93 protein-coding genes are annotated in these 98,236 nt (G+C 71.8%); 36 read left to right on the forward strand and 57 right to left on the reverse strand.

The genetic code is table 11. The features are described 5' to 3' along the window. Positions 1–142: 142 nt before the first annotated feature. The 5 genes from SM418_RS32355 to SM418_RS32375 form a co-directional block, all read right to left on the reverse strand. Positions 143–1,660: an alpha/beta hydrolase gene (locus SM418_RS32355; protein ID WP_371945365.1), complete on the reverse strand. Its 1,518-nt coding sequence runs from the start codon at positions 1,658–1,660 to the stop codon at positions 143–145. A 108-nt stretch (positions 1,661–1,768) separates the two neighbouring features. Then, positions 1,769–2,380, reverse strand: coding sequence for a PaaI family thioesterase (locus SM418_RS32360; protein WP_371945363.1), 612 nt, complete (start codon positions 2,378–2,380; stop codon positions 1,769–1,771). Then, on the reverse strand, positions 2,380–4,554 hold the full coding sequence (locus tag SM418_RS32365) for an acyl-CoA dehydrogenase family protein (protein WP_371945361.1): 2,175 nt from the start codon (positions 4,552–4,554) through the stop codon (positions 2,380–2,382). Before SM418_RS32365 ends, SM418_RS32360 begins: the two co-directional genes overlap by 1 nt. Positions 4,555–4,556: 2 nt before the next feature. Next, positions 4,557–5,717, reverse strand: a complete 1,161-nt coding sequence (locus tag SM418_RS32370) for a steroid 3-ketoacyl-CoA thiolase (RefSeq protein ID WP_371945359.1) — start codon at positions 5,715–5,717, stop codon at positions 4,557–4,559. 45 nt (positions 5,718–5,762) lie between these two features. Next, complete coding sequence (locus SM418_RS32375; RefSeq protein ID WP_371945357.1) at positions 5,763–7,358, reverse strand: acyl-CoA synthetase; 1,596 nt, start codon at positions 7,356–7,358, stop codon at positions 5,763–5,765. A 170-nt stretch (positions 7,359–7,528) separates the two neighbouring features. Between SM418_RS32375 and SM418_RS32380 the strand changes: the two genes are divergently transcribed. Further along, positions 7,529–8,449 (forward strand): SDR family NAD(P)-dependent oxidoreductase, encoded by a 921-nt coding sequence (locus tag SM418_RS32380; protein WP_371945355.1) that lies wholly within the window; start codon positions 7,529–7,531, stop codon positions 8,447–8,449. Positions 8,450–8,522: 73 nt separating this feature from the next. Here the strand turns inward: SM418_RS32380 and SM418_RS32385 are convergent, their stop codons facing one another. The 3 genes from SM418_RS32385 to SM418_RS32395 are packed head-to-tail and all read right to left on the reverse strand — an operon-like array spanning position 8,523 to position 10,721. Beyond that, positions 8,523–9,299, reverse strand: coding sequence for an SDR family oxidoreductase (locus SM418_RS32385; protein ID WP_371945353.1), 777 nt, complete (start codon positions 9,297–9,299; stop codon positions 8,523–8,525). A 9-nt stretch (positions 9,300–9,308) separates the two neighbouring features. Beyond that, positions 9,309–10,058 (reverse strand): SDR family NAD(P)-dependent oxidoreductase, encoded by a 750-nt coding sequence (locus SM418_RS32390; protein ID WP_371945351.1) that lies wholly within the window; start codon positions 10,056–10,058, stop codon positions 9,309–9,311. Positions 10,059–10,106: 48 nt separating this feature from the next. Beyond that, positions 10,107–10,721: a TetR/AcrR family transcriptional regulator gene (locus SM418_RS32395; RefSeq protein WP_371945349.1), complete on the reverse strand. Its 615-nt coding sequence runs from the start codon at positions 10,719–10,721 to the stop codon at positions 10,107–10,109. A 197-nt stretch (positions 10,722–10,918) separates the two neighbouring features. Here SM418_RS32395 and SM418_RS32400 point away from each other — a divergent pair, with 197 nt between their 5' ends. Then, positions 10,919–12,421, forward strand: a complete 1,503-nt coding sequence (locus SM418_RS32400; RefSeq protein ID WP_371945347.1) for an FAD-dependent oxidoreductase — start codon at positions 10,919–10,921, stop codon at positions 12,419–12,421. Between the two features lie 5 nt (positions 12,422–12,426). Further along, positions 12,427–13,578: an alpha/beta hydrolase family protein gene (locus tag SM418_RS32405; protein WP_371945369.1), complete on the forward strand. Its 1,152-nt coding sequence runs from the start codon at positions 12,427–12,429 to the stop codon at positions 13,576–13,578. A gap of 150 nt (positions 13,579–13,728) precedes the next feature. On the opposite strand, the gene hsaA is transcribed toward SM418_RS32405, so the two are convergent. Then, positions 13,729–14,895, reverse strand: a complete 1,167-nt coding sequence (gene hsaA / locus SM418_RS32410) for a 3-hydroxy-9,10-secoandrosta-1,3,5(10)-triene-9,17-dione monooxygenase oxygenase subunit (RefSeq protein ID WP_371945345.1) — start codon at positions 14,893–14,895, stop codon at positions 13,729–13,731. A 148-nt stretch (positions 14,896–15,043) separates the two neighbouring features. Between hsaA and SM418_RS32415 the strand changes: the two genes are divergently transcribed. The 6 genes from SM418_RS32415 to SM418_RS32440 all read left to right on the forward strand — a co-directional run bounded on the left by SM418_RS32415 (position 15,044) and on the right by SM418_RS32440 (position 19,957). After that, positions 15,044–16,207 (forward strand): 3-ketosteroid-9-alpha-monooxygenase, oxygenase component, encoded by a 1,164-nt coding sequence (locus tag SM418_RS32415; protein ID WP_371945343.1) that lies wholly within the window; start codon positions 15,044–15,046, stop codon positions 16,205–16,207. Then, entirely contained in the window at positions 16,204–16,443 is a 240-nt protein-coding gene (locus SM418_RS32420) for a ferredoxin (RefSeq protein ID WP_371945341.1), read from the forward strand. Before SM418_RS32415 ends, SM418_RS32420 begins: the two co-directional genes overlap by 4 nt. Beyond that, positions 16,440–17,240: an SDR family NAD(P)-dependent oxidoreductase gene (locus tag SM418_RS32425; RefSeq protein ID WP_371945339.1), complete on the forward strand. Its 801-nt coding sequence runs from the start codon at positions 16,440–16,442 to the stop codon at positions 17,238–17,240. The genes SM418_RS32420 and SM418_RS32425 overlap by 4 nt, the downstream gene beginning before the upstream one ends. Then, complete coding sequence (locus tag SM418_RS32430) at positions 17,237–18,025, forward strand: SDR family NAD(P)-dependent oxidoreductase (RefSeq protein ID WP_371945337.1); 789 nt, start codon at positions 17,237–17,239, stop codon at positions 18,023–18,025. Before SM418_RS32425 ends, SM418_RS32430 begins: the two co-directional genes overlap by 4 nt. Before the next feature lie 130 nt (positions 18,026–18,155). After that, positions 18,156–18,635 carry an alpha/beta fold hydrolase gene (locus tag SM418_RS32435; RefSeq protein ID WP_371945335.1) on the forward strand — a complete coding sequence of 160 codons (480 nt, stop codon included), beginning with the start codon at positions 18,156–18,158 and terminating at the stop codon, positions 18,633–18,635. Positions 18,636–18,805: 170 nt separating this feature from the next. Further along, positions 18,806–19,957 carry a hypothetical protein gene (locus tag SM418_RS32440; protein WP_371945333.1) on the forward strand — a complete coding sequence of 384 codons (1,152 nt, stop codon included), beginning with the start codon at positions 18,806–18,808 and terminating at the stop codon, positions 19,955–19,957. 47 nt (positions 19,958–20,004) lie between these two features. On the opposite strand, the gene SM418_RS32445 is transcribed toward SM418_RS32440, so the two are convergent. Next, entirely contained in the window at positions 20,005–21,645 is a 1,641-nt protein-coding gene (locus tag SM418_RS32445; protein ID WP_371945331.1) for a serine/threonine-protein kinase, read from the reverse strand. A 215-nt stretch (positions 21,646–21,860) separates the two neighbouring features. On the opposite strand from SM418_RS32445, the gene SM418_RS32450 reads away from it, so the two are divergent. Beyond that, on the forward strand, positions 21,861–22,403 hold the full coding sequence (locus SM418_RS32450; protein WP_371945329.1) for a DUF4365 domain-containing protein: 543 nt from the start codon (positions 21,861–21,863) through the stop codon (positions 22,401–22,403). Further along, on the forward strand, positions 22,400–23,581 hold the full coding sequence (locus SM418_RS32455; RefSeq protein WP_371945327.1) for a hypothetical protein: 1,182 nt from the start codon (positions 22,400–22,402) through the stop codon (positions 23,579–23,581). Before SM418_RS32450 ends, SM418_RS32455 begins: the two co-directional genes overlap by 4 nt. A gap of 97 nt (positions 23,582–23,678) precedes the next feature. Here SM418_RS32455 and SM418_RS32460 read toward each other — a convergent pair whose 3' ends face one another. Next, positions 23,679–24,524, reverse strand: coding sequence for an NAD(P)H-binding protein (locus SM418_RS32460; RefSeq protein ID WP_371945325.1), 846 nt, complete (start codon positions 24,522–24,524; stop codon positions 23,679–23,681). Positions 24,525–24,644: 120 nt separating this feature from the next. On the opposite strand from SM418_RS32460, the gene SM418_RS32465 reads away from it, so the two are divergent. Next, positions 24,645–25,037 (forward strand): winged helix-turn-helix transcriptional regulator, encoded by a 393-nt coding sequence (locus tag SM418_RS32465; protein WP_371945323.1) that lies wholly within the window; start codon positions 24,645–24,647, stop codon positions 25,035–25,037. Between the two features lie 76 nt (positions 25,038–25,113). Here the strand turns inward: SM418_RS32465 and SM418_RS32470 are convergent, their stop codons facing one another. The 6 genes from SM418_RS32470 to SM418_RS32495 form a co-directional block, all read right to left on the reverse strand. Then, the gene (locus tag SM418_RS32470) at positions 25,114–25,443 is read right to left on the reverse strand and encodes a nuclear transport factor 2 family protein (protein ID WP_371945321.1); all 330 of its coding nucleotides are present in this window, start codon (positions 25,441–25,443) and stop codon (positions 25,114–25,116) included. A 185-nt stretch (positions 25,444–25,628) separates the two neighbouring features. Then, positions 25,629–27,647, reverse strand: coding sequence for an AAA family ATPase (locus tag SM418_RS32475; RefSeq protein WP_371945320.1), 2,019 nt, complete (start codon positions 27,645–27,647; stop codon positions 25,629–25,631). A gap of 111 nt (positions 27,648–27,758) precedes the next feature. Beyond that, positions 27,759–29,207, reverse strand: coding sequence for an RCC1 domain-containing protein (locus SM418_RS32480; protein ID WP_371945318.1), 1,449 nt, complete (start codon positions 29,205–29,207; stop codon positions 27,759–27,761). 291 nt (positions 29,208–29,498) lie between these two features. Next, positions 29,499–29,705, reverse strand: coding sequence for a DUF397 domain-containing protein (locus SM418_RS32485; RefSeq protein ID WP_371945316.1), 207 nt, complete (start codon positions 29,703–29,705; stop codon positions 29,499–29,501). An 82-nt stretch (positions 29,706–29,787) separates the two neighbouring features. Then, on the reverse strand, positions 29,788–29,994 hold the full coding sequence (locus tag SM418_RS32490; protein ID WP_371945314.1) for a DUF397 domain-containing protein: 207 nt from the start codon (positions 29,992–29,994) through the stop codon (positions 29,788–29,790). 35 nt (positions 29,995–30,029) lie between these two features. Then, entirely contained in the window at positions 30,030–30,860 is an 831-nt protein-coding gene (locus SM418_RS32495) for a helix-turn-helix domain-containing protein (protein WP_371945312.1), read from the reverse strand. Positions 30,861–31,087: 227 nt separating this feature from the next. Here SM418_RS32495 and SM418_RS32500 point away from each other — a divergent pair, with 227 nt between their 5' ends. From SM418_RS32500 to SM418_RS32510, 3 genes are read left to right on the forward strand one after another with little or no spacing between them, the layout of a single operon-like run. After that, positions 31,088–31,405, forward strand: coding sequence for a hypothetical protein (locus SM418_RS32500; RefSeq protein ID WP_371945310.1), 318 nt, complete (start codon positions 31,088–31,090; stop codon positions 31,403–31,405). Beyond that, positions 31,402–31,812: an ATP-binding protein gene (locus SM418_RS32505; protein WP_371945308.1), complete on the forward strand. Its 411-nt coding sequence runs from the start codon at positions 31,402–31,404 to the stop codon at positions 31,810–31,812. The genes SM418_RS32500 and SM418_RS32505 overlap by 4 nt, the downstream gene beginning before the upstream one ends. Then, positions 31,809–32,195 (forward strand): hypothetical protein, encoded by a 387-nt coding sequence (locus tag SM418_RS32510; RefSeq protein WP_371945307.1) that lies wholly within the window; start codon positions 31,809–31,811, stop codon positions 32,193–32,195. The genes SM418_RS32505 and SM418_RS32510 overlap by 4 nt, the downstream gene beginning before the upstream one ends. Before the next feature lie 17 nt (positions 32,196–32,212). Here the strand turns inward: SM418_RS32510 and SM418_RS32515 are convergent, their stop codons facing one another. The 9 genes from SM418_RS32515 to SM418_RS32555 form a co-directional block, all read right to left on the reverse strand. Next, on the reverse strand, positions 32,213–33,784 hold the full coding sequence (locus SM418_RS32515) for an AMP-binding protein (RefSeq protein WP_371945305.1): 1,572 nt from the start codon (positions 33,782–33,784) through the stop codon (positions 32,213–32,215). Between the two features lie 76 nt (positions 33,785–33,860). After that, positions 33,861–34,310, reverse strand: coding sequence for a nuclear transport factor 2 family protein (locus SM418_RS32520; protein ID WP_371945303.1), 450 nt, complete (start codon positions 34,308–34,310; stop codon positions 33,861–33,863). 11 nt (positions 34,311–34,321) lie between these two features. Then, positions 34,322–35,203 carry an LLM class F420-dependent oxidoreductase gene (locus SM418_RS32525; RefSeq protein ID WP_371945301.1) on the reverse strand — a complete coding sequence of 294 codons (882 nt, stop codon included), beginning with the start codon at positions 35,201–35,203 and terminating at the stop codon, positions 34,322–34,324. Positions 35,204–35,214: 11 nt separating this feature from the next. After that, positions 35,215–36,681, reverse strand: coding sequence for an FAD-dependent oxidoreductase (locus tag SM418_RS32530; RefSeq protein WP_371945299.1), 1,467 nt, complete (start codon positions 36,679–36,681; stop codon positions 35,215–35,217). Between the two features lie 6 nt (positions 36,682–36,687). After that, positions 36,688–37,599, reverse strand: coding sequence for a VOC family protein (locus tag SM418_RS32535; protein ID WP_371945297.1), 912 nt, complete (start codon positions 37,597–37,599; stop codon positions 36,688–36,690). Positions 37,600–37,649: 50 nt separating this feature from the next. Next, on the reverse strand, positions 37,650–38,834 hold the full coding sequence (locus tag SM418_RS32540; protein WP_371945295.1) for an acyl-CoA dehydrogenase family protein: 1,185 nt from the start codon (positions 38,832–38,834) through the stop codon (positions 37,650–37,652). 21 nt (positions 38,835–38,855) lie between these two features. Then, complete coding sequence (locus SM418_RS32545; RefSeq protein WP_371945293.1) at positions 38,856–39,869, reverse strand: 2Fe-2S iron-sulfur cluster-binding protein; 1,014 nt, start codon at positions 39,867–39,869, stop codon at positions 38,856–38,858. Further along, positions 39,866–41,542: an FAD-binding protein gene (locus SM418_RS32550; RefSeq protein ID WP_371945291.1), complete on the reverse strand. Its 1,677-nt coding sequence runs from the start codon at positions 41,540–41,542 to the stop codon at positions 39,866–39,868. Before SM418_RS32550 ends, SM418_RS32545 begins: the two co-directional genes overlap by 4 nt. Then, positions 41,539–42,408, reverse strand: coding sequence for an alpha/beta fold hydrolase (locus SM418_RS32555; protein WP_371945289.1), 870 nt, complete (start codon positions 42,406–42,408; stop codon positions 41,539–41,541). Before SM418_RS32555 ends, SM418_RS32550 begins: the two co-directional genes overlap by 4 nt. A 335-nt stretch (positions 42,409–42,743) precedes the next feature. Between SM418_RS32555 and SM418_RS32560 the strand changes: the two genes are divergently transcribed. After that, positions 42,744–43,343 carry a flavin reductase family protein gene (locus SM418_RS32560; RefSeq protein ID WP_371945287.1) on the forward strand — a complete coding sequence of 200 codons (600 nt, stop codon included), beginning with the start codon at positions 42,744–42,746 and terminating at the stop codon, positions 43,341–43,343. 79 nt (positions 43,344–43,422) lie between these two features. On the opposite strand, the gene SM418_RS32565 is transcribed toward SM418_RS32560, so the two are convergent. Continuing rightward, a complete protein-coding gene (locus tag SM418_RS32565) occupies positions 43,423–44,379 on the reverse strand; it encodes an IclR family transcriptional regulator (protein WP_371945285.1) in 957 nt (318 codons plus the stop codon). Positions 44,380–44,555: 176 nt separating this feature from the next. On the opposite strand from SM418_RS32565, the gene SM418_RS32570 reads away from it, so the two are divergent. The 8 genes from SM418_RS32570 to SM418_RS32605 all read left to right on the forward strand — a co-directional run bounded on the left by SM418_RS32570 (position 44,556) and on the right by SM418_RS32605 (position 52,422). Beyond that, positions 44,556–45,431, forward strand: a complete 876-nt coding sequence (locus SM418_RS32570) for a TIGR03619 family F420-dependent LLM class oxidoreductase (protein ID WP_371945283.1) — start codon at positions 44,556–44,558, stop codon at positions 45,429–45,431. Next, positions 45,428–45,919 (forward strand): nuclear transport factor 2 family protein, encoded by a 492-nt coding sequence (locus tag SM418_RS32575; RefSeq protein WP_371945281.1) that lies wholly within the window; start codon positions 45,428–45,430, stop codon positions 45,917–45,919. Before SM418_RS32570 ends, SM418_RS32575 begins: the two co-directional genes overlap by 4 nt. A 283-nt stretch (positions 45,920–46,202) precedes the next feature. Then, complete coding sequence (locus tag SM418_RS32580; RefSeq protein WP_371945279.1) at positions 46,203–46,697, forward strand: hypothetical protein; 495 nt, start codon at positions 46,203–46,205, stop codon at positions 46,695–46,697. A 37-nt stretch (positions 46,698–46,734) separates the two neighbouring features. Next, positions 46,735–47,457 carry a vWA domain-containing protein gene (locus SM418_RS32585; protein ID WP_371945277.1) on the forward strand — a complete coding sequence of 241 codons (723 nt, stop codon included), beginning with the start codon at positions 46,735–46,737 and terminating at the stop codon, positions 47,455–47,457. After that, positions 47,430–48,521 (forward strand): protein phosphatase 2C domain-containing protein, encoded by a 1,092-nt coding sequence (locus SM418_RS32590; RefSeq protein ID WP_371945276.1) that lies wholly within the window; start codon positions 47,430–47,432, stop codon positions 48,519–48,521. The genes SM418_RS32585 and SM418_RS32590 overlap by 28 nt, the downstream gene beginning before the upstream one ends. After that, positions 48,505–49,587, forward strand: a complete 1,083-nt coding sequence (locus SM418_RS32595) for a protein kinase family protein (protein ID WP_371945274.1) — start codon at positions 48,505–48,507, stop codon at positions 49,585–49,587. The genes SM418_RS32590 and SM418_RS32595 overlap by 17 nt, the downstream gene beginning before the upstream one ends. A gap of 15 nt (positions 49,588–49,602) precedes the next feature. Further along, positions 49,603–51,957, forward strand: coding sequence for an ATP-binding cassette domain-containing protein (locus SM418_RS32600; protein ID WP_371945273.1), 2,355 nt, complete (start codon positions 49,603–49,605; stop codon positions 51,955–51,957). An 18-nt stretch (positions 51,958–51,975) separates the two neighbouring features. Continuing rightward, positions 51,976–52,422 (forward strand): hypothetical protein, encoded by a 447-nt coding sequence (locus SM418_RS32605; protein ID WP_371945271.1) that lies wholly within the window; start codon positions 51,976–51,978, stop codon positions 52,420–52,422. A 44-nt stretch (positions 52,423–52,466) separates the two neighbouring features. On the opposite strand, the gene SM418_RS32610 is transcribed toward SM418_RS32605, so the two are convergent. From SM418_RS32610 to SM418_RS32620, 3 genes are all read right to left on the reverse strand, one after another. After that, a complete protein-coding gene (locus SM418_RS32610; protein WP_371945269.1) occupies positions 52,467–53,339 on the reverse strand; it encodes an MHYT domain-containing protein in 873 nt (290 codons plus the stop codon). Positions 53,340–53,487: 148 nt separating this feature from the next. After that, positions 53,488–54,285, reverse strand: a complete 798-nt coding sequence (locus tag SM418_RS32615) for a maleylpyruvate isomerase family mycothiol-dependent enzyme (RefSeq protein WP_371945268.1) — start codon at positions 54,283–54,285, stop codon at positions 53,488–53,490. A 35-nt stretch (positions 54,286–54,320) separates the two neighbouring features. Then, on the reverse strand, positions 54,321–55,169 hold the full coding sequence (locus tag SM418_RS32620) for an SGNH/GDSL hydrolase family protein (protein ID WP_371945267.1): 849 nt from the start codon (positions 55,167–55,169) through the stop codon (positions 54,321–54,323). A gap of 97 nt (positions 55,170–55,266) precedes the next feature. Here SM418_RS32620 and SM418_RS32625 point away from each other — a divergent pair, with 97 nt between their 5' ends. After that, positions 55,267–56,463 (forward strand): PucR family transcriptional regulator, encoded by a 1,197-nt coding sequence (locus SM418_RS32625; RefSeq protein ID WP_371945265.1) that lies wholly within the window; start codon positions 55,267–55,269, stop codon positions 56,461–56,463. A gap of 2 nt (positions 56,464–56,465) precedes the next feature. Here SM418_RS32625 and SM418_RS32630 read toward each other — a convergent pair whose 3' ends face one another. From SM418_RS32630 to SM418_RS32645, 4 genes are all read right to left on the reverse strand, one after another. Continuing rightward, positions 56,466–58,262: a hydroxysqualene dehydroxylase gene (locus SM418_RS32630; RefSeq protein WP_371945263.1), complete on the reverse strand. Its 1,797-nt coding sequence runs from the start codon at positions 58,260–58,262 to the stop codon at positions 56,466–56,468. 226 nt (positions 58,263–58,488) lie between these two features. After that, on the reverse strand, positions 58,489–58,689 hold the full coding sequence (locus tag SM418_RS32635) for a hypothetical protein (protein WP_371945261.1): 201 nt from the start codon (positions 58,687–58,689) through the stop codon (positions 58,489–58,491). Positions 58,690–58,769: 80 nt separating this feature from the next. Next, the gene (locus SM418_RS32640; RefSeq protein WP_371945260.1) at positions 58,770–59,561 is read right to left on the reverse strand and encodes an acetate uptake transporter family protein; all 792 of its coding nucleotides are present in this window, start codon (positions 59,559–59,561) and stop codon (positions 58,770–58,772) included. Positions 59,562–59,780: 219 nt separating this feature from the next. After that, positions 59,781–60,194 carry an STAS domain-containing protein gene (locus tag SM418_RS32645; RefSeq protein WP_371945258.1) on the reverse strand — a complete coding sequence of 138 codons (414 nt, stop codon included), beginning with the start codon at positions 60,192–60,194 and terminating at the stop codon, positions 59,781–59,783. Positions 60,195–60,297: 103 nt separating this feature from the next. Between SM418_RS32645 and SM418_RS32650 the strand changes: the two genes are divergently transcribed. Further along, a complete protein-coding gene (locus SM418_RS32650; protein WP_371945257.1) occupies positions 60,298–60,543 on the forward strand; it encodes a DUF2630 family protein in 246 nt (81 codons plus the stop codon). A 34-nt stretch (positions 60,544–60,577) separates the two neighbouring features. Here SM418_RS32650 and SM418_RS32655 read toward each other — a convergent pair whose 3' ends face one another. The 6 genes from SM418_RS32655 to SM418_RS32680 form a co-directional block, all read right to left on the reverse strand. Next, positions 60,578–62,236, reverse strand: a complete 1,659-nt coding sequence (locus SM418_RS32655) for an L-lactate permease (protein ID WP_371945255.1) — start codon at positions 62,234–62,236, stop codon at positions 60,578–60,580. A 103-nt stretch (positions 62,237–62,339) separates the two neighbouring features. Beyond that, positions 62,340–64,442 (reverse strand): xanthine dehydrogenase family protein molybdopterin-binding subunit, encoded by a 2,103-nt coding sequence (locus tag SM418_RS32660; RefSeq protein ID WP_371945253.1) that lies wholly within the window; start codon positions 64,440–64,442, stop codon positions 62,340–62,342. Next, positions 64,439–65,419, reverse strand: a complete 981-nt coding sequence (locus tag SM418_RS32665) for an FAD binding domain-containing protein (protein ID WP_371945252.1) — start codon at positions 65,417–65,419, stop codon at positions 64,439–64,441. The genes SM418_RS32660 and SM418_RS32665 overlap by 4 nt, the downstream gene beginning before the upstream one ends. Further along, positions 65,416–65,940 carry a (2Fe-2S)-binding protein gene (locus SM418_RS32670; protein WP_371945367.1) on the reverse strand — a complete coding sequence of 175 codons (525 nt, stop codon included), beginning with the start codon at positions 65,938–65,940 and terminating at the stop codon, positions 65,416–65,418. The genes SM418_RS32665 and SM418_RS32670 overlap by 4 nt, the downstream gene beginning before the upstream one ends. Before the next feature lie 72 nt (positions 65,941–66,012). Then, complete coding sequence (locus tag SM418_RS32675) at positions 66,013–66,897, reverse strand: Cgl0159 family (beta/alpha)8-fold protein (RefSeq protein ID WP_371945251.1); 885 nt, start codon at positions 66,895–66,897, stop codon at positions 66,013–66,015. Between the two features lie 37 nt (positions 66,898–66,934). Next, a complete protein-coding gene (locus SM418_RS32680) occupies positions 66,935–67,306 on the reverse strand; it encodes a phage holin family protein (protein WP_371945250.1) in 372 nt (123 codons plus the stop codon). 129 nt (positions 67,307–67,435) lie between these two features. On the opposite strand from SM418_RS32680, the gene SM418_RS32685 reads away from it, so the two are divergent. Next, on the forward strand, positions 67,436–69,595 hold the full coding sequence (locus tag SM418_RS32685) for a terpene synthase family protein (protein ID WP_371945249.1): 2,160 nt from the start codon (positions 67,436–67,438) through the stop codon (positions 69,593–69,595). A gap of 61 nt (positions 69,596–69,656) precedes the next feature. On the opposite strand, the gene SM418_RS32690 is transcribed toward SM418_RS32685, so the two are convergent. Continuing rightward, positions 69,657–73,046 carry an nSTAND1 domain-containing NTPase gene (locus tag SM418_RS32690; protein ID WP_371945248.1) on the reverse strand — a complete coding sequence of 1,130 codons (3,390 nt, stop codon included), beginning with the start codon at positions 73,044–73,046 and terminating at the stop codon, positions 69,657–69,659. Between the two features lie 311 nt (positions 73,047–73,357). On the opposite strand from SM418_RS32690, the gene SM418_RS32695 reads away from it, so the two are divergent. The 3 genes from SM418_RS32695 (at position 73,358) to SM418_RS32705 (ending at position 75,464) form a co-directional block, all read left to right on the forward strand. Next, positions 73,358–73,933 carry an RNA polymerase sigma factor gene (locus SM418_RS32695; protein ID WP_371945247.1) on the forward strand — a complete coding sequence of 192 codons (576 nt, stop codon included), beginning with the start codon at positions 73,358–73,360 and terminating at the stop codon, positions 73,931–73,933. Beyond that, on the forward strand, positions 73,930–74,889 hold the full coding sequence (locus SM418_RS32700) for a hypothetical protein (RefSeq protein ID WP_371945246.1): 960 nt from the start codon (positions 73,930–73,932) through the stop codon (positions 74,887–74,889). The genes SM418_RS32695 and SM418_RS32700 overlap by 4 nt, the downstream gene beginning before the upstream one ends. A gap of 119 nt (positions 74,890–75,008) precedes the next feature. Beyond that, positions 75,009–75,464, forward strand: coding sequence for an NUDIX hydrolase (locus SM418_RS32705; protein WP_371945244.1), 456 nt, complete (start codon positions 75,009–75,011; stop codon positions 75,462–75,464). 61 nt (positions 75,465–75,525) lie between these two features. On the opposite strand, the gene SM418_RS32710 is transcribed toward SM418_RS32705, so the two are convergent. Beyond that, the gene (locus tag SM418_RS32710) at positions 75,526–76,014 is read right to left on the reverse strand and encodes an NUDIX domain-containing protein (protein WP_371945242.1); all 489 of its coding nucleotides are present in this window, start codon (positions 76,012–76,014) and stop codon (positions 75,526–75,528) included. A 122-nt stretch (positions 76,015–76,136) separates the two neighbouring features. Next, complete coding sequence (ybiA, locus tag SM418_RS32715) at positions 76,137–76,664, reverse strand: riboflavin biosynthesis intermediates N-glycosidase (protein WP_371945240.1); 528 nt, start codon at positions 76,662–76,664, stop codon at positions 76,137–76,139. Between the two features lie 198 nt (positions 76,665–76,862). Between ybiA and SM418_RS32720 the strand changes: the two genes are divergently transcribed. Then, the gene (locus tag SM418_RS32720; protein ID WP_371945239.1) at positions 76,863–76,988 is read left to right on the forward strand and encodes a hypothetical protein; all 126 of its coding nucleotides are present in this window, start codon (positions 76,863–76,865) and stop codon (positions 76,986–76,988) included. Between the two features lie 314 nt (positions 76,989–77,302). Here the strand turns inward: SM418_RS32720 and SM418_RS32725 are convergent, their stop codons facing one another. From SM418_RS32725 to SM418_RS32760, 8 genes are all read right to left on the reverse strand, one after another. Then, complete coding sequence (locus SM418_RS32725; RefSeq protein WP_371945238.1) at positions 77,303–77,842, reverse strand: HAD domain-containing protein; 540 nt, start codon at positions 77,840–77,842, stop codon at positions 77,303–77,305. Continuing rightward, complete coding sequence (locus SM418_RS32730; RefSeq protein WP_371945236.1) at positions 77,833–78,741, reverse strand: WD40 repeat domain-containing protein; 909 nt, start codon at positions 78,739–78,741, stop codon at positions 77,833–77,835. Before SM418_RS32730 ends, SM418_RS32725 begins: the two co-directional genes overlap by 10 nt. A 91-nt stretch (positions 78,742–78,832) precedes the next feature. Further along, positions 78,833–79,873, reverse strand: a complete 1,041-nt coding sequence (gene galT, locus SM418_RS32735; protein ID WP_371945234.1) for a galactose-1-phosphate uridylyltransferase — start codon at positions 79,871–79,873, stop codon at positions 78,833–78,835. A gap of 45 nt (positions 79,874–79,918) precedes the next feature. Then, positions 79,919–80,986, reverse strand: a complete 1,068-nt coding sequence (locus SM418_RS32740) for a family 2 encapsulin nanocompartment cargo protein polyprenyl transferase (protein WP_371945232.1) — start codon at positions 80,984–80,986, stop codon at positions 79,919–79,921. 50 nt (positions 80,987–81,036) lie between these two features. Then, positions 81,037–82,449, reverse strand: a complete 1,413-nt coding sequence (locus SM418_RS32745; protein ID WP_371945230.1) for a family 2B encapsulin nanocompartment shell protein — start codon at positions 82,447–82,449, stop codon at positions 81,037–81,039. After that, positions 82,446–83,885, reverse strand: coding sequence for a family 2B encapsulin nanocompartment shell protein (locus tag SM418_RS32750; protein WP_371945228.1), 1,440 nt, complete (start codon positions 83,883–83,885; stop codon positions 82,446–82,448). The genes SM418_RS32745 and SM418_RS32750 overlap by 4 nt, the downstream gene beginning before the upstream one ends. A 185-nt stretch (positions 83,886–84,070) precedes the next feature. Then, entirely contained in the window at positions 84,071–85,447 is a 1,377-nt protein-coding gene (locus SM418_RS32755; RefSeq protein WP_371945226.1) for an MFS transporter, read from the reverse strand. A 73-nt stretch (positions 85,448–85,520) separates the two neighbouring features. Next, positions 85,521–86,135: a hypothetical protein gene (locus SM418_RS32760; RefSeq protein ID WP_371945224.1), complete on the reverse strand. Its 615-nt coding sequence runs from the start codon at positions 86,133–86,135 to the stop codon at positions 85,521–85,523. 283 nt (positions 86,136–86,418) lie between these two features. On the opposite strand from SM418_RS32760, the gene lpdA reads away from it, so the two are divergent. After that, on the forward strand, positions 86,419–87,822 hold the full coding sequence (lpdA, locus tag SM418_RS32765) for a dihydrolipoyl dehydrogenase (RefSeq protein WP_371945222.1): 1,404 nt from the start codon (positions 86,419–86,421) through the stop codon (positions 87,820–87,822). Positions 87,823–87,934: 112 nt separating this feature from the next. Here the strand turns inward: lpdA and SM418_RS32770 are convergent, their stop codons facing one another. Next, the gene (locus SM418_RS32770) at positions 87,935–88,921 is read right to left on the reverse strand and encodes a DUF2637 domain-containing protein (RefSeq protein WP_371945220.1); all 987 of its coding nucleotides are present in this window, start codon (positions 88,919–88,921) and stop codon (positions 87,935–87,937) included. A 52-nt stretch (positions 88,922–88,973) separates the two neighbouring features. Continuing rightward, on the reverse strand, positions 88,974–90,332 hold the full coding sequence (locus SM418_RS32775; RefSeq protein ID WP_371945218.1) for an NAD(P)/FAD-dependent oxidoreductase: 1,359 nt from the start codon (positions 90,330–90,332) through the stop codon (positions 88,974–88,976). Between the two features lie 21 nt (positions 90,333–90,353). Here SM418_RS32775 and SM418_RS32780 point away from each other — a divergent pair, with 21 nt between their 5' ends. Further along, positions 90,354–91,865 carry a PucR family transcriptional regulator gene (locus tag SM418_RS32780; RefSeq protein ID WP_371945216.1) on the forward strand — a complete coding sequence of 504 codons (1,512 nt, stop codon included), beginning with the start codon at positions 90,354–90,356 and terminating at the stop codon, positions 91,863–91,865. Between the two features lie 109 nt (positions 91,866–91,974). Here SM418_RS32780 and SM418_RS32785 read toward each other — a convergent pair whose 3' ends face one another. Together SM418_RS32785 and SM418_RS32790 are read right to left on the reverse strand one after the other, a co-directional pair. Then, a complete protein-coding gene (locus SM418_RS32785) occupies positions 91,975–92,955 on the reverse strand; it encodes an XRE family transcriptional regulator (protein WP_371945214.1) in 981 nt (326 codons plus the stop codon). A 110-nt stretch (positions 92,956–93,065) separates the two neighbouring features. After that, complete coding sequence (locus SM418_RS32790; RefSeq protein WP_371945212.1) at positions 93,066–94,361, reverse strand: XRE family transcriptional regulator; 1,296 nt, start codon at positions 94,359–94,361, stop codon at positions 93,066–93,068. A 156-nt stretch (positions 94,362–94,517) separates the two neighbouring features. Between SM418_RS32790 and SM418_RS32795 the strand changes: the two genes are divergently transcribed. Together SM418_RS32795 and ddaH are read left to right on the forward strand one after the other, a co-directional pair. Next, positions 94,518–94,985: an ATP-binding protein gene (locus tag SM418_RS32795; RefSeq protein ID WP_371945210.1), complete on the forward strand. Its 468-nt coding sequence runs from the start codon at positions 94,518–94,520 to the stop codon at positions 94,983–94,985. A gap of 128 nt (positions 94,986–95,113) precedes the next feature. Next, complete coding sequence (gene ddaH / locus SM418_RS32800) at positions 95,114–95,956, forward strand: dimethylargininase (protein WP_371945209.1); 843 nt, start codon at positions 95,114–95,116, stop codon at positions 95,954–95,956. A gap of 21 nt (positions 95,957–95,977) precedes the next feature. On the opposite strand, the gene SM418_RS32805 is transcribed toward ddaH, so the two are convergent. Together SM418_RS32805 and SM418_RS32810 are read right to left on the reverse strand one after the other, a co-directional pair. Then, positions 95,978–97,216, reverse strand: coding sequence for an MFS transporter (locus SM418_RS32805; protein WP_371945208.1), 1,239 nt, complete (start codon positions 97,214–97,216; stop codon positions 95,978–95,980). A gap of 70 nt (positions 97,217–97,286) precedes the next feature. Further along, the gene (locus SM418_RS32810; RefSeq protein ID WP_371945207.1) at positions 97,287–97,859 is read right to left on the reverse strand and encodes a helix-turn-helix domain-containing protein; all 573 of its coding nucleotides are present in this window, start codon (positions 97,857–97,859) and stop codon (positions 97,287–97,289) included. Positions 97,860–97,937: 78 nt separating this feature from the next. Here SM418_RS32810 and SM418_RS32815 point away from each other — a divergent pair, with 78 nt between their 5' ends. After that, positions 97,938–98,069, forward strand: coding sequence for a hypothetical protein (locus SM418_RS32815; protein ID WP_371945206.1), 132 nt, complete (start codon positions 97,938–97,940; stop codon positions 98,067–98,069). Positions 98,070–98,236 lie beyond the last annotated feature (167 nt).

Raw genomic sequence — 98,236 nt, forward strand, 5'->3', positions numbered from 1 at the left:
CCCGCTCTGCAGGCGACATCACCGGCTGAAACAAAGCCCCGGCTGGAAACTCCACCAGATCTGGCCCGGACTGCTCATCTGGATCACACCATCCGGAGCCTGGTACATCGTCCGCCCCGACCGGCAGTGACGGGTGGGTCGGTCAGGGATGGCAGGTCGGGTCGGTGGCGGGGAGGGTGCCGGTGGCCAGGTAGGCGTTGACCTCGGCGTCCACGCAGGCGTTGCCGTACTCGCCGTAGATCCCGTGGGCGGTGGCGCCGCGCAGGGTGAGCAGACGGGAGCCGGTCAGCGCCCGGTGCATGGCCCTGCTGCCCTCATAGGTGGTGGCGGTGTCGCCGGTGGCGGACACGATGAGAACGGGAGTGGGGTTGGCGATGCGCGTGGGGCGCTCGCGCGGCCGGCTCGGCCAGAAGGCGCAGGGCCAGATGTTGTTCTTGAGAGGGCCGAAGAGGGGGTGGCGCGCGCGGCTGCGCTGGACGTCGTTCCAGTAGACGTCGGGGTCGCGCGGCGCGGCGCGGTCGCCACAGGTGATCGCGGCGGTCGGACCGGCCAGCGGGGAACCGGCGCTGGTCAGCACGAACGCGAGGAGTTCGTCGAGTCGGGGGCCAGGGTCGGCCGGGCGGCGTTGCGCGGCCTCGTGCAGGGTCTGGACGGTGGAGGTGAACTCCGCACGGGCCGCGGGACGGTCGTCGCCGGAGCCGACGGACAGGAGGTACGGGACCAGCTGGTCGTCCACCTCGTACGGGCCGACGCTCAGCGGGCGGTCCTCCGCGGCGGTGAGGATCGCGTTCACCGTGGCGAGCACGCGGGCGGGGGTGGCGCCGAGGCGGTAGGCGCCGTGGCGTGCGGCAGCCCAGGCAGCCCAGCCGCGCAGCGCACGTTCCGCCTCGTCTTCGGTTCCCTGCGTCGCCCGGGGACCCCACTTGCGCGGGTCGCCCGCGCTGTCCAGGACCACGCGGTCGGTGCGGCCGGGGAACATCTGGGCGTAAACCGCGCCGAGGTAGCTGCCGTAGGAGTAGCCGAGGAACGAGATCCGGCGCTCCCCGAGGACGCGGCGCACGAGGTCGATGTCGCGGGCCGTGTCGCGCGTGTTGGCGTACGGAAGCACGTCGGCGTGGCTCCGGGCGCAGCGCTCGGCCAGGTCGCGCTGCACCGCCACCTGGTGATCGAACCGGGCACGGGTCGGACCGGCCGAGCGCAGCCACAGGCCGACGGGCCAGCCGCAGTCGAGCGGCGTGCTGCGCCCGACGAACCTGGGGTCCAGGCCGACGAGGTCGTAGCGCGCGGCGACGTCCTTCATGGCCGCGCGGGTCTGCAGGGGCATGGCCAGCGTGGGTTCGCCGGGGCCGCCGCTGTTGAGGACCATGGTGCCGATGCGGTGGGCGCGGTCGGTGGCAGGCAGGCGGGAGAGCGCGAGCTTGATGGTGCGGCCGCCGGGCCTGGAATGGTCGAGCGGGACGGTGATCTCCGCGCACCGCGCGCCTGCCCGGTCGAGCTCCTCGCCGACGGCGTCGTCCGGGCCCTGGGCACAGGGCTTCCACGCGAGCGGTGAGGGCCTGCCGCCGTCGGCTCCGGCCAAGGGCGCGACGGCGCCGGACAGAGCGATCAGGGCGAGCAGCGGGACCAGGCGTCCACCGGTCCGCACGAATGTCGACTTCATGATCACGGACGCTATTGCGGCCGGACGCCCGGCACTATACGGCTGGCTGCAGTCGCATTGGTGCAGCCCGCCGCAGTGCCCGGCGCGGACCGGGGGCGAATGATGATCTCAGCGGGGGCGGGGCGGGTGTTTGGCTATGAAGAGGCCCTCGGCCGACACGCAGGTCTCGCCGTTCGCCTTGATCTCGCCCGTCGTGCGGATCTTGCGGCCGTCCACCGACACCTGGCGGGCGGTGATCGTGAGCGGCTCGAAGAGCGGGGTCAGGTGGTGGTAGCGGATGGTCAGCTCGGCCGTCACTCCCGATGCGCCCGCCCAGCCGTTCGCCACGCCCAGGGTGTGGTCGAGCAGCAGTGCCGAGACGCCGCCGTGGACGCTGGACGGCGGCCCCTGGTAGGGCAGGCCCAGCGTCGTCTCCGCCTCGATGGTGCGGGAGTCCACCGCCGTGTAGTCGAGGGGCGGCGCGATCGGGTTCTCGGGGCCCGTGACCGGGTCGTGGCGCGTCATGCCGTCGCCGCGCCACATGTCGACCAGGCGGTCGTGCAGGGGCGGGGCCTTCGATTCGAGGTCGTCGGCCACGGCGTTCAGGTGGTCGGCGACGTCGGCCATGTCGGTGTCCGTCATGTCGCCGGCGCGGACGAGGGCGTCGATGACGCGGCGGGCCGCGTCCACGGCCGCGTCCACGCCCGCGGACCGGGTGTCCGAATGCAGGTCGATCGTCATCACGCCACCGGGTCGCGGGGCAGGCCGAGGATGCGCTCGCCGATGATGTTGAGCTGGACGTCCGTCGTGCCGCCCGCGATCGACATGTTCCGGGAGTTCAGGAACATCCAGGTCGGGTCCTGCATGCCGCCTTCGCCGCGTCCGGACAGGGCTTCGGGGCCGATCCAGTCCATGGCGGTCTCCCACACCTGCTGGATGTGCTCGACGCCGATCAGCTTGCCGATGCTCGACTCGGCGCCCGGCTGGCCGCCCGCGAGCGACCGCAACGTGCCGCGCAGGCCGAACAGGCTGCTCGACTGGGCGTCGCAGAGGATGCCGCCGAGGGTGGTCAGGCGCTCGTCGTCGGCGTCGGACACCAGCTGGAGGAGGGCCTCGCCGCCGCTGCCGAGGGACGAGTCGTTCGAGAGCGAGACGCGTTCGTTCGCGAGGGTCGTGCGGGCGAGCTTCCAGCCGTCGCCCGGCGCGGAGACGAGCAGGTCGTCGGGGATGAACACGCCGTCCAGGAACACCTCGTTGAATAGGGTGTCGCCGGTCAGCTCGCGGAGCGGGCGGATGTCGATGCCCTCGGACCTCATGTCCATGAGGAAGTACGACAGGCCCTTGTGCTTCGGGACGGACGGGTCGGTGCGCGCGAGCAGGATGCCCCAGTCGGCCTCGCGGGCCATGGACGTCCACACCTTCTGCCCGGTGATCTTCCAGCCGCCCTCGACCTTCTCCGCGCGGGTGGACAGCGCGGCGAGGTCGGAGCCCGCGCCCGGCTCGGAGAACAGCTGGCACCAGCGGATGTCGCCGCGGAGCGAGCCCGGCAGGAACCGCTCGTGCTGGGCGGGCGAGCCGTGCGCGATCAGCGTCGGCACCACCCAGTTGCCGATGATCATGTCGTGGGCGCGCAGGCCGGCGGCGCGCATCTCCTCGGCGATGACGAGCTGGGTGACGGCGTCCGCGCCCTTGCCCCAGGGGGCGGGGAGGTGCGGGGACGTGTAGCCGCGGTCCGCGAGGTAGGCGGCGCGCGCCTTGCCGTCCAGGGCCTTGGCCGGTTCGAGCTCCGCGCGAACGTCGGCGCGGATCTTCTCGGCCTCCGGCGGCAGTTCGACGCTCAGTTCGCGGCGGACGCCGTCCAGGGTGAGGCGCGCGACGCGGCGGCGCCACGACGCGGTGGAGCCGAGCAGGATGCGCAGGGTCTGCGTGCGGCGCAGGTACAGGCTGGCGTCGTGCTCCCAGGTGAAGCCGATGCCGCCGAGCGTCTGGACGCAGTCCTTCGCGGTCTGGAACGCGGCCTGGACGCTGGTCGCCCCGGCCACGGCGGCGGCGAGGGACGCCTCCCCCGGGCCGGTGCCGGGCTCCTGGGCGCGGGCGGCGTCCCAGGCGCAGGCGCGGGCCTGCTCGGCGTGGGCGAGCATCCGGGCGCAGCGGTGCTTGACGCCCTGGAACTGGCCGATCGGACGGCCGAACTGCTCGCGGACCTTGGCGTACTCGGCGGCGGTCACCGTCGCCCAGTCGGCCATGCCGGACGCCTCGGCGGCGAACAGCACCGCCGCGAGGTCGCGAACCGCCTGGGAGTCCAGGTTCAGGACCGAACCGGCGGGGACGGTCGCCTCGTCCAGCGCGACGGTGGCCAGGCGGCGGGTCAGGTCGTGGCTGGGCAGCTCGTCGGCGACGAACGCGTCTCGCGGCAGGACGAGCCAGGCCGTCCCGTCGCCGTCCTTCGCGGGGACGACGAAGACGTCCGCCAGCGCGCCGCCCAGCACCGGGCCGGAGACGCCCGTCACGGTGATGCCGGAGCCGGCACGGGAGAGGACGAGGCTCCCCGCGTCCAGTCCCACCGCGCCGATCGTCGTTCCGTCGGCCAGCGGCGGAAGGTGCTCGGAGTGCCTCGCGCGGTGCAGCACGGCGCTCGCCAGGACGGTCGGCAGGAACGGCCCCGGGGTCATGGCGCGCCCCAGTTCCTCAAGGACGACGGCCAGTTCGACCAGCCCGTAGCCCGCGCCGCCCGCGTCCTCCGGGAGGTGCAGGCCGAGCAGGCCCTGCCCGGCGAGTTCGTCCCAGAACGCCGGCGCCTTCTCCCGGTCGGCGTCCACGCTCGTGCGGACGACCGCCGGCGTCACCTGCCGGGACGTGAAGGCCCGCACGGCGTCGCGCAGGTCGCGGTGCTCCTCGGTCAGCCCGATGGTCATGCTCAGATCCGTTCGATGATGGTGGCCGTGGAGTGCGCGCCGCCCGCGCACATCGTGACGAGCGCGGTCGACTTGTCGGACCGTTCCAGCTCGTGCACGGCCTGCGTGATGAGGCGGGCGCCGGTCGACCCGACCGCGTGGCCGAGCGCGATGGCGCCGCCGTTGACGTTGACCTTGTCCATGTCCGCGTCCAGCACGGACGCCCACGACAGGACGACCGACGCGAACGCCTCGTTGATCTCGACGAGGTCGATGTCGGACAGCTTCATGCCCGCCCGTTCCAGGACGTGCCGCGTCGACTCGATCGGCCCGTCCAGGTGGTAGTACGGGTCGGACCCGACCATCCCGGACGCGACGATCCGGGCGCGCGGGCGGAGCCCGAGCTCCGCGGCCCGCTCGGCGGACATCAGCAGCACCGCGGCGGCGCCGTCGCTGATCTGGGACGAGTTGCCGGCGGTGTGGACGCCGTCCGGGATGACGGGCTTCAGCCCGGCGAGCGCCTCGGCGGTCGTGTCGCGCAGCCCCTGGTCGCGGGTGACGACGGCGACCTCCCCGGTCGGCCCCTCCCTGGTCATGACGGGCGCCTCGACCTCGAGGACCTGCCCGGCGAACCGGTCCTCCGCCCAGGCCGCCTTCGCCTTGGCCTGCGACGCGAGCCCGAGCGCGTCGGCGTCCGCGCGGGTGATGCCGCGCTTGCTCGCGATGCGCTCGGCGGCGGTGAACTGGTCGGGGTAGTCGAACACCCAGCCCTCGGGGAGGGGGCTGCCGGTCTCGGGGGTGAGCGCCTGCCCGAGGAACACCCGGCTCATCGCCTCGACGCCGCAGCCGATGCCGGTGTCGATCGTCCCGGACGCGATCAGCCCGGCGATCAGGTGCACGGCCTGCTGGGACGACCCGCACGCGCAGTCGATCGACGTGCACGCCGTCGTGTAGGGCAGGCCCGCATGCAGCCACGCGTTGCGGGTCACGTTGTTGGCCTGCTCGCCCGCCTGCGTGACGCACCCGCCGACGACCTGCCCGACCGTCGCCGCGTCGACGCCCGCGCGGTCGAGCAGCCCGCGCTGCGTCAACCCGAGCAGCTGGGCCGGGTGCAGCCCGGACAGGGCGCCGTAGCGCTTGCCGACCGGCGTCCGGACGGCGTCGACGATGACGGCCTCAGGCATGAGATGTCTCCTTGGTTCCGATCGGCCGCGGGGGCCGGGGTCGGGTCAGTTCTGCGTCAGGACGCGCTTGGCCCAGCGGTAGTCGGCTTTGCCGCTCGGGGAGCGGACGATCGCGTCCGTGAAGGTGACCACGGCGGGGATCTTGTAGCCGGCGAGGTGCTCGCGGCAGTGCGTCCGCAGGCCGTCGGTGGTGGCGGACGTGCCGGGCCGCAGTTCCACGACGGCGGCGACACGTTCGCCGAAGCGGTCGTCGGGGACGCCCGCGACCAGCGCGTCCATCACGGCGGGGTGCGACTTGAGGGCCTGCTCGACCTCCTCCGGGAACACCTTCTCGCCGCCGGTGTTGATGCAGCCGGAGCCGCGTCCGAGGACGACGACCGTGCCGTCCGCCTCGACGCGGGCCATGTCGCCGAGGATCGTCCAGCGCTTCCCGTCGATGACGGGGAACGTCTTCGCGGTCTTCTCCGGGTCGTTGTGGTAGCCGAGCGGGACGTTCCCGGAGCGGGCGACATATCCGACCTCGTCCGACCCGGGCGGCACCGGCTTCATGGTCGCGTCCACGACGGTGACGCGCGGGTCGGCGGCGAGGCGCATCAGGCCGTCCTCGCCGATGGCTATGGTGCCGTCCGCGCCCGACTCCGACGCGCCGAACGCGTTGTTCACGTGGATGCCGGGGAGCAGTTCGGCGAACTCCTCTTGCACGCTGCGGGACAGGATCGCGCCGCCCGACCCGAGCACCTTGACGGACGACAGGTCGTACTCGGCGCCGTGCGCGCGGATCGCGTCGGCGATCGGGCGCGCGATGGCGTCCCCCACCACCGAGAGGACCATCGGCTTCTCGCGGTCGATCGTGCGGAGCACGTCCAGCGCGTCGAAGCGGCGCATCAGGATCGTCTTGCAGCCGGTGAGCAGCGCCATGAACAGGTTGTAGGACGCGGCGCCGTGCATCAGCGGCATCGTCAGCATGTAGCTGAGCTCGAACCCGGTCGTGGCGCCCTCGACCAGTTCCTCGACGGTGCGGCGCGGTTCGCCGTAAGGGTTCCCGCCCTTGACGGCCGCCATGTAGAAGTCCTCGTGCCGCCAGACGACGCCCTTGGGGTTGCCCGTGGTCCCGCCCGTGTAGAGGACGTAGCGGTCGTCGGCGGTGCGCCCTTCACGGAGGGACGGGTCGGGCTCGCCGGGCTCGGAGGTGTAGTCGCCGACGCTGATCCCCGACGGCCACGACGGCTTCTCCGCCGTCTCCCCCGTCCGGACGACGGAGACGACGCGCAGTTCAGGGCAGTCGCCCGCGACCCGCGCGGCGGCCGGCGCGAACACGTCGTCGACGACCAGGCCGGTCAGCCCGGCGTTGGTGTAGAGGTAGCGGAGCTCGCCGTCGGTGTACCGGTAGTTGATGTTGATCGGCACGGCCCGGATCTTCAGGCAGCCGAGCAGCGTCTCGACGTACTCGGTGCCGTTCAGCATGTGGAGACCGACGTGCTCGCCCGGCGCGATGCCCGCCGCGCGCAGCCGGCGTCCCGCCGCGTCGGCGCGCGCGTCCAACTCGGCGAAGGTGAGCCGGCGGTCGCCGCAGACGAGGGCGAGGCGGTCGGGGACGGCCGCCGCCACGGCCTCGTACAGGGTCGCCAGGTTCAGCGTCATACCGGGAATATTAGAATTCATTCTCGTTCTGGGCCAACGGAAGTCCCACTCAGTGGTCTTCCCGCTGGCGGGCATGAGCGGCACCCGCTCAGCGGGACGTGACCGCGGGCAGAAGTAGAATTCGTACTAGTCTCCGAGCGGCAACCGAACACACCGACCCGGAGGCTTCGATGAACGCTGACCTCTCCCTGGCGGGCCGCACCGCCATCGTCACCGGCGCGGGCGCCGGGCTTGGCCGCACCGAGGCCCTCGCCCTCGCGGCCCAGGGCGCCGACGTCGTCGTCAACGACATGGGCCCGGCCGCCGACGACGTCGTCGCCGAGATCAAGCAGGCCGGCGGCCAGGCCCTCGCGGTGAAGGGGGACGTCGGCGACTGGTCGCTCGGTGACACGCTGGTGTCGGCGGCCGTCGACACGTTCGGCTCGCTGGACATCGTGGTGAACAACGCGGGCGTGCTGCGCGACAAGATGCTGTTCAACCTGTCCGAGTCGGACTGGGACGACGTCATCCACGTCCACCTGAAGGGGCACGCGTCGGTGTCCCGCGCCGCCGCCGTGCACTGGCGCGCCGCGAGCAAGGCCGCCGGCGGCCCCGTCTACGGACGCGTGGTCAACACCAGTTCGGAGGCGTTCCTCTTCGGCTCCGCGGGCCAGCCGAACTACTCCGCGGCCAAGGCCGGCATCGTGGCGCTCACGCTGTCGACGTCCGCCGGGCTCGGCCGGTACGGGGTGCGCGCCAACGCGATCTGCCCCCGCGCCCGCACCGCGATGACCGAGGCGAGCTTCGCCGAAGGCACCGCCCCGGGCGGCGTCGACGCGATGGCGCCCGAACGGGTCGGAACGTTCGTGGCCTACCTGGCCTCCCCCGCCGCGGAGAAGATCTCCGGCCAGGTGTTCGTCGTCTACGGCGACATGGTCGCGCTGATGGCCGCGCCGACCGTGGAGCACAAGTTCACGGCGGCCGAGGGCGTCTTCTCCGTCGACGAGTTCGGCGCGCAGGTCACGCCCTACTTCGAGGAGCGCGACGCGCAGCGGACCTACGCCGCCTACAGCGTCGCCGCCCTCGACAACACCGGTACCAGTAAGTACTGATCCAGGACCCGCCGCCGGCCGCCCCCGTGGCGCGAAGGGGCGGCCGGCGGCGTCCACCGGGCCTCCCGGGCGCTCAGAAGTGGGACGCGTCGCGGAGGGTGGCCTCGGCGCCGCCGTCCACGTAGATGATCTGGCCGGTCATGTGGGTGTTGACCGGGGAGATCAGCCAGCGCAGCGCCTCGGCGATCACCTCCGCCTCGGCGAAGCCGTTCAGCGGCATCGGGACGGCCTCCTTCATGATCTGGAGCATGCCCTCGTCCTCGAACAGCGGGGCGCTCATCGGGGTCTTGACGACGCCCGGCGCGATCGCGTTCAGCGGGATGCCCGCGCCCGCCCACTCGGGGGTGGTGCAGACGCGCCGCAGCCACTGGGCGAGCGCCGACTTCGAGGACGGGTACAGCCGGCCCCCGAACCCGCTCTCCTCGACCTTCGTCGCCGCCGCGATCGCCGCCGGCTCGTCGAGCTCGAGGCAGGCGCGGACGACGTCGTCGTCCACCGGGTGGGTGCCGGAGATCGAGCCGACGACGGCGGCGCGCGGCGCCTGCGCCGCGGCGAGGGCGGGACGCAGCCCCTCCAGCAGCCCGACGGCGCCGAAGAAGTTCACCTTGACCGGCATGATCGTGAAGTCGGAGACGCCGGCGCAGGCCACGACGGCGTCGAGCCGCCCGCCCGCCTTCTCCAGCGTCTCCGCGACCGCGCCCGCCCGGCCCTCGGGGACGCTGAGGTCGGCGCAGACGTCCGCGCCGCGCAGGTCGATCCCGATGACGGTGTCGCCCTGCTCGCGCAGCAGCCCGGTGAGGGCCTTGCCGATGCCGGACGCGGAACCGCTGACGGCGATGGTGCGTGCCATGTCTGTCTCCTAGGTGTGTGCGCCGCCGTCGACACGGAAGTCGGCGCCGGTGTAGTAGGCCGCGTCGGACGACCCGGCGAACGCGATCGCCGCGGCGATCATCTCCGGGTCGGCGGCGCCGTAGTAGGACCGGATCTTGGAGAAGTAGTTCAGGTCGAGGCCGGGCGGGAACATGTCGGCGTTCCGGACCAGCGGGGTGTCGACGGCGCCCGGCGAGATCGGCACGACGCGGATGCGGCGGGCGGCCAGCTCGGCGGCGAGGCTGAGGGAGAACGCCAGGACCGCGCCCTTGGACGCCGAGTACGCCGTCATGTACGGGTTGCCCTGCGTCGCCGACAGCGAGGCCGTGTTGACGATCACGCCGGTGCGGTCGGGAAGGTGCTTGAGCGACTCGCGGCAGAACAGGGCGGTTCCGACGAGGTTGACGGAGAACAGCCGGTTCAGGTCGTCCACCGTCAGGGTCTCGATCGGGGTGGTCTTGTGGACGCCCGCCACGTTCACGAGGACGTCGATGCCGCCGAGCGTCTCGGCCGCGTCCGCGACCGCGGCGATCACGGCGGGCTCGTCGGTCACGTCGGCCGGGCGGGTGGTGATCGTGCCGGGACCGGTGACCGCCTCGGCCGTCTCGGCGAGGCCCTTCTCGGAGAGGTCCACGGCGTAGACCGCGGCGCCCTCGGTGGTGAGGCGGATCGCCGTGGCCCGTCCGATGCCGGACGCGGCCCCGGTGAGCAGCACTCTCACGCCGTCATAGCGATTCATGGCGGCACGGTAGCGGCGGCCCCGGGACGACCGTCCCGGCCGTCCCGATCACTGGGAGGCGTTGGAGCGGGGCGCCAGCAGGAGCCGGCACGCGAGCCGGATGTCGCTCTCGACGTCCGCCATGGAGGCGCGGCCGTTCAGGCTCGACTGGAGCACCCCGTACCAGCACTGCATCAGCAGCCGGACGAGCGTGACGTCCTGCGCGGTCGGAACCTCGATGCCCACGGCGCGCAGCAGGATCTCCCGGAACGTGTTGTCGATGTGGACGGTGTCGGCGACGGTCGCGACGTGCGCGGTGTTCGACGCGTGCAGCATCGACGCCGACAGGACGGGCTGGGCCATCAGGTTCCGGCTGGCCTGCACCAGCATGTCGGCGACCGCGTCCTCGGGCGCGACGCCGGGAGCCGGCTCGGACACCTGCTCGCGGAGCCGGTCGACCTGCGCCGCCATCACCGCGGTGAACAGGTGCACCTTCGACGGGAAGTACCGGTACAGGGTGCCGATCGCGACCCCGGCGGCCTTCGCCACCTCGTGCATCTGGACGCGTTCGAGGGACTTCTCGGTGCCGATGCGCGACGCGGCGCGGAGGATGCGCTGCCGCCGGTCGTGCTGCTCGGGCGAGCTGGGCTCGGCGGACGGCCTCGCCGCTGCGATCCTCGCCACGGCCCTCCCTCCGGGTCCATCGGTGCGCTGACCGGTGCGCCGACGCTGACCGGTGTGCCGACAAGGAACAATATCCAGTTTCCCGGCCGTCGCCGCGATCAGCGATACCGGTCAGTGGGACGGGAGGTCCCGCGGCCGCGCGGGCCGCGTCTACCGTGAGCGCCGCGCTGGATATTGCGGGCTGGAGGGGACGTCACGTGGGAAAATGGGACGACGAGTACGACGTGGTGGTGGCCGGTTCCGGCGCCGGGGCGATGGCGGGCGCGCTCGCGGCGGCGTCCGCCGGGCTGCGGACCCTGGTCCTGGAGAAGACGCGCGTCCTCGGCGGGACGTCCGCGTACTCGGGTGCGGCGGTCTGGCTGCCGGGCACGCGGGTGCAGGAGCGGGCCGGGATCGGCGACTCGACCGAGTCGGCGCGCACGTACCTGCGGGCGCTGATCGGGGACGACGGCGCGGCGCACCGCGAGGCGTTCCTGTCGACGGCGCCCGAGCTGGTGGAGTTCCTGGAGCGGGACCCGGCGATCGAGTTCCGGTTCCAGGCGTTTCCCGACTACTTCCCCGCGCCCGGACGCATGGACATGGGGCGTTCGTTCGTCCCGCTGGAGCTGCCCCTTGAGCGGCTCGGCGAGGAGCTGGCGGGGCTCGTCCGGCCGCCGGTCGACCGTGACCGGGCGGGGCGGGGCCATTCGGCGAAGCCGATGGCGCAGGGGCGGGCGCTGATCGGGCGGCTGCTGCTGGCGTTCACCGCGACCGGGAACGGGTTCGTCCGGACAGAGACCCCGCTGACCGACCTGGTCGTGGAGGACGGGCGGGTCGTCGGCGTGCAGGCCGGTTCCGTCCGGCTGCGGGCTCCGCGCGGCGTGCTGCTGGCCGCCGGCGGGTTCGAGTCGTCGGCTCCGCTGCGGGCGTCGCGTGCCGTGCCCGGCGGCGCGGACTGGACGATGGCACCGGACGGCGCGAACACCGGCGACGCGATCGAGGCGGCGGTGCGGATCGGCGCGTCCACCGGGCTGCTGGACCAGGCGTGGTTCTGCCCCGGGCTGCTGACGGCGGACGGGCGGCCCGCGTTCACGCTCGGGTTCCGGGGCGGGCTCATCGTGGACGGGTCGGGGCGGCGCTTCGCGAACGAGTCGCTGCCCTACGACCAGATGGGCCGGCGCATGGCCGGTGCCCAGGGACCGTTCCACCTGGTCTGGGATTCGCGGGCGGGCGGGCTGCCGGCGATCTCCGTCCCGCCGCTGACGACGGACGAGCAGGTCGCCGCGGGCCGCTGGGTCCAGGCCGGGTCCCTGGACGAGCTGGCCGGGAGGATCGGCCTCTCCCCGCAGGCCCTGGGCGAGACCGTCGGCCGGTTCAACGGCTTCGCCGAGAACGGCGTGGACGGCGACTTCCACCGCGGCGAGGACCCCTACGACCGGTACTTCTCCGGCGGCAGACCGTGCGTCGTCGCCGTCGACCGGGCCCCGTACTTCGCGGCGGAGGTCGTCCTGAGCGACCTCGGGACGAAGGGCGGGCTGCGCACCGACCCCGACGCCCGCGTCCTGGACGGCTCGGACCGTCCGATCCCCGGCCTCTACGCCGCGGGCAACACCAGTGCCTCGTTCACCGGACCCGTCTACCCGGGTCCGGGCATTCCGATCGGGTCGGCCATGGCGTTCGCCTACCGCGCCGTCCAGGACATCAGGAGGAACCACACGTGAGATCAATGGCACGGGTCGCCGTCGCGGCCGTCACCTGCGCCGCGGCGGCCGGGATCGCCGCCGTCCCCGCGCAGGCCGCCCCGGCCCAGCGCGGCAAGCTGCTCAGCAGCAGCCCGCTGACGAACCTGGCGGCGCTGCCGAGCGCGTCCGCCAACCGGTTCGTCACCTACGTCTCCGAGGGCGTGGGCGGGAAGCGGATCACGGTTTCGGGCACGGTCGCCGTCCCGAAGGGCACGCCGCCGCCCGGCGGCTGGCCGGTGCTGAGCTGGGCCCACGGGACGACCGGGACCGCCGACATCTGCGCCCCGTCCGCCGACGCCGAGGGCGGCCCGGTCCGCGACTCCCTGGCGATCACCGAGTCGTACCTGGACAAGTGGGTCGCGAACGGCTACGCCGTCGTCCAGACCGACTACGAGGGCCTCGGCACCCCCGGCGGGCACCCGTACATGAACGGCGTCAGCGAGGCGAACACCATCGTCGACATCGTCCGCGCCGCCCGCAAGGCCGACAACCGCATCGGGCGCGACTGGTTCGTCGCCGGTCACAGCCAGGGCGGCCAGGCGACGCTCTACGCGGCGGCGGCCGCGGAGAAGCCGAAGGACGTCCGGCTGCGCGGCGCCGTGGCGATCGCGCCCGGCTCGAACATGGCCGTGACCGCGCAGTACGTCAAGGCGCAGTACCCGGGCGCCGAACTCGGGCTGCCGTTCCTGTTCGTCCTGCTCAACGGTCTCCAGGCCGCCGACCCGACGTTCGTCCCCGAGGACCTGCTGACGGACGACGCCGCCGCCGTCGCCAAGGCCGGCCGGACGGACGCGTGCCTGTTCCAGCTCAAGCAGCTCAGCAAGGGTCTGCAGCTGAACAACGTGTTCCGCCCCGACGCCGACCTGACCCGGTTCGAGGACTACTACAACTCGCAGGAGGCGCTCGGGCTGAACATCAAGGTCCCGACGCTGGTCGCCCAGGGCACCGCCGACCGTGAGGTCGCCCCCGCCGCGACGCAGAACGTCGTGAACGACCTCTGCAAGCGCTACGGGAACATCGCCTACAGCCCGTTCGACGGCGCCGACCACCGGGGTGCCATCCCCGCCTCGTTCGACGCGTCCCTGCGGTTCGTCCAGTCCATCCGCAACGGCGAGGCACCGCCCACCACCTGCTGACGGCGGCTCGTTGACATGCGGCGAGTCGTCGTTATCCGGCTACTCATAGCGACGACTCGCCGCAACTCAACGAGAGGGAAAGCTCGCGCGGCCCGGCCCGCCTGGTAACACGCTGGTCTCCGGCGAGTCCAGCCCCCGAGGGGGGCGCCGTCAGACGAGGTTGTCCTCGACCTTCAGGCCGAAGATGCCGCGGCCCCACATGGACAGGGCGTGCTCGACGTCGTTGGCCACGTGGACGCTGCCGGCGTGGGCGTCGCGCCAGGCGCGCTCGATGACGTTGCCGCGGTGCAGCGAGTTGCCGCCGGCGGTCTTGAACAGGATGTCGATCGCCTCGATGGCTCGCTCGGTGCCGCGGACCTGGTCGCGGCGGGCGCGCAGGCGCAGCTCCATCGGGATCTTCTCGTTGCGGGCCGCGTAATCGTGGATCTCCCGGACGTTCCGGTCGGTCTGCAGGATCGCGGCGTCGATCTCCGAGGCGGCGCGGGCGACGGCGACCTGGGCGTGCGGGTCCTCCACGAAGCGCCCGCCGCCGAGGCTGAGGCGGATCCGGTCGCGCATCCTCGCCACGTAGTGGTCGTGGCAGCCCGCCGCCATGCCGATGACGCTGGCCGTGACCGTGCCGGTGAAGATCGTGCCGAACGGCATGCGGTAGAGGGGGCCGGTGTTGACCTTGCGGCCCGGGTTGCGGAGCTGGGCCTGCTCGAAGTTGCGCATGGCGCGGTGGGACGGGACGAACGCCCGCTCCACCACGATGTCGTCGCTGGCGGTGCCGCGCAGGCCCATCGAGTCCCACACCGGGCGGATCTCGTAGTCGGTCTCGGGGACGAGCACCGTCATGAAGTCGACCGGGCGGCCCTCCGCGCCGACGACGAGGGCGCCGAGGAGCGCCCAGGAGGCGAACTCGACACCGGACGAGAACGACCACCGGCCGGTCAGCTCGTAGCCGCCCTCGACCGGGGTGAGGCGGCCGATCGGCGCGTAGGACGAGGACACCAGGGTGTCCGGGCCGGCGCCCCACACCTCGCCCTGCGCCTCGTCGGAGAACAGGCCGAGGTGCCAGGAGTGGACGCCGAGGATCGCCGACACCCAGCCGGTCGAGCCGCACGCGCCGGAGATCTCCCGGACCACCTCGTAGAAGGCGACCGGGTCGTGCTCGGCGCCGCCGTACCGGGTGGGCTGGAGCATCCGGAACACCCCGGCGCCGCTCAGCTCCCGGATCGTCTCGGCGGGGATGCTCCCCTTCTCGTCCACGGACCGGGCCCGCTCGGCGATGCCCGGCAGGAGTCCGCGCACGGCGTCCAGGACCTCGTTGCTCATCCCCGCTCCTCGTGTTCCCTTGACGGCCTTTGCAGGAGACCATGCTGCCGTGCCGCCGCGAGGCCGCGCGTCCCGGCCACCGGGACTCACCGGCCAGGACGGTGACCTGCGACCTAACGTTCGAATCACCCGTCCATTCGCTGAAGGGATGATCCACGTGACCGCAACCGAGTCGGACGCCGTCCGCGCCATCGAGGCGGAGGCGATCTCCCGCCGTTTCGCCCGGGGATGGCACTGCCTCGGGCTCGCCGAGAAGTTCAAGGACGGCAAGCCCCACACGGTCAACGCGTTCGGCCAGAAGCTCGTGGTCTTCACGGGCGAGGACGGGAAGACGAACGTCCTGGACGCCTACTGCCGGCACATGGGCGGCGACCTGTCCCAGGGCAGCGTCAAGGGCAACGAGATCGCCTGCCCCTTCCACGACTGGCGCTGGGGCGGCGACGGCCGCTGCAAGAAGATCCCGTACTCGCGGCGCGTCCCGCTGCGGGCCCGCACCTCGGCGTGGCCGACGATGGAGCAGGACAAGCTGCTGTTCGTCTGGAACGACCCGGAGGGCAAGCAGCCCCCGGCGGACGTGACGATCCCGGTGATCGAGGGCGCGACCCGCGACGACTGGACCGACTGGCGCTGGACGGAGACGATCGTCCACACCAACGCCCGCGAGGTCATCGACAACGTCGTGGACATGGCGCACTTCTTCTACATCCACAAGTCGTTCCCGACGTACTTCAAGAACATCTTCGAGAAGCAGACCGCCACGCAGATCATGAAGGGCGTGACCCGGGAGGACGCCCGCCGGCAGCGGGAGGGCGACGAGGGCGGCGGCGGGCCGCGGATGCTCGGCAACACCTCCGTCGCGTCCTACCACGGCCCCTCCTTCATGATCGACGAGCTGACGTACCACTACGAGGGGTACGACCTGCACTCCGTCCTGATCAACTGTCACTACCCGATCGACGAGAACTCGTTCGCGCTGCACTCGGGCATCATCGTCCAGCACAGCGCCGCGCTGCCGGCCGCGGCCGCCGAGGCGACCGCGGAGAAGCTGTCGGACTTCATCCTCACCGGTTTCGAGCAGGACATCGAGATCTGGCGGAACAAGACGCGCATCGACAACCCGCTGCTGTGCGAGGAGGACGGGCCCGTCTACCAGCTCCGCCGCTGGTACGAGCAGTTCTACGTGGACGCCGCCGACGTCACTCCGGAGATGACCGACCGCTTCGAGTACGAGATCGACACGACGCGTCCGGTCGAGTCCTGGGAGAAGGAGGTCGAGGAGAACCTCGCGCGCCGCGAGGGGGCCTCGGCGTGACGACCCGCCAGGACGAGCGCCTGCTGGACGGCCCGCTGGTGCCCGTCGCCTGCCGCCGCTGCGCCGCCGAGGTGATGGTGCGCAAGGCGAGCTGGGAGCAGACGAGCATCCAGTGGAACGCCGCCGCGCGGGCCGCGTGCGTGAACCTCGGCGAGGACCCGCACGCGACGTGCCCGGCGCTGCGCTCGGCGATCCAGGAGGCGGCGCTGACCGGCGCCGTCCGGGTGGTCGAGTGAGCGGACGGCTGGCCGGGCGGACCGCGGTCGTCACGGGCGCGGGCGACGGCATCGGACGCGGCGTCGCCCGCCGCTTCGCCGCCGAGGGCGCCCGCGTCCTGGTGGCGGAGCTGAACCCCGAGAGCGGGGCGGCGGTCGCGCGTGAACTGACCGGCGAGTTCGGCGCCGAGGCGCGGTTCGTCCGGACGGACGTGACCGACAGGGCGCAGGTCGAGGCCATGGTCGCGGCGGCCGTCGAGGCGTGGGGCGGCGTGGACGTCCTGGTCAACAACGCCTGGGGCGCCGGGACCGTCGGCCGCGTCGAGAACAAGACCGACGAGCAGCTCGCCCGCGGTTTCGCCATGGGCTACTACGGCCCGCTGTGGGCGATGCAGGCCGCGTTCCCGCACATGAAGGCACAAGGGTGGGGACGCGTCGTCAACATGTGCTCGCTGAACGGGGTCAACGCCCACATGGGGACCCTGGAGTACAACTCGGCCAAGGAGGCCCTCCGGACGCTGACCCGCACGGCCGCCCGCGAGTGGGCGCCGACCGGCGTCGTCGTCAACGCGATCTGCCCGGGCGCCAAGAGCGCGGCGTTCCGGCGGATGGCGTCCGAGCATCCGGAGATCGAGGCCGCCGCCGACCGCGCCAACCCGATGGGCCGCCTCGGCGACCCGGAGACCGACATCGCACCGGTGGCGCTGTTCCTCGCGTCCGAGGACGCCCGCTACCTGACCGGAAACACCCTGTTCGTGGACGGCGGCTCGCACATCAACGGCGTCGCCTGGACCCCGGACCTGGACGGAGAGACATGATCGACACCTATGGTCCGTGGGCCGTCATCGCGGGCGGCTCGGAGGGGGTCGGCGCCGCGTTCGCACACCGCCTCGCCGACGCGGGCCTGAACCTCGTGCTGATCGCCCGCAAGCCCGGCCCGCTGGCGGAGACCGCCGAGGCCGTCCGGGCGAAGGGGGTGGAGGTCCGCACGGTGGAGCTGGACCTGATCTCCCCCGACCCGCTGAAGACGGTCCGCGAGGTCACCGACGGCCTGGACGTCGGCCTGATGATCTTCAACGCGGGCGCGAACAGCTACGGCCACGAGTTCGTCACCGGCGACCTGGAGCGCTTCCAGGGCGTCATCGACCTGAACATCACCGCGCAGCTCGCGTTCACGCACCACTTCGGCGCGCTGATGAAGGAGCGGGGCCGCGGCGGCCTGCTGCTGGTCGGCTCCCTCGCCGGCTACATGGGCCAGGCGCAGATCAGCATCTACTCCGCCGTCAAGGCGTTCGGCCGGGTGTTCGCCGAGGGCCTGTGGCTGGAGATGCGCGAGCACGGGGTGGACGTCCTGGAACTCGTCCTCGGCGTGACCCGCACCCCGGCGATGGAACGTGCCGGCCTCAACATGGACATGCCGGGGCTCAACGTCGCCGAGCCCGACGACATCGCCCGCGAGGGCCTCGAACACCTCAAGGACGGCCCGATCTGGGTCGCGGGCGGCAACTACAAGGCCGCGCAGAAGCGCGCGGGCTTCCCGCGCGACCGCCTCGTCTCCGGCGCCCACGAGGCCATGAAGAAGATGCTGCCGGACCCATCCTGATCGCATCGACGCGTGACGGCTCAGGGGCTTCAGGAAGACGTCCTGCTCCTGGGCCGCCGTGTCGGGCGATGGCCCCGGACGAGCCCCGTCCCAGATAGACATGAAGCATGTCTATTGTTCGGGTGCGCGGATGCTCGCTGCACATCGAGGAATCGGGAGACCCGTCCGGTCGCCCTACCTGCTCCTGCACGGCTGGCCGGAGTCATGGCGCCTGCCGGAGAAACTCGTCCGCGGACGGCAGGCCGCCTACTTCGACTACTTCTACGACGTGCTCTCCGCGGACCCGTCCAGGATCACCGCCGAGTCGCGAGCCGCCCACGTGTCCGCCTACGAGAGCGAATCGGCGCTGACCGCGGGCTTCGACCTCTACCGTGCCTTCACCCAGGACGCCGCCGACAACGCGGCCTTCCACGAACCCACGTCCGCACCCCTCCTCTACTTGCGTGGAGACAGGGAGGGCGGCGACATCGCCGCCTACGCGGAGGGCTTCCGCAGGGCCGGCGTCGAGAACCTGAAGACGGCCGTCATCCGGGACGCGGGCCACTTCGCCCAGGAGGAACAGCCCGCTCAGGTCTGGGCCGAGATCCACGCCTTCGCCTGCGGCCCCTGACCAGCGCGGGACCTCGGCCTGGACGGAAGCCTGGGGAATGGGAATGGCGCGTTAACGCCTGCGCTAACCTTCGCCGGCACTTCTTTCGTCCCGCCCTCCGACCCGCCTATGGTGCGATCACCAGGGAAGACACCGCGCCTCGACGCTCTCGGGCCCGGTCGAGGGGGGACATGGCCGAGAAGGTGATCTTGCACATCGGGCAGCAGAAGTCCGGAACCACCTACCTGCAGGAGGTGCTCGGGCACGTCTCCGGGCCGCTCGCGGACGACGCCGGCATCCTGTTCCCGGACTCGATCCGGGAGATCCTCCCCGACGCGATCGAGAACCACGAGAAGGCGACGCGCGGGCTCCTCGGCGGCGAGTACCCCTGGGTCTCGGCCGCCGACGCCGCCGCGGAGCGGCGCAAGTGGCCGCGGCTGATGGCGAAGGTCCGCGCCTGGCCGGGCACGGTGCTGCTCTCCGCCGAGGCGCTGTCGGCGATCCGCTCGGCGGCGGTGTCCCGGCTGCTCGCCGAGTTCGGCGACACCCCCGTCGAGGTCGTGATCACCACGCGCCGGCTGGACCGGACGCTGCCGTCGCTGTGGCAGCAGCACGTCCGCAACGGCCGGGGGGCCACGGCCGAGGAGTTCTTCGCGGTGCTGGCCGAGCAGCGCGAACGCGGCCGCCAGGCGATCGAGGAGGAGCTCGACCTGCACCTGTGGCGGGCCTTCGGCCTCGGCGGCCTGGTCCGGCGCTGGGCCGCCGCGGTGGGACCGGACCGGGTCCGCGTCGTGGTCAACCCCGGCTCGCCTCCGGACCTGCTGTGGCACCGGTTCGCCGAGGCGGTCGGGGCGCCGGGCTGCGCCGACCGGCTGCCGTCCGACGTGCGGACGCGCCGCACCCACAGCGGGCTGACCAGCGACGAGACCGAACTGCTGGTCGCCTTGAACCGCCTGCTCGACCAGGCCGGCTGGAGCACCTTCGAGAGCCGGGCCCTCCGTGAGGAGATCCTGCGGGACGGCCTGCTGGCCCGGGGCGAGCGCGGCGGGCCGGTCGCCGTCCCGGAGCCCGCACGGGAGCTGGTGCGCGGGTGGGCCGAGGAGGACCTCGCCGAACTCGCGTCGAGCGGAGTGCGGGTCGTCGGGCGCCCCGGCGAGCTGCGGCCCGCCCCCGAGGGGCCGGACGGGCACCGCCCGGCGACCTCGCAGCAGGTCGCCGACGCCGCCGCAGCCGCGATCATGGCCGTGACGGCGCGCGCCCGGTACCGTCCGGCGCCCCCGCCGAAGTCGTGGCGCACCTGGATCAGGCCCCGCACCCGGGACAGCGGCGCACCGTCCCCGTGACCGAGCGGTCCCCCTCGGCCGGGTCAGCCCCATCCCGTGCGGGCCGCTCAGACGATGCGGACGCAGAGGGTTCGGCCGCGGATCTCCCAGTCGACCCGCCTGCCGCCGGCGGGGCAGGCGCCGCGGGTGAACGCGGTGATGCGGAGGACGAAGTCGTAGTCCTCCGGAGGAGAGCCGTCCCCGCATGGCCACGAGGTCATCAGATCGGAGTTACTGATGGCTACCGTGTCCTCCTTCTCCCCTTTCGTACCGAGGAAGCACTCGCCCGGACGGAACTGCCGCTGCACGCAGAGGACGATCTCGTTCCCCTCCTCGCCATGGCTCCACCACAGTTCCCCGTCCAGATCGCCGGGGTTGTCGCCGACGCAGTCGGAGGTGTCGTCGACCACCCTGAGCACCTTCATGTACGCGTCCGCCCGGCCGCAGCCGACCGCGCGCGGCTTGCTCCTGCTCCACTTGCCGGACGGGCGCTCGTAGGCGTCCAGGCAGTCGCCGGCCGAGATCTTCTCGAACGCCCTGCGCGTCGCATCGGGGGTGGGGGTGACGCTCTCGGACGCGCTCACGCTGTCGGACACCTGCGGCAGCGGCGTCTGGGGAGTGGGGGACGTCCCGGCAGTGGTGGTCTGGGCGGCTGCGGGTGCGGTCGGCTCATCTCCGCCCCCCGCGATGGCCCAGGCGGCGAAGGCGACCAGCAGGACGCCCACCACGGCCGCCGCCGCCACGACCATCGGGGGTTTCGGCCGTCCGAGCGCCGGAAGGGGCCGGGCGCTCCCCGGCACGTCCTGCGGCGGGGGCGCCAGCACCTCGGTCTCCGCCACCCGCGTGGCGATCATCGTGGTGACCGGCTCCGGCAGCGGGGCCTCACCGCCCTGGACGAGCGCGGAGCAGCGTTCGAGGAACGCGTCGAGGCCGGGCCGGGCGTCCGGGTCCTTCCCCACGCCGGACGCGATCAGCGGGAGCAGCGACTCCGGCACGCCGGTCAGGTCGGGTTCCTCGTTGACGACGCGGTAGCCGAGAGCCTCGATGGGCCCCTCGCCGAACGGCCGCCGGCCGGTGGCGGCGAAGGCCAGCACCGCCGCCAGGCAGAACACGTCGCTGGCGGGCCCGACCTCGCGGCCCCGCAACTGCTCGGGCGACATGAACCCGGGCGTGCCGACCACGCTGGTGCGGGTGGTCTGCGAGGTGGCGTCCAGCGCGCGGGCGATGCCGAAGTCGATGATGCGCGGCCCGTCCTGGGCGAGCAGCACGTTGCCGGGCTTGAGGTCCCGGTGGACGACGCCCCGCTCGTGGATCGCCATCAGCCCTTCGGCCAGGCCCGCACCGAGTCCCGCGACCGCCTCCGCGGAGAACGCGCCGTGCTCGACGACGGCCTCGTGCAACGACGGCCCCGCGATGTACTCGGTCACGAGCCAGGGCGGATCGGCTTCGGCGCGGGCGTCCACCACCTGCGCGGTGTGGATGCCGCCGACGCGCCGCGCCGCCGCGACCTCCAGTTCGAACCGCCGCCGGAACTGCGCGTCCTCGGCGAGGTGCGGGTGGATCACCTTGACCGCGACCGGCCGTCCGCCCTTCGAGCGGCCCAGGTAGACCCGGCCCATCCCGCCGGCCCCCAGCCGCGCCAGCAACCGGTAATCCCCGACCTTCTTCGGGTCGCCCGCCTGGAGCGGCTTCAGTTTCTCGCTGGACACCCGCACGCCCTCCCGCACCCACGATGATCAGAAACGAACCTTTCCATAGGAACGGGGCAAGTGTCTGCAACCCCTCACGCCTACCCGCGACACGAGCGACCGCAGTGCAGCAGCGCCCGCTCCGTGAAGGACCACCTGACGTCCCACCGGCGGCAGTGAACCCAGAGTTCTCAAAACACCACACTCCGCTACCCGATGCGGCAGAATCAGCACTCGTGCGGGACCAAGACCAGAACACCCTGCAAGGCGACTTCGGCGAAGCCTGGCTGGAAGCGGTCGCCGCCGGGTGTGGTCTGCTCCACGGCCGGCCGACCACCGTGGATCTCCAGAAGGCGGACGTGCAACTTGTGTATCCAGGGACCGATCTGGGGACGTACTACCCAACGGTAAACGTGCAGGTCAAGACCACGATCGAACTGAGGCGCCTAGCGTCCGGCGACTTCGGTTACGATCTGGATCTCGAAACGTACGATGCGCTCAGGCGTGCCGACCATGCCGTTGGTAGGGTCCTTGCGGTAATCGGCGTTTCTGGGGAAGGTGAGATGGTGCGCCTTCACAGCGAGGGAACGCTCCTATGCGGTCGCGGAGCATGGATTTCCCTTGAGGGCATGGATCCCTCAAGGAATAGGACAAGTCAGGCGATACACCTTCCCGCCGCGAACACCCTGGATCAGTCAGGGCTGCACAGAATGCTCAAAACGCACGGAATTCGACGGTCGACTCCCGTTCCTTCCATCAATATTTGGGAGCAGCCGTGAGTCACGCGAATTCTCTCGCCGAAGAAGGGGCCGCGAAGGTTCCGGATCTGGCGGCGCTCGCAAATTATCTTACCGGTTCCGGCTGGGTTGTCGAAGATACCGACAGTCGGACCAGCATGTGGCGACCACGGCGCGCTGGTTCGCATGACATCCGCATCGTCCTGCCGACGAGCCAGCGCGTTCGCGACTACTCGGATCGCATAGCCGACGCGCTCAAGGCACTCTCCTTCGTTGAGCGGCGACTCCCCGAAGAAATAGCCGATGACATAAACTTCGGCGGCGCGGATAAGGTTGCCGTCCGCCTGACACCGGACGCCCCACCGGGCGAGGCACCACTGCTGCTGGCTCATTCCGCAATTTCCGCTATCAAAAATTTCGTCGTGGCCTCCGCGGCTTCACTGGACTCCAACTCGCTGGTCCTGCCACCGAGACGGCCGCAGCGCGCGGAGGCATACGCATCCCAGGCAAGGCTGTCCACTCAACCAGGAAGCTTCATACTGTCGCTGGCCCTGCCGCTGGCAGATATATATTCGGACGAGTCGGACGACTCAACTCCCCCCGGCCAGGACGCGCTGGTTGAGGTTCCGCCGCAGCCTTTCGGACGAAAAGTGACGAACCGAATGCTGGCGGCCACCCTGAAAGCCCAGCATTTGGCGGAGGAAGTCAGCGTGGGAAACCGGCCGATCTCCTCCTTCGGGGATCTCACCCCGGACGCCCCCAACGCCACGGAACTGGCGGCACTGAGCTCTTTGGGTGGGCCAGACCATGACATCTATCACATACGCTTCGCTAAATCACCGTTGGCCGGCGGAGCCGCAGAGCCCGCACTCCTACGGGTCACGCCCGGCCAACAGCGGATCCTCGGCGAAGCCGCCGATTATCTGCGGACCAAACAGCCTAGAGCCGGAGTCACGGTTACCGGCCTGATCGTCCGACTCTTTCGCGAGGGCGGCTTCGGACGAGGAGAGGCGGTCATCCAGGGCGTGTCCGACGATTCTGGTGAAGCCCGTAGATACCGAGTCGAGCTTGGAGAGCTCGACTACAATGAAGCCGTAAGGGCGCACGCTAATGGGCTGCAAGTCACCGCTACGGGAGATTTGGACATCAGAGGCACCAGGCGGTCACTTCGCAGGTTGACTTCCTTTGCCGTCATCCCGGGTCTTGAGGATGAGTCCTGAATTTCCCGCCGTATCCCGCCTGCGATCGTAACACCGAGCCCTCGCTGGACGTCCTACTGCCCTGGCTGAGCCGTTTCAGGGCTTCGTCGAGTGTCGGTCATCGGAAGGCGGCGATGTTGGCGCGGGCCCAGTCGGCATACGTACGGGGCGCCCGGCCCAGCACCTTCTCAACGTCGGGGCTGACCCGCCGCTCGGCCGGAGTCGGCTCGCCCAGGATCTTCAGGGTCGTGTCCACCACGTCCGGCGGCATGAAGTTCAGCATCTGCGCCCGCGCCTGATCCGGAGTCTGCTCCACGAACCGGATCGGCTCGCCCAGCGCCGCCCCGATCGCCTCCGCCTGCTCCCTGGGCGTGACCGGAGCGGGACCGGTCAGCTCGTAGATCTGCCCGGCGTGGCCGTCCTCCCGCAGAGCCACGGCGGCGACCCCGGCGATGTCGACCGGGTCGACGGCGGGCAGGGCCACGTCGGCGAAGGGCGCGGCGACGGTCCGTTCGGCACGCACCGACGGAGCCCAGGCGTAGGTGTTGGAGTCGAAGTTGCCGGGACGCAGGATCGTCCAGTCCAGGCCCGACCCTCGCACGGCCCCCTCGATGGACAGCCCCCGCACCCCGTGCGACGCCGAGTCCGGCCGCGTCACCACTCCCAGCGATGACAGCAGCACCACCCGCTCCACGCCACCGGCCTCGGCCGCATCGAGGATGCCGCCCAGGTTCAGCGTGTGAGCACTGGCGCCGCCGTCATGCAGGAACAGGGCGTCGGCGCCGTCGAACACCGGGCGCAGGCTCCCCGCGTCGGCCAGGTCCGCCCGGCGGAACTCGACGCCCGCGGGGACGTCCGCCTCCGCGATGTTCCGGGACGTGGCGGTCACCTTCTCGCCCGCCGCCGCGAGCGCCCGCACGAGCGAGCGCCCGACGTTTCCGGTGGCTCCGGTCACAACGATCATGGTCGGTCTCCTGACGTTTCATCCGCTCGAACGAGCGGTCTGGCCGCAACGCAGGCGACGCTAACATCCTCGATATAGTAGGTACCTAGAGGAAAGTGACTATCTCTGGAGGGCGTCAGGATGGACGACTCGGCATGGACGGCCTCGCCAGGGTCGGCGGACCCCGAGCAGGCCTGCCCGATCGCCCCGGTGGTCGACATCGTGTTCAGCCGGTGGACCACCCCCATCCTGTGGACCCTCAACCAGCACGGCCGGCAGCGCTTCGTCGAACTGCAACGACGCATCAGCGCGATCACCCCGAAGGTGCTGACCCAGCGTCTGCGGCAGCTCGAACGCGACGGCCTGGTCGTGCGCACCTACCACCCCGAGGTCCCGCCCCGAGTCGAGTACGAGATCAGTGAACTCGGCCGCAGCCTCGCCCCGCTGTTCGCCCACCTCGCCGAATGGGCCGCCGCCAATCTCGACCAGGTCGACCGGGCCCGGCGCGACTACGACAACGCCTCAGCCCACTGATCAGTGAAGCGGCCGTGGAAGGCAGGGAGGGGCGGCCGCGTCCGCGGCTCACGGGAGGTCGTGGCGGGGGATGCCGTCAGCTGATCCGCAGGTCGGCGATCAGCCCGTCCCGCAGGATGAAGGCCAGGGGGCTGGTGCCGTTGAAGCCGTTACCGGTGACCTTCATGGTGACGACGTAGGAGTCCGGGGCGGCACCGGGCTCGACGCCGAGGATCTCGAAGTGCGACTGCTTTCCGATGTTGTCGGAGCGGTCCCAGGCGCGGACGCCGCTCTTGCCGTGGAACTCCCGTCCCCAGTCGTTGAGGTAGGCGTCGTCGGTGAAGGCGGCGGCGAACCGTCCGGCGTCGCCGTCGTTCGTGGCCTCGACGAACTCGCGGATCGCCTCGGGGACATCGTTCTCGGTCATGGTCGGACCTCCCAGTCGTCTTGAGGACGTGTGCCGGATCAGATGCCGATGCCGCGGCAGGCGTTCGAGCTGCCGGTGCAGGGTCTTCTGGTTCCCCTTGACGACCGGGAGGTAACGCGTCCTGTGCTTGCGGACCAGGACGGAGGTGCAGGGCCGGCGCCGTACAGGATCTCCCAGACGGTCGGTCAGCGCAGAGGGGCCTCGAGGTCCAGTGGCGTGCCGGTGAGTTCCTGGGACCACAGGATGTCGGTGAGGCGGGTGGTGGCCTTGGCCAGGTGGCGACGGTAGGTGGAGAAGGAGAGGTGGAGGGCCTCGGCGGCGGCCTCCTGGGTGGGGGCCGGGTGGAGATAGGTGCGGTCGAGGACGCGGCGGAGCGGAAGTGAGCGGGGGTCCTGGGCCAGGTGGTCGATGGCGGTGAGGAGAGTGGCGCGGAGGCAGGCGGGGGTGAGGTCGGCGACCACGGAGGTGCCGAGGAGGGGGTTGCCGCTCAGCTGGTCGGGGCGGTTCAGGTGCAGGAGCGCCTGGCGGACGGCCTGGTCGAAGCGATCGCGGTCGAGCGGGGCCGGGCGAAGGAGCTCGGGCGGCGCAGGGCCGGTCTCGCCGGTGAGTTCGCGTTCGGCGATGAGGTCGAGCCACCGTTCGACCGGCAGGCGGCGCCAGTCGATGCCGTAGACGGTGTGGGACAGGCCCGCGGAGGCGACGGTGACCTGCGTCGTGAGAGCGAGGTAGTTGAAGATCGGGCCCCAGTGGTCGGGGTCGGTGGTGGCGGTGAAGGACCAGGCCAGCGGCCGGGTGGCCCAGTCGACGGTCGACATGACCGACGCCGCGAGGGCGGCGTGGGGATCGCGCTCGTGGCCGTCGGGGCCGATGACGTAGCGGGCGATGCTGATCTGCTCTCCGGGCCTGGCCGGGGAGATCCGGTCCGCCGTCGCCAGCGCGGCGCGCAGGACGGGATCGACGTCGTGGAGGGCGGGGTCGGCGGGCCAGACGCACTGGAACGCACAGCCCGCCAGGCCGGCGGAGGTACGGACCACGACGAGGTTCTCGGGCTGGGCGGCGAGCCATCGTGCGGCGACGGCCGCGCTCTCGACGCCCTCGAAACGTTCGATCAGCGCCAGGACGGCGGGACGGTCGTCTTGGCGTCCGGGCGTCACCGCCGCGGTCCGCAATTCCGGCAGCGACCAGACGGGGCCCGCCAGCGGCGTCCGCCGGAGCAGAAAGACCTTCTGGTGGGCGGCCAGCCACCGGTCCGCGCCACCGGCCCGGCGCAGGCCGTTGACCGCGTGGTCGTGGACGAGGCGGTGGACGCGCCGGTGGGCCTCGGGCGAGCGGCGCCGCAGGTCGGCGGCGAGCAGGTCCCGTACGAGATCGTGGGCGTGCAGGCCGTCGCTGCCCCGGCCGATGTACGGGCGGTTCTCCAGCCAGGCCCAGATCTCCGCAGCGCGCTCTCCGACCGCGCGGCGCAGAAGGTCCTCAGTGGTGAGCCACGCATACGCGCACACCGCCAGGCCGGTGGCGTGTGCCTCGTCGGGCACACCACCGACGACCCGTCGCACCAGAGCCGCGACGAGGTCGGGCGCCTCGCCCAACTCGTCCGGCGGCGGTCCCGTCGCGGCCGCGTCGGCCAGCAGCGCCAGTACGAGCGGGTGGCCCCGGCCGAGCTCGGCCAGGCGCGCGGTGAGCGGGGCGGCCACCCCGGCCCGGACCAGCAGTTCGACGCTCTCGGCGCTGTTCAGGGCCGCCAGTTCCCGGCAGGCGGTGAGCGCGCGCCAGCCCGGATCGCTGCGCCACTGAGGGCTGGGCGGCTCGCGCCCGGCCAGCACGACGACCATGCCCGCCGGGACCGACGGCAGGAACTCCTCGCGGACCCAGGTGTCGAGCGCGGCGAGGTACTCGTAGCCGTCCAGCAGCAGGACGGCTTCGGAGCGGCCCTCGGCGTGCCCGGCCGCCTGGCGGAAGGCCTCCGGTGAGCAGTCGATGTCCCGCCCGTCGACGGAGACCACCGGACGGCCTGCGGCCAGCGCACGCATCCGGAACTGGTGAAGCAGCATGGTCTTGCCGATCCCGCCCGGGCCGTGGATCAGCAGGACCCGGTGTGGCGTCTCGGCTCCGAGCGCCTCGGTGAAGGCGGCGAGCTCGCCGGTCCGCCCCACGAACGCCCGCCGGCGCTCCTCGTCGATGACCGACGCGAGATTCTCCGCCATTCCACTCCCATGGCCGAGAATTCAGGCTAGCGCCGTCCCCTGCCGGGCGACAGACCCCGGAAGGCCGCCGCGGACCCGGTCGGGTCCGCGGCGGCTCGGGGAAGTGGGCGGTCAGGAGGTCGGCGGTGACTGCGGCGTCGGGGTCAGGTTCCAGGTGACCGTCGCGCCGAGATCGATCGGACGGATCGCCCCGGGCGTCTCGTCGTCACCGATGACGCTGCTCGCACCGAGCGCGTTCCCGAGAGCGCCGTCGACGTTGTCGCCCCAGCACCGGACCGCACCCGCCGTGGTGACGGCGCAGGTGTGCACGGTCCCCGCGGCGAGCGCGACGACGGAGTCTCCGTCCAGGCGGACCCATGAGGCGCTCGACGGCAGCTCGTCGTCACCGAGGTCCTCGAACGTGCCGAGGTCCGGCAGGCCGAGCCGGCCGTCCTTCGACTGCCAGCCCACGCGCCCCCAGCACCGGACGTGGTGGACGGAGCCCGCCAGCGCGGTGCAGGTGTGGTCATATCCGGCGACGGCCGTCGTGACCTCGGTCCCGCCCAGATCCACCGGGCCGGAGTCCGGGGGCAGATCGAGGACCGGGGTGCCGAGCCCGGTCGCGCCGTAGGTGTTGTCGCCCCAGCAGCGGAGCGTCGCGTCCTCCAGTGTGGCGCAGGTGTGCGCGCGGCCCGCCGTGACGTCCACCGCCTTCATCCCGTTCAGGTCGACGGCTCCGGCCTCCAGCGGCGTCTCGTCGTCGCCGATCTGATCGGTGAGATCTGGAAGCCCGAGCTGGCCGTGGGTGTTGTCGCCCCAGCAGTACACGGCTCCGCTGTCGGTCACCGCGCAGGTGTGGTCTTCGCCCGCGGCGATCGCCCGGACGTTGCGGCGGCCCAACTCCACGGCGTTGACCTGGCCGGGGTCTTCGTCATCCCCGATGATCTCGTCGGTGTTCGGATAGCCGAGTTCGCCCTTGCTCGAAAGCCCCCAGCACATGACGTCGTCCAGGTCGTCGATGACACACGTGTGGGTGCCGCCCGCGGCGATCGCCTTGGCGGTGCGGTTCCTCCCCAGGTTGACCAGGATGTCTCCGCCGACCGGGACGTCCGCGGGTGCCTCGTCGTCGCCGATCGAAGGGTTGTTCCCGTCCTGGGCACCGGACCCGAGGGCGCCGAAGCGGTTCTGTCCCCAGCAGACGACCCCGCCGTCGACGAGGACGGCGCAGGAGTGGAGGGCCCCGGTGGCCACCTTCCACGCGAGCTTTCCGCCCAGGTCGACAGGGTCCGACGCGCTCGGCGCCTCGTTGTCGCCGATCCTGCTCCGGCTCGGCTCGGCGTTGCGGCCGTGGCCCAGCTGGCCGTCGTGATTGTCCCCCCAGCACCGCACCGCGAAGGCGTCGTCGACCACGCAAGTGTGCCGGACGCCCGCGTCGATCCGCTCGCGGACCTGGGCCGGTATCGGTACCGGAACAGCGCTGACCGGCGGGAGGAACGCCATCCCGACGCCGATCACTGTCATTACCGCGAAGCCCGCGAGCCATCCGGCCCGCAGCACCCCGCTGATCCGATCATTTTCCACGAACTTCCTCCTCGGACTGCGGCCGTCAGGTGACCGCGCTCCGAGGATCGGCCGATCGGCCGCCCACTCTCCAGCTCAGAAACCTGTCATCCTCTGTCCACCAACGTGGTCGCGCCGATGGACAATGCCCGGACCCGCGTTCGCGTCCACGCGTTCGCCGGGTCGACACTCGTTCACTTGCGGCGAGTTGTCCTTATGAGCGCGCTGGAAAGAACGACATGCCGCAAGTGAACGCACCCGGTGGACCTTGGTCCGTGAAGAGCCAGTCCACGAACGCCAAGCCCTGAGCGGCTACCCGTCGTAGTGCCCGGCCTTCGCCTGAGTCATGAAGGCAGCCCACACCTGGAGGCTCAACGTGAGGTGGCCGGCGTCCGGGGCCTTGCTGTCCCGCACGCCGATGTCCGCTCCGAGGTCAGCGACCTCGACACACTGACCATTTCCACTGCTGCGCCCGCTCTTCCGCCAATGGGCAAGCGAAAGATCACGGGATGCGGTCATCGCGCTTCTCCTTACGGCGGCCTCACGGTCAGCCGTGCGGTGGATGGGCATGACTCGTCTCCCTAGTCCAGCATGGCGGTGCCTACCGGTTGTAACGCCCGGCCCTCACCTGAGTGGCGAAGGCCATCCACGCTTCCCGCGTGAAGGTGAGGTGTCCGACATCGGGAGCCTTGCTGTCCCGCACGCCGACGCCGACCACGAGATCGGCGATCTCGACACAGTTGCCACCAGCGCCGTTGCTTCGGGTGCTTTTGCGCCATTTGGCGCGGGATGCGCCCACGATCTGCACGTGCCGCACCTCCCTGTCTTCCGTTGTCGCGTGGTTCACGTCACGCCGTCGGCAATGCGGGCGATGAGCGCCTGTGAGTCGCTCGGTCGCAGGGCCGCCGCACGCAAGTGGTCGAATGCCAGGGTATACCGGTCAATCTCGTGCGACTTCTCCAGATAGAGCCCGCCTGTCTGTCCTTCCATGAAGACGACCTTGGGATCCGTTGACTCGGGGAAACCCAGGATGGTGAAGGCGCCGCTCATCGCTGGGTGAGCCCCTGCATCGAACGGGAGCACCTGGACGGTGACGTTTGGTGACTTCGCGATCTCACGAAGGTGACTGAGTTGCGACCGCATGGTCTGGGCACCACCGACACAGCGGTGGATCACTGCCTCGTTGAGGATCGCCCAGAACTTAGGGGCGCCTGGCGCGGTGAGGCGCTTGGTACGAGCCATGCGGAGGGCGACGCGCTTGTCGATCTCGGCCTCGTCATCGATAGGAAAGGCCTGGAAGACAGCACGAGCATAGTCAGCCGTCTGCAGCAGGCCGGGCACGTGCTCCGACTCATAGGCATCCATGGTCACGGCGTCCGACTCCAGTCCAACGTAGACCTCGAACCACGGCGGGATGGCTTCGCCGTAGCTGTGCCACCAGCCCTTCTGCCGAGCTTCGCGGGCCAGCGTCAGTAGAACCTCCCGCGCTTCTCCTTCGACTGCGTACACGTTGAGCAGGTACTTGACGTCACGCGGGAGCACGCCGACGCGAGCGTTCTCAATACGGCTGATCTTGGCGTTCGACCACTCCAACCGTTCGGCGACCTCGTCAAGGGTGAGGCCCGACACCTCCCGGTGCCGCCGCAGCTCGCCTGCGAGCCTGCGGCGCTTCACGGTAGGCGCACTCCTTGCGATCATTTGCATACCCCTTGTAATTAGCAATCTGCATCTGTAATTTACTGATGCAAGCGACCGACACTCAGAGCATGCCACCGGTGGCAGAGAGTGCGCAGGTGAACGCCAGTGCTGATCGGTCGGTCAGCAAGGAAACGGAGCGGCCCCGGGTCGGTGTTGCAGCACCGGCTCCGGGGCCTTGACCCGACTGCAAAGGAGTCGGACCCATGTCGAACCTACCCAACTGCTCGCCTCCCGAGGGGCGTGGGGACTGGACGCCGGTGCCGCCGGAGACGGCTCAGCGGCTCGAATTGCTGGTCAGGCTGATGGTGTGCCTGCGTAGCCTCGGACGGGGCTCGGTGTTGTACCTGGACGGGCGGGCCGAGCCGGTGCTGTCGGTTCCTGTGCTGTCGCGGCGGCGGTCGCTGGCGGTGCTCGTCGTCCAGGACGGCGGCGGGTGGTCGTACCTGTGGGACGCCGCGCACCGGACGCCGGCCAGGTCGGCGCGGGTGGCGGCCGAGCTGATCGCCGGGGTGACGCGGTGATCGTCTGGGACGAGGTCCACACCGAGCGGGTGTGCTCGGCCGGTGTCCTGGACGTCCGAGAGGTTCGGGCTCGGGTCCGGCGGGTGCTGGAGCGAGACCCGGACGGGTTCGACCTCGGCGATGTGGACCTGCTGGTCTGCGAGATCGCCACCAACGCCGTCCGGCACAGCGCGAGCGGACGGCCCGGCGGCGGGGTGTGGGTGACCTTGCTCCTGGCGTCCGGGCGGCTGCGGGTGGAGATCCAGGACGATGGCGGCTCGGAAGGGTCTCCTTTGATCCCTGCGCAAGCGTCCGCGTGGGACGAGTGCGGGCGCGGGCTGCTCATGGTGCGCGAGCTGGCCGAGTGCTGGGGCACCCTGCGCGGGGAGGACGGACGTCACACCGTGTGGTTCGAGGTCGTCCGATGATCGCCCTGCGTGCCCTGCACGACGCCTGGGCGGCCTGGCGCAACCGCTGTTCGAGCGGGCGAGACGAGCGCGAAGCCGTCCGGACGGTGCTCCCGGAGCCGTACCCGGAAGTGGTGTTCCTCTTCGCCGGTGGCGGGCCGGAGGTGCGCGAGGCGTCCGAAGCATTGCCGGGCGAGGCACGGGCCTGGCGGACGCTCGCGGAGATGGAGGCCGCGCGGTCGCGGGTCTGGTCGCGGCAGGGTCGGATGTGGGACGCGGGCGTGTGCGCCGGGCGGGCGCAGGCTTACCGGGCGGCGGCCGAGCAGCTCGAAGACGTGCTGATCGAGTCGCTCGGCCTGTGGGATGAGTACGAACGGCAGGGCAACGGGGACGGCCTCGGCTGATGTGCGGAGGTTCCTTCTTATTGGAGTTCGTAGAGGCCGTTGCGGTGTTCGTAGAGGGGGTCCGCCGTGTTGGTCGATTCGGCGCGCAGGGGGCGTTTGATGACCTTGTTGGTGGGGGTGCGGGGTAGCGCCTCGACTATGCGGATGTAGCGGGGCGTCCATTTGGTGCCCAGGTCTGGTTGGGCCTTGAGGAAGGCCGTGAACGACTCCGGGTCGAAGGGGCGGCCGTCGGCGAGGGCCACTGCTGCCATTACCTGGTCGCCTACATGCTCGTCTGGGACGGCGTAGACCGCTACCTCTGTGAACGGTTCGTAGCGGGACAGGAGGCGTTCCACGGGGGCTGCGGCGAAGTTCTCGCCGTCCACGCGGAGCCAGTCGTCGTCGCGGCCGGCGAAGTACCAGTAGCCGTCCGTGTCGCGGTAGGCGAGGTCGCCTGACCATGTCCAGCCGTTGCGGACGCGCTTCGCCGTCGCCTCCGGGTTGTTGTAGTAGCCCTCGAACTTGCCGGCGCCGTTCGTGTCGACGATCTCACCGATGGCCTCGTCGGCGTTGAGCAGCGTGCCGTGTTCGTCGAACTTGGCGGGCGGGCATTCCTGGAAGGTGTCCGGGTTGATGACCAGGGTTCCCGGCTCCGCCACGCCCAAGGAGCCGCTGGGCGTCCCCGGGACGCGGTTCAGGCGGATCTCGCCTTCGCTGGAGCCGTAGGAGTCGATGACGGTGCAGCCGAAGCGGCGGGCGAACTCGGCGATGTCGCGCTCGTTCGCCTCGTTGCCGAACGCGATGCGCAGGGGGTTGTCGGCGTCGCCTGGTTTCTCCGGGGTGGCCAGGATGTAGTTGAGGGGCTTGCCCACGTAGTTGAAGAACGTGACGCCGTGGCGGCGGACGTCCGGGAGGAAGCCGGAGGCGGAGAACTTGCGGCGGAGGACGATGCGGCCGCCCGTCGCCACGGCGGGGGCGATGCCGGCCATCAGGGCGTTCGAGTGGAACATGGGCATGACCACGTAGAACACGTCGTCGCGGGTGAGGGACCGGCGGTCGCGTTGCTGGACGGCGATCCGCCCGAGCCGTCCCTGGGAGCAGATCACCGCCTTGGGGGCCGCGGTCGTCCCCGAGGTGAAGACCAGGGAGAAGATCGTCTGCGCGCTGACGGGGCGGACGTCCGCCGGAGGGGTCGTCGCCAGGCGCTCGGTGTACGCGGCGGTGTCGGCCGTCAGTGTCGGGACGTCCACCAGGCCGTCCAGCAGCGGTGCGCGGGACGTCTCGGTGACCAGGAGCGCGCAGTCGGTGTGGGTCACGTCGCGGGCCAGTTCGGCGCCGCGGCGGGTCGGGTTCAGTTCGACGACCGGGACTCCGGCGAGGGCCGCGCCCAGCAGCCAGAACAGGTGCTCCGCGCCGTTCTCCAGGAAGAGGCCGACGTGACCGGTCGTGGGAAGGAGCGCGGCCCGCCGCCGGGACTCCGCGATCACCTCGCGCCACGTCCAGGACGCGTCCCCGAAGGTCAGGGCCGTCCGGTCGTCGTCCGCGCGGGCCGCCACCAGGTCGGCGAACGTGACCTCGTGGGCGGGACGGTCGTCGTGCAGGGCGGGCATGGGCACTCCCTAGGCGCTGTGCGACGGCAATGGCGAGGGCGACTGCGAGGGCGTGACCACGCTGACCCGGGGGCCCTCACTCACCGCGCCACCTCCGGACGGGACGGGTCTCGATCGAGTCGATGCGCTGCTCGCGCCGGGCGATCCGCCACGTCTGGCCGTCCAGCCGGTAGGTGTCGGTGTAGCGGCAGTGCCAGACCAGGTCCGACGGTTTGCCGTCCTCCCGGGCGGTCAGGTGGTGGGCGACGCAGGCGATCTCCCCGGTGGCCGTGCCCGGCTCGGCGCCGACGTCGAAGACCTGCCCGGCGAGCGCGTGGAAGGTGACGGGGATGCCGTCCAGCGCCGACAGGGTGGCCGCGATCTCCGCGCGTCCGGTGAAGACCCGCACCGGGTCGAGCCTGTCGGGGGCGTCGGGCAGCACGAGCACCGCGTCCTCGGTGAACAGGCCCGCCATCGCCTCGATCTCGCGGCGGTCGGCGTGCAGCGCGTACCGGGCGACCAGATCGCCGAGGGCGATCTGGTCCACGACACCCAGTGTCATGTGAGGCCCAGGCGTTCGGCGCAGGCCGACAGTTCGTCCTTGGCCTCGTCCAGGTCCTTGGTCGGCTTGCCGCCCAGGACGAGGCGGCCCGCGCCGAGATCGCCCAGCTTCGCAGCCTTCTCGGGGGTGACCGCCGACAGCGAGTGGCCGAGCGTCAGCTCCAGGGCGTCCGGGTCACGGCCGCTGTTTTCAGCCTCCGCGCGCATCAGGGCGACCAGCCCCTGAAGCTCTTCTCCCGCCACGCCGAGCGGCTGGAGACCGTTCCCGTACCGTCCGGCGCGCCGCGCGGCGGCCTTGGTGTGCCCGCCCACATGGATCGGCACGCCGCCCTCCTGGACGGGCTTCGGGTAGCTCATCGCACCCTTGAACTGGAAGAACTCCCCGTCGTGCGAGGCCCCCGAAGGCGCGGTGTCCGCCCACAGCTTGCGCAGCACCTGCAACTGCTCGTCGGCCCGGCGCCCGCGCGAGTCGAAATCGGCGCCGCACGCCTCGACCTCTTCCCGCATCCAGCCCATGCCGACGACCAGCCGCAGCCGCCCGCCGGACAGCGCGTCGATCGTGGCGAGCCGCTTGGCCAGCACCACCGGGTGGTGGTTGGGGAGGACGAGGACGCCGGTGGCGAGCCCGATCCGGGACGTGTGCCCGGCGAGGAACGCGAGCAGGTCCAGCGGGTCGGGGATGTCCAGGTCGTCCGCCAGTTCCATGCGGCCCGACGTGTCGTACGGGTAGACGCTGGAGTAGGCGCTCGCCACCACCGCGTGCTCGACCGCGCCGACCGACTCGAAGCCGCAGGCCTCGGCGTGCCGGACGTAGGCGCCGATCCATGCCGGATCGGCCGTCACGCCCGCCGCCACGGGGAGCAGGACGGCGTACTTCATGCAGCCACCTCTCAGATCTTCGAAGCGGCGGCGCGCCCGGCGCGGCGGCCGAAGAACGTGCCGTCGCCGAGGGACGTCCCGCTGATGTAGCCCTCGCCGTGGATACCGGAGGCGGTGCGCCCCGCCGCGTACAGGCCGGGGATCGGCTCGCCGGAGTTGTTGCGGACCTCGCCGTCCACGGTCGTGTCCAGGCCGCCGAGGGTGAACCCGCCGGCGCCCGTCCCGGCGCCGTGCCTGCCCGCTCCGAAGAACCCGTCGCGCGGGTCGATCGCCGCGAACGGCCCCTTCAGCGGACGCAGCCACCTGGCGTCCTTGTGGAAGTAGGGGTCCTCGCCCCTCTCCGCGAACCGGTTGTAGGTCTCGACCGTCTGCTCCAGCGAACCGGGCGGCAGGCCGAGGGACTCCTCCAGCTCCGCGAGCGTCTCCGCCGCGTGCGTGGGCCGGACGCCCCACATGTCGGCCTCGGCGATGTCGTCGTGCCCGGCCTCGTCGATGATCGCCCAGTAGGGGCCGGGCTGGTGCTGGACGGCCTGATGGCTGAACAGTCCCGGGTAGACGTCCTCGTTGATGAAGCGGCGGCCGAGGCCGTCCACGAGCATGCCCCGGCAGATCACGGCCGGGTTGGCGGTGAGCGCGATCTCCACCGTCGCCATACGGCGGGTCGCCGCGCCGAACGCGGTCGCCATCCGGATGGCGGACCCGTCGCTGGTGCCGTCGCTGACCTTGTCGTGCCCGAGCAGAACCGGGGCGTGGTCGGCGAGCATCTCCTCGTTGTCGACGAACCCGCCGGAGGTGAGGACGACGCCCCTGCGCGCCCGGTAGGCCACCCGCTCGGAGAACCTGCGCGCGACGGCGCCGACGACGCGGCCGTCCTCCACGACGAGGTTCGTGGCGCAGGTGTCCTGGTGGGTGGCGGCGCCCGCCTCGGCGACGGCCGCGATCAGCTTCTCCATCAGGACACCCCCGGCGAACATCGGCGTCTCCGGGCGGTGCCCGCGCGGCGCGGGCCGGGCGATCGTGTTGTACGGCCAGGCGTTCTCACCGAGCCACATCAGGCCGTCCTCGGTGTAGGGCATCCAGCCCGGCGCCTCGAACAGGCTCTCCTTGAACGGGACCCCACGCGCGCGGAACCACTCGAAGTGCTCCACGCTCTCGTCGCAGTACAGCCGGAGCTTCTCCTCGTCGGCATGCGGGCCGAGCGCCGCCTTGAGGAAGGCGAACATGTCGTCCGGGGTGTCGTCGAAGCCGCACGCCTTCTGCACCCGCGTGCCGCCGCCGAGGTACAGCTCCCCGCCCGACTGCGCGGACGTCCCGCCGGGGCCGCTTGACCGTTCCAGGACGAGCACGTCCGCGCCCGCCGCCGCGGCCTCGTACGCCGCGGCGCCGCCGGCGGCCCCGAAACCGACCACCAGCACGTCGCACTCGTGGTCGAACTCCACCTCAGCGGCGCCGACCGGCTCCACCGAAGGCTTCGCCATCTGACGTCAGCCCTTCTTCTGCGGGGTGAACGCGGCCAGCGGCTCGGACCCGGACCAGTCGTGGCCCCAGTAGCTGTCCTTCGTGATCTCCTCGGCGGTGTAGTACGTCTCGTCCACGAGCAGGCCCTCGCAGCCGTACTCGACGTCCCAGCCGCCGGGGGCGCGGACGTAGAACGACACCATCTTGTCGTTGGTGTGCCGCCCCAGCGTGGACGAGATCGAGAAGCCCTTCGCCTTGACGGTGTCGAGCGCGATGCCGACCGCGTCCAGGGTGTCGACCTCCACCATCAGGTGGACGAGGCCCGGGTCGCCGTCGTGCGGCGCCGGGCAGATCGCGAGGCTGTGGTGTCGCTGGTTGACGCCCATGAAGCGGATCCGGACCGCGCCGCCGCCGACCTTCATCGCGCCGCGCGGCAGGAATCCGAGGACCTCGTTGTAGAACGTGACCGTCTCGGCGAAGTTGGGGGTGGGCAGGACGACGTGGCCCATGCCCATCGGGCCGGTGACGAACTTCTGCGCGAACGCGGTGCGGACCGGGCTGTGGTCGAGCACCGGGCCGAAGAACACCTCGACGGGCGTGCCGCCCGGGTCGGTGAACGCGATGACCTGTTCGGCGTCGCGCTCCGCCGCCTCCTTGGCGGTCAGCTCCGTGACGGCCGTCCCGGACTTCTCCACGGCCTCGCGGACGGCGGCCAGCGCGAACTGGTCGCGGACCTCCCAGCCGACGGCGAGCACGCGGTCGCTGTCACCGGGGAGCACCTGGAGGCGCGAGCGGCGCTCGTCCATGCGCAGGTACAGGCCGTCGGGGTTCGGGCCGCTGCCCTCGGCGAACCCGAGCCCGTCGAGGGCGAACTCGCGCCAGCGGTCGATGTGGCGGGTCTGGACCTTGAGATAACCCAGCCCTCGGATCTGCGTCACTGTCCTGGATCCCTTCGGTTGATCGGCTGTGGGTACGGGCTGGAGGACGGTCAGATCATCGACCGCATCGGGCCCTGCGGGGGCTCGATGTCCAGGTCCGTCAGCGCGGACACGTGGTAGACCGAGCCCGGGACGTGGATCGCGTGCGCCAGGCCGACGTGCGCGTCCCGCCAGAACCGCTGGATCGGGTTGTCGTTGCGCATCGCGTTGCCGCCGGACCGGACCACGATCTCGTTCATCGCCTGCACCGCCCGCCACGCGGCGCGCACCTGGGTGCGGCGGCCGGCGGCGCGCTCGGCGAACGTCGGGACGTGCCCGGAGGCGACCATGTCGTACATGCGCGAGCAGTTGTCGAGCAGCGCCGTCCGGGACGCCTTGATCTCCTCGGCCGCCTCGCTGATCGCGTACAGCACGTACGGGTCGTCCTTGATCCTGGTGCCGGTGATCTGGACGCGGCTGCGCTGGTAGGCCAGGTGGTGGTGCAGCGCGCCCTCGGCGATGCCGATCACGGCGGAGGTGATGCCGAGCGGGAACACCGTGGAGAACGGCATCAGGTAGGACGGGTTGGTCAGCCCAGCCTCGCGCGGCGCGGACCCGTCCACGACCTTGTTGTACTCCAGCGTCCGGTACGTCGGGACGAAGGCGTCCTTGACGATGATGTCCTTGCTGCCGGTGCCCTTCAGCCCGGCGACGTCCCACGAGTCCTCGACGATCTCGTAGTCGGAGCGGGGCAGGATGAGGTGCAGCGACCGCGGCGGCTGCGCCATCTTGCCCTCCGCGTCGCCCAGCATCCCGCCGAGGAAGATCCAGTCGCAGTGGTCGGTGCCGGAGGAGAACTGCCAGCGGCCGTTGAAGACGTAGCCGCCGTCCACCGGGCGGGCGATGCCCATCGGCGCGTACGGGGACGCGATCCAGGTGTCGGGGTCCTCGCCCCAGATCTCCTCGCGGACCTTCTGGTCGGCGTAGGCCATCTCCCACGGGTGGACGCCGACGATGCCGGAGATCCAGCCGGTGGAGCCGTCCAGGGACGCGATCCCCATCACTGTCTCGGCGAACTCGCGGGGGTGGGCCTCCAGGCCGCCGTACTCCTTCGGCTGGAGCAGCCGGATCGCGCCGGACTCCCGCAGGATCGACGCGGCCTTGTCGTCCAGCCGGCCGAGGGCCTCGTTGGCCGGGCCGAGCTCGCGGATCTGCTCCGCCCGCTCCATGATCGTGTCAAGCACGCGGTTCGCCATCGCCTGTCTCCCGTGATGTGTTCAGCCGTCGTAAGTGATCTTCAGCCGGTCGGTGACCGGCCTCGCCTGGCAGGCGAGGATGAGGCCGTCGGCGAGATCCTGCTCGTCGAGGACCGTGTTGGCGTCGAGGGTGACCTCGCCCTCCTGCACCACGCAGGCGCAGGCCGAGCAGGAACCCTCCCGGCAGGAGAACGGGGCGTCGACGCCGGCGCGCAGCAGCGCGTCGAGGAGGCGCTCGGATTTCGGCCACGGGACGGTGCGCGTCTCGCCGTCCATCTCGACCTCGATCTCGCCGGCGTCCCCCGTGTCCTCGGCGGCCTCCTCCGGCTCCTCGAACGGGTCGCCCTCCAGCGAGAAGAAACGCTCGACGTGAACGCGCACGCCGAGGTCCGTGAACGTCCCCGTGACCAGGTCCATGAAGACCTCGGGCCCGCACACGAACGCCTGCCGCCCGGTGTAGGGGGCGGCCAGGGACCGCAGGACGGCGGGCGTCGGCAGCCCCTGCACCGACTCCAGCAGGTGCACGACCGTGAGCCGCTCGGGGTGCCGCTCGGTCAGCTCCCGCAGCTCGTCCGCGAAGATCACCGACCGCTCGTCCCGGTTGGCGTACAGGAGCGCGACCTTCCCGCTCCCGCCGGCCAGGCACGACTTCAGGATCGACATCACCGGGGTGATGCCGCTGCCGCCCGCGACGAGCAGCAGGTCGTCGTCCAGCGACGCCGGCGTGAACGTGCCCGCCGGGCGCAGCACCTCCAGCACGTCGCCCGAGGCGACGTTGTCGCAGATCCAGTTGGACCCGAGACCGCCCGCGACGCGCTTCACCGTGACCTTCAGCCGGTCGTCGGTGAGCGGCGAGCTGCACAGCGAGTAGCAGCGGGCCGCCCAGCCGTCCCCGGCCGGGACCCGGACGGTGAGGAACTGGCCGGGCCGGTAGGTGAACCGGTCCCGGTCGCCCTCGGCGGGTTCGAGGACGAGCGAATGCGCGTCGGCCGTCTCGTGGACGACCTCCACCACCCGCGCCTTCAGAGCCGTCATGACCGTTCAGTGGCCTTTCCAGCCGCGTGTCCAGCCGCGTGCCTGGCGGCGATGTAGCCGAACACGATGGACGGGCCGATCGTCGCGCCCGGCCCGGCGTACTCGTTGCCCATCACCGACGCGGAGGAGTTGCCCGTCACGTACAGGCCCTCGATGGCGGTGCCGTCCTCGCGGAGGACGCGGGCGTGCTCGTCCGACACGAGGCCGCCCTTCGTGCCGAGGTCGCCGACCTCCAGCCGGAACGCGTAGTACGGCGCCGTCTCCAGCGGGTCGAGGTTCGGGTTCTTCAGCTTCGGGTCGCCGTAGTAGCGGTCGTAGGCGGAGTCGCCGCGGCCGAACTCCGGGTCCTTGCCCGCGCGGGCGTACCCGTTGAACGTCTGGACGGTCTCGCTCAGCGCGTCCGCCGGGACGCCGATCTTGCCGGCCAGCTCGGCGAGCGTGTCCGCCTTGAACACGATGCCCGCGTCGTAGAACGCCTTCGGGATCGGCGCGCCCGGCAGGATCTGCGCGAACGGGTAGCGGGCGCGGGCCTTCGCGTCCATCACGAACCAGGCCGGGACGTGGCCGCCCTCGAGCTGGTCGTGGACGAAGTTCACGTAGGGCGCGGCCTCGTTGGTGAACCGCTTCCCGTCCTGCGACACGATGACCTGCCGCGGGATGGCGCGCTCGGACACCAGCGGGATCACCGCGCCGGCCGGGTGCCGGACCGCGGGCATCCACCAGGCGTCGTCCATGAAGTCCAGCGCCGCGCCGAGGCCCTCGCCGGCGCGGATGCCGTCGCCGGTGTTCTCGCGGGCGCCCATCGCGAAGTCCTCCTGCCCTCCCTTGGGCAGGTACGCGTCGCGCATCTTCTGGTTGTGGTCGAAGCCGCCGGTCGCGAGGAGGACGCCCTTGCGGGCGCGGATGCGCAGCGTGCCGCCGTCGCGCTGGGCCGCGACGATGCCGACGACGCGGCCGTCCTCATCGGTGACCAGCTCGGTCATCGCGGTCTTCAGCCAGAGCGGGACCCCGGCGTCCTTCAGCGCCATCCGCAGCCGGGCGACGAGGGCCCGGCCGCCGGTCGACATGTGCCGGCGGCGGATCATGTTGGACGAGACCCGCCACGCCGCGACCAGCGACGCGCGCCGCCCCGCCCAGGTGCGCTTGGCCATCGCGAGGTCGTGGTAGTCCTTCGCGGTGATCCACAGGCCGAGCGGGCCCTTCATGTTGTTCGGCCGCTGGTACTGCTCGTCGTCGCCGAGCTTGCGGGTGTCGAACGGCTTGGCCTCGATGGAGCGGCCGAGCGGCCGGCCGCCCTCCAGCTCGGGGTGGTAGTCGGCGTAGCCCTTCGTCCAGAAGAACTTCACCCACTTGCTCCTGCCGATGAGCTCCATGGCGGCGGGGCCGTTGTCGACGTAGGCGTCGAGCCGCGCGGCCGGGACGCGTCCCTCGGTGAGCAGGTCGAGGTAGCGGCGGACGGACTCGCGGCTGTCGTCGTGGCCGCGCGCCTTCAGCGTCGGGTTGTTCGGGATCCAGATGCCGCCGCCCGACAGGGCGGTGGACCCGCCGAACTTCTTGCCCTTCTCCACGATCAGCGCGGACAGCCCGGCGTCGTGCGCGGTCAGCGCGGCCGTCATGCCGCCGCCGCCGCTGCCGACGACGACGAGGTCGTACTCGTGGTCCCAGTCGCTCATCCCTGCTCCTTGTTCGTCAGAAAAGCAAGGACGGCGCTCTCCCACGCAGCCTTCTGCTCGATCATCACCCAGTGCCCGCAGTTCGGGAAGATGTTCAGCTGGACGTCCGGGATCGTCCGCATCGGGACGAGCGCCATGTCGACCGGGCTGACCCGGTCGTCCCGCCCCCAGGTGATGAGGGTCTTGGCCTTGAGCTTGTGGAGCATCGCCCAGTAGGGCGGCTCGTCCGAGGCCGCCATCGCCTTGGCGCTGGCCGCCATCGCCTTCGACCCGTACATGCGGCGGGCGGCGGCGAGCGTCTCGGGGTCGGTGGCCTGCCGCCACCGCTCCTCGATCATCTCCTCGGTGACGATCCGCGGGTTGTAGACCATCGAGTGCAGCCACCGGACGAGGCGCTCGCGGCTCGGCTCGTCGGTGAACTCCATCAGCAGCTTGATGCCCTCGCCGGGGCCGGGGCTGAAGATGTTGCGGCCCATCCCGCCGACCGTGACCAGGCGTCCGACGCGGTCCGGGTTCCGCAGCGCCACCTGGGTGCCGATGATGCCGCCCATGGAGTTGCCGATGACGTCCACCTGGCCGAGGTTCAGGCCGTCCAGGAAGCGGATCACGGCGCCGCCGGCCGCCATCATCGGGTGCGCGTCCGTCGGGTCGCTGACCCCGAACCCGGGGAACTCCAGGACCAGGCACCGGAAGTGCTCGGCGAACCGGGCGAGGTTGCCGTTGAAGTTGCGCCAGCCGGTCACGCCGGGGCCGGATCCGTGCAGCAGCAGCAGAGGCGGGCCCTCGCCGGCCTCGTGGTAGCGCAGGACGCCCTGGTCGGTGGCGAGCTCCCGCAGCGTCGACTCGTAAGTCAGCTCGGCAGGCATGATCTCCCAGTCCTTCGACGGTGGCTTGACGGGAACGTAATTCTGGTCGGGGCAAGGTCACCCGGCGGATCCCGATCAGCGGGACGCGGGGCCGGGCAGGGCCTCCGGGGGCCGGTTCGGCGCGCGCTTCCACTCATCGGGATCGGCGTGGGCCGTCCGGCGGGGACGTGCCTAGTTTCAGGCTCACCGGCCAGTTGACCGGCGCCGTGCCCGCCCTGCTTATTAGACATTGCCGCTCATAGGGCATTGTTGATGGACAAATTGTTGTTGAACCTGCACGTTAGCGAACAGGGACGCTGACAGGACCGTCCCGCACCGACCCCCGAGGGGAACAGATGCCAGCCGAGCCAGCGCTCACCGCGGACACCGGCCGCACGCCCTCCGACTCCGCCGTCCCCGACCCGGCGGACTTCCGGAAGGCCATGGCGGAGTTCGCGACCGGGGTCACCGTGGTCACCGCCATCGACGGCGGCGAGCCGGTCGGCTTCGCCTGCCAGTCGTTCGCGTCGGTGTCCCTGGAGCCGCCGCTGATCCTCTTCTGCGCGGACAAGCGCGGCCGGTCCTGGCCGCGGATCCGCACGGCCGGGCGGTTCACCGTCAACGTGCTCGGCGAGGAGCAGCGCGAACTGTGCGAACGCTTCGGCTCCAGCCGCGGCGCCAAGTTCGACGGCCTGGACTGGAAGGTCTCCGAGTGGGGGACCCCCGCGCTGCCGGACGTCCTGCTCGCCGTGCACGCCGTCGTCCACGACGTGCACGAGGCCGGCGACCACGAGGTGGTGATCGGGCGGGTCCTGGAGGTGGAGCGGCACGAGGTCCGGGACGGGGCCTGGCGGCGTCCGATGGTGTTCTTCCGCAGCCGGTTCGGCGTCGGCGAGCCGGACGCGCCGATCGCCCCGGACCCGTGGGGACTGCGCGACCGGTGGGGCTGGGGCTGACGCCCCGCCCCCGGCGGCCACGGCCGCGGGCCTGTCCCGAGCGGCCCGGGCCACGGTCGGGGGCGCGGTCGGGGCCGCCTCACATCCAGTCGCCGCGTCCGTCCAGGGCGAGCAGCCGGTTCATCATCTCCGGCGACCACGTCGAGTCCTGGCTCGTCCGGCGGGCGCCGCGGCGCCCGCGCGGGCGTCCCGAATCGGGCGCCGAGCCGGGGAAGAGGATCTGCGAGGTCTCGCGCGCGGCGGTGACCACCAGCGGCGCGACGTTCTCCAGCGGCGTCCTTATGTCGCCGACGAGGGAGATGCCGGCGACCGGCCCCTCGTCGCCGCGGATCGCCACCGCCACGCAGGCGATGCCGGCGAACGACTCGCCGCGCTCGAACGCCAGGCCGCGGCGCTGCCGGACGCGGTGCAGTTCCTGGTGAAGCGTGCCCAGCTCGCCGATGGTGCGGCTCGTGAACCGGCTGATGTTCTCGCCGAGCAGCGCGTCCACCTGCTCGGGCTCCAGCCACGCCAGCATCGCCTTGCCGAGCGCGGTGCAGTGCGCCGGGGCGCGCCCGCCGACCCGCGACGGCACGGACGCGGCGAGCCGCCCGCCGAGCTTGTCCAGGTAGAAGACCTCGGCGCCGTCCAGCACGGCCAGGTGCGCGACCAGCCCCGTGGTGACCTGCAGCTCGTGCAGCAGCGGCGCCGCGGCCTCACGGATCTTGCCGTGCCCGCCGTCCTGGCCGCCGAGCCCGAGGGCGCGCTGGCCGAGGCCGTAGCCGAACGAGTGGTGCGCGAGCCAGCGCTGCTTGACGAGCTGGTCCAGGATTCGGTGCGCGGTCGAGCGCGGAAGCCGGGTGCGGCGCGCGACGTCCTCCAGCGTGAGCCGGGCGGTGGGCCCGTTGAACGCGTCCAGGATCAGCGTCATCCGCTCGATCATCGACGGCGGCGACTCCCGCCGCACCGCCCCCGTCCCGGCCTCCGTCATGGCCTCCGTCACGGCCTCCGTCATGGCCTCCGGCGTCGCTGCCCCGCGCACCATCGCCTCGGTCATCGCACCTCCCGGCGTCCGACTGAAATGAATTCTTGTTACCTGGAATGTAGCAACCGCTTGGCCCCATGGGAAGGGGCCCCATAAGTCCAGCTCAGCGAAGCCTAGGATGCGAGAAGCAGTGCCCGGGACGCCCCCGAGAGCGTGATAGAACGTTTTCTGACAAGGAGGGAGCAACGATGCGTGTCGGTATCGTCACGCCGGTGGTGGCCCAGCCGCCGCCCGGCAACGCCGCCTGGGAGCGGGACGCGGGAATCGAGGAGATCGCGGCGATCGCCGAGACGGCCGACCGGCTCGGCTACCACCACGTCACCTGCAGCGAGCACGTCGCCGTCCCCGCCGAGGCGGCCGAGCAGCGCGGCGGCGTCTACTGGGACCCGCTCGCCACGTTCGGCTACCTCGCCGCCCGGACGTCCCGCATCCGGCTCGCCACCCAGGTCCTCGTGCTCGGGTACCACCACCCGCTCACGATCGCCAAGCGGTACGGGACGCTCGACCGGATCAGCGGCGGCCGGCTCACCCTCGGCTTCGGCGTCGGCAGCCTGGAGGAGGAGTTCGACCTGCTCGGCGCCCCCTTCGCCGGCCGCGGCGCCCGCGCCGACGACGCCCTCGCCGCCCTGCGCGCCTCCCTCGGCCGCCGCACGCCCGAGTACCACGGCCCGCACTACGACTACTCGGGCCTCGTGGTCGAGCCGCACGCCGTGCAGGAACACGTCCCGATGTGGATCGGCGGCCGGTCCGGGCGCTCCCTGCGGCGCGCGCTGACCGCCGACGGGTGGGTCCCGTTCGGGCTGCCGCTGAAGACCCTCGCCGAGATGCTCGCCGACGCCGACGTGCCGCCCGGCTTCGACGTCGTCCTGGCGCCGTCCCGCCCCCTGGACCCGCTGACCGACCCGGAAGTCGCGGGCGCCGCCCTCAGCAGACTCCGCGAGGCGGGCGCCACGATCGCGGGCGTCAAGTTCGCGTCGTCGTCCCCGGAGCACTACCGCGACCAGCTCGCCGCCCTGCGCGACCTCGCGGGCGTCTACGGGCTGACCTTCGAGGAGAAACTGTGAGCGTCGAATCCCGCCTGGCCGCCCTGGAGGAGCGCCTGCGCGCCCTGGAGGACGAGCGGGAGATCACCCGGCTGATCCTCTCCTACGGCCCCCTCGTCGACAGCGGCTGCGCCGCCGACGTCGCCGGCCTGTGGGAGCCCGACGGCGTCTACGACGTCGACGAGATCCTGATGACCGGCCGGCCGGAGATCGACGCGATGGTCCGCTCGGCGAACCACCAGCGCTGGATCGCCGGCGGCTGCGCCCACGTCGTCGGCCCGCCGCACGTCACCCTCGACGGCGACGAGGCCACCGCCGTCGGTTACACCCTCATGATCGTCAACAAGGACGGCTTCGTGCTGCGCCGCGCCACCGCCAACCACTGGCGCCTCCGCCGCACCGGCGACGGCTGGCGCGCCGTGAACCGCACCAACCGGGTCCTGGACGGCCGCGAGGAGTCCCCCGACCTGCTGGCCTCCCACTTCCCCGCCGCGACCCGGCACCGCTGACCGCCGACCCGCCCGCGCCCGGCCTCCACCCTGGAGGCCGGGCTTTCGTCTTGCCGGGGAAGTGGCGGCCGAATGCGGTCACGAGGACAACTTTCCGGGGGTCATAAACGACTGCGGCCTCCGCCGTCGAGTGTGCAGAATTACTGCTTTCCGTGGCCGTGAAATCACTTCCCCTTGAGCCGCGGTTGACTCATAATCGTCGGCACGCGCGTCGCCACGGGGGTGGGCACGGCGCCGGACGGAGGGGTCAATGGGGGGTACCGCCGGATCATCGCGGATAATCATGGGCTCGGCCCTGCTCTGCGTTTCACTGGTGAGCGGGATCGGCGCGATCATAAAGGGGGGCGCGGGGGATCCGGGGCAGGCCGCAGTGGGGCCTACAAAAACCAGTAAATCGGAAAAATCCGACAAGAAGCCGAGCCCGGTCGCGGAGCCGGGGGACGTGGTCTGGAACTCCGTCGTGCCGGCCGGCGGCGGGCGGTCCCCCGAGTGGTACGCGGCGATGAACAGCCGCGACTGCGACGCCATCACCAGGATCGGCCCGAAGAGGGCACAGCCGGTCTACCAAGGGCTCGGCGCGGCCTGCGCGGCCGGGATCAACGGGGACGGCGCGTCCTGGGGCCCGGCCGCACAGGCACTCGCGAACGTCAAACAAGCTCCCGATTCTTGTACCGACGCATTCGCATACCGGCTTCTCCGCGATCTCGTGATCGCGCATCTTCGGCAGCCGGGGCGGCCGCCGCTGGTCATCGGCTCGAAGAGCCCGATCACTTGTTGATGAGCACCGGTAGGCGCGATACCACGGGAGGAAAACGGTGCTGGACTACGGCGGGCGCGAGCGCGCCTTCCCGTTTTACATCGTCTGCGACGTTTCCCAGACGATGTGGGACCCGGATTTCAACAGGTCGACGCGGATACCCCTGGACGTCCTCCAGGACGCGGTTCCCGATCTGATCTACCGCGCCGAACTGGATCCGACGATCTGCGACGCCGCGTTCATCAGCGTGATCGAATTCTCCGGCCGGGCGGAGGTCGTCCTGCCGCTCACCCGGCCCGGCGAGACCGAGGACGTCCGGCGCTTCAACCGGGGCGACCAGACCGACTACGCGGGGGTCTTCGACCTGCTGCGCCGGTCCATCGACGAGGACTGCCAGCGGCTCTCCAAGACCTACGACCTCAAGCAGCCCGCGGTGTTCTTCCTCACCGACGGCATCCCCTTCGTCGGCGACGGCGACCAGCCCGAGAGCGTGTGGCTGCCGGCCCGCAACCGGCTGCTCGCGCCGGACTTCGCCTTCCGCCCGCAACTCGTGACCTTCGGGTTCGGGCAGGCGCGGCGGAACGTCCTGTGCAGGGTGGCGTCCGAGCAGGGCGGGCGGCGGCTGGCCTTCATCGCCGACCGGGCGATGGACGTCAGCGCGGTGCTGACCGCACTGATCGACACCCTGTTCATCAGCATCTCCGCCTCGGTCGCCCAGGGCGACCTCGCGGTCCGCGCCCCGGAGGGCATGGCATGGGCCTGCCCGCTCGCGGCCGGCTGACCGCCGGGGAACGGGAGGAACAGGTGTCGTTCGGACAGTTCGTTCTGGCATACGTGAGCGGGATGTGCGGACTCGCGGGGCTGCGGCATCTCGCCATGGCGAGCCCCGGAGGGCCGTGGAACGGGCGGCGGGCGCGGCAGACCCGCGGCGGGCCGGCACCGGACGTCCGGCCGGCGTTGCCGAGGTCGCCCGAGACCGGCCCGGACCTCGTCCGGTACACCGGGCGCAGGCCGGCGCCCGTGTCGGTGGCCCTCCCGGAGACCGTGCTTGAGGGTCGCTCCAGCCTCCAGGCCGACGGCGGCTGTGTCGGCCAGGTGACGATCCGGGCCGCGTCCTGCCGGGGCAGCGCGCACATGCGGGACGGCAAGCCGCGGCAGGACGCGTTCCTCGTCAGCGCCTCCGCCGACGGCCGCTGGATCATCGCCGCGGTCGCGGACGGGGTCGGCAGCACCGCGCACCCCGAGGTCGCCGCGCAGGCCGCCGTGGCCGCCGCGGTCCGGCTCACCGAGCGGGCGATCGGCCCCGGCGGGCTCGGCCCGCACGGCTGGGAGCCGATCTTCCGGCAGGTCGCCGACGAGATCGGCGACCGGCTGGCGGCGCTGGACGGAGCGGCGGGGAACCCGCGGCCGGGGCGCACGACGCTGCTGGTCCTGCTCGCCCCGGCCGACCCCCGGCCCGGCCGCACGGCGCAGCTCGCCGGCGTCGGCGACTCGCCGGCGCTGCTGCTGCGTCCGGCCGCCGGCGAGTGGTCCCTCGTGCTCGGGCCCGGCAGGACGTCCGGGCGCGTCCAGGACGACGTCACGGCGGCGCTGCCGCCCGGCGTGGACGAGCTGCGCACCGCCGCCCTCGAATGGCGACCGGGCGAGGTCCTGCTGCTCGCCACCGACGGGTTCGCCAACGCCCTCGGCAACCGCAGCGAGCTGTCGGTCGCGCTCGCCGCCGAGTGGGAGCGGCCTCCCCACCTGCTCGGCTTCATCCGGGACGTCGACTTCCGCCGCGCCACCTTCACCGACGACCGCACCGTCGTCGCCCTCTGGCCGGGAACCCATGACCGGCGCCACTAGGGCCGGGGGCGCGCACCCGCAGTACGTGCAGGCCGGCCGGCTCGTCCCGGTGGGCGGCTACGCGCCGGCCGGCGGGCAGTCGACGAGGCTGACGCGGTGCATCGGCCCGGACGGCGACGAGTACGTGTTCAAGACCTACACGCCGGAGGTGCGCGAGGCGGTCCGGCTGCCGGCCCTCGCGGCGATGACGTCCTGGCGCCTCGACCTCGACGTCGCGGACCGGGCGGAGCTCGACCGCGCCTGCGCCTGGCCGCGGGCCGTCGTCCTGGACGGCCACGCGGTCCAGGGCGTCCTCGTGCGGCCGGCTCCGCCCGCGATGTTCGTGGACGCCAGCGGGAGGGCGAACGCCTGGTCGCTGCCGAGGCATCTCGACGCGCTCGCGCGGCCGGAGGCCAAGGCCCGCAAGCTCGGCTACGACTACTACCCGCCACCGGTGAAGCTCGCCGTCCTGGCCCGCCTGCTGCGGACGATGCTGTGGCTGCACGAGCGCGGGTACGCGATCGGGGACCTGCAACCGCGCAACGCCCTGTTCTCCTTCGACGGCCGCGCGGCGGACGTCCTGCTGGTCGACTGCGACGCCTGCGTCCCGCTCTCCGGGGAGCCCGCGCACGCGCAGCGCGACCCGGAGGGCTGGAAGGCGCCCTGGCCCGAGCCGTTCGGGGTGCGGACGGACATGTTCAAGTTCGCGTGGCTGGTCGCCCGGTCGCTGCAGGAGAACACCGCGGCCACCGCCCCGGATCCCGATCGGCTCAGGGCCGTCATGCAGAGCCGCACGTGCGACGTGCTCGTCGAACTGTGCGGCGGGGGGCAGCCCGCGGACGCCGTGCCGCTGCTGCGCGACAAGTCCTCGGTGTGGCCGACGCTCGTCACGCCGGGCGCACTCTACGTGCAGACCGACGAAAGCCTGCGGCGGCGATGGCGTCCGGTCGGCGCGCCGCCGCCGGTCCCGACGGCGCCTCCCCCGCCCGCTCCGGCGGCCAAGTCCGGGTCGGAGATCCCGGCCGGGTTCGTCGTCGGCGTCGCGCTCGTCGTCGTCCTCGTCGCCCTCGTCCTCCTGCTCGCCTGAACCGAGAGGCAGCCCATGCCCGACGCCCTCTACGTCACGGTCCACGACTCGGTGACGAGGCTCGTGCCGTCCGGCGAGCACGCCATCGGGCCCGATGCGGGCTCGGACGTGCGCGTCGACCTCGGCGGCGCGCCCGGGCCGGTCGCGTGGCTGCGGTACATAGGCCACTGGATCCTGCGCCCGGCCTCGCACGTCGACGAGACGCTCGTCGACGGCAGGCCGCGGACCGAGCAGCTCATCCATCTCGAAACCGGGCGGGACACGAAGGTGACGTTCCGCCTCGGCCCGGTGCACACCGGTCTGCTCCTCGGCTTCAGCGCGCCGCTCCAGGCGGCCGCCCCGCCACCGCCGTACCGATCCGGCGGGCGGCTGCACCGGCTCGACGACGCGATGACCGTGCTCGGCAGCGGCGCGGGCGCCGACATCGTCGTCCCCGACCTCGGTGTGGCGGCACGGCACGCGACGCTGCGGCGGCGGGACGTCACCGGGCTGGAGATCCGCGACCACGGGCAGGGCGACCCGACGTACGTCCGGGGGCGGCGGATCATGTGGGCCCGCCTCCGCGCCGGCGACTCGTTCACCGTCGGGGACAGCGCCTTCACGCTCCTGGACGAGGTGACGCTGCGCGAGACGCGCCAGGTGCGGGGCGCGTCGCTGGTGGTCAGCGACCTGTCCGCCGCCTACCGGCCCGCCTGGAGGCCGTGGCCGAGGCAGCCGGTGACCAAGCTGGACGGCCTGTCGGTCGTGCTGCGCTCCGGCGAGATCCTCGCGGTCGTCGGGCCGTCCGGGACCGGCAAGTCCACCTTCTTCAAGGCGCTGCGCGGCGAGGTCGAGACGTCCGGGAGGCTGCTGTTCTCCGGGCTCGACCTCGCGACCGAGGGCGAGCAGGTCCGGGACATGGCGGCGTTCGTCCCGCAGCAGGTCGACCTGCACGAGAGCCTCACGCCCGGCCGGGTGCTGGGCCAGGCCGCCCGGCTGCTGCCGGGGGCCGGCACGACCGCCGCGGAGCGCCGGGGCAGAATCGCGGAGGTCGCGGCGCATCTCGACCTCGCCGGGCTGCTCCACCGGCCGATCCGCGAGCTGTCCGGCGGGGAGAAGCGGCGGGTCTCGATCGGCGTCGAGGTCCTCGGCAGACCCCGGCTGCTCGTCCTGGACGAGCCGACCTCGGCGCTGGACGCGGGCATCGCCCGGTCGGTGATGCGCATGCTCCGGACGGTCGCGGACGACGGCTGCACCGTCGCCCTCAGCACGCACGCCACCGACCAGCTGGGGGACGCCGACAAGGTGCTGGTGATCGGCGCGGGCGGCCGGCCGCTGTACTACGGCGAGCCCGAAGCCGTCCTGGACGACTTCGGCGCGAGCGGGTTCGCCGATCTCATGGAGACGGCCCGGCACCGTCCGCAGGAGGCCGCCGCGCGTTTCCGCGCGGGCCCGGTCCCGGCGGAGGCCGCCCGGCTGGCCGCGGCACCGGCGACCCCGGCGGCACCGGCGACCCCCTCGACCCCCGCGGCACCGCCCGCGGACGAGCCGCGGATGCGCGGGGAGGCGACCTGGCGCCGCGGGGTCCGGCAGTTCCCCATCCTGGTGGGGCGCGAGCTGGCGCTGCTCCGGGCGCGCGGCGCGCTCGCGCTCGCGCAGATCCCCGCGGTTCCCGCGCTCGGCGGGCTGCTCGCCGCCCTCGGCGCGTCCGCGGCCGGGCTGGGCGGCGCGGAGGGAGACAACCGGCACGCCGTCCAGACGCTCACGCTGCTGATCACCGCCTGCGTCTTCGCGGGCCAGTCGCTCACCTACGGCGACGTCGTGGCGCAGTTCCCGGTGCTGCGCCGCGAATGGCGCGCGGGCGTTTCGCCCGGCGCGGTCATCGCCGCGAAGGCCGCGGTGTTCGGCGTCCTCGCGGTGCTGCAGGCGCTGATCACCGTCGGCGCGTTCCGGCTCCTGCGGCCGCCCGCGACCTCGTCCCTGCTGCTCGGGCCGGACGCCGACCTCGCGATCTGCCTGGCGGCGGGGGCGCTGGCCGCCATGTCCGCGGGCCTGCTGATCTCGGCCGCCGCGCCGACCGTCGAGCGCGCCGTCGGCTGGGCGACCGCCGCCGCGATCTGCCAGGTCGCGCTGAGCGGAAGCCTGCTGGACCTGTCCGAGCATCCGGTGCTGTCCGCCGCCGGCTCGCTGCTCCCGTCCCGGTGGGCCACCGCCGCGCTCGCCGCGTCCAGCGACGCGCGCGGCGTCGCGTTCGGCGCCCCGCCGGACGAGCTGTGGCGGCACCGTCCCGCCTTCATGATCATCGAACTGGGTGTGCTGCTCGCCATGACCATCGGCTACGGCTGCGCGGCCCGGCTGGTCCTGCGGTACCGGCTGGCGCGCCGCTCATGACCCCTCGGAGGCAGGACCATGAAGAAGGCGAACAGGCGGCGGCTCACGGTGGGGGCGGTGGCGACGTTCCTGATCAGCCTGCTGCCGCTCGGCGGCTGGCTGCTGCCCGACCCTTTCCACACCCACGACGACGGCGGCGGCGGACGGTTCGACGGGCGGTGGAGGGGCACGATCACCCGCTCGTCCGGCGACCGGTGGGAACTCGACATCACGATCGACGTCGCCCGGCGGACCGGCCGCTTCGAGGTCTCGTCCGCCACGGCGCGGTGCTCGGGCGACCTGACGGTGCTGGAGCACTCCGACGACCGGCTCAGCGTCCTCGAGCGGCTCGTCCGCGCCGACCGCGGGACGTGCGCGCCGCGGGCCTACATCACGCTGTCGCTGGCGGGCGGCCGCGTCCATGCCGTCTGGGAGGACGCGGGCCCGGTGAACGTCACCGGCAAGGGCGACCTCACCCGCGGCTGACCGGGCGGCACGGAGAGGTCAACGGGGAGGGGAGCGGGGAGGGGTCAGCGGCCGGGGCCGCCGCCGAACCATTCGCCCGGGGCGGGGCGGGGGTCGGGGTGACCGATCTGGTCGGCGGGGGCGGCGGGCGGCGGGCTCTGGCGGCGGGCCTCCACCCGCTCCTGGAGTGCGGCCTCGATGCGCATCTCGTCCTCGTTCGGCGCCATCGCGATGATGATCAGCAGGAGGGTCGCCACCGCGCCGACGCCGCCGACGAGCGGCAGCAGGAAGTCGGCCGCGCCGGCGCCGCCGAGCGCCGCGTCGTGCGCGTGGTCGTGCGGGTGGATGCGCATGGCGGCCATGCCGACGTAGTGCATGCCGCTCACCGCGAGGCCCATGATCAGTGCGGCGCCGGCCGTCGCCCACAGGCCGCGCACCCTGGTCGCGAACCAGAGCGCCGCGGTGGCCGCCACCAGGGCGATCAGCACCGACAGCGCCACGAGGGCGGGCTGGTAGCCGACGTCGGCGGCCATGTTCATGGCCATCATGCCCATGTAGTGCATGCTCGCCACGCCGGCGCCGGTGAGCACGCCGCCGGCGACGATGACCGGGGTGCGGGTTCCGGCGAAGCCGACGATGAACAGCCCGACCGCGACGACCACGACCGCGACGGCGCAGCTCAGCAGGGTGAGCGGCACGTCATAGCGGATCTCGGTGTGCGAGACGCTGAAGCCGAGCATCGCGATGAAGTGCATGACCCAGATGCCGGTGCCGCCGATCGCGAGCGCCGCGAGGCCCAGCCAGGAGGCCCGGGAGCGGCCGGTGGTGGCCCGCGCCCGCGCGGTGCACAGCAGCCCGAGCAGCGAGCCGACGAACGACATGATGTACGCGGCCGCCGGGGTCAGCAGGCCATAGGAGAAATGGTGAACTTCGGTCATGCGGGTCCCCCGGAACGGTCCAAAATGCTGATCGCCGCATCATAGCCATGACGAATCAGCACAGATCACCCGCATCAGAACAAAAGAACCGCGCGTGATCCTGGACCGCGCCGGACGAATCGCTGCCCGCCGGGGAGCCCCGGCGGCCTCAGGGGGTGACGGCCATCGCGGCGAGGACCCGGCCGGCCAGGTCCCGGTCCCCCGTCACCCGGACGGCGGCCTCTCCGGGGGCGCAGCGCCCGGCGGCCAGCCGGACGTAGGTCTCCCAGTCCATGGCCAGCTCGGCGGTCGGGGCCTCGCCGGACGACCAGCGCCCCCGTCCGTCCTCGCCGATCGCCACGGCCACCTCGTGGTCGGGCGGGCCGGAGATCGCGAAGGCGACGCACTCCCCCGGCGCGGCCTTCGCGCGGCGGGCGACCACGAACGGAAGCCCGGCGCCGAGCAGGTCCCAGAAGCAGCCCGCCGCCGGGGCGTCCAGGTTGCCGGGACGGCCGGTCGCGCGGCGCACGTCCTGCTCGTGCGTCCAGCAGTCCATGGCGCGGAACTTCATGAAGCGCGAGTAGGGGCCCTCCTTGCCGTCCGGGCACAGGAGGACCCGGTCCGGGTCGAGGGTGGGCAGTTCGGCGAGGCGGCGCTCCAGGGCGTCCGCCAGTTCCGCCGCCACGGCCGGGCCCGGCACCGGGCGCCGCGCGTGCACCCGGGCCTCCAGGGCCCGGCCGAAGTCGTTGCGGACGTGCGCGAACTCGGGAAGCTCGATCTCCGGACCTGGCTCGCCGAGGAGGTCCAGCTCGACACCGACCAGGTGGGAGAGCTGGTCCTTGACCGTCCAGCCGGGGCATTCGGTCGGCCGGTCCCAGTCGTCCTCGGCGAGCGTGCCCGCGAGGGCGAGCGTCGAACGGATCGTCTGCTCGTAGGCGGCGGTGTTGGCGCGCATCTCTTCGCTCATGTCGGCTCCTCCATCGACCACCACCTGAGCTTAGGTCAGGCGTTCAGCTTGCTGCCGATGATGGTGGCGTATGCGGCCTCGCCCTGCGCGTTCGGGTGGAGGGGGGCGGCGAGGTTGACGGGGACGTAGCCCTCGACCCAGCGCTTGGACGTGGACTGGCAGGCGTCGTGGCCGGCACTGGGCGTGACGAGGTCGATGTAGGTGCCGCCGTGGGCGGTGGTCTGGTCGCGGATGACGCCGTTCATGGCGTTGACGGCGCCCTGGAGGAAGTTGGCGTCGGTCGGCAGAACGGGCTGGAGGGGCCAGCAGCCGTCCTTCTTGATGTAGAGGCCGTATCCCGTAACGACGATGCGGGCCTGCGGGGCGCGGGCGCGGATGCCGTCCAGGACGGCGCTGAGGCGGGGGCCGAAATCGGCGGTGCGCTGGGCGACCTCGGCCTCGAACTCGCCCTTGCAGGGGGTGGCGGTGGGGTCGAGGTTCATGCAGTCCTCGGCGATGCCCACGAGACCGACGTCGTTGCCCCCGATGGTGAGGGTGACGAGGGTGGTCGAGGTGCTGAGGGCGTCGAACTGGGGCGGGACGGTGCCGGTGTCGACTCCGCCGACGCTGGTGCTCTGCGACTCGGTCATGTGCTTGCTCTTCGCGCCGCTGCAGGTGACGTCGCGGAGGTTGGCGTTCAGCGCGGCGGCGAGCTTGTGCGCGTAGTTGTTGGTGGAGCGTCCGCATCCGACCGGGCCGGTGATGTTCGGGATGAGCGGCCCGGAGGCCATCGAGTCACCGAGGGCCACGTACTGGACCGTGGCCGCTTCGGCGGGGGCGGTGAGACCCAGGGCTGTGCCCGCGAGAACCAATGCGCCGACCATGCCGTGCAACAGACGCTTCATGCCAACTCCTCGGCGTCATGGACGATGTCGCCGTGATCGTCCAGAATTTGGACACACCGTTCAATTGGCGTGAAAACAGACTCTTGCGGGAGCGGTTGTGGCGCGGGACAACATGGCGGCCTTGTGCATCGCCGGACGGCCGATGGCGGCGGACCTGCGGGCCCGCACGCCCCGACTCACCCAGCGCGTCGTCGCGCGGCTGCTGGTGGAGCTGCCGGTCTACGCGGAGCTGCCGCAGGAGGAGGTCGCCGGGGACGTGGCCGAGATCGTCCAGCACAGCCTGCGGCAGTTCGCGGACGTCCTGGAGCGGCGCCGCCGCGCGGAGCCGGACGAGTTCGGCCGGCAGCGCGACTCGGCGGCGCTGCGGGCCGAGGAGGGCGTGCCGCTGGACGCGATCCTCAGCGCGTACCAGATCGGCGCGGCGACGGCGTGGGACGAGCTGGCGGCGGGGGCCGAGCCGTCCGACCTGCCCTCGTTCCAGGAGGCGCTCAGCTACTTCCTGGACTTCCAGCGGCTGCTGACGTCGGCGGTCAGCTCCGCGTACCTGGAGGTGCGGCAGATCCTCGACAGCCAGGAGCACGGCGGGCGGCACGCGCTGATGACCGCGCTGGTGGCCGGGGACACCGCCGGGCACCGACCGGCGCCTCGCTACGCGGTCCTGACGCTGGCCTTCGCCCCGCACCCGGACGAGGCGGGCTCAGGGCAGCGTGCCCGGATCGCGGCCCGGCGCAAGATCCGCCGGATCCGGACCGTCCTGGACGAGGTCGCCGACGAGCCCGCGCTCACCGCCCTGGACGCCTCCGGCGGGACGGCCCTGCTGCCCTTCTCCGCCGGCTGGGACGAGCTGCGCGACCTGGTGGCGCGGGCGGCGAAGAGCGCCGACACGCAGGTCACGGCGGCGGCGGAGATCACCGGACCGGCGGGGGTCCCCGCCGCCGCCACGCGCAACGCCGAGATCATGGACCTGGTCCGGCGAGCCGGCCATCCGCCCGGCCTGTACCGGCTCGCGGACGTCCTGCTCGAGTACCAGCTCAGCCGGCCGAGCGGCGCGCTCGCCGGGCTCGCCGCCCTGCTGGCGCCGCTCGACCGCAAGCCGGAGCTGCTCCGCACGCTGGAGCGGTACCTGGCCTTCGACCTGGACCGGCGGACGACGGGCGCGGCACTGCACGTCCACCCGAACACGGTGGCCTACCGCGTCCGCCGGATCAGCGCGCTGACCGGGCTCGATCCGGCCCGGCCGCGCGACCTTCAGCTACTGCACGCGGCGCTGATCGCGCGCCGCGCGCTCTCCTAGCGTCACCTCCCGGGCCAGCGCGGGTCGAGGATGTCGAACTCGTGCGGCAGCCGCAGCGCGTAGCGGAGCTTGTCGTTGGCCTTGAACGGCGCCCACAGCGGCTGCTCCCACAGCTCGTGGACGTTGCACCGGGCCGCGGACGAGCCGGCCGCGTCCAGCAGCGCGTTGACCGCCTGCCGGCCGCCCTGGTTGGCGCCCTCCATCGTGGTGACGTTGATCGGCGTCTTCACCCAGTCCCCGGCCAGGAACAGGTTCGGGATCTTGGTCTTGGACGTCGGGCGCAGCTTCCACGAGCCGGGCTGCTGGATGAACAGCGGGGTGTCGTTCGTGACGCCGCCGCTCCCGTTCGGGATGATCGCGGGGTCGAGGAACCACGAGTGCAGGTCGGCGTCGGTGAGCAGCGTCTGCCCGCTGTCGTTGAGGTGGGCCTTGATCTGCTTCCAGGTCTCGGCGGCGATCTCGCTGGGCGGGCAGTCCGTCGCCCGCTTCTTGTTGAAGGTCCCCGGCGTGAACCAGTCGGAGATGATCGACGACAGGCAGTCCTGGACGGTGCCGTCCCCGTAGGTGGAGAAGTCGCGCTTCCAGAACTGCTCCTGGCTGATCGACGTGACCGCCCACGTCGAGTCGCCGTAGTTCACGTGCCCGGCGGCGAGCGGCAGTTTCTTCTTGAGGAAGAACTGCAGCCCGGTCATCCAGTCGGTGCGCAGGCCCTTGATCCCGGCCAGCGACGGGTCGGCGCTGAGGACGGCGTCGCTCAGCAGGCCGGCGGTCCGCTCGCACGGCATCGCGACGACGAACCAGTCCGCGGTGATGGCGGACTTGCCCTTGACGCCCGCGGAGGTGATCTTCCCGCCCGAGACGGTGAGGGAGTTGACCTCGTACCCCACGTTGAACTTGACGCCGAGGTTGCGCAGGTGCGCGATCCACGGGTCCAGCCACATCTCGGACGAGGACCCGTTCAGCACCCGGTCGACCGTCCCGCCCGACTCGTTGCCGAGCCCGAGGATGCTCCACACGGTGGCCTCGCCGACCATCGCGATCGAGTGGGTGCTCGCGTCCTTGGACTTGGTGGCGGCGAGGTTGCGGATCGTCCCGTCGGCGATGAACTTGTTGTACTCGTCGGAGTACCAGTCGGCGCGGATGTAGTCGGACCAGGTGATGTTGTCCCACTGGCCGAGCTTGCGGTCGTCGGAGCTCGTGACGTAGACGAGCAGCTTCTGCGCGGCGAACGCGGCCTCGGTCAGCGACAGTTTCGCGATCGTCTGGAGCCCGGAGGTGATCGTGGCGAGGAAGCTGGCGGTGTCGTAGATCTGTGCGCCCGGCGGCAGCGGGAACGGGAACGGGATGGTGAGGTCGGGACGTCCCTGCCGCGACATCATGTACGCGTCGGCTCGGACGAGGTTGCCCCAGGTTCCCTTGGCGTTGCCGAGGAACGGCGTGCGGCGCATGTTGTCGGTGAGGTTGAAGTAGAAGCCGGGGAAGAAGCGGAACCCGTGCTCGCCGGGGAGGTCGAGCCGGCCGCCCGTCCCTGTGCCGGGCGGGAAGATGCTGCGCGCCTTGCCGCCGAGGGCGGTGCGCTCGTAGACCTCGACCTGGAAGCCGCGGTCGATCAGCTCGTGGGCGGCGGTGAGTCCGGCGACGCCGGCGCCGAGGACGGCGACCCGCCCGCCCGCCGCGTGTGCGGGTACCGACCCCATGGCCAGTGCTCCTGCGGTGGCGGCGCCCACCACACCCGCGTCCTGTAAGAACCTTCTGCGTGTCGTCACGGCGACCCTCCCGGTGCCAGGCCCCCGACTCATAAGTGGTGAGTTACTTGTAACACGCTATTAGCACACTGCCAATAAGCCGGACGCACCGGGTCCGGCCACGGCATTGAACACCTCGAAAAGGGACAGACCGATACAGCAGAAGACACCGGACGCGCACGTCCGGTGTCGCTCCGCGCTCCGTCCGGTGTCGCTCCGCGCTCGGCGCGGGACGCTCAAGCGGCGGTCGCGCGGGCCCCGGCCCGCGCCCCGTCGCGCCTCAGCCCGCGGCCGCGCCGGGGTGCTCGGTGCGGAGGTGGTGCTGGAGCGCGGACAGCTCGAGGTGCGGCTGGTGGCAGCGCACGCAGGCCCAGACCCCGCTCGGAATCGTCACGCCGTGCTTCGCCGCGTCGTCGCGCACGCACAGCATGGTGTAGGTCTGGACGAGGCGCCGCCACGTCCTCCGTACCGCCGATGACATTCCCGCTCCCCTCCCGAGCCGGGTCCGGATGGACCGGCACAGGATACGGCAACGGGAATGTCAAGGCGAAACGCCGGAGATCACTGCCCGATTTTCACCCCCGGCTCACCGTGCCGGTACTCCAGCGGCCGCATGCCGCGGCCACCCGGGATGTTGCCGGCCACCCGGTACTTGCCGGTTGGCAGGATCGTCCGGCCGAAGGTGTTCTCCATCAACATCGCGGCGGCCAGGTACAGCGAGATCACCGCCGTCGCGACCAACAGCCAGCCGCCGACGTGCAGTGGCCAGGTGGACCCGGCCCAGAAGCCGGCCGCGGTGAAGCCCGCGGCCACCGCGAGGCAGCCCAGCAACAGCGCGAACACCATGTTCTCGCCGAGAGCCGCCAGCGCGCACAGCCCGGTGATCGCCGCCAAGGCGATGAACCAGAACGCGAAGTCCTGCCGGACGCTGCCCAGCACGGGCGCCAGCGCCAGTGGTACCGCGCCCACACTGATCAGCAGGAAGAACACGCCCCAGGCCAGGAAGAACGCACCCCACATGCCGTGCACCGCGGTGACGAGGCCGTCCCGGGCCCGGTAACCCCACAGTCCCGCGAGAAGCTGCGCGAGGCCGCCGAAGAACAGCACGAACGGCCACAGGACCAGCGGGGTCGCGGCATTGCCGTACCATCCGGCCTGCCATGCGCCGACCATCATGGTCGCGCCCGCGAGTGCGAACAGCCCGAGGATGGACGGTGCCGCGATGGGCTGCAGGAAGACGCGCGTCCGGTCCTCCCACAGCGCGTGCTCACCGGGTATGTCGGCGCCCCGGTGCGGCGCGGCCGTGGCGGCTCCCTCGGCGGGCGTCGCGGCTGCGGCGCGCTCGCCGGCCATCGGCGATTCCGCTCGCTCTCTTCGCCTTGCCATGAGATCCCCCTCTGGAATCGGAGAGCTATAAAACCCCCCTAACCGTGGTTTTGTGGGTCAAACAGCTTCAGCCCCGGATGATTTCGGAAGTGTCCGGCATCAACACCATCGTTTACCTTGCCGCGACAATCCCATTGCGAGCCGATGACCTTCGGGGCCTTCCTTTGGGCCTCCGGGAATGCGGGATCAGCGGTGAGGGCGGCAGTGGATCGTCAGGCCGGGGGTGGCGTGCCAGCCGATCAGCCGGAACAGCCGGTCGATGTGAGGCGAGACCGTGTGCAGGACGAGCAGGCGGCCGTCGCCCTGGAGGGCGCGGGCCGCGGCGGTGAAGGCGCGCAGGCCCGCGATGTCCATGAAGGCGAGCGCGGCCAGGTCGACGTGGACGTCCCCGGACACGCGGGCCTGGGCGGCGCGCAGGGCGGAGGCGACGCCAGGGGCGTTGGAGACGTCGATCTCGCCGCTCATCCGCAGCCATGGCGAGGACGTCGCGGCGGCGACGTGCAGGAGCACCGTGTCGAGTTCGACGATGTCGTAGCGGGGGGCCGCCTGCTCCCCGGGCCCGGGGCCGCCCTCGCCCCCGGTGATCCGCCATATCGTCATGTCACGCGCACCTCGCCCTTGGACGGGGCCGCTACCGTGCGCGGCCCCGTATGTGCCAGGCTCTCACCTGTCGGCATCTTATGAACCCCACCGGGCGGATTTCATGGACGAGAAGGCAATTCTGGACCGGATCAACGAGTTCATCGAGGAGGAGCACGGCCTGCGGCAGGCCCACGAGCGGGCCGAGACGACGAACGCCGAGGCGCAGGACCGGTTGCGCCGCCTCGAGGTGGCGCTCGACCAGTGCTGGGACCTGCTGCGCCAGCGCAGGGCCCGGATGGCGGCGGGACAGAACCCGGACGAGGCCGAGGTCCGTCCCGCCGGCGAGGTCGAGAACTACCTGCAGTAGGCCGCGGCGGCGGCGATGCGAGCGGTCCCGTCCTTCACGGGACCATCCAGCCGAGTACGCCGGTGGACTGCAGTCCCGACAGCACGCACATCCCGACGAGGAACAGCAGGCTCCAGAGGACGACACGGCGGAAGATGTCGCCCTCGCGCCCGTCCAGGCCCACCGCCGCCGCGGCGATGGCGAGGTTCTGCGGGGACACCATCTTTCCGAGGACGCCGCCGGAGCTGTTGGTCGCGGCCATCAGCACCGTCGACAGGTCCGCCTTGTTCGCGGCGGTGACCTGCAGGGCGCCGAACAGCGAGTTGGACGAGGTGTCAGACCCGGTGACGGCGGTGCCGAGCCACCCGAGGATCGGCGACAGCACGGCGAACGCGCCGCCCGCCCCGGCCATCCAGGTGCCGAGCGTGACCGTCTGCCCGGACGCGTTCATCACGAACGCCAGGGCGAGCACGGCCATGACCGTGATGATCGCCCACTTGAGCTGGACGAGGGTCGTCCAGTAGGCGCGCAGGGCCCTGCCGAGGCCGACGCCGAGGGCGGCCATGGTGATCAGCCCCGCGACGAGCATCTGCGTGCCGGGCGTGGTCAGGTAGTTGAAGGTGAAGGTGGGCAGGCTGAGCGGCTTCCCGGTCGGCCCGGTGAGGTCGAGGCCGGGCCAGGAGAAGGTCCGGGTGGCCCTGTCCAACTGCTCCTTGACCTGGTCGATCTGGCAGACGACGAAGACCGCGATGATGATCGCGTAGGGCGCGTAGGCGCGGGCGACCTCGCCGCGCGAGTCGCGCTCGCCGCCGGACTCGCCGCCGGACTCGACGCGGGCCGCGAACTCGGGGGTGGGCTCGTCGGCGGCGCCGCCCGCGACCGGGGCCGGCCGGGCCGCCGCCCGCCGCGGGCGCAGCCGGACCGCGAGGACGACGGCGGCGGCCGACACGAGGGACGCGACGACGTCGGCGAGCGGCACCGACAGGAAGTTCGCGGTGACGTACTGGGCGACGCCGAACGCGGCGCCGCAGAGCAGGGCGGCAGGCCAGGTCTCGCGGAAGCCGCGCCTGCCGTCCACGATGTAGACGAGGACGAGCGGGACGAACAGCGCGAGGATCGGGGTCTGCCGCCCGACCATGGCGCCGAGCGTGTCGCTGGACTCCCCGGTGACCTTGCCGAGGGTGAGGATCGGCGTCGCCATCGCGCCGAACGCGACCGGCGCGGTGTTGGCGGTGAGCGCGAGGACGGCGGCCTTGATCGGCTGGAAACCGAGCGCGATGAGCATCACGGACGTGACCGCGACGGGCGTGCCGAAGCCCGCGAGGGCCTCCAGCAGGGCGCCGAACGAGAACGCGATGAGCACGGCCTGGAGGCGGCTGTCGTCGCTGACCTGCGCGAACGACCGGCGGAGCACGTCGAAGTGGCCGGTCGTGACGGTGATGTTGTAGACCCAGAGCGCGTTGATGACGATCCACAGGATCGGGTAGAAGCCGAACGCGGCGCCCTCGGTTCCGGCGAGGAGCGCCTGGTCGGCGGGCATGCCGTACGTCCAGATCGCGACGGCCAGGGCGACCGCCAGCGCGATCAGGGACGCCAGCCACGCGCGCATGCGGACGCCCCCGAGCAGGACGAACAGCACGGCCAGCGGCAGCGCGGCGACGAGTGAACTCCAGCCGAGCGAGTCGGCGACGGGATCGAGGACCTGCTGGTACACGGGATCACCTCGCGGGTAGGGAGCGCCCCCGAGCACGGGGTCGATACCCACAAGCGTGACGTGGGTCACCTTGATAGTGAACTTTTCAATCAGTCAGGACGTGTCAGAGCTCCCGGAGGAGTCGGGCCGGGGTGAGGGGCAGGTCGCGGAAGCGGATCCCGGTCGCGTGGTGGACGGCGTTGCCGACGGCCGCGGCGGCCCCCACGATGCCGATCTCGCCGATGCCCTTGGAGCCCAGCGGGTTCAGGTGCGGGTCGGACTCCTCCACCCACGCCGCGTCGATGTCGCGGACGTCGGCGCAGGCCGGGACGTGGTACTGGGCCAGGTCGCGATTGAGGTAGTCGCCGAACTCGGCGTCCATGACGCTCTCCTCCATCAGCGCCATGCCGATGCCCATCGTCATCCCGCCGATGAACTGGGAGCGGGCGGTCTTGGGGTTGATGATCCGCCCGGCGGCGAACACGCCGAGCATCCGGCGGACGCGGATCTCGCCGGTGTCGGCGTCGACCTCGACCTCGGCGAACTGCGCGCCGAACGCGTGCCGGGCGTACTCGTCCCGCGCCTTGATCTCGGCGGTGGTGTCCGCGGACGCCTCCACCCCCTCGGGAGGCAGGGAGCCGTTCTCGGTGTGCAGGGAGCCTCCATGCCCACCGGCGACCAGGCCGTTGAGCTCGCTGCGCAGGGCCTCGCAGGCGCGGACGACGGCCGTCCCCCAGCTCGCAGTCCCGGCGGAACCGCCCGCGACGCTCGCCCGTGGCAGGGAGCTGTCGCCTATCTCGACCTTGACCTGGTCGAGGTCCGCCTTGAGCGTCTCGGCGGCGATCAGGCCGAGGGCGGTGCGGGCGCCGGTGCCGATGTCGGCGGCTGCGATCCGGACGGTGAACGTCCCGTCGGGCTCGGCGCGGGCGGTCGCCTTGCTGGGCATCAGGTACGCGGGATAGGTGGACGAGGCGACGCCCGTGCCGATGAGCTTGCGGCCCTCCCTGCGGACGCCCGGGGCGGGGTCACGCCCGTCCCAGCCGAACCGGTCGGCGCCCTCGCGCAGGCACGCGACGAGGTTGCGGGAACTGAACGGCAGGCCGCTCTCCGGTTCGCGGTCGGTGTCGTTGCGGACACGCAGCTCGATGGGGTCGATGCCGACGGCGATGGCCAGCTCGTCTATCGCGGATTCGAGCGCGTACATGCCGGGCGTCTCACCTGGGGCCCGCATCCAGGACGGTGTAGGGACGTCCAAGGCGACCACACGGTGGGACGTATGCCGGTTTGGGGCCTGGTACATGACGCGGGTGGGCGTCGCCGTCTGCTCTGCGAACTCCTTGACGGTGGACGTCTGCTCGAACACCTCGTGGAAGATGGCGTTGAGCCGTCCGTCGGCGTCGGCGCCGAGCCTCACCCGCTGGATCGTCGGCGTCCGGTAGCCGGTCGTGGCGAACATCTGCTGCCTGGGCACGGCGAACTTGACGGGACGGCCCACAGCGCGCGCGGCCAGCGCCGCCAGGACGACGTTCGGCCTGGGCGTCCCCTTGGAACCGAATCCGCCGCCAACGTGCGGGGACACGACACGCACCTGCGACGGGTCGAGGCCGAAGATGCCGGCGATCGTGGCCTGAACGAACGACGCGCCCTGGGTGGAGTCGTAGAGCGTGAGGGATCCGTCGCCGTGCCACTGGGCGAGCGTGGTGTGCGGCTCCATCGGGTTGTTGTGCTCGGCCGGGGTGGTGTAGGTCACGTTGACGCGGACGGCCGAGTTCCTGAACGCGTCCTCCGGTTCGCCTTGCCCGGTGTCTGCGGGGAAGACGGGATTCACCTTGTCCGGCTTGTAGAGGCCGGGGTGGTCGGCGCGGAGGGTGACGTCCGGTGTCTCTGTCGCGTACTCGACCCGGACCAGCCGAGCCCCTTCCCGTGCGGTTTCGAGCGTCTCGCCGACCACGGCGGCAACGAACTGGCCACGATAGGAAACCGTCCGCGACTGGAAGAGGGCCAGCTCACCGTCCGAGGTGTCGCTGAGCCTGGGCGGGTCCTCGCAGGAGAGCACGGCGAGCACGCCGGGGAGCCTCAGCGCGGCCTCGGCGTCGACGGACCTGACCTCTCCCTTGCCTACGCTCGCCTGGACGGCCGAGGCGTACGCGACGTTCTCGACCTGGTACTCGAAGGCGTACCGCGCCTGGCCGGTGACCTTGTCGCGGCTCTCCAACCGGTCGGTCATGATTCCCGCACTCCCCCCAGTTCCATCAGCGTCCGGACGATCAGGTTGCGCGCGAGCGGCACCTTGTAGGCGTTGTCCCGCAGCGGCTCGGCGGCCGCCAGCTCGGCCTCGGCGGCGCGCACGAACGACTCCTCGACCGCCTCGGCGCCGCGCAACTCCCCTTCGGCGCGCCATGCCCGCCACGGCTTGTGGGCGACGCCGCCCAGTGCGAGCCTGACGTCCCGTACCACGCCGTCCTCCACGTCAAGGGCGGCCGCTATGGAGACGAGCGCGAAGGCGAACGACGCGCGTTCCCGGACCTTGCGGTAGCGCGACGGTATGCCGAGCGCGGGAACCTCCACGGCGGTGATGAGGTCGCCTGCCTCCAGCGTGGTGTCACGCTCTGGCTCGTTGTCCGGCAGCCTGTGCAGTTCGTCGATGGGGATGGTCCTCTCCCCCGCGCGGCCTTGGATCCGTACGGATGCGCCCAGCGCCGCCAACGCCACCGCCATATCGGACGGGTGCGTCGCCACGCACGCCTGCGAATGACCCAAGATCGCCAGGTTGTGGTGCTCGCCCTCCCTGGCCGGACATCCACTTCCCGAGTTCCGCTTGTTGCACGGCTTGGCGGCGTCCTGGAAGTAGGAGCAGCGCGTGCGCTGAAGGAGGTTGCCTCCGACCGTCGCCAGGTTGCGGATCTGACCGGACGCACCGGCCAGAACGGCCTGCACGAGCATGGGATGGCCTTCGCGGACCGTGGGATCCGCGGCGAGAGCGCTGTTGCTCACCGCCGAACCGATGACGAGGCTTCCGTCCGGACGCAGTTCGATCTCGTCGTACGGGAGGTGCGCGACGTCCACGAGCCTGGCCGGTTCTTCGACACCGAGACGCATCAGGTCCACGAGGTTGGTTCCGCCGCCGAGGTAGACGGCTCCGTCATGGTGCCGCTCCAGGGCGTCCTCAGCACTGGTCGCGCGTTCGTACGCGAAGGGCCTCATGCTTGCGCCGCCTCCCTCTTCCTGGCGGCCTGCCGTACGGCGGCCACGATCCCGGCGTAGGCGCCGCACCTGCACAAGTTTCCGCTCATGCGTTCGCGTATCTCGTCGTCGTCCAGGCTGGGGTCGGAACCCAGGTCTTCGGTCACGACGCTGGGCCAACCGCGTTCGGCCTCGTCCAGCACGGCTGTCGCGGAGCAGAGCTGGCCGGGAGTGCAGTACCCGCACTGGAAGGCGTCCTGCTCGATGAACGCCTCTTGGACGGGGCTCAGCCGCCCGTCCTGGGCGAGCCCTTCGACCGTGACGATGTCGGCGCCGTCATGAGCGACGGCCAGCGCAAGGCATCCGTTCGCGCGACGCCCGCCGAGAAGGATGGTGCAGGCACCGCACTGGCCGTGGTCGCAGCCCTTCTTCGAGCCGGTCAACCCGAGGTCCTCCCGCAGGACGTCCAGCAGGGAAGCGCGGGTGTCGACGCTCAGCCGGTGCTCCATGCCGTTAACGACCAGGGTGATGTCGGCGTACATAGGTGTGTCCATGCCTGCGCACTACCCCGATGCGCCGGGGTGAGTCAGCGGCGCGGCCGCCTCCGTGTCCGGCTAGAGGACGCCGACGGCCGCGTCCACTGCGGCTCCCACGTCACCGTCGGGCGGGTAGAGCAGCGAGCGCCCGGCGACGACGCCCTTCACGCCGGGGATCCGCATCGCGCTCCGCCAGCCGTCCAGCACCGCCTCCGTATCGCCCGCTCCGACCGTCTCGCCCGCGTCGTCGCCGCCGAGCAGCAGCGCGGGCAGCGTGGTCGCCGCCATCACCCGCTCCATCTCCGGCACGACCGGCAGCTTCAGCCACGTGTACGCCGAGGTGACGCCCAGCCCGGACGCGACCGACACCGCCCGGATCATCGCCTCCGGCGTCAGCAGGTTCCGGACGCGGCCCTCGACCCGGTGCGCGACGCACGGCTCCACCAGCGCCATCAGCCCGTGCCGGGCGAGCCCCGACACCGCGTGCGCGCAGTTCTCCAGCGTGCCCGCCGTCCCCGGGTCGGCGTCGTCGACGCGCAGCAGCATCTTGCCGCCGTCCAGCCGCGCCGCCGCGATCGCGTCCGCGTCGTAGGCGGTGAACCGGTCGTCGATCTCGAACGACGTCCCGGCGAGGCCGCCGCGGTTCATCGACCCGATCGCGATCCGGTCGTCCAGCACGCCGAGCAGCAGGAGGTCGTCGAGGACGTCGGGGGTGCCGAGCACGCCGTCCACGCCGGGACGTCCGAGCGCGACGCAGAGCCGTTCGAGCAGGTCGGCGCGACCGGCCATCGCGACCGGGTCGCCGCCCGCCCCGAGCGCGCCGCGCGCCGGCTGGTCCGCCGCGATGATCATCAGGTTGCCGTGCGCGCCGGGCGGGCCGGCGCGGCGCGCCCGCGCGGCCGCGGCCTCGGCGACCGCCCCGGGCCGCTCGGCCCGCACGTCGGTCAACTCGCTGATGCGCACTCCGTCGAGTCTGCTGACGCCCGCTGCCGCGTGTCAATCAGCCCGAGTCTGTGAGTATCTCCACGACCTGGCGGGCCGTGTCGGTCGGCAGCGGCGCCGGCAGCCCCTTCCACTTGCGGGACGCGGCCATCGCCGCGGCGCCCGCTCCGCCGCCGTACACGGCCGCCGCGACGAACGACGCCAGCTCGGGCGGCAGCTTCCGCTCCAGCAGCAGGACGTTCATCCGGTAGGTGGCGGCGGTCGCGAGCATGCCGAACGCTCCGGCGACCGCACCCATCCGCAACGCGGGAATCCGCTGCCGCGCCTTGTCCAGCATCTCCTGTTGCGCGGCGTCGACCACCCGCCTCGCGAGCAGAAGGTTCTGCTCCAGCGGGCCGTCGACCTCCGCGGGTTCGCTCGACTCCGTCATGACCGATTGCTTACCCGCAGAAGAGCACAAGAACCGGGAGAGCAATATGTCACCGTCGGTAACTTTGCGCGTGCTGTAGGTTGCCGAACGGATCCCGACCCTTCCCAGAGCCGACAGAGAGGCCGGTCGATGCAACCGTTCGAGCTGCCCGACTTCTATGTGCCGTACCCCGCGCGGCTGAACCCGCATCTGGAGGGCGCGCGGACGCACACCATGACGTGGGCCCGCGAGATGCGGATGCTCGACGACCACCGGGACCCCGGCACCCCCGACATCTGGGACGAGGCCGCCCTCACCGCGATGGACTACGCGCTCCTGTGCGCGTACACCCATCCCGACTGCGACGGGCCGGAACTCGACCTCATCACCGACTGGTACGTCTGGGTGTTCTACTTCGACGACCACTTCCTGGAGGTGTTCAAGAAGCCCCGCGACCAGGACGGCGCCGGCGCCTATCTCGACCGGCTGCCGCTGTTCATGTCCCTCGACCCGCCGGAACCGGTGAACGCCGTCGAACGGGGCCTCGCCGACCTGTGGGCGCGGACCGTCCCGTCGAAGTCGGACGCCTGGCGCGAGCGCTTCTCCGTGAGCACCCTGAACCTGCTCCGCGAGTCGCTGTGGGAACTGTCGAACATCAGCACCGGCCGCCTGCCGAACCCCGTCGAGTACATCGAGATGCGGCGCAAGGTCGGCGGCGCGCCGTGGTCGGCGGACCTGGCCGAGCACGCCGCGGGCGTCGAGCTTCCCGAACGCGTCGTCGGGACGCGCCCGCTGCGCGTCCTCAAGGACACCTTCTCGGACGGCGTGCACCTGCGGAACGACATCTTCTCCTACCAGCGCGAGACCGAGTCCGAGGGCGAGGTGAACAACTGCGTCCTGGTGATGGAGCATTTCCTCCGGACGGCTCCGCAGGCCGCCGCCGACACGGTCAACGACCTGCTGACCTCGCGGCTCCGCCAGTTCGAGAACACCGCCGTCACCGAGCTGCCGCACATCTTCGCCGACCACGGACTCGACCCGGCCGAGCAGGCCGCCGTCGCCGCCTACGTGAAGGCCCTGCAGGACTGGCAGTCCGGCGGACACGAATGGCACATGCGCTCCAGCCGCTACATGAACAGCAAGTCGCTCGGGATGTCGGCCGCCCGCATACCCGCCCTGCTCGACTCGACCCGGATCAGCCGCCCGCACGTCCCGCACCAGAAGGTGGGGCCGACGCCGCTGCCCGAGTTCGACATCCCCTACCCGCCGCGCGTCAACCCGCACCGCGAGCGCGCCGGCCGCGCCACCCTCGCCTGGGCCCGCGAGATGGGCATGTTCTCCCCGCATCCCCGGCTGCCCGTCTCGGTGTGGAGCGCCGAGCGGCTCACCGGGATGGCGCTGGAGACCTGCGCGGCGTCCCTCGACCCGGACGCCGGCCCCGAGGCCCTCGACCTCGCCACCCAGTGGCTGGCCTTCGGCACCTACGGCGACGACTTCTTCCCCGCCGTCTTCAACCGCGACCGCGACATGGCGGGCGCGAAGCTCTTCAACGCCCGCGTCGCGTCCTTCATGCCTCTGGACTGCGGCGCCACGCCCGCCCCCGAGAACGCCTTCGAAGCGGCCCTCGCCGACCTGTGGCCCCGCACCGCCCTGCCCATGGACGACCGCGGCCGCCGCGAGTTCCGCGCCGCCGTCGAGCACATGGTCGAGAGCTGGCTCTGGGAACTGAACAACCATCTCCAGTCGCGCGTCCCCGACCCCGTCGACTACATCGAGATGCGCCGGCACACGTTCGGCTCCGAGCTGACGATGGCCCTGTGCCGGATCGAGCACTCGAGGGAAATCCCGGCGCACGTCTTCGAGACCCGCACCCTCCGCGAGATCGACGCCTCCGCGATGGACGTCGCCTGCCTGCTGAACGACTGCTTCTCCTACCAGAAGGAGATCGAGTACGAGGGCGAGCTCAACAACGGCGTCCTCGCCATCGGGAACTTCTTCGGCTGCGGCCGCGACGAGGCGCTGCCCATCGTGAACGACCTGATCACCTCCCGCCGCCGCCAGTTCGAGCACCTGGCCGAGCACGAGCTTCTGGCCCTGGCCGCCGACCTGGACCTGGACGACACCGCCCGCGCCGCCCTCGCCGCCTACGTCGACGAACTCCGCGACTGGATGGCCGGGATCCTCAAATGGCACCGCGAGACCGACCGCTACGACGAACGTCCGCCGAGCATCCCCAAACCGAGCGGCCCGGGCACCTCGGCCTTCTACCTCTTCACCCGCGAACGGGCACGAAACCCGATCACCTCCTGACCCCCGCGCCCGCCCCCGGACGCCCGGCCCCCGGCCCGAGTGCGACGTCCGGGGCGGGCGTTCAGGGGCCGACGGGTTCTGGCTCGGGAGCGGGGCGCGGGGCCGGGATCATCAGGGTGTGGCGTTCGTCGGGCGTCAGGCGGCGGAACACGCGTGTGCGGGCCCGCTCGACCAGCGCCGCGCCGTCGGTGACGGCCTCCCAGATCCGGACCGTGCGGTCGCCGGACGCAGTCGCGACGCGCGTGCCGTCGGGCGACCAGGCCACGTCCCACACCTCGTCGTCGTGGACGGCCGCGACGGACAGTTCCCGTCCGGTCACCGGGTCCCACAGGCGGACGGTCCGGTCACCGGACGCGGTCGCGAGGACCCGGCCGTCCGGCGACCACGCCACCGACCAAAGCCAGCCGTCGTGCCCGGACAGCAGCGACACCTCCGTCCCCTCCGCGGCGTTCCACACCCGCACCGCGCGGTCGCCGGCGAGGGCCGCGATGTGCGCGCCGTCCGGCGACCAGGCCACCGCGCGGACGGCGCCCTGCGGCACGGTCAGCGACGTGAGCCGCAGGCCCGTCCGCGGCTCCCAGATCAGGACGGCCCCGTCCTGCGACCCGGAGGCGATCCGCTCGCCGTCGGGCGACCAGGAGACGGCACGCACGGTGTCCTCGTGCCCGCGCAGCACGAGCGGCGCGGAGCCGTCGCGGCCCTGGAGCCGGATCGTGCGGTCGTCGGACGCGCTGGCCAGCCGGGCACCGTCCGGCGACCACGCCACGGCCCGCACCCAGTCGCCGTGCTCGGCGAGGACGCTCTCCTGCGCGCCGTCCGCGGTCCAGACCCGCACGGTGCGGTCGCGGGAGGCGGTCGCGAGCCGGGCCCCGTCCGGCGACCAGGCCACGTCCCAGATCTCGTCGGTGTGCCCGCGCAGCACCCGCCCGCCGCCGTCCGCCCAGATGCGGACGGTGCCGTCGTGCGAGGCGGAGGCGATCCCGCCCGCCGACCAGTCGACCGCCGACACCGCGCGCTCGTGCCCGCGCAGCACCGCGACCTCGGCGGCGCGCTCGGCGTCCCAGAACCGGACGGTCCGGTCGTTGGATCCGCTGGCCAGGCGCGTGCCGTCCGGCGACCACGCCACCGCGCGCAGCGCCTCGCCGTGCCCGCGGAACACCGCCAGCTCGGTGCCCTGCGCCGCCGACCACAGCCGGATCGTCCGGTCATGGGACGCGGTGGCGAGCCGGGCGCCGTCCGGCGACCACGCGACGGCCCAGACGATGTCGGCGTGCCCGGTCAGCACCGGCGCGGACGCGCCGGTCGCCACGTCCCACACGCGCGCCGTCCGGTCGTAGGAGCCGCTCGCGAGGCGGGCGCCGTCGGGCGACCAGGCGGCCGTGCGGACGGTCTCCTCGTGGCCCTCCAGCACCGCGACCGCGCGGCCCTCCGCCGCGTCCCAGATCCTGATCGTGCGGTCGTCGGACGCACTGGCCAGCCTGGTTCCGTCGGGTGACCAGGCCACGTCGCGGACCCATCCCTCGTGGCCGCTCAGCGTGGCGGTTGTCGTGCCGTCCGCGGGGTCCCAGATCCTGACGTCGCCGTCGCGGGACGCGGAGGCGAGCCGGGCGCCGTCCGGTGACCAGGTCACGCCCCACACCATGTCGCGGTGGCCGCGCAGGACGGAGATCCGGGCGCCGGCGGCCGCGTCCCACACGCGCGCGGTGCCGTCGTCGGACGCCGACGCCAGCCGCAGCCCGTCCGGCGACCAGGCGACCGCGACGACCGGGGCCTCGTGCCCGCGCAGCACCGCGACCTCGCCGCCCGCGGCGTCCCACACGCGGACCGTCCGGTCCGAGGACGCCGTCGCGACGAGCGATCCGTCCGGCGACCAGGCCACCGACCAGATCCGGTCCTCGTGGCCGCGCAGGACGCCGCACACCCGCGACACCGCGAGCGCCGCCGACAGCGCCCGGCGGGCCAGCGGCGTCGGCGCGCACTCCTCGTGCGCCGCCAGGGCGAGCAGCAGGCTGTGCTCGGGGTCGGTCCGGAAGCCGGTGAGCGCCTGCCGGGCGATGGAGTCGGCGAGGCGGCGCATGGCGGCCCCGTCCGAGCGGTGGGAGACCTCGACGAACTCGGCGACCAGCGGCTCGACGGCGGCGACCCCGTCGGCCTCGGCGATCCACCTGCGCGCCGCGGCGAGCCGCTCCCCGCGCAGGAGGTATGCCTCCCGGCGGCCGTAGCGGTCCCATTCGGCGGCCCACTGCTCCAGGTCGGCGAGGCGGCGCAGCGACTCGGCGTGCAGCGCGATCGTCTGGCGCAGCGGCGCCCAGGCGGAGAACAGCGCCTCGTGGGAGACGTCGAACACCGTCTGCTCGCCGTCCCGTCCGCTGGTGCACAGCCGTTCGCGGACGAACGCGTCCACGACCAGGCGGCCGGCGCCGTCCAGCTCGCTCGCGGGCACCCGCCGCCGCGTCGGCCGCCCGCCGGTGAACTTGACGAACCTCAGCAGCGTCTCCAGGACGGGCGGCGCCGGCTCCCGCGCCTCCAGCTCCCGCATCAGCCGGTCGGCCCGGCGGGTGAGCGCGCCGTCGACCCCGCCGGTGCGGCGGTAGTCCTCGGCGGTGATGACACCGTCGCGTCCGACGTGCAGGTACAGCTCGTGCAGGAGGTAGGCGAGCAGCGGCAGCGCCGTCCCGTCCCCGGTGTCGTCGGCCATCTGCGCGACCAGTTCCGGCGGCTCGAACGTGATGCCCGCCCGCGCGGCCGGTTCCCGGATCACCGTTCTGAGCGCCGCCCGGTCGAGCGCCGTGACCGCGAACGGATGCCGGAACATGCCCGCGAACCCGCCGCTCAGGAACTCGGTGAGGAACTCGGCGCGGAACACGAACACGACCCACGCCTTCGAGTCGGCGTCCAGCGTGTCGCGGAGCATGCCCAGGAAGGCGTCGCGCTCGTCGGCGGCCGTGAGCGTCAGCAGTTCCTCGGCCTGGTCGACGGTGATCAGCACCGAGCGGTTCCGCCGTCCCCGGCGCAGCGCGTCGATCCGCCGCCCGAGCTCGGCGGGATCGTCGCGCAGCTCCGCCGCGATCGGCTCGGCGTCCCCCTCGCCCTGGGCGTCGGCGAGGCGGTAGGCCAGGCAGCCGAACGGATCGTCCTCCGGCGCCATGGGCGGGACGACGACCCAGCGCCGCTGCTGGTGGAGGCGCGGCAGCAGCCCGGCGTACAGCAGCGACGACTTGCCGACCCCCGACGGGCCGGTCACCGCGATGGACCGCGGCTCGCTCCCCGGCCGGAGCCGCTCGATCAGCTCCTGGAGCTCCTCGTCGCGGCCGAAGAAGACCCCGTCGTCCTCTTCCGCGAAGGCGTCCAGGCCGGGGTAAGGCGAACGGTCGGCCTTCCAGACCGGTCGTGCCAGGCTCCGCCGTTCCTGCCCCTTCTCCCACGCGAGGACGAGGGGAATCAGCAGCATGCACAGGATGATGACGGGAAGCGCCCACTTTTGGACGATATGAGTCGTTTGCGGGGAAACCTGTAATGCCAGCCCGAGCAGCGCCACCAGCAGGATCATCAGATAACCGGGAAAGACAGGCCCCTGCCGACGCCGCATGCACCATCCTCCGGAACGTTCCCGCAACCCCGGCCCATGCTACGTGCGCCCCTTGGCGCCGACCATGTTCGCCCCCTTCGACCGGATGGGCGAAATGCTGGGACGCGTTCGGACATGTGCCCTGCATCTGGTCAATTCACCGCGCCCCGCGGCGCGTGACGAGAGGAGTGGGCTTGCCATCGCCTTCACAGGATCCGTCGCCTTCACAGGATCCGCCGGATGACCGGCGGCGCCGGTTCGAGGAGGTCTACGCGGCGAACCGCGCGCGGATCCTCGGGTACGCGCTGCGCCGCACCAGCGACCCGCAGGACGCCGCCGACGTCCTCGCCGAGACGTTCCTGACGGCGTGGCGGCGGCTCGACGACGTCCCGCCGGGCGAGCAGGCGCGGCTGTGGCTGTACGGGGTCGCGCGCCGCGTGCTGGCCAACCACCACCGCGGCGAGCGCCGCCGGTCCGCGCTGGCCGCCGACCTCGGCTCCCGGCTCCGCGAGTTCGTCCAGGACGAGCCCGATCCGGAGGGGATCGCCGCCGCGTTCCGGAGCCTGCCGGACGGCGACCGGGAACTGCTGTCCCTCGTCGGCTGGGAAGGGCTGGACCACGGCGAGATCGCGACCGTCCTCGACTGCTCCCGCAACGCGGTGCGGATCCGCCTGCACCGCGCCCGCCGCCGTTTCGCCCGCGCGCTGGAACGCGCGGACGCGCCCGCCCTGCCCGCCGCCACGCGGATTCCGAACGGAGAACACGTATGACCCGCGACATCGACGCGCTGATCTCCCGGCTCGCCCCGGTCACCGACGCACAGGCCGCGGAACTGCTGCCGGACGAGACCGCCGCCGACCTGGCCGACCGCATCACCGCCACCACTCCGGCCGCCACCACTCCGGCCGCCGCCCCTGCCGCCCGGCGCTCGCCGCTGCTGTTGCGACTCGGCCTCCCGCTCGCCGCCGCGGGCGTGGCCTGCGCCGCCGTCACGGTCGGCCTGCTCATCCGAGACGACGAGCCGCGGCGTCCACCGGTCGCCGCCTCGACGGACCCGGGCGCGGTCTCGACCAGGCCGAGCCCTCGCGTCGCACTCGTGGCGGCGCTCTCCTTCAAGCGCAAGGGCGACCACATCGACGTGCGGGTTCGCGACCCCCTGGCCGACCCGATGCGGTACCGTGCCGAGTTCGCCGAGCACGGGCTCAAGGTCAAGCTGTCATTCGTGCCCGCGTCGCCGTCCATCGTCGGCACCCTGGTGATGCTGGACACGAGCGACGGCACGAAGGAAGGCGACATCTCGGTCATCACCTCCAAGGGCGAGTGCGAGACCGGCGGCGGAGGCGATCAGTGCCCGGTCGGCGTCCGCATCAGGACGGGGTACACGGGCACCGCCGAAATCGTGTTCGCGCGGGCGGCCCGTCCCGGAGAGAAGTACAACAGCAGCGCACCGGTCACCGCACCGGGCGAGGCCATGCACGGGATGACCTTCAGGGGCCAGCGCGTGGGCAAGGTACTGGCCGCGCTGAAGAAGCGGAACGTGACCGTGCCCGAGTACCGCTACATCGACGCGAACGAGAGCAAGGTCCTGTTCCCCGGTCAGGTACCGGACACGTGGTACGTCCACGACGCCAGCCCCTGGGCCAAGGGCCAGGTCCTCCTGTTCGTGGGCCCCGAGCCCGAAACCGGCGCGGCACCGGCCGCGACCCCGGAACCGGCCTCCGAGTAACACTCGCCCCGAGTAACACATGGCCTCCGAGTAACACCGCGCCGTCCGGGGCATCAGGTTGTTCGCGAACAAACCTGATGCCCCGGACTGCCAGGCCCACAACGTGCGATAGTCGCCGGGTGGCGGGGAAGATACGGCATCGGTCGATCGTGGACGTTCACGCGCTCCTCTTCGACGAGGCGGGCCGGGTGCTGCTGATGGAGCGGGCCAACACGGGCTACGCGGACGGCATGGCCGGCGTTCCGGCCGGGCACCTGGAACAGGGCGAATCCATTCTGGACGCCGTCATCCGGGAGACCGCGGAGGAGGTCGGCGTCCGGCTCGGCACGGGCGACGCGCGCTGCGTCCACGTGAGCCATCGCTGCAAACCGGGCCAGGTCGACCGCGTCGGGTTCTTCTTCGCCGCCACCCGCTGGGAAGGCGAACCCGTCAACGCAGAACCGCACAAGTGCGCCCGCATCTGGTGGCACGACCCGGACGACCTGCCTTCCGAAACGATCGGCTACGTCGCCGACGCGATCGCCCGCGTCCGCTCCGGCGCCGGCGGCGTCTTCTCCCTGTACGGATGGACTTGACGCGCTCGAAGTCCCGCGAGGGGTGCGCGCTCGGGTCGCGCGGCCGTCGAGCCGCAGGTCGTCAACCGATCTCAGGTGTGCCGGGCAGGTAGACCGTCCGGCCGTCCCTGCGGGCGGCGCGGGCGGCCGGGATGCGGCGCCGGGTGTTGGCCGGGAGCCTGGCAACGGCGTCCTCCCAGGCCACGAACTCCGCCTGCTCAAGTTCTTCGGCCTGAAGCCGGACGGCACCGAGGTCGCTGATCTCCCCGCCGTCGAAAAGGTAGTTGGCCATGGAGCGGGGGCGGTCCCCACCGGGCGGCACCCAGTCCACGACGAGCAGGTCGCCGACTTCGATGCTCAGGCCGAGTTCTTCGGCCACCTCGCGGACGGCGCATTCATGGGGCGCTTCGCCGTCCTCCACGACGCCGCCGGGCAACGACCAGTGGGGGCGGTAGTTGGGCTTCACCAGCAGGACACGATCGGAACCGTCGGTGAACAGCACCACCGCGGACGCGTACACCGTCGGCAGGCTGGCGTACCACTCGGGTGGATCGAGGTGCGGCTGGTTCACCCTGCCAACGCTACGCTTTCTCACGCCGGGCAGGTGGCCGCATGATCGAACGTTCTCGCAGCTCATGCGGCCTGCCGCCGAACGAACCGCCGGATCGGCGGTATCTCCCGCCGCGCCCGCGCTCAGGAAGCCAGCGTGGCGCGGGTGGTCATCAGGGCGAAACCGAGGAGGTTCTGGCCCTGCCAGGTCGACGCCTGCTCGGCCCGGGGGTCGTCGGCGGCGAGCCCTATGCCCCAGACGCGGTCGACTGGGCTCGCCTCGACGAGGATCCGGTCGCCGGTGCCGAGGAGGTACTCGCGGAGGTCCTCGTTCTGGCCGAACTTGGCTTCGTTGCCCCTGGTGACTATCGCCACGCGATTGTCCTGCCACGTTCGTTCGTCGAAGTCGCGGACGCGGCGGCCGAGGTCCTTCGCGCGGCGGGGATGGGGGGCGGCGATGACGGCTGCGGCCGTCTCCTCGTCGCCGAAGAGGCGGGCTTTCCCGGCCATCATGTAATGCTCGGCGGTCGCGTAGGAGATGCCGTCGACGGTGAAGGGGGACGGCCACCACTGGCTCAGGTAGCCGCGACCCGGGGTCTGGTGCCCCCAGAAGAACAGGAACTTCAGGCGAGCGCCCGCGTTCTGGAGGCGGGTCAGTTCGGCTACGTCCATGGGTGAGAAGGGTGCCAGGACGAGGGGCGGAGAGCCACCGGTATTTCTGCGGGAATGGATGATCGATCGGCGGGGTCGGCGAGTCCGCCGTGCTCACGCGGGGAGGGACGCGGTCTAGACCATTTTGCGAAAGCGGGCCGGTCGCCGGGAACATCGGGTCATTGGGCCCCGGCTCGAACTGGGAGGACTGCAGCACCAATGGACAACGCCCTGGCGAACCCTCGACGCACCAAGATCGACTCGTGGCCGGAGCGGCGGCCGATGGACGCCGACCCCGAGCGTCCCGCGGAGGCCGAGGCCACGGACGATCTCGCCGTGCGCTGATCCGCGGCCGATAGATCGAGACCCGCCCGGACGATCCGGGCGGGTCCTTCGCGTCTTCAGCGGAAGGTGCCGGCGCGCGGCACCCCCTCGCCTCCGTCGCGGGTGAACGCGGCCTCCACCGCGCCGCGCCGCCTCTCTCCGCCCTCTTTCCGCCGACCGTCCCTAGAGGCCCCTGTACGGTCAGCGCACGACCTCGGCGCCATTCCAGCACGCCCCCGCCGCGCGCCGGACGGCGGCCGACACGACTGTATCCAGGCCAGGCGCCTCTTGATAACCCGCGTTGCCGCGAGGGAGCCACCCCCGGGCCCATTCCGCTATTGGCGGCGGTCCAGGCGGGCAGCCCAGCGGTGCAGGCTTTCCACGTGCCTGCGGGTGAGTCCGCGGGCGGGGTTCACGGGGACGAGGCGTAGCGCCCGGCGGTGCGGGAGCGCTTGGCGTCTGATCGTCAGCGGAATGACGTCGTCCACCCAGGCGAATGCGCGACCGTCCGCGTGCCGGAGGATCGGCGCCCATTTGCGCATGAGCGGAAGTTGCAGCAGCGGAATGCGCGGGTCGCCCTGCTGCGGGGTGTAGTCGAAGAACTCGACATGCGGGAGCGGAGGCAGGCCGAGGAGCGGGCCTATGTGCACGTTGGCGTGTTCCTCCCAGGTCGTAGCCCAGACCAGGTCGTAGTCGGTCGCGAGATCTCGCAGCCAGGGGCCGTGGTCGGGATTGACCCGGACGGTGAGGCGGCCGATGACGTGTTCGGTGAATCGGTCATCGGGCATTTCCGGGTTCAGGACGCCGTCGATGTCGAGGTAGAGGAGCGGCCGTGCTTTGCGGGTGCCGGGGCGGGGGACGTCGCCTAGCCACATAGGCGGGCCGTGTAGAGGCCGTCGTCGGTGGCCGCGAGGAGGGTGCCGTCCGGGGAGAGCGCCAGGTCGTTGGCCTGGGCCGGGATCTGGACGCAGTGGGACGGGGACGGGTTCACAGCGTCCCAGGCGAGGAGCGTGCCGTGCTGCCCGGGGAGGGCGGCGGCGACGAGGAGGCGGTCGTCCACCAGGGACGCGGTCACCCGGTCGCAGGGGCCCGGCGTTTCCAGGGTCGCGGTGCGGTCTCCGTCGAGGCCGCGGACGCACAGGTCGGTGGGGGTCGCATAGACGAGGACGAGGCCGTCCGGAGACGGGGTCAGGACCGCGTCGGCGGCCACAAGGACGGCGATCTCCTCGCCGCGTTCGACGTCCAGGAGGCAGACCGCAGAGTCACCGGGGAGGCCGACGAGGGGGCCGGTGGCAGGCGTGGCGTGCAGGAGCCAGCGGTCGATGGCCGTCCCGTGGCCGAGCCAGAGGGTGTACTCGGCGAGACGTTCGGCGGTGAGGGCGTCCCACACGATGACGTCGGCGTCGTTCGCGGGGCCGAAGACGGTGACGACCGCGGCGCGGCCCTGGTGGACGGCCAGGCCGAGGAGGTCCGGCTGGCCGTCGAGCGCCGGCTCGTGGCCGGTCGTGAGGTCGTGGACGTGGACGCGGTCGCGGTACGTCCAGGCGACGGTGGGCGAACCGGCGGGAAGGCCGAACGCCCACTCGGCGCGGTCGGTGGGGAAGCCGGCGATCGGCGCCCCGAGGGCCGCGCCCGCCGTCAGGTCCCAGAGCTGGCCGGCGTTCGCGCCCCGCGCCGCCTGGGAGGTGAACGCCAGCGGAGCGCCCGCCGCGGTGACGGCGACGCCGTCGAAAGATCCTTGCGCCAGCGACTCCGCCAGCACGCTTTCCGGCATGCGACGGAGAGTAGGGCACCCGGCGTCGATCGTTCCACGGACCCGCGAAACTCGGTTCCCCCCGATGTCGCCGCGCGCCGCGAAGCCGTGATCAGCCGGCGGCGCGGAGGCGGGCGGCGGCGTCCTCGGGAGAGACGTCGTTGATCCACGCGGCCATCCCGGACTCGGAGCCCGCCAAGTACTTGATCTTGTCGGGGGCGCGGCGGATGGAGAACAGCTCCAGGTGGAGGCGGAGGGAATCGTTCCCGGCGGGGGCCTGGTGCCAGCCGGCGACGTACGGGAGCGGGGCGCCGTAGAGGGCGTCGAAGCGGCGCAGCAGGTCGCGGTAGAGGACGGCGAGCTCGTCGCGTTCGGCGGCGTCCAGCGCGGTGAAGTCGGGGACGTGGCGGTGCGGCATGAGATGCGCCTCGACCGGCCAGCGGGCCGCGGCGGGGACGTAGGCCGTCCAGTGCTCGCCCGCGAGGACGACCCGGCCGCCCTCGCGTTCGGCCTTCAGGACGTCCTCGAACAGGCCAGGATGCGCGGCGGCCGCCGCGAGCATGCGCTCGGTGCGCGGCGTGACGAACGGGTACGCGTAGATCTGGCCGTGCGGATGGTGCAGCGTCACGCCGATCTCCACGCCGCGGTTCTCGAACACGTAGACCTGCCGGATGCCGGGGATCGCGGACAGTTCGGCGGTGCGGTCGGCCCACGCGTCGACGATCGTCCGGACGCGGGAGAGGGGCAGCTGCGCCATCGACGCGGAGTGGTCGTCGGTGAAGCACACGACCTCGCAGCGTCCGGCGCCGCGGGCGCGGGGCACGCCGTCGATCTCCGGCGGGACGGGCGGCGTGCGGACGTCGAAGGACGGGAACCGGTTCTCGAACGCCACGACGTCGTAGGACGGGTCCGGGATCTCCGAGGCGGGCCCGCCGGGGCACAGCGGGCACTGGTCGGCGGGCGGCAGGAACGTCCGGGTGTTGCGGTGCGCGGTGATCGTGACGTGGTCGCCGGTCAGCGGGTCGCGGCGCGTCTCGCACAGCGGCTCGACCGGCCGCAGCCCGCGCGGGTCGGGGACGGGCACCCGGCCCGGCCCCTCGTCGTAGTAGACGATCTCGCGGCCGTCGGAAAGCCGTGCGCGTGTCCGGTTCATCTCGGCGGCAGCCTACCGGGCGCCGGTCGGCCGGCCGGCCGCCGGTCACCGATCGTGTCGGGTCATGAAGTGGGCGAGGGTGCACAGGTCCGCGGCGGGTGCGGGCGCCGAGCCCGCCAGGTGGGCTCGGGCCTCGGCCAGGAGCGCGCCGGCGCGGGTGGCGGCCCAGGCCCGGGCGCCGGCCGCCTCGATGAGGGCGGCGGCCTTGGCGGTGTCGCCGTGCGACAGCGGCTCCTCGCGGAAGTAGAGGTCGGCCAGTTCGCCGCCGGCGGGGGTGCCGGAGGTCAGCGCGGCGACGACCGGCAGGGACTTCTTGCGGTTGTGCAGGTCGGAGTGGACGGGTTTGCCGGTGACGGCCGGATCGCCCCAGATGCCGAGCAGGTCGTCGGTGAGCTGGAAGGCCAGGCCGAAGCATTCGCCGAAGGCGCGCAGCCGGTCGGTCTCGGCCGTGCCGGCGCCGCCGTGGCGTGCGCCGAGGGCGCAGGCCGCGCCCATCAGCGCGCCGGTCTTGCGGCTCGCCATGGCGAGGCATTCGTCGAGCGTCACGTCGGTGCGGCCCTCGAAGGCGAGGTCGGCGGACTGGCCTTCGACCAGGTCGAGGACGGACCGGGCGAGGACGCGGACGCCGTGCGCGGCGGCCGGGGAGTCGTCCCCGGCGAGCGCCTCGTAGGCGGCGGCGAGAAGGGCGTCGCCCGCGAGGATCGCGGCGTCCGTCCCGAAGACGGTCCAGGCGGTGGGGCGGTGCCTGCGGGTGGGGTCGCCGTCCATGACGTCGTCGTGCAGGAGCGAGAAGTTGTGCGCCAGCTCGACCGCGACGGCGGCCGGCAGGGCGGCGGAGGCCGTCCCGCCGGCCGCCTCCGCGGCCAGCAGCGCGAGGGCGGGACGGATCGCCTTGCCCGCCGCGCCGGAGGCCGGACGGCCCCGCTCGTCGCGCCAGCCGAAGTGGAACGCTGCGATGCGGCGGGCCGCGTCCGGCATCGCCTCGACCGCGTCCCGCAGGGCGGGGTCGAGCAGGCGCCGGCTCCAGCGCAGGATGTCGGCCGCGGACCGGCCGCGCTGCTCCGGACGGTGGTCGCAGGCGACGACGGCGGGGTCGTCCTTCCAGGCGGGCATGGCGGTTCCTTCTCGTCGGCGGGCGCGCCGGCGGGTTCGCCGGCGGCTCGTCAGCGGGCGATCTCGACGTTCTCCAGGACCCCGAGCGCGTCGGGGACCAGCACGGCGGCCGAGTAGTAGGCGCTGACCAGGTAGGTCAGCAGCGCCCGGTCGTCGATGCCGGTGAACCGGACCGACAGGCCCGGCCGCACCTCACCGGGCAGCCCGGTGCGGTGCAGGCCGATGACGCCCTGGTCGTCCTCGCCGGTGCGCAGCACGAGGATCGAGCTGGTCCCGGACGGGGTGATCGGGATCTTGTCGCAGGGATGGATGGGGACGCCGCGCCACGCTTGGACGCGGCGTCCCTCGATCTCCACGCCGGCCGGGCGCACCCCGCGCCGGGTGCACTCGCGGCCGAACGCGGCGATCGTCTTCGGGTGGGCGAGGAAGAACCGGGACTTGCGCCGCCGCGCCAGCAGCTCGTCCAGGTCGTCGGGGGTCGGCGGGCCGCCGCGGGTCTGCACGCGCTGCCCGGGGTCGGCGTTGTGCAGGAGGCCGAAGTCCCGGTTGTTGATCAGCTCGTGCTCCTGGCGCTCGCGCAGTTCCTCGATCGTCAGCCTGAGCTGCTGCTCCACCTGCTGCATCGGCCCGTTGTAGAGGTCGGCGACGCGGGTGTGGACGCGCAGGAGCGTCTGGGCGACGCTCAGCCCGTACTCGCGCGGCGACGCCTCGTATTCGACGAACGTGCCGGGCAGGACCGGCTCGCCGTCGTGCCCGGAGGCCACCTCGATCTCCGCCTCGCCGTGCCTCGTCCGCGGCGGGGCGGGCGCGTCGCGGTGCTCCTCCAGGTGGGCGCGGAGGGTTTCCGACCGGGCGGTCAGCTCCTCGATCGCCTCCCGGGGCAGCGTCAGGACGGTCGTCGGGGTGAGCGCCCGGAACGTGTGCGGCCAGTCTTCGGACGTCCCGAGGAGGGCGCGTTCGCCGAAGAACCGGCCGCCCGCGAGTATGCCGACCCGCGCCTCGCCGCCGTACTCCCCCGGCGCCGCCTCCACGACCTTGCCGTGCGCGATCAGGTGGACGCCGTCGAGCGGACGGCCGGCCGCCGCGATCGTCTCGCCCGGCCCGTACTCGCGCTGCTCGAACCGCGCGGCGAGGCCGTCCAGGATCACGGGACCGTCCGTGACCTCGGGGTCGGCCAGGCCGCGCAGCGGGGGCAGTTCGGCCAGTTCGGGCGGGACGACCCGGATGTCGGCGCCGTCGTTGAGGAACGTCACCAGCCCGTCGCCGAGCCGGTAGGTGAGCCGCCGGTTCACCCGGTAGGTTCCCGCGTCCGCCCGCACCCACGGCAGCCGCCGCAGCAGCCACCGCGGCGTGATGCCGCGCATCTGCGGGACGGACTTGGTCGTCGTCGCGAGATTGCGCGCGGCGGCCGTACGGAGGGCGAGCCGCCCCTGAGCCTCGGTCGGCTCGGTCGCCTCGGTCACGCGCCGGCACCGCCGTGCGCGACCTCGACGGACTCCAGCATGCCGAGCGCGTCGGGGACGAGGACGGCGGCCGAGTAGTAGGCGCTGACCAGGTAGGAGATGAGCGCCTTCTCGTCGATCCCCATGTAGCGGACCGACAGCCCCGGCTGGTACTCGTCCGGCAGCCCGACCTGGTGCAGCCCGATCACGCCCTGGGCCGCCTCGCCGGTGCGCATCAGGAGGATCGAGCTGGTCCGCGTGTTGCTCACCGGGATCTTGTTGCACGGGAAGATCGGCACGCCGCGCCAGGCGGGGACCTTGTGCCCGCCGACGTCGACGCTGTCGGGGTAGACGCCGCGGGTACTGCACTCGCGGCCGAACGCGGCGATCGCCTTCGGGTGCGCGAGGAAGAACGCCGGGTCCTTCCAGACGAGGGTGAGCAGGTCGTCCATGTCGTCGGGGGTGGGCGGGCCGGAGCGGGTGTGGATGCGCTGGGACAGGTCGGCGTTGTGCAGGAGCCCGAAGTCGCGGTTGTTGATCAGCTCGTTCTCCTGGCGCTCGCGCAGCGCCTCGATGGTGAGCCTGAGCTGCTGCTCGATCTGGTCCATCGGCTCGTTGTAGAGGTCGGCGACGCGGGTGTGGACGCGCAGGACGGTCTGCGCGACGCTCAGCTCGTACTCGCGCGGGGAGCCCTCGTAGTCGACGAACGTCCCCGGCAGGACCGGCTCGCCCTCGTGGCCGGACGCAACCTCGATGGCCGCCTCACCATGCGCGTTGTGCGCGCGCGCCGGGCTCGCCCGGTACTCGTCCAAGTGGGCCTGGAGGGACGCGGACTGGCCGAGCGTCTCCTGGAAGTCGGCCTCGCTCATGCTCAGGATGGTGCAGGCGGTCACGGCCTTGACCGTGTGCTCCCACTTCTCCGGTTCGGCGCCTTCCTCCGTCCCGAGGAGGGCCCGCTCGCCGAAGAAGTCGCCGTTGGCGAGCGTCCCGAGGTCGGCCTCGGCGCCGTACTCGCCGGCCCCGATCTTGCTGAGCTTGCCGTGCGCCACGAGGATGACCCGGTCGACGGGGCGCCCGCGCTCCACGATGACGTCGCCCGGCTCGTACTCCTGCTGGGTGAACCGCCCGGCGATGGCGTCCAGCGTCAGGTCGTCGTCGTAGCCGCGCAGCGGCGGCAGCTCGCCCAGCTCGCGCGGGATGACCCGGACGTCGGCGCCGGTCGTCACGAACGTCACCCGGCCGTCGCCGAGCGTGTAGGAGAGCCGCCGGTTGACGCGGTAGGCGCCGCCCGCCGCCTGGACCCAGGGCAGCAGCTTCAGCAGCCACCGCGAGGTGATGCCCTGCATCTGCGGGACGGACTTGGTCGTGGTCGCCAGGTTCCGTGCCGCCGCGGTACCGAGGCTCAACTGCTGCTGTTCCGTCACGTCCACACCACCGATTCGTCGAAGGTCAGTCATGGGGCAGCCGTCTCCGGCCACCGGTGACGCTACAGACGGTAATGGATTCATTGCAACGAGCCACACCCTTGCCATGTCGCCACAGAAATCACACTGGCGCGACAGCACCGGACCATGCCGTGGAGCGCGTGCGACCGGTAAGCGAACTCGACGGCGGGGGTACCGGGCCGGACGGGCCCGGCGGGTCAGCCCGCCGCGGAACGCACCGGCTCGGGGACGTGCTCGTTCCCGGCCTTCTCGATCGGCACCCCGGCTGTCTCCGGGATCTTGATGATCGGCAGCAGCGCCACCGCCCCGGCGATCATCAGGTAGTACGCCGGAACGTAGTTCGAGCCCGTCACGTCGATCAGCGAGCCGACCAGCACGGCCGCCGTCCCGCCGAACAGCGACGTCGAGATGTTGTAGCCGATCGCGAACGCCCCGTACCGCACCCTGGTCGGGAACATCGCCGGGAACGTCGCCCCGATCACCGCCAGCATCAGCACCAGCAGCCCGCCGACGATGGCGTAGCCGGCCGCGACGCCGAGGTCGCTGTGCGTCTGCATGAGCGCGAACGCCGGCCACGCCAGCAGGATGTAGCCGATCGCCGCCGTCAGCAGCAGCGGTCTACGGCCGATCAGGTCCGACAGGTGCCCGAGCGGCACGATCACGGCGATCATCACCAGTTCCACGCCGATGGTGATGAGCTGCGCCGTCTCGTCGTCCATGCTCAGGAAGTCGACGAGGTAGGACGGCATGAACGTGAGCAGCGTGTAGTCCGCGACGTTCAGCAGGAACACGATGCCGATCAGCATCGCGATGACGCGCCAGTAGTGCTGGAGCGTCTCCTTCAGCGGCGACTTGGCCTTCCTGCCCTGCTCCTCCATGCGCTGGAAGGTCGGCGTGTCCTCGATCCGCGTCCGGACGTAGAGGCCGACGAGGCCGAGCGGCAGCGCGACGAGGAACGGGATCCGCCACCCCCAGGCGTGCATCTCGCTCTCGCTGAGCGCCAGGTCGATGGCCAGGACGAGCCCCGCGCCGAGGATGTAGCCGGTCAGCGTGCCGAGTTCCAGGAAGCTGCCGAAGAAGCCGCGCCGGTGCGTCGGCGCGTACTCGGCGATCATCGTCGCGGCGCCGCCGTACTCGCCGCCCGTCGAGAAGCCCTGGACCAGCCGGACGGCGAGCAGCAGCAGCGGCGCCGCGATGCCGATCGCGTCGTAGCCGGGCAGGATCCCGATCACGAACGTCGAGCCCGACATCAGGATGATCGTCGCGGCCAGCACCCGCTTGCGGCCGAGCCTGTCGCCCATCGGCCCGAAGAACAGCCCGCCGAACGGGCGGGCGAGGAACGCGGCCGCGATCAGCGCGAACGAGCGCAGCGACGCGCTGCCCGCCGCGCCCTCCGGGAAGAACACCGTGCCGACGATCGCGGTCATCACACCGGCGCTGAACACGCCGAAATCGAACCACTCGATGCAGTTCCCCATCGCGGACGCGATCACGGCCTTGTGGACGGCGCCGGCGCCGCCCCCGTCCTCCGGGAGGGTCGCACCGTCGTCCGCGCGCTCCGGGTCGTCGTTCACGCGCTACCTCTGCCCGATGATCGACAAAGATAACGCTGGGAATCACCGGGGTCACCCTTAGCAAAGGGCGGGCTCAGCCCTTCTCGGTCTCATTCTCCGTCGTGCCTTTGGACTTCGCGGGGCTGCGGCTCCCGGCGGCGCCGTCGGCGCCCTCGTCCAGAAGGTCGTCGGGCAGTTGCGTGAGGACGGTGGTGCGCTGCGGATCGTCGTCGGGCAACTCGGGGAGGTCCGACGTGGACCCGTCGCTCAACTGCCCGTCGAGCAGTTCGTCGGTCTTCTGCGGGTCGCCGAGCAGCTCGTCGAGGGTGGCGGTGCTCTGCGGGTCGGCGCGCACCTCGTCCTCCAGCAGGTCGTCCCCGGGGATCGACACGAGCGCCTGCGTCTCCACCGACTCACGCGTGATCACCCCGCTGGCGAGGACGGTGTTGCGGTGCCGCAGCGCGCCGTTCTCGCGCAGCAGGTTGTCGACGTCGGCGCGGGCGCGGGCGATGCGGCGGCTCAGCCGCACGTGCACGAGGAAACCGCCCGCCGCCGTGCCGAGGACGAAACCGGCGACGGGGAAGCCGACCGCGACCGGCGCGAGCGTGGCCACCAGCGCGACCACGACCAGCGCGACGACCACGGCGAGCGCGACAAAATGCTGTTCCACCCAGTCCAGGACGGTGTTGACGCGCTTCGGGATCCTCACTCCGCGACTCCTCCACTCGATCCGGGTGGGCGACGACCGGCGACCGGCGCGATCTCTTACCGCGCGACGCCGCTGCTGGGATGCACCGCCGGGCTACGCGGCCGGGACGGTCCGGGCTCGCGCCGCTCGGCGCGCCGCCCGCATGCTCTCGACGTGCCTCCCGCGAATGTTCACCGGCGGAAGGCCGTCCGAAACCCTAACACTACGTGACGCGCCCCCTCGCCGGGGCGGCGTGCCGGTCCGGGATGCGAACACCTGTCCGCGGCGAATATCGTCCATTGATATGAGCGAACACTTTGACGTCGTGGTCCTCGGCGCGGGCCCGGGTGGATATGTCGCCGCGATCCGGTCGGCACAGCTCGGACTGAAGACGGCCATCATCGAGGAGAGGTACTGGGGCGGGGTGTGCCTCAACGTCGGCTGCATCCCGTCGAAGGCGCTGCTGCGCAACGCGGAGCTGGCGCACATCTTCACGCACGAGCAGCAGACCTTCGGGATCAACGTCGAGGGGCGGGTGACCTTCGACTACGGCGTCGCCTTCGAGCGCAGCCGCCAGGTGTCGGACAAGCTCGTCAAGGGCGTCCAGTTCCTGATGAAGAAGAACAAGATCACGTCCTATGACGGGCGCGGCACGTTCACCGATCCGAACACTTTGCAGGTCTCCAGGCAGGACGGCTCGTCCGACACCGTGACGTTCGACAACTGCATCATCGCGGCGGGCGCCCACACCAAGCTGCTCCCGGGGACGTCGTTGTCGGAGCGGGTCGTCACCTACGAGGAGCAGATCCTCAGCTCGGAGTTGCCGGAGAGCATCGTGATCGCCGGCGCGGGCGCGATCGGCGTCGAGTTCGCCTACGTCCTGCACAACTACGGGGTGAAGGTCACGATCGTCGAGTTCCTCGACCGGATGGTCCCGAACGAGGACGCCGACGTGTCGAAGGAGCTGGCCAAGCGGTACCGCAAGCTCGGCGTGGACGTCCTCACCTCCACCCGCGTCGACGCCATCGACGACTCCGGCGAGAAGGTCAAGGTCACCGTCACCGGCAAGGACGGCGCCCAGCAGGTCATCGAGGCCGACAAGGTGCTGCAGGCCATCGGTTTCCAGCCGAACGTGGACGGCTACGGCCTGGAGAAGACCGGCGTGCAGCTCACCGACCGGGGCGCGATCGACGTGGACGGCCGCTGCCGCACGTCCGTCCCGCACATCTTCGCCATCGGGGACGTGACCGCCAAGCTGATGCTCGCGCACGCCGCCGAGGCCATGGGCATCGTCGCGGCCGAGACCATCGCGGACGCCGAGACGATGGAGCTCGACTACATCATGATCCCCCGCGCCACCTACTGCCAGCCGCAGGTCGCCTCGTTCGGCTACACCGAGGCGCAGGCCAAGGAGCAGGGCTTCGACGTCAAGACCGCCAAATTCCCCTACAGCGCCAACGGCAAGGCGCTCGGCATGGGCGAGGGCGAGGGCTTCGTCAAGGTGATCAGCGACGCCAAGTACGGCGAGATCCTCGGCGCCCACATGATCGGCCCCGAGGTCACCGAGCTGCTGCCCGAACTGACCCTGGCCCAGCAGTGGGACCTGACGGTCAACGAGGTCGCCCGCAACGTCCACGCCCACCCGACCCTGGGCGAGGCCATGAAGGAAGCCGTGCACGGTCTGGCCGGCCACATGATCAACCTCTGAGGCGGGCGGCCGGCGGCCGCGCCCCCGTCCCGAGCGGGGGCCCGGCCCTGGTCGTCGGTGCCGCGGCTGGTCAGGTGATGTCCGAGTTCCCCGCCGGCGAGAACGTGACGCGTCAGGACGTCGGGGCGGGGCTGGACAGGCGGCTCAGGAGGCGTTGGCCCTGGCGGGCGCTGATGTTCAGGCGGCGGCCCAGTTCGGCGCCGGTGATGTCCGGTTCGGCGTCGATGATGGAGAGGGCGCGGGCCTCGTTGTCGGTCGCCACGCTGCGCGGGACGCTCGGCTTCCTCGGCTTCGGCTTCGGCGGGGCCTGAGGCTGCGGTGGGGCCTGGGGTTGCGGCGAGGCTGGAGGCGGGGGCGCGGGCGCCGGGGCCGTCAGGTCGGTGACGCGGGCGAGGGCCTGGTCGAGCATGACGCCGTCTGTGAGCATCCACACGACGTCGGCGGGGGCCCTGGTCTTCCATTTGCGGCCGTAGTGGTCGTGCAGGAGGGCAAGGGCGTGGCGGCGGCGTTGCTCGGCCCGGAGGGCGTGCGGGTAGGACGTGATCTGCCACAGGACCATGCGGCGCCACAGGCGGAACGTCGAGAACGGTGCCAGGAGCCAGCGGGCGACGGGGACGCCTTCGCGGACGGTCCCGGCGGCGATCCCGGCGCGGCGGCGGATCGCGTGCCGGACGGCCTCGATGAACGTGATGAACAGAATCGGCATGGCGGCGTGCATGACCATCCCGGTGGCGTCGCCCTGGGCGGCCGAGACGTTCAGCCAGACGGTGGCGGCGGTGAACGCGAACGCCGTCCAGCGTAGGGCCGGCATCGGCATGGCCAGCCATTCCAGGAGCAGCGCGACGGAGACGAGGGCGAGGATGCCGAGGTCGACCCCGGCCGGGACGATCCACGCCTCGCCGCCGAACCAGGGCTCGGCGACGTCCCGGACGGACGCGAACGAGCCGTACCCGCCCAGGCCGGCGAGGCCCGCGAAGAACAGGCCGCCGACCCCGGCCAGGACACGCTGGGCCCGGGTCAGCGGCATGGTCGTGCGCGCCTCGTCGGTCACCGCGCCCGGGTCCATCGGCGTCCCTCCCGTCACGGGGTTCTGGATCATCACGTGACGGTAGCGCGCCCTCCCGGACGAAACCGGCAAAATCCCCCAGTCGTCAGCGGAGCGGGTCGAACGGGTCCAGTTCCCGCGGCCGGCAGCCGGTGACGATCTGCTCGGCGAGCAGGCGGCCGGTGGCCGGGCCGAGCGTGATGCCCCACATGCCGTGGCCGCCGGCGACGAACACGCGCGGCGAGCGGGTCGCCCCGATCAGCGGGAGGCCGTCGCGGGTGCAGGGCCGCGAGCCGACCCACTCGTCCTCGCGGGCGTCGAGGTCGGCGCCGCGCAGCAGCGGGCGGGCCGCCTCGACGATCGCCTTGACGCGCCGCGGGTCGAGCGGGGCCCCGGGACTGCGGAACTCCATCATCCCGGCGACGCGGAGCCGGTCCCCGAGCGGCGTGCAGGCGACGCGCTGCGCGGGGAAGTAGACGGGGCCGTCCGGGACGCGGTCCATCGGCACGCTGAAGCTGTAGCCGCGGCCCGCCTGGACGAGGGAGTGGACGCCGAACGCCCGGGCGAGGTCGCCGAGCCACACGCCGCTCGCGAGGACGACCGTGTCGAACTTCTCGGAGTCGCTGCCCGTGGTGCGGACGGAGACGCTGCCCCGCTGGTGGCCGATGTCGGTGACCTCCGCTCCCGTCCGGATCTTGCCGCCCCGGTGGCGGACGGAGTCGGCGAGCGCGTGCACGAACGCGCCCGGGTCGACGAACCGCTGGCCGCGCAGCACGATCGCGGCGCCGATCTCGTCCGAGAGGGCGGGAACCAGCAGGCGGGCCTCGTCGCCGGTCAGGGCCTCGTACTCCAGTTCCTGACCGGCGGCGCGGATGTGCTCGATCTCCTCCAGCAGGACGCGCCGCTCCCCCGCCGTCCGGTACGCGGCGACGAAGGACCCCGCCTCGTTGGTCTCCGCCTTGACGCCGCCGTCCAGCAGCGCGTCGAAGCTCGGCAGCGCCCGGCCGTTGATCGGCACCAGCGACTCCATCGCGCGCCGCCACCTCGCCGCCGTGCTGTGGCGCGCGAACCCGGCGAGGAACCGCAGCAGCCGCGGGTTCGCGCTCGGCGGGACGTAGACCGGGGAGGACGGGCTGAGCACCGCCCGCACGCCGTAGGAGAGGACGGCCGGCTCGGGCAGCGGGGTCGCGAGACCGGGGGTCAGCCAACCGGCGTTGCCCCAGGACGCGCCCGCGGCGACGTCCCGGCGGTCGAACACCGTCACTTCGGCGCCGTGTTCCTGAAGGAACCAGGCCGTGGACAGCCCGACCATGCCGGCCCCCACGACGGCGACCCGGCGCGGCGTCGCAGCCATTGCAACTCCTCTCCTCGTTATCCGCGTCACTTCGATGGTGCGCCGCCCGCGCCCCTGGGGCTCTGTCGCGTTCGGCCAATCAGATCGGCTCGCATAGTGTGATGAGCACAACCGTCAGCGAGGAACCACCGGATGATCACCGTCACCGACCTCGTCGAGTCCCTGGGCCTGCTCCGCATGGTCGAGGACGGCCCGGACGCGCAGGTGCACGACGTCGTGCTGGCCGAGCCGGGTGAGGCGGCCGGTCAGGCGGGCGAGATCGTCCTCGGCGTCGGCGTGACCGGCCCGGACGCCGCCGTGGCCCTTCTCGAACGCGCGGACGCGGCCGGCGCGAGCGGCGTCGTCCTGAAGGCGCCCCTCGCGGGCGCGCCCGAGGTCGCCCGCGCGGGACGGCGGCTGCGGCCCGCCCTGATCGAACTTCAGCCCGACACGTCCTGGACGCACGTCGTCTGGCTGGTGCGCGGCGCCATCGACCGCGCCTACGCGCCGCAGCCGACCGGCACCCACGACGACCTGTTCGCCCTCGCCGACACCGCCGCCGAGATCGCCGACGCCCCGGTCACCCTCGAAGACGCCCGCAGCCGCGTCCTCGCCTACTCGGGCCGCCAGGACACCACCGACCCCGCCCGCGTCTCCACGATCGTCGGCCGCCGGGTGCCGCCGCAGGTCATCGCCCACCTCCGCGCCTGCGGCGTGTTCCGCAAGCTGGCGCGCTCGTCCGAGCCGATCCTCGTCCCGGCCGGACCGGACGAGATGCTGCCCCGGCTCGTCATCCCGGTGCGCGCCGGAGGCGAGTGGCTCGGCTCGATCTGGGTGGTCGCGCGGACGCCGATCCCGCAGGACCGCGTCCACCGGCTCACCGACCTCGCCTCCGTCGTCGCCCTGCACCTGCTGCGCCTGCGCGCGGAGGCGGGCGTCACGCGCCGCGTGTCGGCCGACCAGCTGCGCACCGCGCTGCGGGACGGCACCCCGGTCCCGGCGGAGCCGCCGTGCCGGGCCGTGATCCTGGGCGGCGGCGAGCCCGGCGACATCCACAGCCGCCTCGACCTCTGGGAGGCGATCACGCACCGTTTCGGCTGGCACCGCCCCCTCCTCACCGACCTGGACGGCGCGCTCTTCGCCGTGCTGACCGGCGCGGGCCGCGAGGCCGGGTCGGTGCCCTGGCTGCGCACCGTCCTCGCCGGAGTCCGCGCGCACGACCCCACGCTGTACGCGGCGGCGGGCGGCCCGGCCCGCTCCCCCGCCGAACTGCCCCGCTCCCGTGCCGAGGCCATCGAACTGGACGCCCTCGTCACGTCCGGCCGCCTGCCCCCCGGCCTGCTCCTGCTGGAGGACGCCTGGGACGCGGTCATCGTCGAACGCGCCCGGAAAGCCGTCCGCATCGAGACGGGCCTACTCGGCGGCCCACTAGCCGCGCTGAAAGCACACGACGAGGCACACGGCACGGCGTTCCTCCCGACCCTCGCCGCCTGGCTGGACCACTACGGCGACCCGAAAGGCACCGCCGACTCCCTCGCCGTCCACCCCAACACCCTCCGCCACCGCCTTCGCCGCATGACCGAGGTAACCCCGCTCGACCTGTCGTCTCCCCGAACGCGCCTGGCCCTACGTCTGCAACTAACCGCCCTCCTCGACCGGCCATAGCCCGCAAGTCCGCAGCGTGTCCCCATCACCACCTGGCGAACAGCGTGACCACTCACGTTCGATTCCATGCTATTCCGCGATCCTTGGTCCGATAGCCGCCGCGCCGTGCTCAGGCGGACGTGAGGATTCGCAATTCTCGTGCTGCCGGGAGTGCTCGCGCCTCTTCTGGGAGGGTGCGGAGGATCTGGCCGGTCATGCGCCGTCGGGCCGGGCTGAGTGGCAGCTCTTGAAGGGCCGCCAGGGTGTGGTCGAGCCCCATGTCGACCTCTCGGCCAGCGATCATGCCCATCCCGTCGATCACTCTGAGGTTGGCCACCGGGCCCAGAGTGCCGGGCGGGTACAGCGCCAGGGCGCCGTCCACCGCCTGCCGCGCACGGGGCCCGCCGAGCAGGGTGTAGACGTACGCCTCGTTCCAGCGGAAGCGCGCTTCGTTCCATCCGAAGGTGGCGGGGTCACTCGTCACTGAGTCGGGCAGGCCCTCGAAAACATCCGAGAGTTCGTGCATCGTCGTGCGGGAGGTGGCCTCGTCGCCGCGCTCTGCCGCAAGGCTGGCACGCACCGCGTAGGCCCTTGGAAGACCGCTGTTGGGTATCCCGCCGGAGATTCTTATGGCCTCCGTGGTGCGGGCACCGATCTCCTGCGGTGAAAGCCCGAACCAGAATGCCTCTTCGGCTTCCCTCGCCCGCACCCATACCTTCAGGTCCCGATCGCCGGACGCATCGGCGGCTCGGCGGGCCGTGCCCCACGTCAGGCGGGCGCCTCTCCGGTTTCCGATGTCACCGAACTCGATGGCCAGGAGCGCGGACAGGCCGGCGCTGATGCGGAGGAGGTCGGTCCGCTGCGCGTTGTCGCGTTTGAGGAGTGCGCCGATACCGATGATGTCGGCGGTCAGGTCGTTGATCAGTGAGCCGACCGGCTGCCGGTTGATCAGGAAGCCGTACTCGCGTACCGCGCTCTCCCACTCGTCCACGTCGACCGGCCGGTCAACGGCGCGATCGATCCCGGCGAGGATCTCTTCCAGGGCACCCGGCGGGACGGTCGCTCCGGCACCGAGGGCGGCGATCAGTTGAAGTGCGGCGCGGCGTTTCACGTGATCGTCCCCATCCTCGGATCCACGGCTCGGGTTACATATCCGGGGCTGACAGTCGACACCCCGCCCGAAAAGACCTTTTCCGCACCTGATCAGGCGTGGGGCTGTGCTCAGGCGGATGTGAGGGCGCGTAGCTCTCGTGCTGCCGGTAGCTTTCGCGCTTCGTCGGGGAGGGCGGCCAGTACGTGGGCTGCCAGTGTCCCCGTACCAGCAGCCGAGAAATCAGGGTGTCTCTGAAGTGCCGTTATGGCCTCTTGCAGGCCCGCGTCCACCTCCCGGGCGCGGACGAGCGCCTCGGCCCGCATCAGCGACAGGTTCTTGATCGGCACGGCCGAGCCAGGCGGGTAGCAGGCGATCGCTCGTTCGAGCACCGCCGCTGCCTGAGAACGCCCGGTGCGTGTCAGGACGTACGACTCCGCCCAGCGAAGCTGGCTCTCGCGGAAGGCGAGGACAGTCTGCGTTCCATCGGGCAACCGCCCCGCCATTTCCTTGACCTTGTTCAGGGAAGCGATCGCCGCGCGATCGTCTCCCCGGTCCGCCGCCAGATAGGCGCGGGCGGCATACGCCCGGGCCAATCCGGCAGAGGGAGTTCCGCCTGCCAGGTTTATGGCCTCGTCGATCAGGGCGACGACCACCTCTTGTGGCCGTCCCGCCCAGAACGCGTCCTGTGCCGCCCTTCCACGCGTCCACACCTGGAGATCACGATCACCGGACGCGTCGGCGGCACGGCGAGCGGTACCCCAGGTGATCCGAGCGGAACGCTGCTCACCGGCGTCACCCAACTCGATCGCCAAAAGGCCGGATAGCCCCCCACTCACTCGAAGAAGACCTGCCTGATCGCGCGGGGAACGTGGCCGGTCGAGCAGTCGTCCCACAGCGATGATGTCGGCGGTGAGGTCGCCGATCAGCGCCCCGGTCGGCCGGACCATGACTTTCTGGCCGTACTCATGGACCGTGTGTTCCCACTCGTCCACGTCGACGGTTCGACCGGTGGCGCGATCGATGCCGGAAAGGATCTCTTCCAGGGCACCCGGTGGGACGGCCGCCCCGGTGCCGAGCGCGGCGATCAACTGGAGTGCGGCGCGGCGTTTCACATTGTCCCCATCGTCGGGAATAGGGCTCGGGTTTACGGTACCCGGGGCCTGATCAGTCGATTCCTGTCCGAACAGGTCCTTTTTCGCCATTCCGAACGCGGTGGCGTAGGCGGAGCCCCAGTCGGCGGGGAAGACCTCGCCCTTCTCGTGGCGGTTGATCTGCCGGGACAGGTTCTTGACCTGGCTCGGGTCGGGATGGTCGATTCCGGCGGCGGCGTAGAGGCGGCGGGCCGCCTTGAACGGGCCCCATCCACGGGCACGGCGTTCGGTTTCGAGACGGACGGCCCATTGGGGGCGCGGCTGATCAGCCATGGGGGGCACCCTTCGACCGGGGAGACAGGGCGGACTTGTGTCCCTCCAACGCCTCCATTGTCGCCTTTCTCGTTCCGTGCGCGCACGGTTTCACTGAGTTACGCGGGACATTCGCGTCCCGCTTCCGAGGAGACGAGACAACGGAGGTCGAAGCCCATGGACGGTCGGCTGAGGGTCCCGCTGCGGCGCGGCGGGATCACGCGGGCGAGCCAGGCCGCGCGGACGTATGCGTGGCCGCTGGAGATGCGGACGCCGGGGGCGGCGCGGAGGGCCGTGCGGGGCGCGCTTACCGGGTGGGGCGTCGCGGAGGCCGACATCGATGTGGCGGAGCTGCTGACCTCGGAGGTCGTCACCAACTCCGTCCGGCACGTGCGGGAGGAGCTGCGGGTCGGCGGCGTGGTCAAGGTGCGGGTCCGGGTGATGGACGGGCGGCTGCGCGTGGACGTGACCGACCCGGAGCCAGGGTTTCCCCAGCTCATGGCCGCGTCCGACACCGATGAGGGGCACCGGGGCATGGCCGTGGTCGCCGGATGCGCCGACAGGTGGGGCTGGCATCCGGCGGCGGGCGGCAAGACGGTGTGGTGGACGCAAGTCCTGGAGGTGCGCGGACGGCGCAACGAATAGCGTGCGCAAGGCGGAAAGACGCAACGAAATGCCAGGTCAGAGCAAGATTGACGCATTGGATCGCGAGAGCTTCGTTCCTAGGCTTTCGATCAGTCGATCCCCCCTTCCGGATGTCCCTGGAGACACCTATGACCGTCCTGCCGGCAATGGAGCCGAGCGCCGTCGAGCGGACCGCGCTGCGGCGGCACTTCCTGATGTGCCGTCCCGAGCACTTCGCCGTGACCTACGCGATCAACCCCTGGATGGAACCGGCGGCCGGGGCCGACGCGGCGAAGGCCGTCGAGCAGTGGGAGAGCCTGCGGGCCGCGTATCTCTCGCTCGGGCATGAGGTGAGCCTGATCGATCCGGTCGTGGGGCTGCCCGACATGGTGTTCGCGGCGAACGGTGCGCTGGTGGTCGGGGGGCGGGTGTACGGGGCCAAGTTCACGCATCCGGAGCGGCATGCGGAAGGGCCCGCGTATGTGAAGTGGATGCGGGAGAACGGGTTCGCGGAGGTGCTGGACGCCCAGCACACGAACGAGGGCGAGGGTGACTTCCTCACGCTCGACGATGTGATCCTGGCGGGGACGGGGTTCCGGACGGACATCGCGGCCCACCAGGAGGCCCAGGAGTTCCTCGGGCGTCCCGTCGTGACGCTCCGGCTCGTCGACCCGCGCTTCTACCACCTGGACACGGCACTGTTCCCGCTGGGCGGCGGGAACGTCGCCTACTACCCCGCCGCGTTCTCGCCGGGCAGCCGGGCGGTGCTGGAGAGGCTGTTCCCGGACGCCGTCCTCGCGACCGAGGAAGACGCGGCGGTGCTCGGATTGAACGCGGTGTGCGACGGGCGCAACGTCGTCATCAACGCCGAGGCGACCGGGTTGATCCGGACGCTGGAGACGCATGGGTACGAGCCCGTTCCGGTCGACCTGTCCGAGCTGCGCAAGGCGGGTGGCGGTCCCAAGTGCTGCACGCTGGAGTTGCGCGGTTGAGCCGGGCGCCGGCCCCGGAGGTCAACTGCGGGGCCGGCGGCGCGTGGGCAGGCCGATGTGGCGGCGGGCCAGGGCGCGGGACCGCAGGACGCCCGTGACGCCGATCGCCCAGATGCCGATCTGGACGGTCCATGCGGCTCGGAACGCTCCAGGCGTGAACTCGCCGTCGGGCGACAGGGCGTCCAGGACGAGGCCGATCAGCAGGATCGTGACGAGGGAGGCGACGAAGCCGCCCACGTTGACGATGCCGGTCGCGGTGCCCTGGCGTCCGGGCGGGTTGAACGTCCGGGCGTAGTCGAAGCCGATCATCGAGCCGGGGCCGCCGGGCGCGACGCACAGGACGAGCACGACCAGCAGCCAGGCGGGGGCGGGCGGCGGCCAGGCGAGGACGAGAGCCCAGGCCGCCACGTTGAGCCCGACGATGCCGAGGACGAGCCACGACCGGCGCAGCGGGTAGCGGGCGACGAGCCGGCCGATGAACGGCCCGGACACGACGTTGACCAGCACGAACAGCGTCAGCAGGGTGGACGCGGCGGCCGGGCGCATGCCCTGCCCCGACACCAGGTACGGGTAGCCCCACATCAGCGCGAACGTGTTGGACGAGAACTGCGTCACGAAGTGGGACCAGAGGCCGAGGCGGGTCCCGGGGTGGCGCCACGCCTCGACGAGGTTGGTGCCCGTTTCGCGGAGCGTCGGGACGTCGGCGCGGCCCGGCCCGTCCCGCAGCACGGCGATCGCGACCACCGCCATGAGGACGCCGAGGGCGGCGGCCGACCCGAACGCGGTGCCCCAGCCGGGGCCGTGCAGGAGGGCGACGAGCGGGATCGCGCTGAGCACCTGGCCGAGCTGCCCGAGCTGGCCGGTGAGCTGCGTCACGACGGGGACGTACCGTCCGGGGAACCAGGTCGCGACGATGCCGAGGACGCTGATGAACGTCATGGCGTCGCCCGCGCCGACCATGACGCGGGCGGCGACGGCCGTCCCGATGCCGGTGGAGACGGCCATGAGCGCCTGCCCGGCGGCCATGAGGAGCGCGCCGCCCGCGACCATCCAGCGGGGGCCGACGCGGTCGAGCAGCAACCCGACGGGGATCTGCAGGCCCGCGTAGACGAGCAGTTGCAGGACGGTGAACGACGCGAGGATCCCGGCGGACGCGTCGAAGCGGTGGACGGCGTCCAGGCCGACGACGCCGAACGACGTCCGGTGCAGGACCGCGACCGCGTACGCCAGTACGCCGACGCTCCACAGCACCCAAGCCATGGGGGCGGCTTTCGGGCGTTCCGGGCATTCCTGGGGAGGTTGGGCGGTCTGCACGGATAACCAAGTTATGTCACTTCTGTCGGGGCTTGGCGCGCAGGTGCATCCGCTCCCCCTGCGGCCCGAACAGGCTGAGGATCTCGGCCGGCCCGCCCTCGCCGCTGAACCAGTGCGGCAGCCGGGTGTCGAACTCGGCGGCCTCGCCCGGCTCCAGGATCAGGTCGCGGCCGGCGAGATGCAGCCGCAGCCGACCGTTCAGGACGTACAGCCAGTCGTAGCCCTCGTGGGTCTGCGTCTCGCCCGTCCACCGGCGCACCGGGACGATCATCTTGAACGCCTGGACCCCGCCCGGACGCCTGGTCAGCGGCAGCACGGTCATGTCGTGCATCTTGCGCGGGCGCGGCCTGATCCGCGGGTCGCCGACCTCCGGGGCGCCGACCAGCTCGTCCAGCGGGACCCCGTGCGCCCGCGCGAGCGGCAGCAGCAGCTCGAGGCTCGGCCGGCGCTTGCCCGACTCCAGCCGCGACAGCGTGCTCACCGAGATGCCGGTGGCCTCGGCGAGCGCGGTGAGGGTGATGTCGCGTTCCTGCCGCAGCCTCCTGAGCCTCGGCCCGACTTCGGCGAGGACGTCCTCGGTCGTCTCCATGCCTCCATTGCAGGTTCGGCAAAGAAGTTTGTCAAACCTGGCAGCCGGCGCGCATCCTCGCGGACCAGCGTCCCCGGCGTGTGGGCGGCGGGCAACGTCGTCTTCCCCGCGGGCCAGGTCATCGTGGCGGCGTCGGCCGGTTCGATGGCCGCCGCGATGATCAACGCCGACCTCATCGAGGAGGACGTCGCCCGCAAGCTCGCCGCCTAGGTTCACCCGATGCGTTGACTTGCGGCGAGTCGTTGGTATGAGCACGGCGGTTTCTAGTGTCTGTTGCAACGAGGTCCTTCTGGAAGGATCTTGTTGTGCCAGGACGTCGTCTTACGCTCGGTGAGCGTGCGCAGATTGAGGTGTTGTTCGGTGAGGGCCGGTTGATT

Source organism: Actinomadura chokoriensis (assembly GCF_041463665.1).
GTDB classification, from domain to species: Bacteria; Actinomycetota; Actinomycetes; order Streptosporangiales; family Streptosporangiaceae; genus Spirillospora; species Spirillospora chokoriensis_A.

Bases quoted from the DNA above. Each gene is read 5' to 3' on its own strand.
- SM418_RS32485 (WP_371945316.1), bottom strand. From the start codon at position 29,705: ATGACCGCATCCCGTGATCTTTCGCTTGCCCATTGGCGGAAGAGCGGG.
- SM418_RS32365 (WP_371945361.1), bottom strand. From the start codon at position 4,554: ATGACCATCGGGCTGACCGAGGAGCACCGCGACCTGCGCGACGCCGTG.
- SM418_RS32615 (WP_371945268.1), bottom strand. From the start codon at position 54,285: ATGAGCGAAGAGATGCGCGCCAACACCGCCGCCTACGAGCAGACGATC.
- SM418_RS32605 (WP_371945271.1), top strand. From the start codon at position 51,976: ATGAAGAAGGCGAACAGGCGGCGGCTCACGGTGGGGGCGGTGGCGACG.
- SM418_RS32460 (WP_371945325.1), bottom strand. From the start codon at position 24,524: ATGATCGTTGTGACCGGAGCCACCGGAAACGTCGGGCGCTCGCTCGTG.
- SM418_RS32750 (WP_371945228.1), bottom strand. From the start codon at position 83,885: ATGACTGACCTTCGACGAATCGGTGGTGTGGACGTGACGGAACAGCAG.
- SM418_RS32810 (WP_371945207.1), bottom strand. From the start codon at position 97,859: ATGGAGACGACCGAGGACGTCCTCGCCGAAGTCGGGCCGAGGCTCAGG.
- SM418_RS32560 (WP_371945287.1), top strand. From the start codon at position 42,744: ATGCCAGCCGAGCCAGCGCTCACCGCGGACACCGGCCGCACGCCCTCC.
- SM418_RS32475 (WP_371945320.1), bottom strand. From the start codon at position 27,647: ATGGCGGAGAATCTCGCGTCGGTCATCGACGAGGAGCGCCGGCGGGCG.
- SM418_RS32720 (WP_371945239.1), top strand. From the start codon at position 76,863: ATGGACAACGCCCTGGCGAACCCTCGACGCACCAAGATCGACTCGTGG.
- SM418_RS32780 (WP_371945216.1), top strand. From the start codon at position 90,354: ATGATCACCGTCACCGACCTCGTCGAGTCCCTGGGCCTGCTCCGCATG.
- SM418_RS32565 (WP_371945285.1), bottom strand. From the start codon at position 44,379: ATGACCGAGGCGATGGTGCGCGGGGCAGCGACGCCGGAGGCCATGACG.
- SM418_RS32355 (WP_371945365.1), bottom strand. From the start codon at position 1,660: ATGAAGTCGACATTCGTGCGGACCGGTGGACGCCTGGTCCCGCTGCTC.
- SM418_RS32570 (WP_371945283.1), top strand. From the start codon at position 44,556: ATGCGTGTCGGTATCGTCACGCCGGTGGTGGCCCAGCCGCCGCCCGGC.
- SM418_RS32610 (WP_371945269.1), bottom strand. From the start codon at position 53,339: ATGACCGAAGTTCACCATTTCTCCTATGGCCTGCTGACCCCGGCGGCC.
- SM418_RS32795 (WP_371945210.1), top strand. From the start codon at position 94,518: ATGGACGGTCGGCTGAGGGTCCCGCTGCGGCGCGGCGGGATCACGCGG.
- SM418_RS32510 (WP_371945307.1), top strand. From the start codon at position 31,809: ATGATCGCCCTGCGTGCCCTGCACGACGCCTGGGCGGCCTGGCGCAAC.
- SM418_RS32470 (WP_371945321.1), bottom strand. From the start codon at position 25,443: ATGACCGAGAACGATGTCCCCGAGGCGATCCGCGAGTTCGTCGAGGCC.
- SM418_RS32730 (WP_371945236.1), bottom strand. From the start codon at position 78,741: ATGCCGGAAAGCGTGCTGGCGGAGTCGCTGGCGCAAGGATCTTTCGAC.
- SM418_RS32385 (WP_371945353.1), bottom strand. From the start codon at position 9,299: ATGGCACGCACCATCGCCGTCAGCGGTTCCGCGTCCGGCATCGGCAAG.
- SM418_RS32790 (WP_371945212.1), bottom strand. From the start codon at position 94,361: ATGGCTGATCAGCCGCGCCCCCAATGGGCCGTCCGTCTCGAAACCGAA.
- SM418_RS32435 (WP_371945335.1), top strand. From the start codon at position 18,156: ATGCTCGCTGCACATCGAGGAATCGGGAGACCCGTCCGGTCGCCCTAC.
- SM418_RS32580 (WP_371945279.1), top strand. From the start codon at position 46,203: ATGGGCTCGGCCCTGCTCTGCGTTTCACTGGTGAGCGGGATCGGCGCG.
- SM418_RS32600 (WP_371945273.1), top strand. From the start codon at position 49,603: ATGCCCGACGCCCTCTACGTCACGGTCCACGACTCGGTGACGAGGCTC.
- SM418_RS32500 (WP_371945310.1), top strand. From the start codon at position 31,088: ATGTCGAACCTACCCAACTGCTCGCCTCCCGAGGGGCGTGGGGACTGG.
- SM418_RS32550 (WP_371945291.1), bottom strand. From the start codon at position 41,542: ATGAGCGACTGGGACCACGAGTACGACCTCGTCGTCGTCGGCAGCGGC.
- SM418_RS32380 (WP_371945355.1), top strand. From the start codon at position 7,529: ATGAACGCTGACCTCTCCCTGGCGGGCCGCACCGCCATCGTCACCGGC.
- SM418_RS32680 (WP_371945250.1), bottom strand. From the start codon at position 67,306: ATGACGGAGTCGAGCGAACCCGCGGAGGTCGACGGCCCGCTGGAGCAG.
- SM418_RS32540 (WP_371945295.1), bottom strand. From the start codon at position 38,834: ATGGCGAACCGCGTGCTTGACACGATCATGGAGCGGGCGGAGCAGATC.
- SM418_RS32660 (WP_371945253.1), bottom strand. From the start codon at position 64,442: ATGACCGACCGGTTGGAGAGCCGCGACAAGGTCACCGGCCAGGCGCGG.
- SM418_RS32370 (WP_371945359.1), bottom strand. From the start codon at position 5,717: ATGCCTGAGGCCGTCATCGTCGACGCCGTCCGGACGCCGGTCGGCAAG.
- SM418_RS32630 (WP_371945263.1), bottom strand. From the start codon at position 58,262: ATGAGTCGGGGGCCTGGCACCGGGAGGGTCGCCGTGACGACACGCAGA.
- SM418_RS32640 (WP_371945260.1), bottom strand. From the start codon at position 59,561: ATGGCCGGCGAGCGCGCCGCAGCCGCGACGCCCGCCGAGGGAGCCGCC.
- SM418_RS32805 (WP_371945208.1), bottom strand. From the start codon at position 97,216: ATGGCTTGGGTGCTGTGGAGCGTCGGCGTACTGGCGTACGCGGTCGCG.
- SM418_RS32375 (WP_371945357.1), bottom strand. From the start codon at position 7,358: ATGACGCTGAACCTGGCGACCCTGTACGAGGCCGTGGCGGCGGCCGTC.
- SM418_RS32590 (WP_371945276.1), top strand. From the start codon at position 47,430: ATGGGCCTGCCCGCTCGCGGCCGGCTGACCGCCGGGGAACGGGAGGAA.
- SM418_RS32515 (WP_371945305.1), bottom strand. From the start codon at position 33,784: ATGCCCGCCCTGCACGACGACCGTCCCGCCCACGAGGTCACGTTCGCC.
- SM418_RS32430 (WP_371945337.1), top strand. From the start codon at position 17,237: ATGATCGACACCTATGGTCCGTGGGCCGTCATCGCGGGCGGCTCGGAG.
- SM418_RS32700 (WP_371945246.1), top strand. From the start codon at position 73,930: ATGACCCGCGACATCGACGCGCTGATCTCCCGGCTCGCCCCGGTCACC.
- SM418_RS32360 (WP_371945363.1), bottom strand. From the start codon at position 2,380: ATGACGATCGACCTGCATTCGGACACCCGGTCCGCGGGCGTGGACGCG.
- SM418_RS32645 (WP_371945258.1), bottom strand. From the start codon at position 60,194: ATGACGATATGGCGGATCACCGGGGGCGAGGGCGGCCCCGGGCCCGGG.
- SM418_RS32650 (WP_371945257.1), top strand. From the start codon at position 60,298: ATGGACGAGAAGGCAATTCTGGACCGGATCAACGAGTTCATCGAGGAG.
- SM418_RS32620 (WP_371945267.1), bottom strand. From the start codon at position 55,169: ATGAAGCGTCTGTTGCACGGCATGGTCGGCGCATTGGTTCTCGCGGGC.
- SM418_RS32545 (WP_371945293.1), bottom strand. From the start codon at position 39,869: ATGACGGCTCTGAAGGCGCGGGTGGTGGAGGTCGTCCACGAGACGGCC.
- SM418_RS32440 (WP_371945333.1), top strand. From the start codon at position 18,806: ATGGCCGAGAAGGTGATCTTGCACATCGGGCAGCAGAAGTCCGGAACC.
- SM418_RS32530 (WP_371945299.1), bottom strand. From the start codon at position 36,681: ATGGCGAAGCCTTCGGTGGAGCCGGTCGGCGCCGCTGAGGTGGAGTTC.
- SM418_RS32770 (WP_371945220.1), bottom strand. From the start codon at position 88,921: ATGATCCAGAACCCCGTGACGGGAGGGACGCCGATGGACCCGGGCGCG.
- SM418_RS32390 (WP_371945351.1), bottom strand. From the start codon at position 10,058: ATGAATCGCTATGACGGCGTGAGAGTGCTGCTCACCGGGGCCGCGTCC.
- galT (WP_371945234.1), bottom strand. From the start codon at position 79,873: ATGAACCGGACACGCGCACGGCTTTCCGACGGCCGCGAGATCGTCTAC.
- SM418_RS32525 (WP_371945301.1), bottom strand. From the start codon at position 35,203: ATGAAGTACGCCGTCCTGCTCCCCGTGGCGGCGGGCGTGACGGCCGAT.
- SM418_RS32670 (WP_371945367.1), bottom strand. From the start codon at position 65,940: ATGTACGCCGACATCACCCTGGTCGTTAACGGCATGGAGCACCGGCTG.
- SM418_RS32665 (WP_371945252.1), bottom strand. From the start codon at position 65,419: ATGAGGCCCTTCGCGTACGAACGCGCGACCAGTGCTGAGGACGCCCTG.
- SM418_RS32465 (WP_371945323.1), top strand. From the start codon at position 24,645: ATGGACGACTCGGCATGGACGGCCTCGCCAGGGTCGGCGGACCCCGAG.
- SM418_RS32635 (WP_371945261.1), bottom strand. From the start codon at position 58,689: ATGTCATCGGCGGTACGGAGGACGTGGCGGCGCCTCGTCCAGACCTAC.
- ddaH (WP_371945209.1), top strand. From the start codon at position 95,114: ATGACCGTCCTGCCGGCAATGGAGCCGAGCGCCGTCGAGCGGACCGCG.
- SM418_RS32685 (WP_371945249.1), top strand. From the start codon at position 67,436: ATGCAACCGTTCGAGCTGCCCGACTTCTATGTGCCGTACCCCGCGCGG.
- SM418_RS32725 (WP_371945238.1), bottom strand. From the start codon at position 77,842: ATGTGGCTAGGCGACGTCCCCCGCCCCGGCACCCGCAAAGCACGGCCG.
- ybiA (WP_371945240.1), bottom strand. From the start codon at position 76,664: ATGGACGTAGCCGAACTGACCCGCCTCCAGAACGCGGGCGCTCGCCTG.
- SM418_RS32740 (WP_371945232.1), bottom strand. From the start codon at position 80,986: ATGCCCGCCTGGAAGGACGACCCCGCCGTCGTCGCCTGCGACCACCGT.
- SM418_RS32405 (WP_371945369.1), top strand. From the start codon at position 12,427: ATGGCACGGGTCGCCGTCGCGGCCGTCACCTGCGCCGCGGCGGCCGGG.
- SM418_RS32690 (WP_371945248.1), bottom strand. From the start codon at position 73,046: ATGCTGCTGATTCCCCTCGTCCTCGCGTGGGAGAAGGGGCAGGAACGG.
- SM418_RS32555 (WP_371945289.1), bottom strand. From the start codon at position 42,408: ATGCCTGCCGAGCTGACTTACGAGTCGACGCTGCGGGAGCTCGCCACC.
- SM418_RS32415 (WP_371945343.1), top strand. From the start codon at position 15,044: ATGATCCACGTGACCGCAACCGAGTCGGACGCCGTCCGCGCCATCGAG.
- lpdA (WP_371945222.1), top strand. From the start codon at position 86,419: ATGAGCGAACACTTTGACGTCGTGGTCCTCGGCGCGGGCCCGGGTGGA.
- SM418_RS32595 (WP_371945274.1), top strand. From the start codon at position 48,505: ATGACCGGCGCCACTAGGGCCGGGGGCGCGCACCCGCAGTACGTGCAG.
- hsaA (WP_371945345.1), bottom strand. From the start codon at position 14,895: ATGAGCAACGAGGTCCTGGACGCCGTGCGCGGACTCCTGCCGGGCATC.